The 111519-nt window shown below is 74.5% G+C and carries 107 protein-coding genes and 1 pseudogene (1 of these 108 only partly in view); 56 read left to right on the forward strand and 52 right to left on the reverse strand.

Annotated features, from left to right (window positions below; all coding sequences use genetic code 11):
• Positions 1 to 67 precede the first annotated feature (67 nt).
• The 3 genes from PHY01_RS05390 to PHY01_RS05400 all read left to right on the forward strand — a co-directional run bounded on the left by PHY01_RS05390 (position 68) and on the right by PHY01_RS05400 (position 3078).
• Positions 68 to 1024: a patatin-like phospholipase family protein gene (locus PHY01_RS05390; protein ID WP_141277414.1), complete on the forward strand. Its 957-nt coding sequence runs from the start codon at positions 68 to 70 to the stop codon at positions 1022 to 1024.
• A complete protein-coding gene (locus PHY01_RS05395) occupies positions 1021 to 2280 on the forward strand; it encodes a competence/damage-inducible protein A (RefSeq protein WP_141277415.1) in 1260 nt (419 codons plus the stop codon). The genes PHY01_RS05390 and PHY01_RS05395 overlap by 4 nt, the downstream gene beginning before the upstream one ends.
• A 144-nt stretch (positions 2281 to 2424) precedes the next feature.
• Positions 2425 to 3078 carry a class I SAM-dependent methyltransferase gene (locus tag PHY01_RS05400; RefSeq protein WP_170183650.1) on the forward strand — a complete coding sequence of 218 codons (654 nt, stop codon included), beginning with the start codon at positions 2425 to 2427 and terminating at the stop codon, positions 3076 to 3078.
• Between the two features lie 119 nt (positions 3079 to 3197).
• Here PHY01_RS05400 and sodN read toward each other — a convergent pair whose 3' ends face one another.
• Positions 3198 to 3608 (reverse strand): superoxide dismutase, Ni, encoded by a 411-nt coding sequence (sodN, locus tag PHY01_RS05405; RefSeq protein ID WP_141277417.1) that lies wholly within the window; start codon positions 3606 to 3608, stop codon positions 3198 to 3200.
• An 82-nt stretch (positions 3609 to 3690) separates the two neighbouring features.
• Between sodN and PHY01_RS05410 the strand changes: the two genes are divergently transcribed.
• Together PHY01_RS05410 and PHY01_RS05415 are read left to right on the forward strand one after the other, a co-directional pair.
• Positions 3691 to 3993, forward strand: a complete 303-nt coding sequence (locus PHY01_RS05410; RefSeq protein WP_344252774.1) for a S26 family signal peptidase — start codon at positions 3691 to 3693, stop codon at positions 3991 to 3993.
• A gap of 143 nt (positions 3994 to 4136) precedes the next feature.
• Positions 4137 to 5297, forward strand: coding sequence for an FIST signal transduction protein (locus PHY01_RS05415; RefSeq protein ID WP_141277419.1), 1161 nt, complete (start codon positions 4137 to 4139; stop codon positions 5295 to 5297).
• A gap of 17 nt (positions 5298 to 5314) precedes the next feature.
• Here PHY01_RS05415 and PHY01_RS05420 read toward each other — a convergent pair whose 3' ends face one another.
• Genes PHY01_RS05420 through PHY01_RS05435 form a run of 4 tightly spaced genes read right to left on the reverse strand, consistent with a single transcriptional unit; the run spans position 5315 to position 8983 of the window.
• Positions 5315 to 6448 (reverse strand): epoxide hydrolase family protein, encoded by a 1134-nt coding sequence (locus PHY01_RS05420; RefSeq protein ID WP_141277420.1) that lies wholly within the window; start codon positions 6446 to 6448, stop codon positions 5315 to 5317.
• Complete coding sequence (locus PHY01_RS05425; protein WP_141277421.1) at positions 6449 to 7192, reverse strand: SDR family NAD(P)-dependent oxidoreductase; 744 nt, start codon at positions 7190 to 7192, stop codon at positions 6449 to 6451.
• Complete coding sequence (locus PHY01_RS05430) at positions 7192 to 8178, reverse strand: acetamidase/formamidase family protein (protein ID WP_141277521.1); 987 nt, start codon at positions 8176 to 8178, stop codon at positions 7192 to 7194. The genes PHY01_RS05425 and PHY01_RS05430 overlap by 1 nt, the downstream gene beginning before the upstream one ends.
• Positions 8179 to 8197: 19 nt before the next feature.
• Positions 8198 to 8983, reverse strand: a complete 786-nt coding sequence (locus PHY01_RS05435; protein ID WP_141277422.1) for an IclR family transcriptional regulator — start codon at positions 8981 to 8983, stop codon at positions 8198 to 8200.
• 142 nt (positions 8984 to 9125) lie between these two features.
• Here PHY01_RS05435 and PHY01_RS05440 point away from each other — a divergent pair, with 142 nt between their 5' ends.
• The 6 genes from PHY01_RS05440 (at position 9126) to PHY01_RS05465 (ending at position 13685) form a co-directional block, all read left to right on the forward strand.
• Entirely contained in the window at positions 9126 to 10283 is a 1158-nt protein-coding gene (locus PHY01_RS05440; RefSeq protein ID WP_141277423.1) for a 4-hydroxybenzoate 3-monooxygenase, read from the forward strand.
• The gene (gene pcaH / locus PHY01_RS05445) at positions 10283 to 10981 is read left to right on the forward strand and encodes a protocatechuate 3,4-dioxygenase subunit beta (protein WP_141277424.1); all 699 of its coding nucleotides are present in this window, start codon (positions 10283 to 10285) and stop codon (positions 10979 to 10981) included. Before PHY01_RS05440 ends, pcaH begins: the two co-directional genes overlap by 1 nt.
• Positions 10974 to 11483, forward strand: a complete 510-nt coding sequence (gene pcaG / locus PHY01_RS05450) for a protocatechuate 3,4-dioxygenase subunit alpha (protein ID WP_141277425.1) — start codon at positions 10974 to 10976, stop codon at positions 11481 to 11483. The genes pcaH and pcaG overlap by 8 nt, the downstream gene beginning before the upstream one ends.
• 158 nt (positions 11484 to 11641) lie before the next feature.
• Complete coding sequence (locus PHY01_RS05455; protein ID WP_170183651.1) at positions 11642 to 12340, forward strand: GtrA family protein; 699 nt, start codon at positions 11642 to 11644, stop codon at positions 12338 to 12340.
• A 47-nt stretch (positions 12341 to 12387) separates the two neighbouring features.
• Entirely contained in the window at positions 12388 to 12660 is a 273-nt protein-coding gene (locus tag PHY01_RS05460) for a DUF4242 domain-containing protein (protein WP_141277427.1), read from the forward strand.
• A 38-nt stretch (positions 12661 to 12698) separates the two neighbouring features.
• On the forward strand, positions 12699 to 13685 hold the full coding sequence (locus tag PHY01_RS05465) for a glutathione S-transferase family protein (protein ID WP_141277428.1): 987 nt from the start codon (positions 12699 to 12701) through the stop codon (positions 13683 to 13685).
• Position 13686: 1 nt separating this feature from the next.
• Here PHY01_RS05465 and PHY01_RS05470 read toward each other — a convergent pair whose 3' ends face one another.
• On the reverse strand, positions 13687 to 14427 hold the full coding sequence (locus PHY01_RS05470; RefSeq protein WP_141277429.1) for a beta-ketoacyl-ACP reductase: 741 nt from the start codon (positions 14425 to 14427) through the stop codon (positions 13687 to 13689).
• A gap of 10 nt (positions 14428 to 14437) precedes the next feature.
• Positions 14438 to 16387: a 3-oxoacyl-[acyl-carrier-protein] synthase III C-terminal domain-containing protein gene (locus PHY01_RS05475; protein ID WP_141277430.1), complete on the reverse strand. Its 1950-nt coding sequence runs from the start codon at positions 16385 to 16387 to the stop codon at positions 14438 to 14440.
• A 169-nt stretch (positions 16388 to 16556) separates the two neighbouring features.
• On the opposite strand from PHY01_RS05475, the gene PHY01_RS05480 reads away from it, so the two are divergent.
• Positions 16557 to 17744 (forward strand): glycoside hydrolase family 3 N-terminal domain-containing protein, encoded by a 1188-nt coding sequence (locus PHY01_RS05480; protein WP_246085713.1) that lies wholly within the window; start codon positions 16557 to 16559, stop codon positions 17742 to 17744.
• Positions 17745 to 17813: 69 nt separating this feature from the next.
• On the opposite strand, the gene PHY01_RS05485 is transcribed toward PHY01_RS05480, so the two are convergent.
• Positions 17814 to 23393, reverse strand: a complete 5580-nt coding sequence (locus tag PHY01_RS05485; RefSeq protein ID WP_141277432.1) for an ATP-binding protein — start codon at positions 23391 to 23393, stop codon at positions 17814 to 17816.
• A gap of 120 nt (positions 23394 to 23513) precedes the next feature.
• Here PHY01_RS05485 and PHY01_RS05490 point away from each other — a divergent pair, with 120 nt between their 5' ends.
• Complete coding sequence (locus tag PHY01_RS05490) at positions 23514 to 24356, forward strand: alpha/beta fold hydrolase (RefSeq protein ID WP_141277433.1); 843 nt, start codon at positions 23514 to 23516, stop codon at positions 24354 to 24356.
• A gap of 21 nt (positions 24357 to 24377) precedes the next feature.
• Here the strand turns inward: PHY01_RS05490 and PHY01_RS05495 are convergent, their stop codons facing one another.
• Together PHY01_RS05495 and PHY01_RS05500 are read right to left on the reverse strand one after the other, a co-directional pair.
• Complete coding sequence (locus PHY01_RS05495) at positions 24378 to 24782, reverse strand: SRPBCC family protein (RefSeq protein WP_141277434.1); 405 nt, start codon at positions 24780 to 24782, stop codon at positions 24378 to 24380.
• Positions 24783 to 24811: 29 nt separating this feature from the next.
• Complete coding sequence (locus PHY01_RS05500; protein ID WP_141277435.1) at positions 24812 to 25279, reverse strand: winged helix-turn-helix transcriptional regulator; 468 nt, start codon at positions 25277 to 25279, stop codon at positions 24812 to 24814.
• Positions 25280 to 25373: 94 nt separating this feature from the next.
• Here PHY01_RS05500 and PHY01_RS05505 point away from each other — a divergent pair, with 94 nt between their 5' ends.
• Entirely contained in the window at positions 25374 to 25877 is a 504-nt protein-coding gene (locus tag PHY01_RS05505) for a PaaI family thioesterase (RefSeq protein ID WP_141277436.1), read from the forward strand.
• 3 nt (positions 25878 to 25880) lie between these two features.
• On the opposite strand, the gene PHY01_RS05510 is transcribed toward PHY01_RS05505, so the two are convergent.
• Positions 25881 to 27302, reverse strand: a complete 1422-nt coding sequence (locus PHY01_RS05510; RefSeq protein WP_246085714.1) for an MFS transporter — start codon at positions 27300 to 27302, stop codon at positions 25881 to 25883.
• 52 nt (positions 27303 to 27354) lie between these two features.
• Between PHY01_RS05510 and PHY01_RS05515 the strand changes: the two genes are divergently transcribed.
• The 5 genes from PHY01_RS05515 to PHY01_RS05535 all read left to right on the forward strand — a co-directional run bounded on the left by PHY01_RS05515 (position 27355) and on the right by PHY01_RS05535 (position 32690).
• Positions 27355 to 27741: a pyridoxamine 5'-phosphate oxidase family protein gene (locus tag PHY01_RS05515; protein WP_141277437.1), complete on the forward strand. Its 387-nt coding sequence runs from the start codon at positions 27355 to 27357 to the stop codon at positions 27739 to 27741.
• 64 nt (positions 27742 to 27805) lie between these two features.
• Positions 27806 to 29164, forward strand: a complete 1359-nt coding sequence (locus PHY01_RS05520) for an ATP-dependent 6-phosphofructokinase (protein WP_246085715.1) — start codon at positions 27806 to 27808, stop codon at positions 29162 to 29164.
• Positions 29165 to 29224: 60 nt separating this feature from the next.
• Positions 29225 to 30010 (forward strand): MBL fold metallo-hydrolase, encoded by a 786-nt coding sequence (locus PHY01_RS05525; RefSeq protein WP_170183652.1) that lies wholly within the window; start codon positions 29225 to 29227, stop codon positions 30008 to 30010.
• Positions 30011 to 30021: 11 nt separating this feature from the next.
• Positions 30022 to 30594: a DedA family protein gene (locus tag PHY01_RS05530; RefSeq protein ID WP_141277525.1), complete on the forward strand. Its 573-nt coding sequence runs from the start codon at positions 30022 to 30024 to the stop codon at positions 30592 to 30594.
• Entirely contained in the window at positions 30591 to 32690 is a 2100-nt protein-coding gene (locus PHY01_RS05535) for a phage holin family protein (protein ID WP_141277438.1), read from the forward strand. The genes PHY01_RS05530 and PHY01_RS05535 overlap by 4 nt, the downstream gene beginning before the upstream one ends.
• Before the next feature lie 139 nt (positions 32691 to 32829).
• Here PHY01_RS05535 and PHY01_RS05540 read toward each other — a convergent pair whose 3' ends face one another.
• Both PHY01_RS05540 and PHY01_RS05545 read right to left on the reverse strand, forming a co-directional pair.
• Positions 32830 to 34335, reverse strand: a complete 1506-nt coding sequence (locus PHY01_RS05540; RefSeq protein WP_141277439.1) for a long-chain-fatty-acid--CoA ligase — start codon at positions 34333 to 34335, stop codon at positions 32830 to 32832.
• 29 nt (positions 34336 to 34364) lie between these two features.
• Positions 34365 to 34985, reverse strand: a complete 621-nt coding sequence (locus PHY01_RS05545; protein ID WP_141277440.1) for a TetR/AcrR family transcriptional regulator — start codon at positions 34983 to 34985, stop codon at positions 34365 to 34367.
• 98 nt (positions 34986 to 35083) lie between these two features.
• On the opposite strand from PHY01_RS05545, the gene PHY01_RS05550 reads away from it, so the two are divergent.
• A complete protein-coding gene (locus PHY01_RS05550) occupies positions 35084 to 36256 on the forward strand; it encodes a TerC family protein (protein ID WP_141277441.1) in 1173 nt (390 codons plus the stop codon).
• A gap of 50 nt (positions 36257 to 36306) precedes the next feature.
• Here PHY01_RS05550 and PHY01_RS05555 read toward each other — a convergent pair whose 3' ends face one another.
• Positions 36307 to 38439 (reverse strand): acyl-CoA dehydrogenase family protein, encoded by a 2133-nt coding sequence (locus PHY01_RS05555; RefSeq protein ID WP_141277442.1) that lies wholly within the window; start codon positions 38437 to 38439, stop codon positions 36307 to 36309.
• Positions 38440 to 38534: 95 nt separating this feature from the next.
• Between PHY01_RS05555 and PHY01_RS05560 the strand changes: the two genes are divergently transcribed.
• Both PHY01_RS05560 and PHY01_RS05565 read left to right on the forward strand, forming a co-directional pair.
• Positions 38535 to 40877, forward strand: a complete 2343-nt coding sequence (locus tag PHY01_RS05560) for an ATP-binding cassette domain-containing protein (protein WP_141277443.1) — start codon at positions 38535 to 38537, stop codon at positions 40875 to 40877.
• A gap of 24 nt (positions 40878 to 40901) precedes the next feature.
• Positions 40902 to 42044 carry a CaiB/BaiF CoA transferase family protein gene (locus tag PHY01_RS05565; RefSeq protein WP_141277444.1) on the forward strand — a complete coding sequence of 381 codons (1143 nt, stop codon included), beginning with the start codon at positions 40902 to 40904 and terminating at the stop codon, positions 42042 to 42044.
• 234 nt (positions 42045 to 42278) lie between these two features.
• Here PHY01_RS05565 and PHY01_RS05570 read toward each other — a convergent pair whose 3' ends face one another.
• Together PHY01_RS05570 and PHY01_RS05575 are read right to left on the reverse strand one after the other, a co-directional pair.
• Entirely contained in the window at positions 42279 to 43625 is a 1347-nt protein-coding gene (locus tag PHY01_RS05570; RefSeq protein WP_141277445.1) for a S1C family serine protease, read from the reverse strand.
• Between the two features lie 166 nt (positions 43626 to 43791).
• A complete protein-coding gene (locus PHY01_RS05575; RefSeq protein WP_141277446.1) occupies positions 43792 to 44961 on the reverse strand; it encodes a thiolase family protein in 1170 nt (389 codons plus the stop codon).
• A gap of 257 nt (positions 44962 to 45218) precedes the next feature.
• Here PHY01_RS05575 and PHY01_RS05580 point away from each other — a divergent pair, with 257 nt between their 5' ends.
• On the forward strand, positions 45219 to 46463 hold the full coding sequence (locus PHY01_RS05580) for a TMEM165/GDT1 family protein (RefSeq protein WP_141277447.1): 1245 nt from the start codon (positions 45219 to 45221) through the stop codon (positions 46461 to 46463).
• 9 nt (positions 46464 to 46472) lie between these two features.
• On the opposite strand, the gene sfnG is transcribed toward PHY01_RS05580, so the two are convergent.
• Positions 46473 to 47606, reverse strand: a complete 1134-nt coding sequence (gene sfnG, locus PHY01_RS05585) for a dimethylsulfone monooxygenase SfnG (protein WP_141277448.1) — start codon at positions 47604 to 47606, stop codon at positions 46473 to 46475.
• 272 nt (positions 47607 to 47878) lie between these two features.
• On the opposite strand from sfnG, the gene PHY01_RS05590 reads away from it, so the two are divergent.
• Complete coding sequence (locus PHY01_RS05590) at positions 47879 to 48688, forward strand: DUF1684 domain-containing protein (RefSeq protein ID WP_141277449.1); 810 nt, start codon at positions 47879 to 47881, stop codon at positions 48686 to 48688.
• Positions 48689 to 48692: 4 nt separating this feature from the next.
• Here the strand turns inward: PHY01_RS05590 and PHY01_RS05595 are convergent, their stop codons facing one another.
• Together PHY01_RS05595 and PHY01_RS05600 are read right to left on the reverse strand one after the other, a co-directional pair.
• A complete protein-coding gene (locus PHY01_RS05595) occupies positions 48693 to 49070 on the reverse strand; it encodes a hypothetical protein (protein WP_141277450.1) in 378 nt (125 codons plus the stop codon).
• The gene (locus PHY01_RS05600; RefSeq protein ID WP_170183653.1) at positions 49067 to 49966 is read right to left on the reverse strand and encodes a ParA family protein; all 900 of its coding nucleotides are present in this window, start codon (positions 49964 to 49966) and stop codon (positions 49067 to 49069) included. Before PHY01_RS05600 ends, PHY01_RS05595 begins: the two co-directional genes overlap by 4 nt.
• Positions 49967 to 50318: 352 nt before the next feature.
• Between PHY01_RS05600 and PHY01_RS05605 the strand changes: the two genes are divergently transcribed.
• The gene (locus PHY01_RS05605; protein ID WP_141277452.1) at positions 50319 to 51110 is read left to right on the forward strand and encodes a TIGR03084 family metal-binding protein; all 792 of its coding nucleotides are present in this window, start codon (positions 50319 to 50321) and stop codon (positions 51108 to 51110) included.
• Between the two features lie 88 nt (positions 51111 to 51198).
• On the opposite strand, the gene PHY01_RS05610 is transcribed toward PHY01_RS05605, so the two are convergent.
• From PHY01_RS05610 to PHY01_RS05620, 3 genes are read right to left on the reverse strand one after another with little or no spacing between them, the layout of a single operon-like run.
• Entirely contained in the window at positions 51199 to 52710 is a 1512-nt protein-coding gene (locus PHY01_RS05610) for a tripartite tricarboxylate transporter permease (RefSeq protein ID WP_218030015.1), read from the reverse strand.
• 37 nt (positions 52711 to 52747) lie between these two features.
• Positions 52748 to 53245: a tripartite tricarboxylate transporter TctB family protein gene (locus PHY01_RS05615; protein WP_141277453.1), complete on the reverse strand. Its 498-nt coding sequence runs from the start codon at positions 53243 to 53245 to the stop codon at positions 52748 to 52750.
• On the reverse strand, positions 53242 to 54246 hold the full coding sequence (locus PHY01_RS05620; protein ID WP_141277454.1) for a Bug family tripartite tricarboxylate transporter substrate binding protein: 1005 nt from the start codon (positions 54244 to 54246) through the stop codon (positions 53242 to 53244). The genes PHY01_RS05615 and PHY01_RS05620 overlap by 4 nt, the downstream gene beginning before the upstream one ends.
• 122 nt (positions 54247 to 54368) lie before the next feature.
• Between PHY01_RS05620 and PHY01_RS05625 the strand changes: the two genes are divergently transcribed.
• The gene (locus PHY01_RS05625) at positions 54369 to 55919 is read left to right on the forward strand and encodes a sensor histidine kinase (RefSeq protein WP_141277455.1); all 1551 of its coding nucleotides are present in this window, start codon (positions 54369 to 54371) and stop codon (positions 55917 to 55919) included.
• Complete coding sequence (locus tag PHY01_RS05630) at positions 55916 to 56587, forward strand: response regulator (protein ID WP_174824085.1); 672 nt, start codon at positions 55916 to 55918, stop codon at positions 56585 to 56587. The genes PHY01_RS05625 and PHY01_RS05630 overlap by 4 nt, the downstream gene beginning before the upstream one ends.
• Here PHY01_RS05630 and PHY01_RS05635 read toward each other — a convergent pair.
• The 3 genes from PHY01_RS05635 to PHY01_RS05645 all read right to left on the reverse strand — a co-directional run bounded on the left by PHY01_RS05635 (position 56569) and on the right by PHY01_RS05645 (position 59332).
• Positions 56569 to 57462, reverse strand: a complete 894-nt coding sequence (locus PHY01_RS05635; protein ID WP_141277457.1) for an alpha/beta fold hydrolase — start codon at positions 57460 to 57462, stop codon at positions 56569 to 56571. The two genes, PHY01_RS05630 and PHY01_RS05635, sit on opposite strands and share 19 nt — an antisense overlap.
• Positions 57463 to 57534: 72 nt before the next feature.
• Positions 57535 to 57846 carry an integration host factor, actinobacterial type gene (mihF, locus tag PHY01_RS05640; protein WP_141277458.1) on the reverse strand — a complete coding sequence of 104 codons (312 nt, stop codon included), beginning with the start codon at positions 57844 to 57846 and terminating at the stop codon, positions 57535 to 57537.
• A gap of 130 nt (positions 57847 to 57976) precedes the next feature.
• Positions 57977 to 59332: a cation:dicarboxylate symporter family transporter gene (locus PHY01_RS05645; protein WP_246085716.1), complete on the reverse strand. Its 1356-nt coding sequence runs from the start codon at positions 59330 to 59332 to the stop codon at positions 57977 to 57979.
• A 135-nt stretch (positions 59333 to 59467) separates the two neighbouring features.
• Here PHY01_RS05645 and PHY01_RS05650 point away from each other — a divergent pair, with 135 nt between their 5' ends.
• The gene (locus tag PHY01_RS05650) at positions 59468 to 61075 is read left to right on the forward strand and encodes a sensor histidine kinase (protein WP_307723942.1); all 1608 of its coding nucleotides are present in this window, start codon (positions 59468 to 59470) and stop codon (positions 61073 to 61075) included.
• Complete coding sequence (locus PHY01_RS05655) at positions 61072 to 61752, forward strand: response regulator (RefSeq protein ID WP_141277460.1); 681 nt, start codon at positions 61072 to 61074, stop codon at positions 61750 to 61752. The genes PHY01_RS05650 and PHY01_RS05655 overlap by 4 nt, the downstream gene beginning before the upstream one ends.
• 7 nt (positions 61753 to 61759) lie before the next feature.
• On the opposite strand, the gene PHY01_RS05660 is transcribed toward PHY01_RS05655, so the two are convergent.
• Entirely contained in the window at positions 61760 to 63991 is a 2232-nt protein-coding gene (locus tag PHY01_RS05660) for an LCP family protein (protein WP_141277461.1), read from the reverse strand.
• Between the two features lie 296 nt (positions 63992 to 64287).
• Here PHY01_RS05660 and PHY01_RS05665 point away from each other — a divergent pair, with 296 nt between their 5' ends.
• The 6 genes from PHY01_RS05665 (at position 64288) to PHY01_RS05685 (ending at position 67833) form a co-directional block, all read left to right on the forward strand.
• Positions 64288 to 64968: an IspD/TarI family cytidylyltransferase gene (locus PHY01_RS05665; RefSeq protein WP_141277528.1), complete on the forward strand. Its 681-nt coding sequence runs from the start codon at positions 64288 to 64290 to the stop codon at positions 64966 to 64968.
• Positions 64969 to 65111: 143 nt separating this feature from the next.
• A complete protein-coding gene (locus tag PHY01_RS05670; RefSeq protein WP_246085717.1) occupies positions 65112 to 66071 on the forward strand; it encodes a ferritin-like domain-containing protein in 960 nt (319 codons plus the stop codon).
• Between the two features lie 104 nt (positions 66072 to 66175).
• Positions 66176 to 66439, forward strand: coding sequence for a Sec-independent protein translocase subunit TatA (gene tatA / locus PHY01_RS05675; protein ID WP_141277462.1), 264 nt, complete (start codon positions 66176 to 66178; stop codon positions 66437 to 66439).
• Between the two features lie 199 nt (positions 66440 to 66638).
• The gene (locus PHY01_RS26995; RefSeq protein WP_218030016.1) at positions 66639 to 66878 is read left to right on the forward strand and encodes a hypothetical protein; all 240 of its coding nucleotides are present in this window, start codon (positions 66639 to 66641) and stop codon (positions 66876 to 66878) included.
• A 38-nt stretch (positions 66879 to 66916) separates the two neighbouring features.
• Entirely contained in the window at positions 66917 to 67081 is a 165-nt protein-coding gene (locus PHY01_RS27000; RefSeq protein ID WP_218030017.1) for a hypothetical protein, read from the forward strand.
• Positions 67081 to 67833: an amino acid kinase family protein gene (locus PHY01_RS05685; protein ID WP_141277463.1), complete on the forward strand. Its 753-nt coding sequence runs from the start codon at positions 67081 to 67083 to the stop codon at positions 67831 to 67833. Before PHY01_RS27000 ends, PHY01_RS05685 begins: the two co-directional genes overlap by 1 nt.
• On the opposite strand, the gene PHY01_RS05690 is transcribed toward PHY01_RS05685, so the two are convergent.
• From PHY01_RS05690 to PHY01_RS05705, 4 genes are all read right to left on the reverse strand, one after another.
• Positions 67834 to 68829 carry a TIGR03842 family LLM class F420-dependent oxidoreductase gene (locus tag PHY01_RS05690; protein WP_141277464.1) on the reverse strand — a complete coding sequence of 332 codons (996 nt, stop codon included), beginning with the start codon at positions 68827 to 68829 and terminating at the stop codon, positions 67834 to 67836.
• Positions 68830 to 68929: 100 nt separating this feature from the next.
• Positions 68930 to 70315 (reverse strand): dihydropyrimidinase, encoded by a 1386-nt coding sequence (hydA, locus tag PHY01_RS05695; RefSeq protein ID WP_141277465.1) that lies wholly within the window; start codon positions 70313 to 70315, stop codon positions 68930 to 68932.
• Entirely contained in the window at positions 70312 to 71604 is a 1293-nt protein-coding gene (locus PHY01_RS05700; RefSeq protein ID WP_141277466.1) for an aspartate aminotransferase family protein, read from the reverse strand. The genes hydA and PHY01_RS05700 overlap by 4 nt, the downstream gene beginning before the upstream one ends.
• A complete protein-coding gene (locus PHY01_RS05705) occupies positions 71601 to 72446 on the reverse strand; it encodes a nitrilase-related carbon-nitrogen hydrolase (RefSeq protein WP_141277467.1) in 846 nt (281 codons plus the stop codon). The genes PHY01_RS05700 and PHY01_RS05705 overlap by 4 nt, the downstream gene beginning before the upstream one ends.
• A gap of 180 nt (positions 72447 to 72626) precedes the next feature.
• Here PHY01_RS05705 and PHY01_RS05710 point away from each other — a divergent pair, with 180 nt between their 5' ends.
• Both PHY01_RS05710 and PHY01_RS05715 read left to right on the forward strand, forming a co-directional pair.
• Complete coding sequence (locus tag PHY01_RS05710) at positions 72627 to 73469, forward strand: LLM class flavin-dependent oxidoreductase (RefSeq protein WP_141277468.1); 843 nt, start codon at positions 72627 to 72629, stop codon at positions 73467 to 73469.
• Positions 73470 to 73546: 77 nt separating this feature from the next.
• Complete coding sequence (locus PHY01_RS05715) at positions 73547 to 73750, forward strand: hypothetical protein (RefSeq protein WP_141277469.1); 204 nt, start codon at positions 73547 to 73549, stop codon at positions 73748 to 73750.
• Here the strand turns inward: PHY01_RS05715 and PHY01_RS05720 are convergent.
• Positions 73747 to 74244 carry a hypothetical protein gene (locus PHY01_RS05720; RefSeq protein ID WP_218030018.1) on the reverse strand — a complete coding sequence of 166 codons (498 nt, stop codon included), beginning with the start codon at positions 74242 to 74244 and terminating at the stop codon, positions 73747 to 73749. The two genes, PHY01_RS05715 and PHY01_RS05720, sit on opposite strands and share 4 nt — an antisense overlap.
• 148 nt (positions 74245 to 74392) lie before the next feature.
• On the opposite strand from PHY01_RS05720, the gene PHY01_RS05725 reads away from it, so the two are divergent.
• Positions 74393 to 74749 carry a helix-turn-helix transcriptional regulator gene (locus tag PHY01_RS05725; protein ID WP_141277471.1) on the forward strand — a complete coding sequence of 119 codons (357 nt, stop codon included), beginning with the start codon at positions 74393 to 74395 and terminating at the stop codon, positions 74747 to 74749.
• On the opposite strand, the gene PHY01_RS05730 is transcribed toward PHY01_RS05725, so the two are convergent.
• The 10 genes from PHY01_RS05730 to PHY01_RS05775 all read right to left on the reverse strand — a co-directional run bounded on the left by PHY01_RS05730 (position 74750) and on the right by PHY01_RS05775 (position 82925).
• Complete coding sequence (locus PHY01_RS05730; protein WP_141277472.1) at positions 74750 to 75007, reverse strand: HypC/HybG/HupF family hydrogenase formation chaperone; 258 nt, start codon at positions 75005 to 75007, stop codon at positions 74750 to 74752. It lies immediately after the preceding gene.
• 117 nt (positions 75008 to 75124) lie between these two features.
• Positions 75125 to 75661 (reverse strand): hydrogenase maturation protease, encoded by a 537-nt coding sequence (locus PHY01_RS05735; RefSeq protein WP_246085718.1) that lies wholly within the window; start codon positions 75659 to 75661, stop codon positions 75125 to 75127.
• Complete coding sequence (locus tag PHY01_RS05740) at positions 75658 to 77016, reverse strand: hypothetical protein (RefSeq protein WP_246085719.1); 1359 nt, start codon at positions 77014 to 77016, stop codon at positions 75658 to 75660. Before PHY01_RS05740 ends, PHY01_RS05735 begins: the two co-directional genes overlap by 4 nt.
• Positions 77009 to 77638, reverse strand: coding sequence for a DUF6084 family protein (locus tag PHY01_RS05745; protein ID WP_141277473.1), 630 nt, complete (start codon positions 77636 to 77638; stop codon positions 77009 to 77011). Before PHY01_RS05745 ends, PHY01_RS05740 begins: the two co-directional genes overlap by 8 nt.
• The gene (locus PHY01_RS05750; protein ID WP_141277474.1) at positions 77638 to 78255 is read right to left on the reverse strand and encodes a DUF5947 family protein; all 618 of its coding nucleotides are present in this window, start codon (positions 78253 to 78255) and stop codon (positions 77638 to 77640) included. Before PHY01_RS05750 ends, PHY01_RS05745 begins: the two co-directional genes overlap by 1 nt.
• On the reverse strand, positions 78252 to 78785 hold the full coding sequence (locus PHY01_RS05755; RefSeq protein WP_141277475.1) for a NifU-related iron-sulfur-binding protein: 534 nt from the start codon (positions 78783 to 78785) through the stop codon (positions 78252 to 78254). Before PHY01_RS05755 ends, PHY01_RS05750 begins: the two co-directional genes overlap by 4 nt.
• Position 78786: 1 nt before the next feature.
• Positions 78787 to 80595 (reverse strand): nickel-dependent hydrogenase large subunit, encoded by a 1809-nt coding sequence (locus PHY01_RS05760; RefSeq protein WP_141277476.1) that lies wholly within the window; start codon positions 80593 to 80595, stop codon positions 78787 to 78789.
• 7 nt (positions 80596 to 80602) lie between these two features.
• The gene (locus tag PHY01_RS05765) at positions 80603 to 81649 is read right to left on the reverse strand and encodes an NADH-quinone oxidoreductase subunit B family protein (protein WP_141277477.1); all 1047 of its coding nucleotides are present in this window, start codon (positions 81647 to 81649) and stop codon (positions 80603 to 80605) included.
• Between the two features lie 185 nt (positions 81650 to 81834).
• Positions 81835 to 82581 carry a hydrogenase nickel incorporation protein HypB gene (hypB, locus tag PHY01_RS05770; protein ID WP_141277478.1) on the reverse strand — a complete coding sequence of 249 codons (747 nt, stop codon included), beginning with the start codon at positions 82579 to 82581 and terminating at the stop codon, positions 81835 to 81837.
• A gap of 5 nt (positions 82582 to 82586) precedes the next feature.
• Entirely contained in the window at positions 82587 to 82925 is a 339-nt protein-coding gene (locus tag PHY01_RS05775) for a hydrogenase maturation nickel metallochaperone HypA (protein ID WP_141277479.1), read from the reverse strand.
• A gap of 134 nt (positions 82926 to 83059) precedes the next feature.
• On the opposite strand from PHY01_RS05775, the gene hypF reads away from it, so the two are divergent.
• From hypF to PHY01_RS05815, 8 genes are all read left to right on the forward strand, one after another.
• Positions 83060 to 85363 (forward strand): carbamoyltransferase HypF, encoded by a 2304-nt coding sequence (gene hypF / locus PHY01_RS05780; RefSeq protein ID WP_307723943.1) that lies wholly within the window; start codon positions 83060 to 83062, stop codon positions 85361 to 85363.
• On the forward strand, positions 85360 to 86040 hold the full coding sequence (locus PHY01_RS05785) for a HypC/HybG/HupF family hydrogenase formation chaperone (RefSeq protein WP_246085720.1): 681 nt from the start codon (positions 85360 to 85362) through the stop codon (positions 86038 to 86040). Before hypF ends, PHY01_RS05785 begins: the two co-directional genes overlap by 4 nt.
• The gene (locus tag PHY01_RS05790) at positions 86037 to 86744 is read left to right on the forward strand and encodes a D-sedoheptulose-7-phosphate isomerase (RefSeq protein WP_141277480.1); all 708 of its coding nucleotides are present in this window, start codon (positions 86037 to 86039) and stop codon (positions 86742 to 86744) included. The genes PHY01_RS05785 and PHY01_RS05790 overlap by 4 nt, the downstream gene beginning before the upstream one ends.
• Positions 86741 to 87838, forward strand: a complete 1098-nt coding sequence (gene hypE / locus PHY01_RS05795) for a hydrogenase expression/formation protein HypE (protein WP_141277481.1) — start codon at positions 86741 to 86743, stop codon at positions 87836 to 87838. Before PHY01_RS05790 ends, hypE begins: the two co-directional genes overlap by 4 nt.
• Before the next feature lie 25 nt (positions 87839 to 87863).
• Positions 87864 to 88133 carry a HypC/HybG/HupF family hydrogenase formation chaperone gene (locus PHY01_RS05800; protein ID WP_141277482.1) on the forward strand — a complete coding sequence of 90 codons (270 nt, stop codon included), beginning with the start codon at positions 87864 to 87866 and terminating at the stop codon, positions 88131 to 88133.
• Complete coding sequence (gene hypD / locus PHY01_RS05805) at positions 88130 to 89257, forward strand: hydrogenase formation protein HypD (RefSeq protein WP_141277483.1); 1128 nt, start codon at positions 88130 to 88132, stop codon at positions 89255 to 89257. The genes PHY01_RS05800 and hypD overlap by 4 nt, the downstream gene beginning before the upstream one ends.
• The gene (locus PHY01_RS05810) at positions 89229 to 89966 is read left to right on the forward strand and encodes a DUF6390 family protein (RefSeq protein WP_141277484.1); all 738 of its coding nucleotides are present in this window, start codon (positions 89229 to 89231) and stop codon (positions 89964 to 89966) included. Before hypD ends, PHY01_RS05810 begins: the two co-directional genes overlap by 29 nt.
• A 121-nt stretch (positions 89967 to 90087) precedes the next feature.
• Entirely contained in the window at positions 90088 to 90732 is a 645-nt protein-coding gene (locus PHY01_RS05815) for a DedA family protein (protein WP_170183654.1), read from the forward strand.
• On the opposite strand, the gene PHY01_RS05820 is transcribed toward PHY01_RS05815, so the two are convergent.
• Positions 90719 to 92275, reverse strand: a complete 1557-nt coding sequence (locus tag PHY01_RS05820; protein ID WP_246085721.1) for a molybdopterin-dependent oxidoreductase — start codon at positions 92273 to 92275, stop codon at positions 90719 to 90721. The two genes, PHY01_RS05815 and PHY01_RS05820, sit on opposite strands and share 14 nt — an antisense overlap.
• A gap of 97 nt (positions 92276 to 92372) precedes the next feature.
• Between PHY01_RS05820 and PHY01_RS05825 the strand changes: the two genes are divergently transcribed.
• Positions 92373 to 93194 carry an SAM-dependent methyltransferase gene (locus tag PHY01_RS05825; protein WP_141277486.1) on the forward strand — a complete coding sequence of 274 codons (822 nt, stop codon included), beginning with the start codon at positions 92373 to 92375 and terminating at the stop codon, positions 93192 to 93194.
• Between the two features lie 10 nt (positions 93195 to 93204).
• Here the strand turns inward: PHY01_RS05825 and PHY01_RS05830 are convergent, their stop codons facing one another.
• The 5 genes from PHY01_RS05830 to PHY01_RS05850 are packed head-to-tail and all read right to left on the reverse strand — an operon-like array spanning position 93205 to position 98287.
• The gene (locus PHY01_RS05830; RefSeq protein ID WP_246085722.1) at positions 93205 to 94089 is read right to left on the reverse strand and encodes a Sco1979 family transcriptional regulator; all 885 of its coding nucleotides are present in this window, start codon (positions 94087 to 94089) and stop codon (positions 93205 to 93207) included.
• Positions 94090 to 94102: 13 nt separating this feature from the next.
• Positions 94103 to 94765: a class II aldolase/adducin family protein gene (locus tag PHY01_RS05835; protein ID WP_141277488.1), complete on the reverse strand. Its 663-nt coding sequence runs from the start codon at positions 94763 to 94765 to the stop codon at positions 94103 to 94105.
• The gene (locus PHY01_RS05840) at positions 94762 to 96162 is read right to left on the reverse strand and encodes a YibE/F family protein (protein WP_141277489.1); all 1401 of its coding nucleotides are present in this window, start codon (positions 96160 to 96162) and stop codon (positions 94762 to 94764) included. Before PHY01_RS05840 ends, PHY01_RS05835 begins: the two co-directional genes overlap by 4 nt.
• A gap of 59 nt (positions 96163 to 96221) precedes the next feature.
• Entirely contained in the window at positions 96222 to 96938 is a 717-nt protein-coding gene (locus PHY01_RS05845) for an SIMPL domain-containing protein (protein WP_141277490.1), read from the reverse strand.
• Positions 96939 to 96982: 44 nt separating this feature from the next.
• Positions 96983 to 98287 carry an MFS transporter gene (locus tag PHY01_RS05850; RefSeq protein ID WP_141277491.1) on the reverse strand — a complete coding sequence of 435 codons (1305 nt, stop codon included), beginning with the start codon at positions 98285 to 98287 and terminating at the stop codon, positions 96983 to 96985.
• 104 nt (positions 98288 to 98391) lie between these two features.
• On the opposite strand from PHY01_RS05850, the gene PHY01_RS05855 reads away from it, so the two are divergent.
• Positions 98392 to 99204: a PaaX family transcriptional regulator gene (locus tag PHY01_RS05855; protein WP_141277492.1), complete on the forward strand. Its 813-nt coding sequence runs from the start codon at positions 98392 to 98394 to the stop codon at positions 99202 to 99204.
• 12 nt (positions 99205 to 99216) lie between these two features.
• Here the strand turns inward: PHY01_RS05855 and PHY01_RS05860 are convergent, their stop codons facing one another.
• On the reverse strand, positions 99217 to 99630 hold the full coding sequence (locus PHY01_RS05860; RefSeq protein ID WP_141277493.1) for a MarR family winged helix-turn-helix transcriptional regulator: 414 nt from the start codon (positions 99628 to 99630) through the stop codon (positions 99217 to 99219).
• A 38-nt stretch (positions 99631 to 99668) separates the two neighbouring features.
• Between PHY01_RS05860 and PHY01_RS05865 the strand changes: the two genes are divergently transcribed.
• From PHY01_RS05865 to PHY01_RS05895, 7 genes and pseudogenes are all read left to right on the forward strand, one after another.
• Positions 99669 to 101156, forward strand: coding sequence for an acyl-CoA synthetase (locus PHY01_RS05865; protein WP_141277494.1), 1488 nt, complete (start codon positions 99669 to 99671; stop codon positions 101154 to 101156).
• Positions 101153 to 101917 carry a crotonase/enoyl-CoA hydratase family protein gene (locus PHY01_RS05870; protein WP_141277495.1) on the forward strand — a complete coding sequence of 255 codons (765 nt, stop codon included), beginning with the start codon at positions 101153 to 101155 and terminating at the stop codon, positions 101915 to 101917. Before PHY01_RS05865 ends, PHY01_RS05870 begins: the two co-directional genes overlap by 4 nt.
• A complete protein-coding gene (locus PHY01_RS05875) occupies positions 101914 to 103749 on the forward strand; it encodes an acetoacetate--CoA ligase (RefSeq protein ID WP_141277496.1) in 1836 nt (611 codons plus the stop codon). Before PHY01_RS05870 ends, PHY01_RS05875 begins: the two co-directional genes overlap by 4 nt.
• A gap of 26 nt (positions 103750 to 103775) precedes the next feature.
• On the forward strand, positions 103776 to 104669 hold the full coding sequence (locus PHY01_RS05880; RefSeq protein WP_246085723.1) for a 3-hydroxyacyl-CoA dehydrogenase NAD-binding domain-containing protein: 894 nt from the start codon (positions 103776 to 103778) through the stop codon (positions 104667 to 104669).
• The gene (gene couO, locus PHY01_RS05885) at positions 104666 to 105547 is read left to right on the forward strand and encodes a 4-hydroxyphenyl-beta-ketoacyl-CoA hydrolase (protein ID WP_170183655.1); all 882 of its coding nucleotides are present in this window, start codon (positions 104666 to 104668) and stop codon (positions 105545 to 105547) included. Before PHY01_RS05880 ends, couO begins: the two co-directional genes overlap by 4 nt.
• Before the next feature lie 284 nt (positions 105548 to 105831).
• A pseudogene (locus PHY01_RS05890) lies at positions 105832 to 106161 on the forward strand (transglycosylase family protein); the annotation flags it as partial.
• A 122-nt stretch (positions 106162 to 106283) separates the two neighbouring features.
• The gene (locus PHY01_RS05895; protein ID WP_141277536.1) at positions 106284 to 107558 is read left to right on the forward strand and encodes an ABC1 kinase family protein; all 1275 of its coding nucleotides are present in this window, start codon (positions 106284 to 106286) and stop codon (positions 107556 to 107558) included.
• Positions 107559 to 107563: 5 nt separating this feature from the next.
• Here the strand turns inward: PHY01_RS05895 and PHY01_RS05900 are convergent, their stop codons facing one another.
• Positions 107564 to 107887, reverse strand: a complete 324-nt coding sequence (locus PHY01_RS05900; protein WP_141277499.1) for a hypothetical protein — start codon at positions 107885 to 107887, stop codon at positions 107564 to 107566.
• A gap of 105 nt (positions 107888 to 107992) precedes the next feature.
• Between PHY01_RS05900 and PHY01_RS05905 the strand changes: the two genes are divergently transcribed.
• Entirely contained in the window at positions 107993 to 109111 is a 1119-nt protein-coding gene (locus PHY01_RS05905; protein ID WP_246085724.1) for a cysteine--tRNA ligase, read from the forward strand.
• Between the two features lie 22 nt (positions 109112 to 109133).
• On the opposite strand, the gene PHY01_RS05910 is transcribed toward PHY01_RS05905, so the two are convergent.
• The 3 genes in view from PHY01_RS05910 to PHY01_RS05920 are tightly spaced (each overlapping or abutting the next) and all read right to left on the reverse strand, a layout consistent with a single transcriptional unit that may run on beyond the window.
• Positions 109134 to 109790 carry a glycosyltransferase family 2 protein gene (locus PHY01_RS05910; RefSeq protein WP_141277501.1) on the reverse strand — a complete coding sequence of 219 codons (657 nt, stop codon included), beginning with the start codon at positions 109788 to 109790 and terminating at the stop codon, positions 109134 to 109136.
• Positions 109790 to 111061 (reverse strand): bifunctional PIG-L family deacetylase/class I SAM-dependent methyltransferase, encoded by a 1272-nt coding sequence (locus PHY01_RS05915; RefSeq protein ID WP_141277502.1) that lies wholly within the window; start codon positions 111059 to 111061, stop codon positions 109790 to 109792. The genes PHY01_RS05910 and PHY01_RS05915 overlap by 1 nt, the downstream gene beginning before the upstream one ends.
• Positions 111058 to 111519 carry the 3' portion of an acyl-CoA dehydrogenase family protein gene (locus tag PHY01_RS05920; protein ID WP_246085725.1) on the reverse strand. The gene runs 393 nt beyond the window's last position, so only the last 462 of its 855 coding nucleotides appear in the window; its start codon lies off the right edge, out of view — the gene reads right to left on this strand; the stop codon is at positions 111058 to 111060. Before PHY01_RS05920 ends, PHY01_RS05915 begins: the two co-directional genes overlap by 4 nt.

Genomic DNA, 111519 nt, shown 5'->3' on the forward strand with positions numbered 1-111519 from the left:
CCCTCCCGCCGCAGGCCCGGACCGCATCGGTCCGGGCCTGCGGTGTGTCGTGTCCTACTCTCCGCGCGTGACCCCGCCCGGACCGGCACAGCCCGGACCCGCACTCCGCGGGGACCACGACGTCCTCCGCGTGCTGCTCGCCCGCCGCGGCACCCGGCCCGGCGCGCGGGCCGACCCGCACCGCGTCGCGCTCGTCGTCGGCGGGGGCGGGATGCGCGGGGCCTACGTCGCCGGGATGCTGCACGCGCTCGACCGCGCCGGCCTGCGCGACGCCTTCGACGAGGTGTACGGGGCGTCCTCGGGTGCGGTGTCGGCGGCCTCGTTCCTCACCGGCCGTGCCGACGCCGGTGCCGCGGCCTTCCCCGAGGACCTGGCCTCGCGGGCGTTCATCGACCTGCGCCGGCTCGGCACCGGCCGCCCCGCCGTGAGCATCGACCACCTGGTCGACGGCGTGCTCTCGGGCACCAAGCCGCTGCCGTGGGAGGCGCTGCAAGACTGCGCGGTGCCGCTGCACGTCGTCGCCACCGACACCGCCGACCTGAGCCCGCACGTCCTGCGCGGCCTGCACACCGTCGAGGACTGGCGCCGCGGCCTGCGCGCCACCGCCGCCATCCCGCTGCTCGCCGGGCCGCCGGTGGAGCACGGCGGGCGCCGCTGGGTCGACGGGTCGGTGGGCGAGCCGCTGGCCATGGCCCGGGCGCTGCGCGGGGGCGCGACGCACGTGCTCGTGCTCGTGTGCCGCCCGGAGTCGGAGATCGAACCGCCGTCGGGCCTGTCGGTCTGGGCCCGCGCGCTCGACCGCCTCGTCCCCGGGCTCGGGACCCTCGCCCAGGGCACGCGCCGCTACGACCTGCGCCTGGTCACCGACGCGGCGCACCCCGACCGCGGGCCCGGGCACCTGCTCGCGCTGGGCCCGTCGCGCTCGGCCGGCATCGGCGCGCTGTCGACCGACCCGGTCCGCGTCGCCGAGGCCGTGGCGGTGGGCGACGGGTCGGCGCAGGCGGCGGTAGCGTCGGCGGCATGAGTGGATCACCTGCCCGGCCGCGGGCCGCGGTCGTCGTCACCGGGAGCGAGCTGCTCACCGGCGCGATCTCGGACAAGAACGGCCCGTGGGTCGCCGAGCACCTGGGCGCGCTGGGGTTCGAGGTGTCGCACGTGCTCGTCGTCGGCGACCGCCCGGCCGACCTCGCCGACGCGCTGGAGTTCGTCCGGGGCGCCGCGCTCGTGGTCACCAGCGGGGGGCTGGGACCCACGGCCGACGACCTGACCGCCGAGGTCGTCGCCTCCTTCGCCGGGGTACCGCTTGAGCTCGACGAGCCGATGCGCGCGCACATCGCCGGCATCCTCGCGGCCTGGGCGCGGCGCACCGGGTTCGACGGCCCGGCGCTGGAGGAGGCCAACCGCAAGCAGGCGATGGTGCCGCGCGGGGCGGTGGCGCTCCCGCCCGTCGGCACCGCGCCCGGGCTGGTCGTCACCGTGCCCGACGGGCCGGTCGTCATCGTCCTGCCCGGGCCGCCGCGCGAGCTGCAGGGGATGTGGCAGGCCGCGCTCGCCTCGGACCCCGTCGCCGCGCTGCTGGCCGGGGTGCCGCCCGCGCGGTCGCGGTCGCTGCGCTTCTTCGGGCTGCCCGAGTCCGAGATCGCCGCCACCCTGCGCACGCTGGACGCCGGCGACGTCGAGGTGACGACGTGCCTGCGCCGCTCCGAGCTGGAGGTCGACCTGCGCCCGGCGCCGGGGGCGTCGGCGGACGCGCTGGCCGACGCGCTGGTCGCCGCGCACGAGCGGTTCCTGGTCAGCGCGGACGGGACGAGCACCGACGCGCTCGTCGCCGCCGGGCTGCTCGACCGCGGGTGGACGGTGGCGACGGGGGAGTCGTGCACCGGCGGCATGCTGGCGTCACGGCTGATCGACCGGGCGGGCTCCTCGGCGTACGTGGCGGGCGGGGTGGTCGCGTACTCCAACGCGGCGAAGACCGCCCTGCTCGACGTCCCGGCCGCGCTGATCGAGGCCCACGGCGCGGTGTCCCCGGAGGTCGCCCGCGCCCTGGCCGACGGCGCCCGCGCCCGCTTCGGCGCCGACGTCGGCATCGGGATCACCGGCGTCGCGGGGCCGGACGGCGGGACCGAGGCCAAGCCCGTCGGGTACGTCTGCTTCTGCGTGACCACCGCCGACGGCGCGGTCCTCGCCCGCGACCCCCGCCTGCCCGGCGGACGGTCGGACGTGCGCGAACGCTCCACCGACGTCGCCATGCACCTGCTGCTGCGGGCCGTCCGCGGGTGAGATCGACGTGATGGGGGTTTCGTGGCCGTCGAACCCCCACCACGTCGATCTCACCCGGGGTCGGGGGACCGGCGGCGCGCGATGAGGAAGCTCCTGGGTGGACGTATCGATCGCTTGTCCGACCTGTTCCCTAGGGTCCGGCGGGTGAGCGAGAACGACGCGTTGGATCGGACCCGCCGTGACTACGACGAGGTCGCCGAGTTGTACGACGCAATGGTGCGACAGGGCGACCACGTCGTCGATGCGCTGTCAGCAGCGATGATCAACGCCTTCGCCGACGTCGTCCGCGCCGGTGGGTCGGCGGGTGCTGTGGTCGATGCGGGTTGCGGTCCCGGGCAGTGGACCGATCACCTGGATCGAGCCGGTATCCGGGCGTACGGGATCGATCTGTCACCGGCCATGGTCGCGATCGCCCGCCGGTACCGTCCCGACCTGCGCTACGAGGTCGGTTCGCTGCTTCATCTCGACGCAGGGGACGAGTCGATCGCGGGCATCCTGGCGCACTTCTCGTTGATCCACACACCGCCGGACCTGCTCCCGCGCGTCCTGACCGAGTTCGCCCGGGTGGTGGAGCCGGGTGGACCCCTGCTGATCGGTGTGCAGATCACCGACACCGCAGACGCCGACGGTTGGGTCCCGTACGACCACAGAGCCTCACCGGCGTATCTGTGGACCCTCGACGCGCTCGCCGACCGACTGCGCGAGCACGACTTCGCCGAGCTCGGACGCCTGCGAATCGTCGCCCCGGCGCCGGGCAAGCCCCCCGCCGGATATCTGCTGGCGCGCCATGACGCTTGAACTCTGCAGACTCCGGCTGCGAGGCGCCGGCTGGGCCGCGAAACGCTGCTCGACCACGAGAAACGACGCCGACCAACGGGTAACGTTCCCGCTGGTCAGCGCCGCTCCTGTGGCCTTGATCAGGCCGCCTGCTTGGTCTCCCAGAAGATCTTGTCGATCTGGGCGATCAGGTCGAGCAGCTCCTGGCCGGTGGCCGGGTCGTTCGACGCCTTGGTGCCCGAGGCACCCGCGGCCTTGGTGGCCTTGTTGAACAGCTCGTGCAGCTCCGGGTACTTCTCGAAGTGCGGCGGCTTGAAGTAGTCGGTCCACAGCACCCAGAGGTGGTGCTTGACCAGGTCGGAGCGCTGCTCCTTGATGTCGATGGCCCGCGCGCGGAAGGCGGGGTCGTCGTTGCCCTGGTACTTCTCCTGGATGGCCTTGACGGACTCGGCCTCGATGCGCGCCTGGGCGGGGTCGTAGACGCCGCAGGGGAGGTCGCAGTGCGCGGTGGCCTCCAGCCGCGGGCGGAGAATACGGGACAGCATCCGCATGGGGTCCTTCCTTGTTCCGATGATCGAACTCGTTCCTGTCACCCTACTCCCGGGGCGTTCCCGCAACGGCGAGGAGATATGTGTGATCCGGTGGAGAAGGGTGGCGGTGCGCGGTCCGTCGATGTCCCCGACGGTCCGTGACGGCGACGTCCTGCTGGTGCGGTTCGGGGCGGCGCCGGCACCGGGTGACGTGGTGCTCGTGCGCTGGTCACAGCGCCCGGAGCAGCTCTCGGTGAAGCGGGCGGTGCGGGCCGACGGGGCGGGCTGGTGGGTGCTCGGGGACAACCCCGACGGGTCGACGGATTCCCGGACATTGGGTCCCGCGAACGTGGTCGGGGTCGCCTCCGGGCGAATGTGGCCGCGGCCCGGCCGGCTGCGTTCCTGACGTTTCAGCCATCTATTCTTTTCTGCAAAACACTAGCGTTAAGCGGGGCACCGGCGGAGTGCCGTTCCTCCCCCCGGCCCGGGCGGGTCGGCGGGAACGCCCGTGGGGCGGTGCCGCGACCGCACTTCTGTGACGATGGGCCCATGACGCATCCAGGTCGGCGGTTCGGGGACGGTCTCGCGGTCGGCCCGGACCTGGGGGGTGCGGCCGAGGTCGCCGTCGCCCAGGCGCTCGCCCCGCTCGAGGGCGCCGTGCCCGACCTGGTGTGGGTCTTCGTCGCGCCGGGCCGCCTCGGCGGCGACGCGGCCGAGGCCGCGGGGCGTCGCGCGATGGAGCTGGCCGGGGCGCGCACGAGCGTCGGGGGCACCTCCGGCGGCGTGATCGGCGACGGCCGCGGGGTCGAGCACGGGCCGGCCGTCGCGGTCTGGGCGGCCACGCTGCCGGGCGCGACGGTCCGCCCGGTGCGGCTCACCGCCGAGCGCTCCGAGGGCGGCGTGCGCGTCGCGGGGCTCCCCGAGGCCCGCTCCGACGACCGGGTGGCCGCGCTCGTCGTCGACCCCTACTCGTTCCCGGTCGGCGCCTTCCTGGAGCACGGCAACGCGGCGCTGCCCGGGTTCCCGGTGGTCGGCGGCCTGACCGGGGCCCCGGGCGGGCCGGGCGCCAACCGCCTGTTCCTCGACGGCGAGGTCCACGACCGCGGCGGGGTCGGGGTCGTGCTGGGCGGCGACGTGGGCGTGCGCACGGTCGTCAGCCAGGGGTGCCGGCCGATCGGCCCGGCGATGGTCGTGACGCGCGCCGAACGCAACGTGCTGCTGGAGCTGGCCGGGTCGCCCGCCTACCGGCGCCTGGCCGAGATCGTGACGGCGCTGCCGCCCGCCGAGCAGGAGCTGGCCGGGCGCGGGCTGCACGTCGGCATCGCGATCAACGAGTACGCCGACGACCACGGCCGCGGCGACTTCCTGATCCGTGGCGTCACCGGCGTCGACGAGGCGACGGGGGCGGTCGCGATCGGCGAGCTCGTCGAGGTGGGGCAGACGGTGCGGTTCCAGGTGCGCGACGCCGGGGGCGCGGGGGAGGACCTCGTCGAGCTGCTCGGCACCGAACCGGCCGGCGGAGCGCTGCTGTTCTCCTGCAACGGGCGCGGCACGACGATGTTCGACTCCGCCGACCACGACCCCGCCCTGCTGCGCCGCGTGCTGGGCGATGCGGGTGTGGCGGGGTTCTTCGCGGCGGGCGAGATCGGCCCGGTGGGCGGGCGCAACCACCTGCACGGCTTCACCGCGTCGGTGCTGACCTTCCGCTGAGGCCCCGCACCCCGGCGTCAGCGCAGGGTCCCGAAGAACGCCCGCAGCTCGTCGACGAAGATCTCCGGCTGCTCCATCGACGGGAAGTGGCCGCCGACGTCGGGCTGGTGGAAGTGCCGGATGTCGGTGTACCGGCGCTCCAGCCACGAGCGCGGCAGCCGCCACAGCTCCTTGGGGAACAGCGTGATGCCGGTGGGTACCTCGACCGGGTCGAGCCTGCGGCGCTTGTAGCTCTCCCAGTACAGCCGGGCCGAGGACGCCGCGGTGCCGGTCAGCCAGTAGAGCATCACGTCGTCGAGCATCCGGTCGCGCGGGATGACGTTCTCCGGCGGGCCCGCGGAGTCGGTCCAGTCCCAGAACTTCTCCATGATCCACATGCACTGGGCCACCGGCGAGTCGAGCAGGCCGTAGCCCAGCGTCTGCGGGCGGGTGGCCTGGATCGCGGAGTAGCCGGCGCGGTGGGTCTCGAAGTAGCGCCGGTCGGTGAGCGCGGCCTCCTCGGCCTTCGTCAGCCGCGGCACCGCCCCCTCGGGCGGGCGCTGGGCCAGCGGCAGCGTGATGTGGATGCCGATGACGGCCTCGGGCATCCCCGTGCCCAGCGCCGAGGTGATCATCGAGCCCCAGTCGCCGCCCTGCGCGGCGTAGCGGTCGTAGCCGAGGCGGTCCATGAGCTGGGCCCAGGCGGTGGCGATGCGCTCGACGCCCCACCCCGACGTCGACGGCTTGTCGCTGAACCCGTACCCGGGCAGCGAGGGGATGACGAGGTGGAACGCGTCGCGGGGGTCGGGCGGGTCGACGAGGTCGTCGACCACGTCCAGGAACTCGATCACCGAGCCCGGCCACCCGTGGGTGAGCAGCAGCGGCATGGCGTTCCCGTGCCGGGAGCGCACGTGCAGGAAGTGGACCTGCACGGCGTCGTCACCCCCGCCGTCGAGCGGGGTGCGGAACTGCGGCAGCGCGTTGAGCTCGGCCTCGCAGCGGCGCCAGTCGTAGACGCCGCTCCAGTGCTCGACGAGCTCGCGGGCGTAGTCGAGCGGCACGCCCTGGGTCCAGCCCTCGACCGTCGAGGGCTCGGGCCAGCGGGTGCGGGCGAGGCGGTCGCGCAGGTCGTCGAGATCGGCCTGGGGGATGTCGATCCGGAACTCGCGCACCTACAGCTGCACCCCCCGGGTCAGGGCACCGTCGACGACGAGGTTGGTGCCCGTGATGAACGACGCGCGCGGGCTCGCGAGCATCATGACGGCGTAGGCGATCTCCTCGGCGGTGGCCATCCGGCCCGTCGGGTTCAGGCCCATGGCGGTGGCGAACAGGTCGGGGTCGCCACCCTCGATGCCCGCCCACACGCCGCCCGGGAAGTAGGTGTTGCCGGGGGAGACGCAGTTGGCGCGGACGCCCGCCGCGGCGTGCTCGAAGGCCAGCCCGGAGACGTAGTGGACGACGGCGGCCTTCATGGTGCCGTAGGCGTCCTTGGCGAAGTCGATCTCACGGCCGGACACCGACGAGATCGCGACGATCGACCCGCGCGTCGCCGTGAGGTGCGGCAGCGCGGCCTCGCACAGCCGCACCGTGTGCATGAGGTCGACCTCGAAGGAGGCCTTCCAGTTGTCCTCGCCCGCCCCGATCGCCAGCGCGCTGACGTTGGCGACGGCGACGTCGATCCCCCCGAACCGTTCCGCGGTGTCGGCGACCCACGCGGCGAGGGCGGCCCCGTCGGCCACGTCGAGGGCGGTGCCGGTGGCGCCCAGCTCGGCCGCGGCGGCCTCGACCTCGGCGGCGTTGCGCGCGCAGAACGCGACCTTCGCGCCCTCGGCCAGCAGCGCCTCGACCACGGCGCGACCGATGCCCTTCGTCCCGCCGGTGACCAGCGCGGCCTTCCCGGCCAGCTGCAGATCCATCAGATCAGTCCTTTCGCGAGGGAGCGCAGGTGGGCGTGCATGCCGCCGTGCGCGTCGGCGGCGGGGAGCAGGTGCTTGGAGATCTTGGTGAGCGCGCTGTAGTTGGTGTCGCAGACGTTGGCCAGCGGGGACAGCGCGACCTGGGTGAGCAGCTGGTAGGCGTCGAGGCGGTCGAGGCCGTAGAGGTCGCCGAGCCAGGCCACCATGCCGACCTGCGACGCCCGCCAGGCGTCCTCCAGCGGGCGGGCCGACCCGACCACGGCGTAGTGGTCGTCGTGCTCCAGCCGCGGCCACGCGGGCGCCCCGCCCTTGATCAGCTCGACGATCAGCGTGACGTCCATGGCGCCTTCCACCGCGGTGCCGCAGCTCTCGCCCTCGCCCTGCCGGTAGTGCCCGTCGCCGACGGAGAACAGCGCGCCCTCGACGTTGACGCCCAGGTAGCAGGTGGTGCCGGGCTTCATCTCCGGGGTGTCCATGTTGCCGCCGAAGGTGTCGGGCACCAGGCTCGACCGCACCTCGCGGCCCGGCGGCGCGACCCCGACGGTGCCGAGCATCGGCTCCAGCGGCAGGTCCAGGGTGAGGGCGGCCGACTCGAACCGCACCGTCCCGGCGGCCCGGTCGAGCTGGTAGATCCAGGTGCGCTCGGGCAGCGGCTCGTGCAGCGTGTACGGGTGGGTGAGCGCCCCGAAGAACGGGATCGTGGTGCTCGCCGCCCAGTCGCGCGCGGGCGTCAGGTCGACGATGTGGATGGCCAGGGTGTCGCCCGGTTGCGCCCCCTCGACGTGGAACGGCCCGGTCTGCGGGTTGACCTGGGTCATGTCCAGCACCTGCGAGGGCATGTCGGTGGTGCGCTGCAGCCGCCCGGAGAACGCGTCCTCCGTCCACAGTCTCAGCACGGTGCCGGGGCGGATGCGGTGGCTCGGCGCGACGCCGCCGAAGGTCCACGCGTACTGGTCGGGGGTGGGGCGGAACTCCACGACGTCCATCACCGGGATCGTTGCCGCATCACGCACCGACCGCAACACCTCGCGGGGGACCGAGGACCCGGGAGACGCCCCGGGCCGCCGCCCGCACCACCGGGACGTACGCGCGGGGGTCCGAGCCCGCGGCGGGCACCACGACCGACAGCGCCGCGACGACCTCCCCACCGGGGGCGCGCACGGGCGCCGCCACCGACAGCGCCACCAGCTCGATCTGCCGGTCGCTCACCGCGACCCCGGAGCGCCGCACGTCGGCGAGCACCCGGCGCAGCTGCGCCGGGGTGGTGATCGTGTGCTCGGTGTAGCGCCGCAGCGGGGCGGCGAGCACCCTTTCCTGCAGCTCGGGCGGGGCGTGGGCCAGCAGTACCAGGCCGACGCCGGTGGCGTGCAGCGGCAGCCGCCCGCCGACCCGCGTGATGACGTTGACGGCCCGGCGCCCGGAGAGCCGCTCGACGTAGACGACCTCGGTGCCGTCGAGCACGGCGAGCTGGACGTTCTCGCCGGTGACCTCCTGCAGGTCGGTGAGGAACGGCAGGGCCGCCTCCCGCAGCCCCACCGACCGCGGGGCGAGCGCCCCGATCTCCCACAGCCGCAGCCCGATCCGGTACCGGCCGTCGTCGCCGCGCTCCAGCGCGCCCCACCCGGTCAGCTCGCCCACCAGCCGGTGCGCGGTGCTCAGCGGCAGCCCGGCGCGGCGGGCGAGCTCGGTGAGCGCCAGCCGCGGGTGGTCGGCGTCGAATGCGGCCAGCAGCCCCAGCACCCGCTGCGTCACCGTCGCCGGGGCGGGCCCGTCGCGTCCGGTCGATCCCACGCGCACCTCCCGGCCCCCCGCGCACCGCCGGACGTGCGCGCGGCGGACCGACGGTGCGCGCGGCCCCGGGGCAGCGGGACCAGACTTCCACTCAGCGGAAGTCCTGTCGAGCCCCGCGGTGCCCGTCGGTCACGGTGGGCCGATGCGGACACAGGTGGGGATCGTGGGTGCCGGTCCGGCGGGCTTGCTGCTCTCGCACCTGCTGGCCCGCCGGGGGATCGACTCGGTGGTGCTGGAGGCGCGCAGCCGCGAGTACATCGAGCGGCGGGTGCGGGCCGGGGTGCTGGAGCACCCGACCGTCGAGCTGCTGCGGGAGGTCGGGCTCGGCGAGCGGATGGACCGTGAGGGGATGCCGCACGAGGGCGTCTCCCTGCGGTTCGACAGCGAGGAGCACCGCATCGACTTCGCCGACCTCACCGGCCGCGGCATCGTCGTCTACGGGCAGCAGGAGGTCGTCAAGGACCTCGTCGCCGCCCGGCTGGCCGACGGCGGCGACGTCCGGTTCGAGGTCTCGGGCGTCCGGCTCGACGGCCTCACGTCCGACCCGGTGATCCACTTCGACGGTGCCGACGGGACACGGGGCGAGCTGCGTTGCGACGCCGTCGTCGGCGCCGACGGGTTCCACGGCGTCAGCCGTGCCGCCGTGCCGCACACCACCTACGACCGGCAGTACCCCTTCGCCTGGCTGGGGATCCTCGCGCAGGCCGCGCCCGTCCGCGAGGAGCTCGTCTACGCCAACCACCCCGACGGCTTCGCGCTCTACTCGATGCGCAGCCCCGAGGTGACCCGCCTCTACCTGCAGGTGCCGCCGGACACCGACGCCGACGACTGGTCCGACGCCCGGATCTGGGACGAGCTGCACCGGCGCCTGGGCACCGAGATCAACGAGGGCCCGCTGCTGGAGAAGGGGGTCACCGGGATGCGCAGCTTCGTCGCCGAGCCGATGCGCCACGGCAGGCTGTTCCTCGCCGGCGACGCCGCGCACATCGTGCCGCCGACCGGCGCCAAGGGCATGAACCTCGCCATCGCCGACGTCCGGGTGCTGGCCGACGCGCTGTACCGCCTGGTCACCGCGGGCGATGGGTCGGGCGTCGACGCCTACTCCGACACCTGCCTGCGCCGCGTGTGGCGCGCGGAGCACTTCTCCTGGTGGATGACCTCCATGCTGCACACCGACCCGGCCGCCGACGCCTTCGACCGCCGCCTGCAGCTCGCCCAGCTGCGCCAGACCGTGCGCTCGCGGGCCGCGGCCACCACCCTCGCCGAGAACTACGTCGGCCTGCCCCACGGGAGCGTGTGATGACCTACCGACCCCCCGCCGCGGGGACCCACCCGCCGCTGAGCGCGCCCGGCTACCGCAGCACCGCGCTGCGGGCGCCGTCGCACGCGCCGGTGGTGCTGCCCCAGGGCCTCACCGAGCTCACCGGTCCCGCGCTGCGCGGGCCGGTCGGCCCGTCCGACGACGACCTCACCCGCCAGCACGCGGGCGAGCCGATCGGGCAGCGCATCGTCGTGTTCGGCCGGGTCCTCGACGGAGACGGCCGGGCGGTGCCCGACAGCCTCGTCGAGATCTGGCAGGCCAACGCCGCGGGCCGCTACGCCCACGCCCGCGACACCTGGCCCGCCCCGTTGGACCCGAACTTCACCGGAGGCGGCCGGGTCGTCACCGGCGCCGACGGCGGCTACTCGTTCACCACGATCCGGCCCGGCGCCTACCCCTGGGGCAACCACCACAACGCCTGGCGCCCCGCCCACATCCACTTCTCGCTGTTCGGGCGGGCCTTCCCCCAGCGGCTGGTCACCCAGATGTACTTCCCCGACGACCCGCTGCTCGCCCACGACCCGATCGTCAACTCCGTGCCCGACGAGCGGGCGCGGATGCGCATGGTGTCGGCGTTCGACCTCGACGCCACCCGCCCCGAATGGGCCCTGGCCTACCGGTTCGACATCGTGCTGCGCGGTGGCGCGGCCACGCCGTTCGAGGAGCCCCATGGATGAGACCCCGTCCCAGACCGTCGGCCCGTTCCTGTCGATCGGCCTGACCTGGCCCGACGGGCACCTGGTCGTCCCCGAGGGGACGCCGGGGGCCGTCCGGATCAGCGGCACGCTCACCGACGGCGCGGGCGAGCCCGTCGCCGACGGTCTCGTCGAGACCTGGCAGGTCGGCGCCGACGGCCGCCCCGACCCGACGGCAGGTTTCGGGCGGTGCGCCACCGGGCCGGACGGCACCTGGGAGGTCCGCACCGTCAAGCCGGGCGCGCTCGGCGACGGTCAGGCCCCCCACGTCGACGTGTCGGTGTTCGCCCGCGGCCTGCTCGACCGCGTCGTCACCCGCATCTACTTCCCCGACGAGGCCGCGGCCAACGCCGCCGACCCGCTGCTCGCCGCGCTCCCGCCCGACCGTGCGGCCACGCTCGTCGCCGTCGACGCGGGCCCGGGCGAGCTGCGGTTCGACGTCCGCCTGCAGGGCGCACACGAGACGGTGTTCCTCGCCCTGTAGTGCGAACCGGTGAGAGGCCTCACGCGTAGATCACGTCGCAGCAGGGAAACCCCGGAACGATCTCGGCGTTGCTCACAACGTCTCAGTGTTCGCACAGCTGGGTGACGGCGCCGACCGGGGTGCCTGTGATGTGCTGTGGATCTAGGGAGGGGGGACCGATGACCGCCGTGCTCGACCGTGCGCCGCTCGACGGTGCGCCGCGGTCCCGCCCGTCGTTGCGCGAGCGGCACCCCCTGGCCGTGCAGCTGTCGCGCTACGTCGTGGCCGGCGGCGTCGGCACGCTGGTCAACGCGCTGGTCTTCCTGTCCCTGCGCACCTGGTGGGAGCTGCTCGCGGCCAACCTCGCCGCCCTCGTGGTGAGCACGCTGGTGAGCACCGAGGTCAACCGCCGGTTCACCTTCAGCGGCGAGCAGGGCCACCGCTGGCGCGCCCACGTGCAGACCGCCGGGATGGTCGCCTTCTACGCCGTCTACAGCTCCGCGGTGCTGCTGGCGCTGCACGCCGTCGTCGACGAGCCGACGCCGCTGCTCGAGACGGTCACCGTGGCGGCCGCCAGTGTCCTGGGCGGGGCGGTCCGGTTCCTGCTGCTGCGCTTCTGGGTCTTCGATCCGGCGCCGTCCGTGGCGGGCCCATCCGTGGCAGGCTCTGCTCCCATGCGACAGACCATCATGAAGCGCACGTCGGTGAAGCGGGCCGTCGTGGCGGGCCTGGCCGGAGCGGCCCTGGTGCTCTCCTCGGCGGGCGCGTGCGGCCCGGTCCAGGGCGACGACGACAACCCCGGCGTGTCCGACCAGCAGGACGGCGGCGACGGTGAGGACGACGGCGGGGACGGGGACGACGACGGGGACGACGACTGACCGTTCGGAGGGGTCGGGTCCCGCGGCGGGTGACTAGCGTCGAGGACATGCCCAAGTACGTCATCGAACGCGAACTGCCCGGCGCGGGCAGCCTGACCGACGCCCAGATCAACGACATCAGCCGCACCAGCAACCAGGTCCTGGACACCATGCCCGACGTCCAGTGGGACCACAGCTACGTCACCGACGACAAGATCTACTGCGTGTACGTGGCCCCGGACGCGGACAAGATCCGTGCCCACGCCGACGCGGGCGGGTTCCCGGCGAACTCCGTCAGCGAGGTCCGGCGCACCATCGACCCGACCACCGGCGGTCGCTGAACCTGCCGGTTCCGGCCCCGCGGCCTACCCTGGTGATCATGACGCCACAGGGGGTCTTCGAGCGCGAGCCCGTCGGCATGGCCGAACGGATCCTGGCCGACGGCTCGTCGCGCTGGCCGGTGGAGGCGGGGCGCTACCGGCTCGTCGTCGCGCGGGCCTGCCCGTGGGCGCACCGGTCGGTGATCGTCCGGCGGCTGCTCGGCCTGGAGGGCGCGATCTCGATGGGGATCGCGGGCCCGCTGCACGACGAGCGCAGCTGGCGCTTCCACCTCGACCCGGGCGACCGCGACCCGGTGCTCGGCATCGAGTACCTCGGCGAGGCCTACCGCGCCGCCGATCCCGACTTCGACGCCGGGATCACCGTCCCCGCGCTGGTCGACGTCGCGAGCGGCCAGGTGGCCACCAACGGGTTCGCGGACCTCACCAAGGACTTCTCCACCCAGTGGACCGCGCACCACCGCCCCGGCGCGCCCGACCTCTACCCGGAGCGGCACCGGGCCGAGATCGACGAGATGATCGACTCGTTCTACGACTCGGTGAACAACGGCGTCTACCGGTGCGGGTTCGCGAGCACCCAGGAGGCCTACGAGCAGGCCTACGGGGAGCTGTTCGACCGGCTCGACGCCCTGTCCGACCACCTCGCGGGCCGTCGCTACCTCGTGGGCGACACGATCACCGAGGCCGACGTCCGGCTGTGGGTCACCCTCGTCCGCTTCGACTCCGCCTACCACGGCCACTTCAAGTGCAACCGGCACAAGCTCACGGAGATGCCGGTGCTGTGGGCCTACGCGCGCGACCTGTTCGCCACCCCGGGCTTCGGCGACACCACCGACTTCGTGCAGGTCAAGCAGCACTACTACGGCGTACACGACTCGATCAACCCGAGCGGCGTCGTGCCGCTGGGTCCCGACCTGCGCGGCTGGCTCACCCCGCACGGCCGCGACGAGCTCGGCGGCCGTCCCTTCGGCGACGGCACCCCGCCCGGCCCGGTCGCGGAAGCCGAGCGGGTGCCGTCGATCGGCTGACCTACATGTCCATCCCGCCGTTGACGGAGATGACGCTGCCGGTGATGTAGCCCGCGTCGTCGTCGACGAGGAACTGCACCGCGCGCGCGATCTCCGACGCCTGGCCCAGCCGGCCCACCGGCACCCGGGCGACGATCTTGTCGTAGGCCTCCTGCGGGATCGCCGCCACCATCTCGGTCTCGATGTAGCCGGGGGCCACGCTGTTGACCGTGATGCCCTTGTTGGCCGTCTCGCGCGCGAGGCTCTGCGTCAGCCCGAACAGCCCGGCCTTGGACGCGGCGTAGTTGACCTGCCCGATGTTGCCCATCTGCCCGATCACCGACGAGATGTTGACGATCCGGCCGAACCTGCGCTCCAGCATGTGGTCGAGCACCGGCTTGGTCATGTAGAACGCGCCGGAGAGGTTGACGCGCAGCACGGCGTGCCAGTCCTCCACCGACATCTTGCGCATCGTCTTGTCGACGGTGACGCCGGCGTTGTTGATGAGGTAGTCGATGCGCCCGTGGGCCTCGAGCACCTCGCCCACGACCCGGTTGCAGTCCTCCACGACGCCGACGTTGCCCTGGTGCACCGACACCGACCCACCGTCGGCACCGAGCTTCTCGGCCAGTTCCTCCGCCGCCTTGCTGTTCGAGGAGTACCCGGCCGCGACGTGCACCCCGGACTTCGCCAGCGCGGTCGTGATCGCCGCCCCGATGCCCCGTGCCCCGCCGGTCACGATGGCCACTCGCCTGTCGGTCATATGGTTCCCCTCATTCGCCGAACGCCTCACGGACGTCGTCTGTGGTGGTGGGCCGGTCGGTGGTGCGCCGGTCGTCGGCCGCCGCGGTCGCGGGGGGCGTGGCGGCACGCTCCGGGGCGACGATGGACGGGTCGACGCGCAGCACCGCGTAGCCGCCGACGGCACCCGCCCCGAACCCGGGCGCGAACACGCGGACGGGTGCGGTGATGGCGCCGTCGCGGACGGCGTCGGCGATGGCGATGGGGATCGACGCCGCGGAGACGTTGCCCATCGTCTCGATGTTGAAGTAGAGCTGGTCGTGGCGCAGCCCGGCCTTGTCGGCGAGCCCGAGGATCATCGTCTTGTTGGCCTGGTGCGGCACGATGAGGTCGATCGAGTCGATCATCGGGCGGTCCGGCCGGTCGGGGTCGGGCTCGTCGGCCAGCTCGCCCAGCATCTGGTCGAGGTAGCGCTGCACCAGCGACTTGACCTCCGGGCCGTAGACGGTGATGTCGTTGTCGAACTCCGGGTTCGGCCAGATGATCGAGTTGACCTCGCTGACCGGGCCGCTGGCGTAGGTCTGCAGCAGCTCGACGTCGGACCGCTCGCCGGGCGCCACCACGATCGCCGACGCGCCGTCGCCGAAGATCATGCGTGAGGTCCGGACCGCGCCGATCTTGTCGGAGAACTTCTCGACGCAGACCAGCAGCACCGGCCGGCGCACCTCCTGCAGCAGCCGCACGGCCTCGGAGAGCCCGTAGGGCAGGCCCGCGCAGGCGGCCACGATGTCGGCCGAGGCGTGGGTCTGCAGGATCCCGAGCTGGCCCGAGAGCCAGCAGGCCGCGGACGGGATGAGCCGGTCGCTCGTGCAGGTGGCCACCAGCACCGCCCCGATCTCGGCGGGGGTGCGCCCGGAGTGCTCCAGCGCGGCCAGCGCCGCGTCGAGGGCGAGCTGCTCCAGTGGCCGCTCGGAGTAGCGGCGCTCGTCGATCCCGGTCTTCGTGCTGATCTCCGCCGCGCTCATCGGCGACCAGGAGAAGCTCGCGTTGCGGATGACGTCGTCGTTGCTGCACACCAGCTCGCCGCGCACCACCGACAGCGCCTCCAGCACAGGTGCGACCGCGAAGGCCTCGCGCACCCGCGTCGGCGGGTAGGGCGCGACGGGCTCGACGGGGGGCAGCGCCGCGGGCGCCGCGGCCGGGACCGTCCCGGAGCGCACCCGGTCGATGAACGCGGTGACGTCGCGGTTGCGCGGGTGCAGGGCGATGACGACGTCGTCGTCGCCGATCTCCCCGACCGCCCGCAGCGTGGTGTCGGCGCGTTCCCACGGGTACTGGTTGTGCAGCACCATCGCCCAGCGCGACAGCGCCTCCAGCTCCGGCACGGCCTCGTCGGCGTCGAGGATCTCGGTGAGGGAGAAGGTCGGGTAGTCGGGGTCGTGCGCGGGCAGCACCCAGGTCAGCGCATCGGGCTGCGCGAGCAGCTCCGCGACCGTCGGCTTCATTGCCGGCAGCTCCGTGGCGTGGTGGCGCTTGTGCCGGAACACGTCGAACAGCAGGGCGAACGCGCGGTCCTCCGCGGCCTCGTCGAAGGTGGCGGGCAGCGACCGGTAGGCGTTCTCGACGGCGCTGACCTTGCGGTCGCCGTCCTCCCACGGCGTCAGCACGGGCAGGAAGACGTCGCTGCGGCCCCGGGGGAGGTCGCGGAAGCGGGTGGGTCTCTTGTCGAACATCGTCATCGTGAAACGGTTGACCCAGAACAGGTTCTGGGCCAGGTCGCGCAGCAGCGGGAAGCGGCTGTCGTAGGAGCCGGACTCGATGCGTTCCAGCAGGTCCGTGCCGGTGGGGGCCTTGGCCTCGAAGTCACGGCCGATGACGGCGGTGAACTGGTCGAGGGAGTCGAGGACGGAGAAGTCGAGCTCTCCGAGGACGGTCGCGGGGAACACCAGCTTGCCGTGGCTGTTGATCACGAACGGCTTCACACCCCCACCCAACGCGATGTGACCCGCGTCGCACAAGTGCAGGGGGGACCGATCTTGTCCCTGACACCCGGACGCGCCACCGATGGTCGAGTCGATCACCCGGACGCGAGGAGGATGATGGGCCGCGATGACCCGACCGCACGTACCCGCACATCACACGTCCGTCCGCTTGCGCGCCCGCGCCCACCCCGCGCGGCGGCGCCCGGCCGGGCCCTGGCTCGTGGGGATCGCCGCGGGTGTGGTGGCCGCCGCGGCGGCGTTCCTCGTCCCGGCCGTGCCCACGCCCGTGCAGCCGCTCTCCGCGCCCGCCCCGCTGGCCCCCGCGCCCGTCGACGACCGGCTCCCGGAGTGCGTCGACGTCGTCGCGGCGCTGGGGCCCCGCGCGCAGCTCGCGCAGCGCCTGATGGTCGGGGTCGACGCCGCCGACCCGGCGGCCGCCGCGGAGACCGTGCACGCCTCCCAGGTGGGCGGGGTGTTCCTGCCGGGCAACGCCACCGCGCTGTTGCAGGACCAGTCCCTGCGCGCCCTGCAGGCCGGGGCCCGGATCCCGGTCACCGTCGCCGTCGACGACGAGGGCGGGCGCGTCCAGCGCATCGACGAGCTCGACGGCGACCTGCCCAGCGCCCGGGAGATGAGCGGGCTCACCCCCGACGAGGTGCGCGCGCTGGCGGCCGAACGGGGCCGTCAGCTCGCGGCCCGGGGCGTCACCATGGACATCGCGCCGGTCGTCGACCTCGGGGGGCAGGGCGCGAACGAGGTGATCGGCGACCGCTCCTTCGGCACCGACCCCGACGACGTCACCCGCTACGCCCTGGCCTTCGCGCAGGGCCTGCAGGACGCGGGGGTCGAACCCGTCGTGAAGCACTTCCCCGGGCACGGCCGCGCCGACGGCGACTCGCACGCCGGCCGCGTCACCACCCCGCCCCTGGACGAGCTGCGCGCCGCCGACCTGCGCCCCTACGCCGACCTGGTGGGCCCCGGCGCCCCGCTGACCGAGGGCCCGCGACCCGCGGCGGTGATGGTCGGGCACCTCGACGTCCCCGGCCTCACCGACGACCTGCCCAGCTCCCTCACCCCCGCGGTGTACGCGCTGCTGCGTGACGAGTACGGCTTCGACGGCGTCGTCTACACCGACGACCTCGGCGCGATGAAGGCGGTGACGGGGGAGTACGAGCTGCCCGAGGCGGTGCTCACCGCCCTGGCCGCGGGCTCCGACGTGGCCCTGTGGTCCAGCGGCGGCGACCCGGCCCCGATCCTCGACGCCCTGGAGCCGGCACTGGCCGACGGCACCCTCGACGCGACGGAGCACACCGCGGCCGTCACCCGCGTCCTGCGCGCGAAGTCGGCCTGCGGCTGACGCCCGTCGCCCGGGCCCGGGGGATCGGGCCCGGGCCGGGGGCGGGAAGCCCCGGGTCGCGGCGCGCGGTCACCCCCCGGCCCGCTCCATCCCGCGGCGGACGGCCCCGATCAGGTACGGCCGCAGCTCGGGGCCGGGGACGATCCGGTCCACCGACCCGACGCGCTGGGCCCGCTGCACGCTGTGGGCGGTGTCGAACTCGTCGGCCACCTGCCCCAGCTTCTCCGAGCGCACCGCGGGCCGTAGCCCGACCAGCTCGGCCGACAGCCGCGCGGCCTCCGCGTCGTCGCCCGCCTGCTGGGCGTCGGTGACGCGGGCCTGCAGATCGGCCACCCGGGGGTCGGCCGCGGTGCGCTTGTTGACCTCGCCCGCGAACACCACCGCCGCCGCGGGCGCCCCGCCGATCACCGACGCGTAGGAGCCCTCGACGGCCGCGACCTCCATGTTGTCGTGCAGCGTCTTGGAGAACACCACGAACGCCCCGCCGTGGTAGCGCGACACCACGCAGAACACGATCGGCCCGTCGAAGTTGACGACGGCGCGCCCGATCTCGGCACCGAACTCCAGCTGGACCTCGCGCAGCGACTCCGGGGAGCCGTCGAAGCCGGACAGGTTGGCCAGCACCACCAGCGGGCGGTTGCCGCTGGCCGCGTTGATCGCCCGCGCCGTCTTCTTCGACGACTTGGGGAACAGCGTGCCCGCGGTGAACGACGACGGTCCGTCGACGGGGATCCGCCCGCGCCGCGGCAGCGGCCGCGACTCGATGCCCAGCAGCGCCACCGGCTGCCCGCCCAGGTGCGCGTCGAGCACGACAACACCCTCGGCGTCGATCATGTCCGCCCAGCGCTCCAGCGTGGGGTGGTCGGCGTCGGCGACGGCGGCCATCACCGAGCGGATGTCGAAGGGCTTCTTGCGCTCGGGGTTGGTCACCGACGAGAACACCTCGCCGACGGTCGCGAAGTCGCAGCCCGGCCCGTTGTGCGGGGAGGAGGAGACGTCGCGCTCGACCGGGTCGGAGCTCTGCGCGGGCCGCGGGAAGCGCTCGCCCGGCGCCCGGTAGGTGTGCGCGTAGTGGGCGAGCAGGACGTCGACGGCGCCGGAGAGGTCGGGCGCCCAGTACTGCGCCTGCCCGTTCGGGCCCATGATCCGGTCGTAGCCGCCGATGCCGAAGTTGTCCTCGGCGGACACCCCGCCGGAGTAGTCGAGGCTCTGCTTGCCGGTGAGCACCATCGCGCTGTCCGGCGTCATCACCAGGATGCCCTTGGTGTGCATGAGCATCGTGGCCTCGGCGTTCCAGTACGGCTGGGCGCCGACGTTGATGCCGGTGACCACGACGTTGAGCTCTCCGCCGTCCTGGGTGAACTCGATGATCCCGCGCAGCACGCGGGAGATCCAGTCCATGTTCTCGGTGCCGGAGTCCATCGCGATCTTGGCGCCCGCCGACACGGCGAACCACTCGATCGGTGCGTCCAGTCGCCGGGCCAGCTCGATCGCGGCCAGCACGCGGCGGCACTCCGGCTCGGCGAGCGCACCCAGCGCCTTCGTCGGGTCGCCGATCAGCACGACACGGGTCATGCCCTCGGGGTAGCGGACCGTCGGGGTGGTGACCGTGCCGAGCACGAGGTTCGCGGTGTTGCCGCCGGGGGCCCGCTCGACGACGACCGGGTGGCCCGCGTCGTCGAGGTCGTACTCGGTGAAGACGCCCTGCGCGCCCCCCGGATCGGGGTTGCGCAGCAGCATCGGCACGAGCTCGTAGGGGTACACCGCGCCGCGGCGCCGCGCCCGGATCACCTTCTGCGCGTAGGCGTCCAGCTCGCGCATCGGCCAGGTCGGGGGCTCCGTCACGCGCACCGTGAGCCCGGCGCCGGGCGGTCGCGACATCCGCAGCAGGTGTTCCGAGGGCTCCCCAGCTCCGGCCTCGCCCACCCGCCCCGAGGCGAGCCGGAACTGCACCAGCACCTGCTCCAGCCCGAGCGCGTCGGTGCGCGGGGCGAGCAGCCGCACGACGTCGCCCAGCTCGGCCAGCGGCACGTCGACGACGGGCCAGATGTAGAGCAGGACGCGGTTCCACTCCAGCTTCGCGTCGCCGCGGTCGGCCGCACGGGCGGACCGCAGCGCGTCGAGGCAGGAGTCGAGCACGTGCTCCAGCTGGGGCAGCGCGCGGATGCTGCCGTCCTCGCCGCGCAGCAGCGTGAGGTCGCGGACGTCGGACAGCACGACCAGGCGCGCGTCGTCGGGGACCTTGCGGCCGACCGCCCGGAACAGGTGGACGTCCACCGGCGACGGCAGCCGGGTGAGCTCGAAGTCCTCCAGGCGCCACAGGCCCAGGCGCTCGGCGACCATCGGGTGCAGCCCGCGCAGCGTCCGGTCCTCGACGGGACGGCGGTCCGGCCCCGGCCGGAAGGTGAACCAGGCCGAGCGCTCGTCGCCGCGCGGGCGGCGGACGGCGACGGCGACCTGCGCCAGCGGCTCGGGCAGCCGCCCGAGCAGCGCGAGGATCTTCTCCGCGGACCGCTCGGGGTCGGCGTCGGGGGCCTCCCCGGCGATCACGTACAGGTCCAGCGCCACCTTGGTGCCGGCCGGGACGCCCAGCAGCAGCCGCCGCAGGTCGCCCTGGACGGCCATCGGGTCGGTGCCGGCGGGGGCGTCGGGGGAGGTGTAGACGGTCGTGGCGAGCACCGTGACGTCCTGGTCCCGGTGGGTGTAGGTGGCGGTGAGCAGCGGCCGGCCGCCCCGGTCGGACAGCGTGACGTCGCGCAGCGGGCGGACCCGGTAGTAGCGCCGCGTCATCACCTCCAGCATCGCCGCGTGGTGCTGCTCGCCGAACACGTCGAGGATCGGCTCGGCCGCGGCCACGATCCGCTCGATGCCCTCCGCGCGCGCCGGGTCGCCGGGGGCGGGCAGCGCGTCGAGCCGCTCGCGCACCAGCTGCTGCCCGTGCGCCCGTTCGGCCGCGATCAGCGGAGCGTCGAAGCAGGTGTAGCGGACCCGCCGGGCCAGGCTGCCGACGACCGGGTGCCGCAGCTGGGTGGCCGTGACGAGCTGGTCGAGGGTGCGCAGGTAGTCCTCGCGGGCCGACTCCGGCAGGGCGTCGGGGTGGGTGAGCCGCCACTGCAGCAGCGCCAGCACGACCGGCACGTGCGCCGACGCGCGGCGGTGCGCGAGGAACATCCGGTACAGGGCGGCGGACAGAGCGTCGGAGCGCTCCAGGTCGGGCACGCCGTAGTGCGCCAGCGCCTGGCGCAGCCGGGCCTGGAAGGACTCCGGGAGCCCTTCGGCGTCGGCGTCGCGGGAGCGCAGGTAGGCGTGCAGGTACTCCTGCGGGTTGCGCTCCTGCTCGCCGGTCGGCTCCCCGTCGGCCGAGCCGCGGCGGTTGCGCGACAGGGCGCAGAGGTCGGAGAAGATCCGCAGTACCGCGGTCTCCCCGGCCAGCACGCTCGCGTCGTCGGGCGGCAGGGCGTCGCGGGCGGCGGTGAGGCGGTCCAGTAGCGGGCGGGCGTCGCGCTCGTCGATGTCGAACCCGAGCACCAGGAAGCGCAGCGAGGTCAGGGCGTCGGCGGCCTCGGCGGCGGCGTCGGTGGACCCCGCGTCGGCGCCGGTGAGGCCGGACAGGTCGGCGCGGGCCCCGCCCGTGGCGGCGTCGGCGTCGGCGTCGGGCTGCAGGCGGACCAGCTTCGTGCCGCCCTCGACCTGCGTGTTCGCGTCGACGAGGATCTCCGCGACGCGCCCGGCCACCGGCGCGCGCAGCGCCGTCTCCAGCTTCATCGACTCGACGACCGCGACGACGTCGCCCGCCTCCACCTCGTCGCCCGCGGCGACCGGGATCGACACGACCATCGCGGGCGCGGGCGCGCGGACGAGCCCGACCTCGCCGCCGGAGATCCGGTGGACCGCGCCGTCGACCTCGACCAGGACGTCGGGGTCCTGCGGGGCCGTGAGCACGGCGAAGGTCCGCCCGCCGACGGTGAGCTTGCGCTCGAAGCGGCCGGTGCGCTCGGTGTCGACGTCGAGCGGGGTGCCGTCGAGCAGCACCCGGTAGCGGGTGCCGCGGGACTGCGCGACGTGCAGCCGGTAGGACTCGCCGCCCGCGCGGACGTCGACCTGGTACCAGGTGTCGTGCCCGACCTCGGGGCGCCCGCGCTCCGCGGAGGCGAACAGCCGCTCCCGCTGGCGGGCGACGTGCGCCTCCTGCGCCTCGACCGCGGTGGCGAGCAGGGCCACGTCGAGGCGCTGGGGCGGGGTGTAGCCCGCGGCCATCAGCCCGTCGAGCCAGGTGGTGTCGGTGTCGCCGGAGACGATCTCGGGGCGGCCGAGCAGGTCGATCAGGAACGCCTTGTTGGTCGTGCCGCCGTCGATCACCGCGGCGGTCTGGTGCAGCGCGCGGCCCAGCCGGGCGAGCGCCTCGTCGCGGTCGCGGCCCCAGGCGATCACCTTCGCGATCATCGAGTCGTACTGGGGCGGGATGACGTCGCCCGCGGCCACGCCGGTGTCGACGCGCACGCCCGGCCCGCTGGGCAGCGCGAGATGCTCGATGCGGCCGGGGGCGGGGGCGAAGCCGTTCTCCGGGTCCTCGGCGGTGAGCCGGGCCTCGATGGCGTGCCCGCGCGCGGGCGGCGCCCCGTCGGCGATGTCGGCCAGCCGCCCGCCCATCGCGACGTGCAGCTGCAGCTTGACGATGTCGACGCCGGTGGTCGCCTCGGTGACCGGGTGCTCCACCTGCAGCCGGGTGTTGACCTCCAGGAACGACAGCAGCCGCTCCTTGGGCTCGTAGAGGAACTCCACGGTGCCCGCGTTGACGTAGCCCGCGGCCTTCGCCAGCGCCGCCGCGGAGTCGCGCAGCAGCTGCTCCTGCTCGGCGTCCAGGGCGGTGGAGGCGGACTCCTCGATGACCTTCTGGTTGCGGCGCTGCACCGAGCAGTCGCGGACGCCGAGCGTCCACACGTCACCGGTGGCGTCGGCGACGACCTGCACCTCGACGTGGCGCCCTCCGGAGATCGCGCGCTCCAGGAACACCGTGGCGTCCCCGGCGGTCTTCGCGGCTTCCGACCCGGCGCGTTCGAACGCCTCCGCCAGGTCCTCCGGGCGGGTGACCCGGCGGATGCCGCGCCCGCCGCCGCCCGCGGTGGCCTTGACCATCAGCGGGTAGCCGATCTTCTCGGCGTGCTCGCGGGCGGCGTCGACGTCGGCGACCGGCCCGCCGCTCCACGCCGCCAGCGGGACGCCGACCTCCTCGGCCAGGCGCTTGGCCGCGATCTTGTCGCCGAGGCGTTCCATCACCTGCGCGGACGGGCCGATGAACACGATCCCCAGGTCGGCGCACAGCTGCGCGAACTCGGCGCGCTCGGAGACGAACCCCCAGCCCGGCCACACGGCCTCGGCGCGGGTCTCCCGCAGCGCCCGCTCCAGCACGGCGAGGTCGAGGTAGGGGTTGGTGCCGGTGAACGCCTGGTCGGGATCGGGAGAGCCGATCAGCACGGCCTCGTCGGCCTCCCGCACGAACATGGCCGCCCGGTCGACCGCGGTGTAGAAGGCGATCGTGCGCAGCGGTCGGCGATCGGGCTCGGCGTTCCACTCCCGCACGGCATGGATCAACCGCATGGCGGGCTCGCCCCGGTTGACGATCGCGATGCGCTGGAACGCCTGGTTCATCTCGCTCCCCTCGTTCGGTGCAGCCGGGATCCACCGGCCGCCGCCCCACCCAAGCCGACCCGCCCCGGGCGGCACAACCTGCGGGAGGGGGAACGGGGGTGAATCGGCGATGATGGCGCCGTGACGACCATCGCCGCGGGTGAGCTCACCGTCCACGTCTCCGGCCCGGCCGACGGCCCACCGGTGCTGCTGCTGCACGGGTTCCCGCAGGGTGCCGACTCCTGGGACGCCGTGTTGCCCGCGCTGCACGACGCCGGATACCGCACCGTGGCGCCCGACCAGCGTGGGTACTCCGCGGGCGCCCGCCCCGCCGGCCGGGCCGCCTACCGCCGCGCCGCGCTCACCTCCGACGCGCTCGCCGTGATCGCCGAGCACGCCGGGGGCCGCGCGCACGTCGTCGGGCACGACTGGGGTGCGGCCGTCGCCTGGCGGCTCGCGGCGCGCTTCCCCGACGCCGTCCGCTCGCTGACGGCGGTCTCGGTGCCGCCCGTCGCGGCCTACGCGCGTTCGCTCCTGACCACCCGGCAGGTGCTCGCGTCGTGGTACTTCGCGGCGTTCCAGCTGCCGTGGCTGCCCGAGCGCCTGCTGCGCGCGGACGGCCGCGGGTACTCCCCGCGCCTGTCCGCGGCCCTGCGCCACTCCGGCCAGACCCGCGAGCGGGCCCGCCGCGACGCCGCCCGCCTCGCCGACCCGGCCGCGCTCACCGCCGCCCTGAACTGGTACCGCGCCGTGTCCGTCTCCGACCCGCGCGACGCCGACCCGCCGGTCACCGTGCCCACGCTGTTCGTCTGGAGCGACCGCGACGTCGCGCTGACCCGGCAGAGCGTCGAGCTCGCGCACACCCACGTCACCGGGCCGTACTCCTACGCCGAACTGCGCGGGGTGAGCCACTGGATCCCCGAGGAGGCGCCGGAGCAGCTCGCCGAGCTGCTGCTGGCCCACCTGGCAGCCCACCCGGGCTGACGGCGGGGACCACGACGCGGACTACGGCGCCGCCGGGTCCGCGCCCTGCTCGACGTTGCGCTTGATCGCCGCCAGCGTCTCGTCCAGCCCGCGGTCGATCGCGGGACCGTCGACGTGCTCGGTGTGCAGCCGCACCGTCACCTGCGATCCGGCGCCCGACCCCTCGACGGCGAGCTCGCCGCTGTAGTCGTGCGGCCCCGGCGCGCCCCAGCGGATCGTGCGCGAGTCGCGCTCGGCGACGAACCAGGCGTCGCCCTCGCGGGTCGTGCCGTCGACGTCGGCGACCGTGTGCACCTGGTCGCCGCCCGCGGGCTCGGCGGAGCGCATCGCGGCGAAGTAGTGCGGCAGGTTCTCGACGTCGGAGAGGTAGTCGAACAGGACGCCGGGCTCGGCGTCGACGGTCGTGCTGCGCTCGTGGTCACCCATGCGCCGGGCGTACCCGGGCCGGTACCGGCCTAACCCGCGTGCAGCGCGGGGGCCAGCGGCACCGTCCGCAGGCGGGTCGCCGGGTCGACGAGGTGCCCCGCCGCGCAGCGCACCTCGACGTACACCGGTTCGCCGCACCCGTCGTGCTCGACGCGCATCGGGGGTCCGTCCGCCCCGGCGAGGTGCCGGTCTCCGTACTCGAGCATCGCGAGGACGACCGGGCGCAGGTCGCGGCCGGCGGGGGTGAGCCGGTACTCGTGGCGCTCGCGCCGCCCGGGCTCGCGGTAGGGGACGCGGTCGACCAGCCCGGCCTCGGTGAGCGCGGTCAGCCGCCGGGTGAGGACGTTGCGGGCGATGTGCAGGTGCGCCGCGAGATCGTCGAAGCGGCGGATGCCGTTGAACAGGTCGCGCAGCACGAGGACGGTCCACGCGTCGCCCACCAGCGCGGCGGTGCGGGCGACGGAGCAACGCGTGCTGTCGAGCTCGCGGAAGTCCATACGGGCCAGCGTAGCCCGGGGATGGGTTGCGTGCGAGGACGCAGGGTGCCTAGGCTGCATTCCGCCTGACAACTCAGCCCGCCGGAGGACCCGCATGACCGTGCCCGACGTCCGCGAGCGCTCCCACACCTGGCAGGACCCGCTGCTCACCGCGGCCGCCGCCCGGGGCCTCGACGGGGAGACGTTCCTGCGCGCGCTGGCCGCGGGGGAGGTGCCACCCGCCCCGATCGCCACGACACTGGGGTTCACGCTGCTGGAGGTCGGGTCGGGGCGGGTGGTGTTCGGGCTGGAGCCGCAGGAGTACCACTTCAACCCGATCGGGTCGGTGCACGGCGGGGTGTTCGCCACGCTGCTCGACTCCGCCGCGGGCTGCGCCGTCCACTCGGCCCTCCCGGCCGGGGTGGGCTACACCAGCCTGGACCTGAGCGTGAAGTTCCTGCGCGGCCTCGACGCCGACTCGGGGCCCGTCCGCTGCGAGGGGCTGGTGGTGCACCTGGGCGGGCGTACCGCGCTCGCCGAGGCCCGCCTGCACGACGGCGCGGGCCGGCTGTGCGCCCACGCCACGAGCAGCTGCCTGATCTTCCGCCCGGCGGGGTGAGGGTCAGGCGGCGGCCGGCACCGGCGTCGGCGGGGCCGCGACGGGCGTCGCGTGCGGGGTCAGTGCCGCGATCACCGCGGCCAGCACCCCGGCGCCCGCCGCGGCCAGGAACACCACGGTGTACGCCGCGGCGGCCGGCAGCACGGCCCCGCCGACGGTGATGGTCAGCCCGGTCGCCACCGCCGCCACCACCGCGCTGCACGACGACGTGCCGAGCATCCGCATCAGGGTGTTGAGGCTGTTGGCCGCGGCGGTCTCCGTCGGCGGCACCGCGGCCATGATCAGCAGCGGCAGCGCGGAGTAGGCGAGCGCGGCCCCGATCGCGGTGACGGTGGCGGCCGCCATCACCAGCGCGATCGAGTCCGGGAGCACGGCCATCGCGAGGTTGCCGACGGCGAGCACCACCGTGCCCGCCACCAGCGTGGTGCGGGCGCCGAAGCGCGCCGAGAGCCGCGCCGACACCGGCGAGAACAGCGCCATCGCCCCGCCGATCGGCAGCAGCACGAGCCCGGCGGCGACGAGCGGGAGCCCGAACCCGTACCCGGACTCCACCGGCGCCTGCAGCAGCTGCGTCGTCACCAGGAAGCCGGCGAACATCGAGAACCCGATGAGGATCGAGCCCAGGTTGGTCCACAGGACGGCCGGTCGGGCGGTGGTCCGCAGGTCGACCAGCGGCGAGGGGGTCCGCAGCTCCAGGCGCCCCCACGCGGCGAACACCACGACGGCCGTCGCCAGCAGTCCGATCACGGCCGGGCTCGTCCAGCCCCAGTCGCTGCCCTTGGAGATCGCCAGCAGCAGGCACACCAGCGCGACGGACAGGCCGACCGCGCCCGGGACGTCGAAGCGCCCGCCCGAACGCGACGGCGACTCGGCGACCGTGCGACGGACCAGCAGGAACTGCAGCGCCCCCAGCACCGCGGCCCCGGCGAACAGCCACCGCCAGCTCGCCTGCTGCGCGACGGCCCCGGTGAGCGGCAGCCCGACCGCACCGCCGATGCCCAGCGACGAGCTCATCAGCGCGATCCCGCCGCCGACGCGCCCGGGCGGCAGGACGTCGCGCATGACGCTGATCCCCAGCGCCACCACCCCCAGCGACGCGCCCTGCAGCACCCGCGCCACGAGCAGCAGCTCGATCCCCGGCGCGACCGCGCCGAGCGCTGAGCCGGCCGTCACCAGCCCGAGGGCGACGAGCAGCATCCGGCGCTTGCCGTACATGTCGCCCAGGCGCCCGAGCACCGGCGCGCAGACCGCGCCCGCGACCAGCGTGGCCGTCACCAGCCAGGTGACCGTCGACGTCGAGGAGCCCAGCAGCCGCGGGAACTGCGGCAGCAGCGGCACGACCAGGGTCTGCATCAGCGACACGGCGAAGCCGCACGACGCGAGCACGCCGATCACGACGGCGGGACGGGAGACCGGGGGCGTCACCACTCCAGGTGAACAGAGAAGGTTGTCATTGGCAAGTTGATAGCGTCGACGGGTGCGCACCCTCACCGACGGCTCGGCCGAGTTCCGCGAGTTCTGGACCGAACGCCACCTCTGCACCCTGGTCACGCTGCGGGCCGACGGGAGCCCGCACGTCGTACCGGTCGGCGTCACCGTCGACGTCGAGGCGGGGCTCGCGCGCGTGATCTGCCGGGGCGGGTCGACCAAGGCCCGCAACGCCGCCGAGCGCGGGACCGCGGTGGTCTCGCAGGTCGACGGCGGGCGCTGGTCGACGCTGGAGGGCACGGCCGTGGTGCGCACCGACCGCGACTCCGTCGCCGAGGCCGAGCGCCGCTACGCGCAGCGCTACCGGGTGCCCCGGGAGAACCCGGAGCGGGTCGTCATCGAGATCGCCGTGCGACGGGTCATGGGCTTGAGCTGACGGGTCCGGCACGGCACACTGAACCGGTCAAGTCAGGTTCGTTCGTCCACCGACGAGGAGCGCCGTGAACGAGCCCGCCAGGGTGGTGCCGCTGCCCCGCACCCCCGCCGCCCCGCCGGACCTGACGATCTCCACACTCGGCCCCGCGCGCATCGCCTCGCCGCTGGCCGAGCTGCTGGACAACAGCCGCACCAGCGAGCACTACGTCGACGAGGACGACAAGGTCCTCCTCGACGACACCCTCGCCGGCATCACCGCCCGCGGCGTCCCGGCCGGCGAGCTGCCCGGCATGGAGCCGTGCGGGCCGCGCCGGAAGATCTTCTTCGACCCGGCCAAGACGCGCGCCGCGATCGTCACCTGCGGGGGGCTGTGCCCGGGGCTCAACGACGTGATCGCCGGGCTGGTCCGCACGCTGACCTACCACTACCGGGTCCGGCGCGTCATCGGCATCCGCAACGGCTACCAGGGCTTCGTGCCCTCCTACGGCCACGACGTCGTCGACCTGACGCCCGAGTCGGTGCGCGACATCGCCACCGACGGCGGCACGATCCTCGGCACCTCCCGCGGCCACCAGGACGCCGGGGAGATCGTCGACTGCCTGGAGCGCCTGCACGTCAACGTGCTGTTCGTCGTCGGCGGTGACGGGTCGATGCGCGGCGCGATGCGGATCGCGGCCACCGTCGCCGAGCGCGGGCTGATGATCGCGGTCGTCGGCATCCCGAAGACCATCGACAACGACATCCCCTACATCGACCAGAGCTTCGGCTTCCAGACCGCGTTCTCCCACGCCAGCGACGCCATCCGGGCCGCCCGCGTGGAGGCGACGTCGACCGCCAACGGCATCGGGCTGGTCAAGCTCATGGGCCGGCACTCCGGCTTCATCGCCTGCTACGCCGCGCTCGCCCGCAGCGGCGCCGACGTCGTCCTGATCCCCGAGGTGCCCTTCGGCCTCGACGGCGAGGGCGGGCTGCTCGCGCACCTGCGGCGGCGGGTCTCCGAGCGCGGGCACGCCGTGGTCGTGGTGGCCGAGGGGGCGGGCCAGGAGCTGCTCGGCCACGACGCCGACGCCGACGCCTCGGGCAACGCGAAGCTCGGCGACGTCGGCCCCTACCTGCGACGGCGCATCGGCGACCACTTCTCCGACGCCGGCATCGAGACCTCCATCCGCTACATCGATCCCAGCTACGCCATCCGCAGCGTCCCCGCCAACCCCTACGACTCGGTGTACTGCGTGCGCCTGTCGCAGGCGGCGGTGCACGCGGCGATGAGCGGGCGCACCGAGATGGTCGTCGGGCGCTACCGGCGCCGGTTCGTGCACGTGCCGATGGCGGCGGCGGTGAGCAGGCGCAACCAGGTCGACCCGCACGGCGACCTGTGGATGGCGGTGCTGGAGTCGACGGGGCAGCCGGTCCGCTTCGACTGACCCGGCGGTGGTCACGGGCGCCGTCCCGCCGGGGCGGGGCCGGTGTGAATACTGGATCTCGTGCAGGGGCTGGCGATGCGGTTCCTCGGCCACTCCACCGTGCGGCTGGAGCTGGCCGGGCGGGTCGTGCTGACCGATCCCGTGCTCACCACCCGCGTCGGCCCGCTGCGGCGCACGGTGGCCCCCGTCGCCGCCGACGACCACACCGGAGTCGACCTCGTCCTGCTGTCCCACCTGCACGCCGACCACCTGCACCTGCCGTCGCTGCGCCGCCTGCGCGGGGCCCGGGTCGTCGTGCCCCGCGGGGCCGGGGAGTGGTTGCGGGGCAAGGGGATCGGGTGGGTCGACGAGCTGGGGCCGGGGGAGGAGCTCGTCGACGGCGGGCTGCGCGTCACCGGGGTGGAGGCCGCGCACAGCGGGCACCGCTGGGGGCCGCGGTCCACCCGGGGGCCCCAGGCGCGGGCCATGGGGCACCTGCTGGAGGCCCCGGGCCTGCGCGTCTACGCCGCGGGCGACACCGACCTGTTCGACGGGATGGCGCGGCTGCCCCGCCCGGACGTGGCCCTGCTCCCGGTCTGGGGGTGGGGCCCCGACCTCGGCCCGGGGCACCTCGACCCCGAGCGGGCCGCCGAGGCCGTCGCCCGGCTGCGGCCGCGGGTGACGGTGCCCGTGCACTGGGGCACGCTCGCGCCCGCCGGGCTGGCGGTCGCTCCCGGCCGCCGGGGGGCGCGGATGCGCGACCGGCTGGTGGCGCCGCCGCGGGAGTTCGCCGCGGCCGTGGCGGCCGCCGGCGTCGGCACCCACGTCGCACTCACCGAGCCGGGCCACCCGGTCGTGCTGCCGTGAACGCCGTCGGCATCGACCTGTCCGATCCGACGGCGATCGGCTACCCCGTCGTGTTCCTCGGCGTGCTGGTCGGCTCGCTCGTGCCGGTCGTCCCGACGGGGGCCGTGGTCGGCGCCGCCGCCGCGATCGCCGTCAGCACCGGGCGGCTGTCGCTGCTCCTGGTGTTGCTGGTGTCGGTCGCCGGGGCGCTGATCGGCGACCTCGTGACGTTCGGCGTCGCCAGGGCGGGCAGCGCGGCGGCGCAGCGCTGGGTGGCGCGCGGGCAGTCGCCGGAACGCCTCGAGGAGGTGCGCGGGCGGTTCGCGACGCGCGGCGGGCTGCTCGTCGTCATCGGCAGGCTGGTCCCGGCGGGGCGCATCCCGGTGCTGCTGGCGGCGGGCGCGCTCGACTACCCGTGGCGCCGCCTCGTCCCGGCCGCGCTGCTGGCGTGCGTGCTGTGGGCCCTCGCGTACGCACTGCTCGGCGTGGTCAGCGGCGGGCTGTCGGACTCGCCGGTCGTGGCCACGCTCGTCGCCACCGCGCTGGTGCTCGCCGTCGCGGCGATCGGCGCACTCGTGTCCCGGAGCAGGAAGGCCCGCACATGACGCCGCCCGAGGGTGCCGGCCGGACGGTCCGCGGCGGCCGGGTGCTGCTGCGCGCGCTGGCCGTGTGGCTGCTGACGGCCGGTGCGCTCGTCCTGCTCGACGCGCTGCTCGTCGGCTTCGCGATGTCCGGCTGGTGGCAGCCGACGGTGCTCGCGCTCGCCCTCGGCGTCCTCAGCGCCGTGGTGTGGCCGCTGATCCTGCGGGTCGCGCTGCCGGTCGCGCTGTTCACCCTCGGCGTCGCGTCCTACCTGGTGATCGGCGCCGCGCTGCTGGTGGTGTCGTTCGCGATCCCGGGCGTCATGATCGTCAACCTGTCGACGGCGGTGGGAGTCGCGGTCGTCATGTCGGTGGTCGGGGCGCTGGTGTCCTGGCTGCTCGGCCTCGACCCCGACGAGCTGTTCTTCCGCCGCGCCGCCCGCCGCCCCGGCGCCACCTCCGAATCCGACGACCGGCCGCCGGGCATCGTGTTCCTGCAGGTCGACGGCCTGGGCCACGACACGCTGTGCCGCGCCCTGCGCAGCGGCGAGATGCCGGTGTTCTCCCGCTGGCTCGCCGCGGGCAGCCACCTGCTGACGCACTGGAACACCGACTGGAGCTCCCAGACGGGCGCGAGCGTCTGCGGGATCCTGCACGGCGACAGCTCCGACATCCTCGGTTTCCGCTGGTACGAGAAGGACCGCGACCACGTCATGGCGTGCTCCAACCCCGAGGACGCCGCGGAGATCGAGCGCCGCGCGTCCGACGGGCGCGGCCTGCTCGCCGTCGACGGGGCGGCGCACGGGAACCTGTTCACCGGCGACGCGCCCTACGTCTCGCTGACGATGAGCGCGGTGCCGGTGCTCAGCGGGCGGGGCAGGCGGGGGCGCCGGGTCACCGCGTCCGGGTACGGCTACTTCGCCTACTTCGCGAGCCCGGTCAACGCGCTGCGCACGTTCGCCGGTGCGGTGGCGGAGATCTTCCGCGAGCTGCGGGCGTCGATCACACAGCGGCAGCGCAACGTGTTCCCGCGCGTGCACCGCGGGCTGTGGTTCCCGTTCGTGCGGGCGGGCACGAACGTCATCGCCCGCGACGTCGTGGTCTCGGCGGTCATCGAGGACATGTTCGACGGCCGGGCGTGCGTCTACGTCGACTTCCTCGGCTACGACGAGGTGTCGCACTACTCCGGCGTCGAGCGCTGGGACTCCCTCGCCGTGCTGCGCGACATCGACCAGCACATCGGGCGCATCCACCGCGCCACCCAGCTCGCGCCGCGGCGCTACCACGTCGTGTGCCTGTCCGACCACGGCCAGACGCAGGGCTGGGCGTTCGCCGACCGGTTCGCCGAGTCGGTGGAGGAGCTGGTCGGGCGGCTGTGCGGGGCGCCGGACACCACCCGCGCGGCCGCCGGCCGGTCGGAGAAGGGCTGGCAGGCCGGAGCCGTGCTGGCCGAGGCGTCCGGGCGGGGGTTCGTCGCCAACCGGCTCCGCGAGCGGGTGGAGCGGGTGCGCGCGCAGGAGCACGCGCCGCACATCGCCGAGGACGCCGGGCGGGTGCCGCGGGTCGCGCCGGGTGTGGTCGCGGTGGCGTCGGGGCACATGGCGATGGTGTCGTTCACCGAGCACGCCGGGCGGGTGGAGCTGGAGACGATCGAGCGCGAGTTCCCCGACCTGCTGCCCGGGCTCGTCGACCATCCCGGGATCGGGTTCGTCCTCGTCCGCAGCGCCGAGTTCGGGCCGGTGGTGCTCGGCCGCGACGGGGTGCACCGCCTGGCCACGGGCGTCGTGCTGGGCGACGACCCGCTCGCGGCCTACGGCCCGCACGCCGCGGAGCTGGTCCGGCGCGTCGACGGGTTCGGCAACTGCGCCGATCTGATGATCAACAGCCGGTACGACCCGGCGACCGGGGACGCCCCGCCGTTCGAGCCGCACGTCGGCAGCCACGGCGGGCTCGGCGGGGCCCAGTCCCGCGGCTTCCTGCTGCACCCGGTCGAGCTCCCCTCGCCGGAGCGGGAGATCGTCGGGGCGGAGGACCTGCACGGGGTGCTGCGGGGCTGGCTGACCCACCTCGGCCACCCGGCCCCCGATGCCCCCCACCCCGCGGCGGCCCCCCACCCCTGACCCGCGAGTCCCCCGTTTCCCGCGGGCGAGTCCCCCGATTCCCGTCGGCGAGTCCCCCGATTCACGCCTGCGAGTCCCCTGTGGGTCGTGCGGAGAACGGGGGACTCGCGGACGGAGAACGGGGGACTCGCGGGGTGGGTCAGCTGCCGGTGCCCTCGGGCGCCTCGACCTCGCGGCGCAGGATCTTGCCGGTCGGGCCCTTGGGCAGCTCGTCGACCACCCACACGTGCCGCGGGTACTTGTACGCCGCCACCCGCTCCTTCACGAACGCCTTGAGGTCCTCCGGGGTGGCCTCCTCGCCGGACTTGAACGCCACCGCGGCGCCCACCTCCTCGCCGAGGTCGGAGTGCTTGATGCCGATGACGGCGGCCTCGGCGACCGCGGGGTGCTCGTAGAGCGCCTCCTCGATCTCCCGGGGGTAGACGTTGTAGCCGCCGCGGATGATGAGGTCCTTCTTGCGGTCGACGATCGTGTAGTAGCCGTCGGCGTCCTTGGTGGCGATGTCGCCGGTGCGGAACCAGCCGTCCGGGATCGACTCGGCGGTGGCCTCCGGGCGGCCCCAGTACCCCTTCATGACGTTCTCGCCGCGGATCGCGATCTCGCCGGGCTCACCCTCGGCGACCTCGTTGCCGTCGTCGTCGACGACCTTCATCTCGCAGCCGGGGACCTCGAAGCCGATGGTGCCGGGCCTGCGCTCCTTGCCCGGCTGGTTGAACGAGGCCACCGGCGAGGTCTCGGACAGGCCGTAGCCCTCCAGGATGGTGCAGCCGAACTGGTCCTCGAACGCCTTCATGATCTCCACGGGCATCGCCGAGCCGCCGGAGATGCAGGTGCGCAGCGAGGAGACGTCGGCGGAGCCCGCGTCGTCGTGGTGCAGCATCCCCGCGTACATCGTCGGGACGCCCTCGAACACGGTCACCTTGTCGCGCCCGACCACCGACAGCGCCTTGCCCGCGTCGAACCGGGGGATCAGCGTCAGGCACGAGCCGGTGGCGACCGAGGCGTTGAGGCCGCAGGTCAGGCCGAACACGTGGAACAGCGGCAGGCAGCCCATGATCACGTCGTCCGGGGTGATCTGGATCAGCGCGGAGACGGTGGTGCGGCAGTTGCTGTCGAGGTTGTGGTGCGTCAGCTCCGCGCCCTTGGGCTGGCCGGTGGTGCCGGAGGTGTAGAGGATGACGGCGGTGTCGTCGTCGGCGCGCTCGACGGCGTCGGGCGCGGGCTCGGCGTCACCGATCTGCTCGGCCGAGGGACCCATCGCCCCGACGATCACCGAGTCGATGCCGACGGACTTCGCGGCCTCGGCGACCGCGTCGCCGCCGCCGTCCCAGCCGAACACCAGCGACATGCCGGAGTCGTTCAGGTAGTACTCGACCTCGCGCGCCTTGAGCAGCGGGTTCATCGGGACGACGGTGGCCCCGGCCAGGAGCGCCCCGTAGAACGTGATCGGGTAGGCGGGGACGTTCGGGAAGACCAGTCCCACCCGGTCGCCCGGCTCGATGCCCCGTGCCTTCAGCATCCCCGCGACGCCGGCGGCGGCCGAGAGCAGGTCGGAGTAGGTCAGGACGGCGTCGTCCAGACGGACTGCCGGTCGGTCGCCGTGGTCGGCCGCGGTCTGCACCAGATTGGCTGCGAGGTTCGTCATGCGCGGACCCTAACCGGGACCGCTCGCCGTCACACGTTCGGAGCAACATCCGCCCGGATGACGGGGAGCAGCACGCGGTCGACCAGCGTCTCGACGAACTCCGCGTCGGCGGGCTCGTCGGTGAGCAGCAGGTGCTGCAGGCTCATGCCGCGGGCGACGTCGGCGACGAGCATCGGGTCGAGACCGGCGCCGGTCTCCCCGCGCTCGCTGGCCCGCGCGAGGACCACCTTCATCGACCGGGCCTCCTGCGAGCGCAGCAGCTCCAGCGCCAGCGCGCCGAGCTCGCCGCTGCCGGCGGCGACGGCGAGCAGGCCGTGGGCGAGGTTGCGGGTGGGCGCGGAGCCCGGGCGGTGCAGGGTGGCGATCAGGTCGCCGCGCAGCGTGCCGGTGTCGGGCACCTCGTCGGGGGTCGACCGGGTGACGGCGTGCTGCAGCGCCGCCGTCATCAGCTCCTCCTTGCCCGACCAGCGCCGGTACACGGTCTTCGCGCTGGCGTGGGCGCGGCGGTGCACCGCGGAGACGGTGAGCCGGTCGTAGCCGACCTCGGCCAGCACCTCGAGCGCGGCGTCGAGGATCGCCGCCTCGCGTTCCGGGTCCGGCGGACGGCCGGGGGTGCGGTGGGGCCCGGGACGGTGTGTGGGCAGGGCCATGCATCACATTCTGCGCGCCGGGGAACACCGGGGTGCGCGCGTGCGTCACACTGACAGAAACGACACACTGCCCTTTCCCAATCCTGGACGGACACCCCATGGACGTACCTGCCCTCGTGTGGGGGTTGACGATCGTCGGCATCGTCGGCCTGCTGCTGTTCGACTTCGTCTTCCACGTGCGCAAGGCGCACATCCCGACCCTGCGTGAGGCGGCGGTCTGGTCCGCGATCTACGTGGGCGCGGCGGTCGTGTTCGGCCTCGGCGTCTGGTGGTTCGGCGGCGCCACGCTGGGCACCGAGTACTTCGCGGGCTACGTCACCGAGAAGGCGCTGTCGGTCGACAACCTGTTCGTCTTCCTCGTGATCATGGCGAGCTTCAAGGTGCCGCGCGCCGACCAGCAGAAGGTGCTGCTGTTCGGCATCGTGTTCGCCCTGATCGCCCGCAGCGCGTTCATCTTCGCGGGCGTCGCCCTGATCAACCTGTTCAGCTGGGTGTTCTACCTGTTCGGCGCGATCCTGCTGTGGACGGCGTTCAGCCTGGTCCGCGGCGGTGACGAGGACGACGAGGCGGACAACTTCGTCATCCGGTTCGCCCGCAAGCACCTGCGCACCTCCGAGCACTACGACGGCGACAAGCTGTTCACGATGGAGAACGGCAAGCGCGTCCTCACCCCGATGCTGCTGGTGATGATCGCGATCGGCGGCACCGACCTGCTGTTCGCGCTCGACTCCATCCCGGCGATCTTCGGTCTCACCTCGAACGCCTACATCGTGTTCACGGCCACCGCGTTCTCGCTGATGGGCCTGCGGCAGCTGTTCTTCCTCATCGACGGCCTGCTCGACCGGCTCGTCTACCTGTCCTACGGCCTGGCGATCATCCTCGGCTTCATCGGCGTCAAGCTGGTGCTGCACGCCCTATACCAGAACAGCCTGCCGTTCGTCAACGGCGGGCAGCCGGTCCCGGTCTACGAGATCAGCACCGGGCTCTCGCTGCTCGTCATCATCGGGGTGCTCGTCGTCACCGTCCTGGCGTCGCTCTACAGCGCACCGGGCCGGGCCAAGAGCGTGTCCTCGGCGGCGCGCAAGCACGCCACCGAGGCCCTCGACGAGGAGCTCGACGCCGACACCCGCGCGGCCAACTACACGATGCTGGCCGCCGACGAGCAGCGCATCAAGGAGCTGCCCGACAACAGGTACGGCACGGAGGTCCGCGAGGACGCCGAGCTGCGTGAGCTCATCGAGCGGGCCCACCGCGAGCACGCCCTGAGGTGAACCGCCCGTGCGCGGAAACCGTGGTCGGGGCCACGGTTTCCGTGCACGGGTCAGCTCACCAGGGGGTCGCGGGGCAGCCCGAGCAGCCGCTCCGCCACCTGGTTGCGCGCGATCTCCGAGGTGCCGCCCGCGATCGTGATGCAGCGGGCCCACAGGTAGCAGCGCATCACCAGCTCGTTGCCGCCGGCCACCGCCGCGGTGCCGGCCAGGCGCACCCCCAGGCTCGTGACGCGCTGGGAGTGCTCGGAGGAGAACAGCTTGTTGAGGTTGCCCTCCGGCCCCGGCTCCGTCCCGCCGACGGCCCGCGCGGCCTGGCGCAGCAGCAGCAGCCGCTTCGCGAGGTCCTCGGTGATCAGCGCCCCGACCTCCTTCTCCGCGACGTGCGAGTCGGGCGACGCGGCGGCCAGCGGCAGCAGGTCCTTCGCCCGGAACGGCAGCGTCCCGGCCCCGCCCCCGCCGATCGAGACGCGCTCGTTGCCCAGCGTCGCCCGGGCCACCCGCCAGCCCTGACCGACCTCGCCGACCACGTCGGCGTCGGGCACGAACACGTCGTCGAGGAAGACCTCGTTGAACAGGGCGTCGCCGGTGAGCTCGCGCAGCGGCCGGACGTCGACGCCCTCGGCGCGCAGGTCGATCGCCATCATCGTGATGCCCGCGTGCTTCGCGCCCGAGGAGTCGGTCCGGACGGTCGCGAAACCCCAGTCGGACTCGTGCGCGCGGGTCGTCCACACCTTCTGGCCGGTGACCCGCCAGCCCCCGTCGACGCGCACGCCGCGCGTGGAGATCGCCGCGGCGTCGGATCCGGCGCCGGGCTCGGAGAACAGCTGGCACCACTCGGTGACGCCGAGCAGCGCGTCGCGGATCCAGCGTTCGTGCTGCTCGGGCGTGCCGTGCTGCATGATCGTCTGGATGTTCCAGGCGGTGATCCCGAGCCCCGGCACGTCGACGCCGCGGAACTCCTGCTCGATCACCAGCTGCTCGGTGGCCGAGGCGTCGCGGCCCCACGGCGGCGGCCAGTGCGGCACCAGGTAACCCGACTCCACCATCGCCGCGCGCCGCCCCGCCGCGTCCTTCCCCTCCAGCGAGGCGACGAACTCCCGCGCGGCCGCGCGGTGGGCCTCCGCCTCGGGCGGCAGGTCCAGGTCCGGGGCCCGGGTGACGCCCTCGCGGACCAGGCGGGCCGCGTCGCGCTCGGCGTCCCCGGTCTGCGCGACGACGGCGGCGAGGGTGATCGCGCGGCGCAGGTAGAGGTGGGCGTCGTGCTCCCAGGTGAAGCCGATGCCGCCGTGCAGCTGGATCATCGTCTCCGCGGCCCGGACGGCGGCGGGCACCGACCGCGCGGCGGCGACGGCGGCGGCCAGCTCCGCGTCGGGCGTGCCGGCCGGGGCGCGCGAGGCGTCCCAGGCGGCGGCGACGGCGAGCTCGGCGTCGACGAGCAGGTCGGCCGCCCGGTGCTTCACGGCCTGGAACGTGCCGACGGTGCGCCCGAACTGCCGGCGCTCCTTGACGTAGGCGACGGAGGTCTCCAGGCAGGCGGTGGCGATCCCGGCGGCCTCGGCGGCGGCCAGGACCCGGGTGAGCCGGCGCGCCACGGCGGCCCCGCCGGGCAGGACGCCGAGCACGGGGGCGGCGTCGAGGGTGACCAGTGCGCCGCGGCGGGTCCGGTCGAGCAGGGAGTCCGGGACCGAGCGGGTGACGGCGTCGACGACCACCACGTCGTCGCCCGCGACCAGCAGGAACACCTCCGCGAGTCCGCCGCCCAGCACCAGCCCGGCGTCACCGGAGGCCGTGGTGCCGTCGTGGGTGAGGCCGGGCCCCAGCCCGACGGCGCCGACCCGCGACCCGTCGGCCAGCCCCGGCAGCAGGGCCGCGCGCAGTTCGGGGGTGCCGGCCTCGGCGAGCACCGCGGACGCGAGCACCGTCGGCAGGAACGGCCCGGGCGCGACGACCCGGCCCAGCTCCTCGAGCACGACGGCGAGTTCCGGCAGCCCCGCGCCCTCGCCGCCGTGTTCCTCGGGGACCGCGAGCCCCAGCCAGCCCAGCGCGGCCAGCTCCTTCCAGATCGCGGGCAGCGCCTCGTCGGGGGAGTCGAGCAGGGCGCGGGCCGCCGCCCGCTGCCCGGACAGTGCGGAGCGGGCCACCTCGGCCAGCGTCCGGTGGTCGTCGGTGATCGCCAGAGCCATGTACTCGACGGTAGCCCCCGGACCGGGCCCGCGGGAGGCGTGTCCGTGGCCGATCCGACGCGTTAATCTGCGCGCGACGACAGGCAGGGGGACCGATGCAGTCGCTGGAGCTGGTGACCGACGGGCGTCGGGTGCAGGTCCCCATCGGGCGGCCGTTCGTCATCGGGCGGGGCCCGACCGCCGATCTCGACCTGCCCGGCGAGCACGTCTCGCGCACGCACCTGGTCGTCGAGCACACCGGCGGGCGCTGGACCCTCACCGACCACTCCCGCTTCGGCACCTACGCCGACGGGCGGCGGGTCACGACGATGGCGCTGACCGGCCCCACGGTGGTGCACCTCGGGTCGCCGCCGACGGTCACGGCCCTGGAGTTCCGGCCGGCCGGGGCGCCCGCGCGGCCGATGCCGCCGCGACCGCCCCTGCCGCAGGCGCCGCCGGGCGGGGTCCTGGCGCGCCAGGGCGGCGGGGCCACGATGAGCTACAGCGTGGCGAGCGCCGCCCCCGCCGCGCGGATCACCGTGGGGCGCCTGCCCGACAACGACGTCGTGCTCGACGACCTGCTGGTCTCCCGCCACCACGCCGAGCTGTACCGCACCGGTCCCGGCTGGCAGATCACCGACCTCGGCACCGGCAACGGCACCTTCGTCAATGGGATACGGGTGCATCGGGCCGCCGTCGGGCCGCGCGACGTCATCGGCATCGGGCACGCGCTGCTGCAGCTCCAGGGCGACCAGCTCGTCGCCGCCGTCGACACCGGCGACGTCGCGTTCGAGGTGCGCGACATCTCCGTCGTCACCGACTCGGGCAAGACGCTGCTGAGCAACGTCGGGTTCGGGCTGGCCGGCAAGTCGCTGCTGGCCGTCGTGGGGCCCAGCGGCGCCGGCAAGTCGACGCTGCTGCGCGCGCTCACCGGCAGCCGTCCCGCCGACACGGGGGAGGTGCGCTACGCAGGCCGCGACCTCTACGCCGAGTTCGACGAGCTGCGCCACCGCATCGGCCTCGTCCCGCAGGACGACGTGCTGCACCCGCAGCTGACGGTGCTGCGGGCGCTGCGCTACGCCGCGCGGCTGCGCTTCCCCGCCGACGTGCCCCGCGCCGACCGGGAGCGACGCATCACCGAGGTGCTCCACGAGCTGGACCTGACGAAACAGGCCAAGCAGCGCATCGACACGCTCTCGGGCGGCCAGCGCAAGCGCACGTCGGTGGCGCTGGAGCTGCTCACCAAGCCCACCCTGCTGTTCCTCGACGAGCCGACCTCCGGCCTGGACCCCGGCCTGGACAAGTCGGTGATGCAGACGCTGCGCGGGCTCGCCGACGACGGGCGCACGGTCGTCGTCGTCACCCATAGCGTCGCCAACCTCGACCAGTGCGACCGGCTGCTCGTGCTCGCCCCCGGCGGCCACGTCGCCTACTTCGGGCCGCCCCGCGAGGCGCTGGAGTACTTCGGCCAGCCCGACTTCGCCGAGATGTTCCTGCTGCTCGGACGGGTGCCGGGCGAGCAGCTCGGGATGCGCTTCCGGCAGTCGGTGCAGCACCGCCGCTACGTCGCGGGCGCCACCGGGCACACGCCGCGGGTCGAGACGCGCGCCGCGCCCGCGGTGGCGCCGCCCCAGCAGCGCTTCGGCACCCAGCTCGCGGTGCTGTGCCGCCGGTACCTCTCGGTGATCGCCTCCGACAAGCAGTACGCGATCTCGCTGGCCGTGCTGCCGCTGTTCCTGGCCCTGATCGCCCGGCTGGTCCCCGGGGAGTCCGGGCTGTCGGCGAGCGCCGCGATCGCCGCGCGCGACGTGCAGCCGCTGCAGCTGATGCTTGTGCTGGTCGTCGGCGGGGCGCTGGTGGGGCTGGCCGCGGCGATCCGCGAGCTGGTGAAGGAGAGACCGGTCTACATCCGGGAGCGGGCCATCGGGCTCTCGCTCGGGGCCTACCTCACGTCGAAGGTGCTGGTGCTCGGCGTCATCACCGGGCTGCAGGCCGTCGCGTTCACGCTGCTGGCGCTGCTCGGGCGCAACCTGCCCGACGAGCCCGTGCTGTTCGGGTCGCCGCTGACGGAGGTGTTGCTCGCCGTCGTCGGGGTCACCGTCGCCACGATGGTGCTCGGGCTGGCGATCTCGGCGTGGATCGACAACGCCGACCGCGGCATGCCGCTGCTCGTCCTGGTCCTCATGCTGGAGCTGGTCGTCAGCGGCGGGATCTTCCCGGTGCACGGCCGCCCGGTGCTGGAGCAGCTGTCCTGGCTCGTGCCGTCACGGTGGTCGTTCTCGATGGGGGCGTCCACCGTCGACATGAACACGCTGATCGGCGACCCGGACCCGCTGTGGGAGCACACCGCCGGGCAGTGGCTGCTGTCCGCGGGGGCGCTCCTGCTGATCAGCGCGGTGCTGGTGACGCTCACGGCGGTGCTGCTGCGCCGCCTCGACCCGGTGCGCGCGAGGCGCTGACCCGGCGGCTGGTCCAATGGCCCGGTGATCGACGACGACCGACCGACCGGACCGCTGTCGGGGGTGCTCGTCGCCGACTTCTCCCGCATCCTGGCCGGGCCCTACGCCACGATGCTTCTCGCCGACCTCGGCGCCACGGTGATCAAGGTGGAGGGTCCGCCGACGGGCGACGACACCCGCACCTGGACCCCGCCCGTCGCCGACGACGGCACGGCCACCTACTACCTGTCGATCAACCGGGGCAAGCGCTCGATCGTCCTGGACCTGCGCGACGCCGCGGACCTCGCGCTCGCGCAGCGGCTCGCCGCCCGCGCCGACGTCCTGATCGAGAACTTCAAGCCGGGCGGCCTCGTCCGGTTCGGGCTCGACCACGCCGCGGTCTCCGCCGCCAACCCGGGCGTCGTCTACTGCTCGATCAGCGGGTTCGGCCCCGGGTCCGCGCTGCCCGGCTACGACCTGCTGGTGCAGGCGACGTCGGGGCTGATGAGCGTCACCGGCGAGGCCGACGGGCCGCCGCTGCGGGCAGGCGTCGCCGTGTTCGACGTCATCACCGGGCTGCACGCCACCGTCGCGATCCTCGCCGCGCTGCGCCACCGCTCCGCCACCGGCGAGGGGCAGCACGTGGAGACGAACCTGCTCTCGGCGGCGCTGTCCGGGCTGGTCAACCAGACCTCGGCGGTGCTCGCGGGAGGGGTCACGCCGGGGCGCCTGGGCAACGCGCACCTGAGCCTGTTCCCCTACGAGCCGCTGCCCACCGGCGACGGCGAGCTGATCGTGATCGCGGCCAACGACGGGCAGTTCCGCAGGCTGGCCGAGGCGATCGGCGCGCCGGAGCTGCTCGACGACCCGCGCTTCGGCTCCATGGGCGACCGCAACGCGCACCGCGCCGAGCTCCGCCCGCTGCTGCTGGAACGCCTCGCCACCCGCTCCGCGCAGGAGTGGTTCGACGTCCTCGGCGAGGCCGGGGTGCCGTGCGGCCCGATCCAGACCGTCGACGAGGGGCTCGCCCTCGCCGCCCGCCTCGGCCTCGACCCGGTGGTGGCGCCGGGTGGTGTGCCGAGCGTCCGCAATCCCGTCACCTACTCGGCCACACCCCCCTCCTACCACCGTCCGCCACCGGCTCTCGGCGCCGACGACGCCGAGATCCGCGCCTGGCTCAGCGCCTGACCCCACCGCGGCCGGGACTCGCGGCCCCGGAAAGAGGGACTCGCGCGCGGGGAACGGGGGACTCGCGCGCGGGGAACGGGGGACTCGCGCGCCGGGAACGGGGGACTCGCGGGGGATCCCCGCGAGTCCCCCGTTCTGCGCCCGCGAGTCCCCGGTTTCGCGCCCGCGAGTCCCCGAGACGCACCGAAGCCGCGACACCTCGTTCGTGTCGCGGCTCCGGGTCCGGCCGGGTGGTCAGTTTCCGCCGAAGGGGCTCTGGCCGAACGGGGTGTTCGGCGAGCGGCCGCCGCCCGTGGTGGAGGCGGCCTGGTCCGGGGCGCTGCCGAGGGTCACCTCGACGGTGCGCTCGGCGCCGCCGGCGGTCACCGTCAGCGTCACCTGCTCGCCGGGGGTGCGGGCACCGATGCGGGCGACGAGGTCGGCGAAGTCCTCGACGCGGGCGTCGTCGACCTTGGTCACGACGTCGCCGGCCGCCAGCCCCGCCTGCGCCGCCGCCGAGCCGGGCTCCACGGCGCCGATCTGCGCGCCGCCGCCGTCGCCCGCCGCCGGGTTGCCCTGGACGCCGAGCACCGGCTTGGTGGCCGCGCCGGTGTCGAGGATCTCCTGCGCCACCCGCTGGGCCTGGTCGACCGGGATCGCGAAGCCCAGGCCGATGCTGCCGGTGCTCTCGCTGCTGCCCGTCGCGATCGCGGAGTTGACGCCGACGACCCGGCCCTGCAGGTCGACCAGCGGGCCCCCGGAGTTGCCCTGGTTGATCGGGGCGTCGGTCTGCAGCCCGTTGTAGACCACGGCCGAGCCGTCCTCGCCCTGGACGGCGACGGTGCGGTCGAACGCGCTGACGATGCCGGTCGTGACCGTGCCGGTGAGCCCCTGCGGCGACCCGATGGCGACGACCTGCTGCCCGACCTGCAGGTCGGCGCTGCTGCCCAGCGTGGCGGGGGTGAGCCCGGAGGCACCCTGCAGCCGCAGCACGGCGAGGTCGTAGCTCGGGGAGCTGCCGACGACGGTGGCCTCGTAGGCGGTGCCGTCGGCGAGGGTCACGCTGATCGGGCCGGTGGCGCCCGCGACGACGTGGTTGTTGGTGAGCACGGCGCCGTCGGCGGTGAGGACGATGCCGCTGCCCTCGGCGGTGCCCTGCGCCAGCGGGACCCGGATGTCGACGGTGCTCGGCGTCGCGACCGCCGCGGCGCCCGCCACCGTCCCGGGGTCGGCGTTCGCGGCCGGGGCCGCGGCCGACGACGTCAGCGTCGTCGAGGGGCGGGAGCCGTCGCCCAGCAGGGCGTAGGCGCCGCCGAAGCCGGCGCCGCCCCCGACCAGGCCGGCGATCAGCGCGGCGGCGACGATGCCGGTCATCGGCCGCGGGCGGCGCGGCCGCGGCTCGACGAGGGTCGGCGGGCCGCCGGGGCCGGTCGGCCCGGCGCCGTACGGGGCGGGCGACGGCGGTGGTCCCCAGTGCGCGCGGGCGCCGGCCTGCGGCGCGCCGGGCGCGGCGGCGCCGGCGTAGGCGGGGACGGGGTGCTGGTCGGCGCGGGGGCCCTGGGGCGCACTCGCGTCCGGGCCCTGCTCCCTGTTCTCGGTCATGACCCCACCGTGCCCGCGGAGTCTGGGAGGGGCCTGAGACGTCGCTGGGAATCTCCCACCGGTCCGCCGCTGTCCGGGCCACCGACGCCGCGAGCGTGCCCGGCGGCCGCGGACCGGCCCGGGTGCGGGGCCGGTGCGCGCGATCGTGAGGACCGGACGGCTCGGGTCAGCGCACCAGCTCGACGATCGTCGCGTTGGCCGTGCCGCCGCCCTCGCACATCGTCTGCAGGCCGTAGCGGATGTCGCGGTCGCGCATGTGGTGCACCAGCCGCGTCATCAGCACCGTCCCGGACGCCCCGAGCGGGTGCCCGACGGCGATCGCGCCCCCGAGCGGGTTGAGCAGGTCCTCCTCGACGCCGAACTCGGCCTGCCACGCCAGCGGCACGGGGGCGAACGCCTCGTTGACCTCGAACGCGCCGATGTCGGAGACCGACAGCCCGGTGCGGCTGAGCACCTTCGCGGTGGCCGGGATGGGGCCGGTGAGCATCTTCAGCGGGTCGGCGCCGCTGACCGCGCCGCCGTGGTAGCGCGCGATCGGGGTGAGGCCCAGCTCGGCGGCCCGCGTGGCGGACATGACCAGCACCGCGGACGCGCCGTCGGAGATCTGCGAGCTGTTGCCCGCGTGGATCACCCCGTCGGCGCGGAACACCGGTTTCAGCGCGGCCAGGGTGTCGGCGGTGGTGCCGCGGCGCAGGCCCTCGTCGGCGGTGAGGCCGGGGGCGTCGGGGACCGGCGCGAGCTGGGCGTCGAACGCGCCCGCGTCGATCGCGGCGGCGGCGAGGTCGTGGGAGCGCGCCGCGTACTCGTCGAGCCTGCGGCGCGGGAAGCCCCAGGCGGCGGCGATCCGCTCGGCGCCGATGCCCTGGTTGAAGTCCCCGCCGGGGAACTCGCCGCCGGTCAGGTCGGCGGCGTAGCGCTCGCGGACCAGCGGGCCGTAGGGGCGGCCCAGGTCACGGCCCGCCCCGAGCGGCACCCGCGTCATCGACTCGACGCCGCCCGCCACGACCACGTCGTACTGCCCGGCGAGCACCATCCCCGCCGCGAAGTCGAACGACGACTGGCTCGACCCGCACGCCCGGTTGACCGTCACCCCGGGGACGCTCTCCGGCCAGCCCGCGGCGAGCACGGCGTAGCGACCGACCTGCGCGGCCTGGTCGCCGACCTGGTTGACGCAGCCCCACACCACGTCGTCGACGACGCCGGGGTCGAAGCCGGTGCGTGCGGCGAGCGCGCGGAGCACCACCGCGGACAGGTCGACGGGATGGACGTCGGCGAGCGAGCCCTTCCGCCTGCCGATCGGGGTGCGGACCGCGTCGACGATGACGGCCTCGGGCATGTGATCTCCTCCACTGGGGCATCCGCTGGGACGTCCGGTGCCCCGAGGGTAAGGTGGAGGGCGCGAAGGGGAGTAGCTCCCAACGTCGCGGTCGACATACTGGCGCTCCGCCTCCAGCGGGCTCCCGGCCGCACGGCCTGCATCCATCGGGACGTCCAGTCCTGGCTAGGCGAGCGAGACCTTCGATCCGGTGACTGCATCCGGGTCGAAGTGGTCCGCCCACCTCGATCCGGTCCGAGATCGAGGGACGTGTCCGCATGGACGGCTTTCTGGTGGCGTGCGCGGTGAGCGCCGTCGTCGTGTTCGTCGCCGAGCTGGGCGACAAGTCGCAGCTCATGGCCCTGGCCTTCGCCACCCGCTACCGCGCGTGGACGGTGGTACTGGGCATCACCGTCGCGACCTCGGTGGTGCACCTGCTGTCGGTCGCGGTCGGGCACGGGCTGGGGGCGGCCCTGCCCACCGGCTGGATCTCGCTGGTGGCCGCGTTCATGTTCGTCGGGTTCGGCGTGTGGACGCTGCGCGGTGACTCGCTGAGCGACGCCGAGCGGTCCCGGGCCGCGCGCGCCGGCGGGTCGGCCCTGCTCGCCGTCACCGTGGCGTTCTTCCTGGCCGAGCTGGGCGACAAGACGATGCTCGCCACGATCACGCTGGCCACCCAGTACGGCTGGGCCGGGGTGTGGGTGGGCTCCACGGTGGGCATGGTCGCGGCCGACGCGCTGGCGATCGTGGTCGGCCGGCAGCTGGGCAGGCGGCTGCCGGAGCGCACGATCGCGGTCGGGGCGGCGCTGTTGTTCCTGCTGTTCGGTGCCGGCCTCGGGGCCGAGGCGGTCGCGCAGCTCACCGGCGAGCCGGTGTGGACCGCCCTCGCCCAGGTCCTCGACCACCACGCCGCCGGGTGGATCGCGCTCGGGATCGGCCTGGCCGCGGTGCTGCTCACGGCCTGGGGTCGCCACGTCGCCCGGGTGCCGGGGCCGCAGGTCGCGCTCGGGGCGGCGGCCGGCTGGGCCCGCGCCCTGTTCGCCGTGGCGACGGTGCTCGGCCTGGCCGCGCCGCTGCTGGTCGGCACCGACGTCCTCGACCCGATCGCGCTGTTCGACGACCCCGGCGTCGTCGTGATCGGGGCCGGCCTGGCCCTGCTCGGTGTGACGCTGTTGCTGGCGGCCCAGGCCCAGGTGGTGCGGTCGCAGATCGCCGCGGGCGGCGGGCGGGTGCTCGCCACGAGCGGCCTGCGCCGCTGGGTGCGCCATCCCGGCCTCACCGGGACCGTGCTCGCGATGGGCGGCACGCTGGTCATGGTGCCGACGGTGCTCGGCGTGCTCGCCGCGGTGCTGCTGGTCGTCGCGGTGCAGGTGCAGGTCCGGGCGGTGCGGGAGCCGATGCTGGCCCGCCTGCACGGCGAGACCTACACCGACTACGCCGCCCGCACCGGCCGGTTCCTGCCACGGGTCATGCCCGTCGAGCACCCGGGGCTGCCGCACCGGGAGCACACCCGCGTCGGTTAGTTCGGGGCGTCAGCCGCCGACCAGGGCGGGCGTGCCGCGCTCGGCGAGCTCGGCCTCCTTCTCCCGGATGATCGGCAGGACGTGGGTGCCGAAGTGCTCGACCTCCTCCTGGAAGTGCAGGTAGCCCAGCAGCAGCAGGTTCGCGCCGCGGCGCTTGTACTCGATCGCGCGGTCGGCGATCTGCTCCGGCGTGCCGATCAGCTGGGTGCGGAAGCCGTCGTTGTACTGGACCAGGTCCTCGAACGAGGAGTCCGCCCACATGCCCTGCTTGTTCCCGGTGGACGCCCCGGCCTGCTGCACGGCGTCGCGGAAGCCCTCGACGGCCGGCTTGTTCGCCTTCGCGATGATCTCGCGCAGCGTCTCGCGGGCCTCCTTCTCGGTGTCGCGGGCGATCATGAAGCCGTTGAGGGCGAACTTCGGCGGCGTCGCCCGGCCCGCGTCGCGCGCGTGCCCGAGCACCTCGGTGACCTGCTCGGTGAAGCCCTCGTAGTCCTTGCCGTTGGAGAAGTACCAGTCCGACACGAGGCCGCCGTTGCGCCGGGCGGCCGAGGAGTTACCGCCCTGGAAGATCTCCGGGTGCGGACGGCCCGGGACGTCGAGCGGCTTGGGCTTGAGGTCGAAGTCGTGGATCCGGTAGAAGTCGCCGCGGAACTCGGCGGAGTCGCTGGTCCAGATCTCGCGCAGGACCCGGATGAACTCCTCGCTGCGGCGGTAGCGCTCGTCGTGCTCGAGCCAGGGCTCACCGAGCGCGGTGAACTCGGCCTTGAGCCAGCCGCTCACCACGTTGACGGCGATGCGTCCCTTCGAGAGGTGGTCGGCGGTGGCGACCCACTTCGCCAGCACGCCGGGCTGCCACAGGCCGGGGTGCACCGCGGCGATGACCTTGAGCCGCTCGGTGGCCAGCAGCAGCGCCAGCGAGAAGCTGGTCGACTCGTGCTGGTGGTCGGCGCCGTAGCTGGCCATGTAGCGCACCTGGCTCAGGGCGTACTCGAAGCCGCTGTTCTCCGCGATCTGCGCGAGCTTGCGGTTGTAGTCGTAGCCCCAGTCAGTGCGCTGCTCGATCGTGCTGGTGACCAGACCGCCGCTGACGTTGGGCACCCAGTAGGCGAATTTCAGGGGGGTGTGGAGCGATTCCTCGGACATGCGACAGCCTTTTCTGGGATCGGTGCAGGAAATGATCGGAGAAACGCCGTGGGAAGCGGCAGCAGTGCGCTGAGCTGCGCGGATACCGCCTCAGTGACAGGCGGCGGAGGCGACGCGGAGCAGGTCGACATGGCGTCGACAACAGAGCACGCGCGCGAACATGATTCAGACCTTTCCCGGTCGGTCGCGCCCGTGTCAACCGTGAGCGGCCACGGCCACATCGATTTCCCCGATCCGGTATGAACCCGGGGGGCGGCGGCGTTGTACCGGTCATGACGCGCACGCTCACCGACCTGCACCGCGACTGGGACGCCTGGCACGCCGAGCGCGAGGACCAGCTGCGCGAGCCGCACGGCTGGCTGAGCCTCACCGCCCTGCACTGGCTCACCCCCGAGCCCCGCGCGATCGACGGGCTGCCCGGCCGCTGGAGCGCCACCCCGGACGGCGTCGTGATCACCGCGGCCGCCGCCGACGGCCTCGCGGTGCGGGGCGTCCGCGGGCCGCGGCCGGTCGAGGGCACCGTGACCCTGCACCCGGTGAACGGCCTGCCCGGATCGCTCGTCGAGGTCGGGGACCGGGTCGTCGAGATCGCCCGGCGCACCGACGAGCACGCGCTGCGCGTGCGTGACCCGCAGGCGCCCACGCGTGTCGGGTTCACCGGGGTGCCGACGTTCGACGTCGACGAGCGCTGGGTCCTCGACGGCGTGTTCGAGCCCTACGCCGAGCCGGCGCCGGTCACCGTCGACGCGGTGGTCGACGGGCTGCGACACCACCTCACCGCGGTCGGCGTCGTCCGCTTCGACCTCGACGGCGAGGAGCGCTCCCTCGTGGCGATGCCGGGCAAGCAGGGCGGGCTGTCCCTGCACTTCCGCGACGCCACCAACGGCGTCACGACCTACCCGGGCGGGCGCTCGGTGCAGGTGGCCGACCCCGTCGACGGGCGGGTGGTCGTCGACCTGAACCGGCTGGTCAACCTGCCGTGCGCGTTCACCGACTTCGCCACCTGCCCGCTGCCGCCCGCCGGCAACGTGCTGCCGGTGGCGGTGCAGGCGGGGGAGAAGCTGCCCCGCCGGGTGTCCTGACGGCCTAGGCCCAGGCCCCGCCCGACAGCGCGGCGGAGCGGGCGCGGAAGCCGACCGTGCCCTCGACGATGCCGTGCACGAGCTCGGCGCGGTTGCGCCCGGTGGCCGGCACCGTGGGCCCGAGGGCCCGGGCCAGCTGGCGCAGCACCGGCACGGTGAACCGCCGGTCGGCCAGGTGCGCGACGATCCCGTCGCGCGTGTCCATGGCCCGGATCGCCTCGACGTCGGCCGACAGGTCGACGGCGGGTGCGGACCGGCGCGGGCGGGTGGGCGCCGCGCACGGGGTGAACACCAGCCGGCCGCGGCCCTCGGCCAGGGCGCGCAGCTGCTCGGGGGACAGGTCGTTCAGCAGGCGCTCGAGCGCGTCGGACGGCAGGCTCACGCGGCCATCCCCTCGGTCCCGTCGATGTGCGCGGAGACCTCGGAGACCAGCTCGCGCAGCTCCCGGGTGAGCGCCCGGCCGGTTCCGCCCAGGATCACCGGGACGCCGTACTCCGGCGCCGGGCCGTAGACGGCCTTGCTGTCGCGGATGGTCGTGGTCAGCGGGGCGACGCCGCCGGCCTCGATCCGGCTCATCACCGCACGCTGCGCCTCGATCGGCCGGTCGTCGTGCAGCTGCACCATGGTGAACACCACCGACGCCGGCGGGCGGCTGATCGGGTCCAACGCGCGCGCGTTGTACTCGTCGACGAACTCGCGGATCTTGAGGCCCAGCGAGTCGATGCCGTTGGTGGACAGGTAGTCGGGCTTGGTCGGGATCAGCAGCAGGTCGCTGGCGGCCACGGCGTTGCGGGCGATGAGGCCGAAGTTGGGCGCGCAGTCGATCAGCGCCACGTCGTACTCGGCGAACGCCGGGTGCTCCAGCCCGGCGCGCAGCCGGCTGTGCAGGTCCAGGAAGCGCTCCGGGGCCGACATCAGCTGGGCGGCCAGCGTCGTGTCGACGTCGGAGAGGTCGCGGTGGGCGGCGATGAGGTCGAGCCGGCCCGGGGAGCGCGACAGCTTCTCCCGCACGCGGCGCGGCGTCGAGACCAGGCCCTCGGGGCTGTGCAGGGCGGTGCCGTCGTCCAGGCCGTCGAACCAGTGCTTGATCGTGCGAGAGGGCAGCAGCTGTTCGGCCCACTCGGGTGGCGTGAAGAACGAGACCGTCAGGCTGGCCTGCGAGTCGAGGTCCAGTAGGAGGACCTTTCTCCCTCGCGCGGCGAGTCCGGCACCGAGGTTGGCGGTGAGCGTCGTCTTGCCCACGCCGCCCTTGTGATTGATGATCGAGACGACCTGCACGGCTCTCCTCCCACAGTGACGCGGCGCAACGATGCCATACGCCCTGTGCACGCCCTGATCAGGGTTCGCGGGTCCCACACCACCCTTTCGGAGGGCCTCGGAGACCCCCGCGGTGCGCAGCGTCCCGGCCGGATCCCCGTGGTGGGACGGGGTGTCCCGAGTGGGTGGTGCGTCACACCCCGGTCGCTCACGCAGCGGCGGCACGGCGTCTCCCACCGTCACGACCGGGTCCGGCGCGCGGTGGCCGGTACGACTGGTGCGACGAACGACGTGGCGGCCGTCCGGAGAGCGGGACGGCGGACGCGCCGACCGGTCGCGACGGTCGCCCGCGGGGCACTCCTAGAGTCCGGGCATGCCACCCGACATGCACAGCCTCGCCGACGACCTCACGGCCGAGACCGCCGTCCTGCGGGCGCTGCTCGCCGATCTCGACGACGCCGGCTGGGAGGCGCCCACCCCCGCCGCGGGCTGGGCGGTGCGCGACCAGGTGAGCCATCTGGCCCACTTCGACGACGCCGCGGTGCAGTCGGCCACCGACCCGGACGCGTTCCGGGCCGGGCTGGCCGCACTCGTGGAGTCCGGGATCGACCCGGACCGGATCGCCGAGGGGTACCGCGACCTCGCCCCCGCGGCCCTGCTCGACTGGTTCGAGACCTCCCGTGCGCGGCTGGTCGCGGTGTTCGGCGACCTCGACCCCGGCGTCCGGGTGCCCTGGTACGGGCCGCCGATGAGCGCGGCCTCCTCCCTCACCGCCCGGATCATGGAGACCTGGGCGCACGGGCAGGACGTCGCCGACACCGTCGGGATCACGCGCGAGCCGACCGGGCGACTGCGCCACGTCGCCCACATCGGGGTGCGGGCCCTGCCGTTCAGCTACCTGCTGCGCGACCGCGCCGTCCCCGACGTGCCGGTGCGGGTGGAGCTCGCGGCCCCGGACGGCGGGACGTGGACCTGGGGCCCCGACGACGCCGCCGACCGCGTCACCGGGCCGGCCCTGGACTTCTGCCTGCTGGTCACCCAGCGCCGCCACCGCGACGACCTGGCCCTGGAGGCCTCGGGCCCGGTGGCGACGGAGTGGCTGTCGATCGCGCAGGCCTTCGCCGGCGCCCCCGGCCCGGGCCGGCCCCCGGGGTCGCCGGCCTGAGCGCCCGCCCGGCCCCGAATCGCAGGAAGGCCACCTTCACGCAACCAGGTTGCGTGAAGGTGGCCTTCCTGCCACGGCGACGGGCGGGTCAGCGCGCGGCGGGCTCCCGCTCGTCGGTGTCCCGGCGCAGCGCCCGGCGGATGACGGGCAGCAGGAGCAGGACCGCGATCACCAGGTAGACGACGATCGACAGCGGCGTCGAGACCAGTGTCGACCAGTCGCCGTCGGCGATCTGCAGGGCGCGGCGCAGCTGCAGCTCCGCGTCCGGGCCGAGGATGACGCCGATGATCGCGGGCAGCACCGGCAGGCCGTAGCGGCGCATGAGGAACCCGATGCCGCCGATCACCAGCAGCACGATCAGGTCGACGGGCTGGCCGCTCACCGCGTACGCCCCGACGCAGGCGAAGAACAGGATGCCCGCGTAGAGGTAGGGCCGCGGGATCTGCAGCAGCTTCGCCCAGACCGGGGCGAGCGGCAGGTTGAGCACCAGCAGCAGCACCAGGCCGATGAACAGGCTCGCGATCAGCGTCCAGACCAGGTCGGCCTCGTTGACGAACAGCAGCGGCCCCGGCTGGATGCCGAACTGCTGGAAGGCCGCGAGCATGACCGCCGCGATCGCGGTGGTCGGCAGGCCCAGGGTCAGCATCGTGGACAGCGTGCCCGCCGAGGAGGCCGAGGCCGCCGCCTCCGGGCCGGCCACGCCCTCGATCGCGCCCTTCCCGAACAGCTCGGGCCGCTTCGAGAGCTTCCGCTCGGTCACGTACGACATGAACGTCGACATCTCCGCGCCGCCGGCCGGGATGGAGCCGAAGGTGAACCCGATGAACGGCCCGCGCAGCCACGGCTTCCAGGTGTGCGCCAGGTCCTCGCGCGAGAGCCAGGGCCGCCCGACCGGGATGACCTCGTCCTGCGTGCGGCGCAGGTGCGCGGCCACCCACAGCGCCTCGCCGACGGCGAACAGCCCGACCGCGACGATGATGACGTCGATGCCGTCGGCGAGCTGCGGCACGCCGAAGGTCAGCCGCGCCTGCCCGGAGATCGGGTCGAGCCCGACCAGCCCGATCGTCAGGCCGATGGCCAGCGCGGCGAACCCGCGGACCCGCGAGGTGCCCAGCACCGCGGTGACGGCGACGAAGGCCAGCACCATGATCGCGAAGTAGTCGGGCGCGCCGATGTCGACGGCCACCGAGGCGACGAGCGGGGCCAGCAGCACGATGCCGACCGCCCCGACGATCCCGCCGATGAAGTGCCCGATCGCGGCCGCGGCGAGCGCCTGCGCCCCGCGGCCCTGTCTCGCCATCGGGTTGCCCTCGATCGCCGCGATCACCGACGCGGACTCGCCGGGGGTGTTGAGCAGGATCGAGGTCGTGGAGCCGCCGAACATGGCCCCGAAGTAGATGCCGGCGAACAGGATGAACGCGCCGGTCGGGTCGAAGGCGTAGGTGACGGGCAGCAGCAGTGCCACCGCCATGGCCGGGCCGATGCCCGGGAGCACGCCGATCGCGGTGCCCAGGAGCACGCCGATCGCGGCGAAGAGCAGGTTGCCCGGCGTCAGCGCGGCGGCGAAGCCGCCCATCAGCGAGTTCAGCGAGTCGATCATGATTCCGCCTCCGCGGGAAGAAGCACGTCGTCGGGCACTATCCGAACACCCCCATCAGCGGGCCACCGGGCAGGTCGACGCCGAGCAGGGTGTCGAACAGGATCCAGGTGGTGAGCGAGACCCCGGCCGCGATCAGCGGATCGCGGGGGACCGAGCGCGAGCCGAGCGCGTAGGTCGCGCCCCAGAACAGGCCCGTACCGGCCAGCGGCCAACCCAGGACCGGGATGGCGGCGGCGGTCGCGACGAGCACGCCCGCCAGCAGCAGCACCGTGCGCTTGTCGGCGGGCACCGTCAGGTCGACGTCCTCGCCGCCCTCGGCCTCACCGTGGCCGCCGGAGAGGACGTCGCGGGCCAGCAGCACCGCCAGCAGCACCAGCAGCGCGCCGACCAGCAGCGGCACCGCGTGCGGGCCGAGCGGGTCGGAGCTCGTGGCGGCGACCGAGCCGAGCAGGCTGTCGACGACGACCACCAGCCCGACGAGCAGCAGCAGCGCGGAGACGCCCAGCTCGGAGCGCTCCCTCAACCAGACCGTCACGACACCAGCCCCAGTTCCCGCAGCACACCGGCCACGCGGTCGTTCTCGGCGGCGAGGAACGCGCCGAAGTCGTCGCCGACCAGGAACGCGTCGTCCCAGCCGTTGGTCGCCAGCGCCTGCTCCCACTCCGGCGTGCCGTGCAGGGCGGTGAACGCCTCGACCAGCTCGGTGCGGGCGGTGTCGTCGAGCCCGGGAGGGGCGACGATCCCGCGCCAGTTGGTGAACTCGACGTCGATCCCGGACTCGGTCAGCGTCGGCGCGTCCAGGCCCGGCGCGCGCTCCGCCGAGGTGACCGCGAGGACCCGCAGCTCACCGGCGGCCACCTGCTCGGCGAACTCGCCGAGCCCCGACACCCCGAAGGCGACCTTGTCGCCCAGCACCGCGGCGAGCAGCTCGCCGCCGCCGTCGTAGGACACGTAGTTGACCGCGGCCGGCTCCAGCCCGACGGCCTGCGCCATGAGCATCGGCGCCAGGTGGTCGGGGCCGCCGGGGGAGGACCCGCCGCCGACGGGCACCGCGCCCGGGTCCGCCGTCCACGCCGCGACGAGCTGGTCGATGGAGGTGTAGGGCGAGTCCTTGCCGACGACGACGATCTCGCTCTCCTGCGTCAGCCGCGCGATCGGCGTGACGTCGGCCAGGGTGGCGGGTGAGGAGTTGGTGAACACCGCGCCGACGACGCCCAGGCCCATGGACATGACCAGCCGGTCGTTGCCGCTCTCGTTGACGGTGCGGCCCAGCCCGACGGTGCCGCCCGCGCCGGGCAGGTTGAACACCTCCACCGCGCCCGAGGTGCCCGAGTCCTCCATCGCGCGGGCCGCGGTCCGGGCGGTGATGTCGTAGCCGCCGCCGGGCGCGTTCGGGACGAGCACCCGCAGGCCGCGCAGCTGGGTGCCGTCACCGCCGCCCGCGGCCGCGCCGATCAGGGGTGGCACCAGCAGCACCGCGGCGATCGCCGCGACTACTCCCCATATCCATCGTGGCAGCAGGGTCCGGGGACGCATGGGCCGTCCTCTCCGTCGAGGTGTGGTGCGGGTCATCGTGCGGGCCGACGGGCGGGGTGTCTCGCTTGGCGACGCAACGGTCGTTGTGGTCGTTGTGGACACGGGCGTGCGAAGCTCCGGGCATGACGGCCCCCAGGACGCTGGCGCGCCAGTTCCTCGGCTGGCAGCTGGGGATCGTCGCGCTGCTGCTCGCCGCCGTCGCCGCGCTGGCCGTGACGCAGAGCGACGCCGCGTTCCGCGAGACCCAGGGCCGGCGGATGCTCTCGGTCGCCGAGGACGTCGCGGCCACCGCGGCGCTGCGGCAGAGCCTGGAGGCGGGCGAGTACGGGCCCCTGCCCGGCATCGCGACCACGGCGCGCAACCTCTCGGGGGCCGACGGGATCGCGGTGGCGGACGCCGACCTCGTCGTGCGCACCGCGGCCGACCCGTCCGCCGTCGGCGGCCCGTTCGCCCTCGGTGACAGCACCGCGGCGGCGGGCCGGTCCTGGGTCGGCTACCCCGACGGGCGCACCGTCGTCGCACACGTGCCGGTGCTCGACGACGACGCGGTGGTCGTCGGGATCGTCGAGGCCCGGGTGGCGGCCCCGCCGCTGCTCACCGGCCTCGTGGCGGCCCCGGGGCAGACGGCCGCCCTGCTCGGCGTCGCGCTGGTCGTCGGGGTGGTGGGGTCGCTGCTGCTGGCCCGGCGCGTCCGGCGCCAGACGCTCGGGCTGGAGCCCGCGGAGATCGTCGAGCTGGTGCAGCGGCGGGAGGCGATGCTGCTCGGCGTCAAGGAGGGCGTGGTCGGCATGGACGCCGCGCACCGCGTGACGCTGCTCAACGGCGCCGCCCGCGAGCTGCTCGACCTGCCCGCCGACGTGGACCTCGACGCCCTCGACGGCCGGCTGCGCGACGTCCTCACCGGCGCCAGCGCGGGGGAGGACCAGGTGGTGCTGCGCGGGGCGCGGGTGCTGGTGCTCAACCGGATGCCGGTCGTCGTCGACGGGACCGAGGTGGGCGCGGTGGTGACGCTGCGCGACCGCACCGAGCTGGCCACGCTGCAGGACCGCCTCGACGCCTCCCGGCACGTCACCGACACCCTGCGCGCACAGACCCACGAGTTCGCCAACCGGCTGCACACCATCGCCGGGCTCACCGAGCTGGGCGAGCACGACGAGGTGCGCCGGTTCGTCGCCGGGGTGGTGGCCGAGTCCGACCAGTGGCGCCGCGAGGTCACCGAGCGGGTCGGCGACCCGGCCGCGGCGGCGCTGCTGGTGGCGAAGGCGAGCCTGGCGACCGAGCGGGGCGTCGCGCTGCGGCTCGCCGGCGGCACCCGGCTCACCGCCGCCCGCCGCGACGCGGCGTTCTCCGCCGACGTCGTGACGGTGCTGGGCAACCTCGTCGACAACGCCATCGACGCCGCCGGTGCGGGCGGGTGGGTCGAGGCCGGGCTCGACGGCGACGGGGACGGCGGCGTGCGCGTCACCGTCCGCGACTCCGGCCCCGGGGTCGCGACGGAGCTCGCCGACGAGGTGTTCCGGCACGGCTTCACGACGAAGGCGGCCGAGGAGCCCGGCGGCCGCGGGCTGGGCCTCGCGCTCGCCCGGCAGGTGTGCCTGCGCCGGGGTGGCACGATCGCGGTGCACAACGAGGACGGTGCGGTCTTCACCGCGACGCTGCCGGGGGTGGACTGATGCGCGTGCTCGTCGTCGACGACGACTTCATGGTCGCCCGCGTGCACAGCGCCTACGTCGCCCGCATCCCCGGCTGCGCGGTGGTCGGCGTCGCGCACACCGGGGCCGACGCGCTGCGGCTGGCGGCCGAGCTGCGCCCGGACCTCGTGCTGCTCGACGTCTACCTCCCCGACGTCTCCGGCCTGGAGGTGCTGCGCCTGCTGCGCACCGGCTCCGCCGACGACCCGTTCGTCCTGATGATCACCGCGGCCGACGACTCCGTGACCGTCACCGGGGCGCTGCACGGCGGGGCGGCGCACTACCTGGTGAAGCCGTTCGACGCGGCGGTCCTCGCCCAGCACGTCGAGCGGATCGGGCGGGTGCGCGGGCGGCTGGCCGGGCTGGACCGGGCGGGGCAGGACGACATCGACACCGTGTTCGGTGCGCGTCCCGGCGTCGCGACGCGGCTGCCCAAGGGGCTCACGTCGACGACCGCCCGGCTTGTCGAGAAGGTGCTCCGCGACGCCGACGGCGACCTGTCCGCGAGCGAGTGCGCCGAGCGCACCGAGCTGTCGCGGGTCAGCGCGCGGCGCTACCTGGAGCACTTCGTCGAGACCGGGGCGGCGGTGGTGCGCCTGCGCTACGGCGGCACCGGACGCCCGGAGCGCCGCTACCGCTGGGGGTCCTGAGCGGCGACCGCCCCGGCCGTCGGCGTCAGCGTCGTCTGGGTGAGGATCGCCGCGGCCAGCGGCGCCACCACGGTGCGCGTGATCGCGTGCCCCATCCCCGGGATCCGCACGAGCCGGCCGCGGCCCAGCGCGCGGGCCAGGTGCCCGGAGTGCGGCGGCGGGTTGATCGGGTCCTCCGGTGCCTCGACGACCAGCGTCGGCACCTCGACGGCGGCGAGCTCGGCGCCGCGGTCGAGCCCGGTCTGCGCGGCGCGGGCGTGCGCGGCGGGGTTGTCGTGGCGCCCGGCGTGGGCGATCACCCGCCGCTCCAGCGCGCGGAACTCCTCGGCGTCGAACGGGGTGCCGGTGCCGCTGAGCGCCCGCCAGTGTGCGACGCGCCAGTCGAGCTCGGCCGGGGCGTCGCGGGGGTCGGCCAGGTGCTCCCACAGCGCGAGCAGCTCCGCCGGCGGCGCGGGCAGGTCGGGCGAGCCGTACCCGCCGAGCGCCGCGGTGCAGAACACCGTGGCCGTGGCGACGCGCCCGGGCGCGTCGAGCAGCACCAGCTGGACCAGCGTGCCGCCCATCGACATCCCGACGAGGTGCGCGCGCGGCACGTCGAAGGCGTCCAGGACGGCGACGACGTCGGCGGCCAGGTCGGTGACCGCGTAGGGGTGCTCGTCGAACGCCCACGTCGAGCGGCCGGTGTCGCGGTGGTCGTAGCGGATCACGCGGTGCCGCTCGGCGAGCCGGTCGACCAGCGCGTCGGGCCAGACCAGGCCGGAGGCGTTGGCGCCCATCACGAGCAGGACGGGCTCGGGCTCGGGGTCCGGGCCGGTGGCGGGCAGGTCCTCGGCCCACAGGCGCACACCGGGGGCGACGTCGACGAGGCGTTCCACGGGACCAGCCTGTCACAGCACGCTGCCCGGCCCCGCGGGTGTGCGGGACCGGGCAGCGGGGGGTGGAGCGTCCTACTTCAGGGCGTCGAGCAGCGCCTGGCGCTGGCGGTCGCCGAGGCCGGCGGCGCGGCGGGACACGTCGATGCCGGTCTGCTCGAGCAGGGCCGTGACCTTGGCGGGGCCGTAGCCGGGCAGGCTCTTGAGCAGGTCGGCGACCTTGGTCTTGCCGACGATGGTGTCGGACTTGGCGCGGTCGAGCACCGCGGGGATCGTCTCGTCGCCGCGGGCGATCGCGTCGCGCAGCTCCTTGCGGGCGGTGCGGGCGGCGGCGGCCTTCTTGAGCGCGTCTGCACGCTGCTCGGGGGTGAGCGTGGGCAGTGCCATCTCGGGTGTCTCCTCTCCGTGCGTGCACCCCGGACGGGTGTCGACGCAGGTCATCTTCGCCGACCAGCCTGACAGAACCGCACGGGGCACGCGGGACGGGCCCCCTGGTCGGGGGCCCGTCCGGTGGGAATCAGGTCGCCGAGGGCGCGGGCTCCTTCGACAGCGAGGGCGGCGCGGAGTCGGCCGGGCCGTGGTCGTCGTCGACCATGGTGGCTTCGTCGAAGGGGTCCTGACCGGCGAAGACGCGGTCGGCCCTTGCCCGGTCGAACTCGCCGACCCAGTGACCGATCAGCACGGTGGCCACGGCGTTGCCGGCGAAGTTCGTCACGGCGCGGGCCTCGGACATGAACCGGTCGATGCCGACGATGAGACCGACGCCGTCGACCAGGTCGGGGCGGTGGCTCTGCAGGCCCGCGGCCAGCGTCGCCAGGCCGGCCCCGGTGACGCCCGCGGCCCCCTTCGAGGCGACGATCATGAAGACGAGCAGCGAGATCTGCTCGCCCAGCGCCAGCGGCGAGCCCTGCGCGGTGGCGATGAACAGCGACGCCATCGTCAGGTAGATCGCGGTGCCGTCGAGGTTGAACGAGTAGCCGGTGGGCACCGTGATGCCGACCACGGGACGGGAGACGCCCAGGTGCTCCATCTTCGCGATCAGCCGCGGCAGCGCCGACTCCGACGACGAGGTGGACACGATCAGCAGGAACTCGCGGCCCAGGTAGCCCAGCAGCGTGAAGATGTTGATGCCGGCGAAGACCCGCAGCACCAGGCCCAGGATGCCGAAGACGAAGATCGCGCAGGTGACGTAGAAGCCGGCCATGATCTGGAACAGCGCGCCGACCGCGGCCCAGCCGGTCTCGCCGACCACGGCCGCGATCGCGCCGAACGCGCCGATCGGGGCCAGCCACAGGATCATCGTCAGGACCTTGAAGACCAGCCTCTGGAAGTACCCGATGCCGCGCAGGATCGGCTCGCCCTTCGTGCCGAGCGCCTGCACCGCGAAGCCGACGAGCAGCGCGACGAACAGCGTCTGCAGCACGCTGGTGCCGACCAGCGGGCTCACCAGGGTGTCCGGGATGATGTCGAGCCCCTCGGACTCGGGGGCCTCGTAGGCCTCGTCGGGCACCACCAGGCCGGCCCCGGGCTGCACGATGTTGCCGACGAGCAGCCCGATGGCCAGCGCGGCGGTCGACATCGTCAGGAAGTAGCCCAGCGCGATGGCGCCGACCCGGCCGACCTTGGCCGCCTGCTTGACCGCGCCGATGCCGAGCACGATGGTGCAGAAGATGATCGGCGAGATCATCATCTTGATGAGGTCGACGAAGGCGGTGCCGACGGGCTTGAGCGCCTTGCCCACGTCGGGTGCGACGATGCCGACGGCGACGCCCAGGATCACGGCGACGATCACGGCGATGTAGAGGAAGTGGGTGCGGTCCCGCTTCGCGACGGGCTGCGCGCCCGGACTGGTTGACTCGGTGCTGGTGGACACGGGTTCCCCTTCGAATCCGATCGGCCGGTGCGTTGCGTGCCCGGGACTGCGGGCGGCACCCTTCCGGCACAGGATGGGGGGGCTTGTGGTGCGCCTCACCCTTTCGTTCATTTCGGTCGACGGAGCGTATGCAGCGTGATCCCCCTGGGCCCGATGCGCCGCTGGAGCCTCGCGGCCCAGCTGTTCGCGCTGCAGGCGGTGCTGGTCGTGCTGGTCCTCGGCGGGGTCGGCGCGGCCACCTACCTGCAGTTCGCCGCCGACAACGAGCGCGAGACGGCCGAGGAGATGCTCGGGGTCGCCCACACCCTGGCCGCGGTGCCCGAGGTGATCGACGCGCTCGACGACCCGGACCCCTCGGCGGTGCTCCAGCCGCTGGCCGAGCGGGTGCGGGCCGACACCGCCACCGACTTCGTGGTGGTCATGACCACCGGCGGCGTCCGGTTCTCCCACCCCGACACCGCCGAGATCGGGCGGGTCTTCCGCGGCACCATCGCCCCCGCCGCGGCGGGCGCGACCACCTTCACCGAGACCTACACCGGCACGCTGGGCCCCTCGGTCCGGTCGGTCGTCCCCGTCGTCGACGACGGCCGGGTGGTGGCGCTGGTGTCGGTCGGGCGCACGGTCACCGCGGTCTCGCGCGAGCTGGGCGAGCGGCTGCCGGTGCTGGCGCTGATCGCCACCGCCGCGTTCGGGCTCGCCGCCGCCGGGTCGTGGCTGCTGAGCCGGTGGCTGCGGCGCAGCACCCACGACATGGGCCCGGCCGAGCTGTCCCGGATGTACGAGTACTACGACACCGTGCTGCACTCCGTCCGCGAGGGCCTGCTGCTGCTCGACCGGGGCGGGCGGGTGCAGCTGGCCAACGACGAGGCCCGCCGGCTGCTGGCCCTGCCCGCGGAGGTCGCGGGGCGTCGCGTCGACGGGCTGGGCCTGCCCGACGCGCTCGGGTCGGCGCTGGCCGCGGGGGAGCGCCGCTCCGACGAGATCCACCTGACGGCCGACCGGATCGTCGTGGTCAACCAGGCCCCCGCCCGCTGGGCCGGCCGCGACCTGGGCACCGTGGTGACCCTGCGCGACCACACCGAGCTGCGGGCGCTGAGCACCGAGCTGGAGACGATCCGCGGGTTCGCCCAGTCGCTCAACGCCCAGGCCCACGAGGCCGCCAACCAGCTGCACACCGTCGTCTCGCTGATCGAGCTGGGCCGCGCCGAGGAGGCCCTGACCTACGCCACCGCGGAGCTGGAGCTGGCCCGGCACCTCACCGACGCCGTCCTGGCGGGCATCGCGGTGCCCGAGCTGGCCGCGCTCGTCGTCGGCAAGGCGGCGGAGGCGGGGGAGCGCGGCGTCGAGCTCGGGCTGGGCGAGGGCGCGCGGGTGCCCGACGGTCTCGCCGACCCCCGCGACCTCGTCACGATCGTCGGGAACCTGCTCGACAACGCCGTCGACGCCGCGCTGGACGGTCCCGAGCCCCGCTGGGTGCGCCTGGACGCGGGGATCGACGACGAGGGGTTCGTCCTGCGGGTCAGCGACAGCGGTCCGGGACTCGAGGACCCCGAACAGGCGTTCACCAGCGGCTGGAGCACCAAGCCCGCCGACGGCATGGGCCGCGGGCTGGGCCTCGCGCTCGTCCGCCGCGCGGTGCACCGCCACGGCGGCACGGTCTCGGCCGGCGACGCCCCGGGCGGCGGGGCCGAGCTGCGGGTGCGGCTGCCGGTCGCCGCCGCGGTGCGGGAGCCGCAGCCGTGATCCGCACCCTCGTCGTCGACGACGACCCGGTCGCGCTCGCCGCGCACGCCGCCTACGTGGAGCGGGTGCGCGGCTTCGCGGTCGTCGGCCGGGCCCCGGCGGGGGCGGAGGCGCTGCGCCTGCTCGCGACCACGGCCGTCGACCTGGTCCTGCTCGACGTCCACCTGCCCGACATGAGCGGCCTGGACGTGCTGCGCCGCATGCGCGCGGCGGGCCACACCTGCGACGTGATCATGGTGACCCGCGCCCGCGACCTGGAGGTCGTGCGCGCCGCCGTCGCCTTCGGGGCCACCCAGTACCTGATGAAGCCGTTCCCGGCCGGGGTGGTGCGGGCCAAGCTGGAGGGCTACCTGGCCTACCGGCAGAACGACCCCGGGCCGTTGGTCGCCCAGTCCGACGTCGACGGGATGCTCGACGCCCTGCGCGCCCCGACCGTCGACAGCGGCCTGCCCAAGGGCATCAGCCGGGAGTCCCTCGACCAGGTCTGCGGGGTCCTCGCCCCCGACGCCGGACGCACCGCGGTGGAGGTGGCCGACCTCGTCGGCGTCTCCCGCGTCACCGCCCGCCGCTATCTCGAACACCTCGCCGACACCGGCCTCACCGAGCGGGCACTGCGCTACGGCACCACCGGGCGTCCGCAGGTGGAGTACCGGTGGCGCCCCCGCGGCAGCACCTGACCCCGGGTCAGCAGCTCTGGGCGACCGAGACCGGGACGGAGGTGAGCGGGGCGTCGTCGTCGGTGTCGTCGTCGGTGGGGCCGGTGGCGGTGTCGTCGTCGGCCTGGTTGGTCTCCGGGATGTCCGACGGGTCGGCGGCCGCGACCGGCGGGGCCGTCGCCGGGTCGCGGTCGAGCGCCTCGCGGACGACCTGGCGCATCAGGTCGAAGTCGGGGTCGCCGGTGTTGAAGCGGCCGTCGGACTGCTCGGGGTCGGGCAGGTTCGGGTCGAACGCCACGCTCTCCAGCGCGATCGGGCCGTCGGCGACCGAGAGCAGCGCGGGCAGCGCCTGCTGCGGGATGTCGGTGGAGACGCTGTCGGTGGTGGCCCGCGCGATCGACTGGAAGTTCGTGAGCAGCTCGGCGGGCTGGTTCTGGTCGAGGATGTTCTGGATCAGGCAGCGCTGCCGCCCCATCCGCACGTAGTCGGTGGAGTTGGTGCGGGACCGGGCGAAGGCGAGTGCGTTCTCGCCGTCGAGCTGCTGGATGCCGGGCTCGATGTAGCCGGTGGGCCGCACCTCGCGGCCGTTGGGGCTGATCCCGCCGATCGGGATGCGGTCGGGTCCGACGTCGACCCGGACGCCGCCCAGGGAGTCGATGATCGCCGCGAACCCGGCCATGTCGAGCTCGACGTAGTAGTCGAGATCGAGATCGAGCATGTAGGAGACCGTCTGGTGCAGCAGGTTGAGGCCGGGGTCGGCGGTCGGCCCGGCCGGGGCCAGGTCCGGGTACTCGTGGCCGTAGGCGTAGACGGCGTTGAGGTAGTAGTTGCCGTCCGGGCCCGCGCTGTCGTGGAAGCCGTCGGGGAACTCCTCCGCCATCGGCGACCCCGGCGGGAACTGGGCGTAGGCGATGTTGCGCGGCAGGCTGAACAGCGTCGTGCGGCCGGTGGCCGTCTCGATGCTGGCCACCATCATCGTGTCGGTGCGGGTGCCGGTGCGGTCCGGCCCGGCGTCGCTGCCGACCAGCAGCACGTTGACGCGCGGGCCGAGGTCGGCGGCGCCGGCGTCGTCGGCGAACAGCTCCCCGAGCACCGAGCGCGAGGAGTTCGCCAGGTTGGCGGCGAAGCCGAGCGGGGTGGCCACGAGCAGGCACAGCGCCGTGACGACGGCGACCCCGACCGCCCTGCGCCCGGGATCGAGCCGTCGCGGCTGGGCGAGCACCCAGGTGCGGACGATCACGGCGATCCAGGCGACCGCCACCGCCACCAGGACGACGGTGGCGACGGCGAGGCCCCCGGAGGACAGCAGCGGGGTGAGCAGGTCGGAGCGGCGCAGCGTGGCCAGCGCCCCGACGACGGTGACGATGCCCAGCAGGAACGGCCCGAGGATCAGCCAGCCGGTGCGGCGGCGGTGCAGCATCAGGTGGCCGCTGCCGGGGGCCGCGGTGGCGGCCGCGGTGGCCAGCAGTGCGAGGCCCAGCGTGCGGGGGCGGCGCCGGCCGGTACGGCGGACCGGTGGGGGGGTCGGGCGGGCGGTGCGCTCCGCGTCCCCGGCGGCCCTCGGGACGCCGGCCGTCGATGCGGTGGCCTTCTGCCCAGCGGTCTTCTGCCCGGCGGCCTTCTGCCCGGTCGCCTTCTGCCCGGTGGCGTTCTGCCCGGTCGCCTTCTGTCCGGTGCCCTTCGGGGTGGCGGTCGTCGCCGCAGCGGTCGTCGAAGCAGTGGTCGTCGATGCGGCGGCCTTCGGCCCGGCCCCCTGGAGGCCCGCGACGGCCGCGGCGCCGGTGACCCGCCCGCCCGCCGGACGTGCGGAGGGCGGGTCCCCCCGGCCCGTCCGGCGGCCCGTCACCGGGTCGGGACGGCCGCGCAGGGGGCCGTCACCGGCGGGGGTGTGGGGGACCGGGCGGGTCCGCACCTCGTCGGGCCGGACGCCGGGCAGGGGCGGGGTGATCCGGGTGACCTGGTCGGCCGGGTCGCGCCGGGGTGCGCCGGTGCGACGAGGGGGACCCGCGGGACGGGCCGACTGCCCTCCGGGCGGCTGCTCGGCCGGGGGGCGGCGCGGCTGCTGCGGGGGGACCGCGCCGGCCGCGCGCACCCGCAGGCGCTCCCGCTCCACGGCGGCCCGCTCCCGCTCGAGGCGCTCGCGCTCGAACCGGCGCGGCCACGGGGCGTCGACGCGGGGGGTCTCGGTGCGGGGGCTGTCGGTGCGGGGGGTCTCGGCGCGGGGAGCGCGGTCACGCGGGGGGAAGGGCCGGTCGTCCACTGCGCGTCACCCCCGCCCTGTCCGCTCCGGACCCTGCCGGTGCTCGTCCTTCCCGTGGACCGTTCCGGTGGTCCCGGGGCCGTCCCACCGGTGCCCGGGGGGTTCGTGCCGTCACGCCCGGCTCGACGGTGAGACCGCCCCCGAGAGTACTGGGCGTGATCGCCGCCGGCCGTCGCGCCTCGTCGGGCCGAGGTGGCCGGGTCGCCCGGCAGGAACGACGCGATCTGTCACCGGTCCATGAGCCGACGGTAACCACCGACCCGGATACTGGTCCCGTGTGGGTGGGTGCGGCGGCCATGGTGCTGGCCGGGGGCAGCGGCAGCCGGGTCGGTGCCGACCGGAACAAGGTGTACCTGCCCGTGGCGGGCCGGTCCGTGCTGGCCTGGTCGGTCGACGCGCTGGCCGGTGCCGCGGGCGTCGGCCCCGTCGTGCTGGTCGTCCGCCCGCAGGACCGCGACCTCGCCCGGAAGGTCCTCGACGAGGAGTCCGCGCACGGGGCCGCGGTGGAGGTCGTCGACGGCGGGGCGACCCGGCAGGACTCCGAGCTGGCCGGGCTCCGCGCGCTGGCCGGGCGCATCGGCACCGGCGAGGTCGACGTCGTGCTGGTGCACGACGGGGCGCGCCCGCTGGTGGGCGCCGCGCTCGTCGCCGAGGTGCTGCGGGTGGCGCGGGCGGCGGGGGGAGCGGTGCCGGGGCTGGTGCGGACCGACCTGGCCACCGTCGACGGGGCGGGCGGTCTGGTCGCCCCGGCCCGGCACACCGCGGTGCAGACCCCGCAGGGGTTCCGGGCCGCCCCGCTGCTGGCCGCCTACGAGCGGGCCGCGCTCGAGGGGTTCTCCGGCACCGACACGGCGTCGTGCGTGGAGCGGTTCGCCCCCGACGTCACGGTGCGGTGCGTCGCCGGCGACCCGCGCAACGTCAAGGTCACCTATCTGCACGACCTCGACGTCGTCGCCGGTGCCCTCACCGGGCCCTGACCGGCTCGCCAGGAACTTCCTTTACGCCGTTCGGCGTACCCGGCCCGTCGAGCACGTCGTTGATCCGATCGGCGGCACGACTGTGCCGCGGACCCGTTCCCCAGCACGGGTCCGTTGAGAGAACCACGCATCGAGGAGACCCAGTGTTCGAGGGATTCAGCAAGGCGTTCGTCCGTGAGGCGATCAACCGCAGCGCGGAGAACGCCGTCGACCGTCGCCGCTTCCTGCGCGCCGCGGGCATGACCGGCCTGGGCGTGGCGACCGTCGCCGGGAGCGGCCTGGCGCTGTCCGGTGCGGCGTTCGCGGGCGACGACTCCGACGCCGACGCCGCGGCCACCGACGCCGCGGTCCTCAACTTCGCGCTCAACCTCGAGTACCTCGAGGCCGAGTTCTACCTGCGCGGCGCGTTCGGCGAGGGCCTCAACGACGACCAGATCGACGGCTCCGGCAAGCTCGGCGCGGTCACCGGCGGCTACGCCGTGAAGTTCGAGTCCAAGCTGGCCAAGCAGTACGCCATCGAGATCGCGCAGGACGAGCGCGACCACGTCGACTTCCTCCGTGCCGCCCTGGGCGACGCCAAGGTCGCGCGCCCCGCCATCGACCTGCAGGACGCGTTCTCCGCCGCGGCGCAGGCCGCCGGCCTGGTCGGCCCGGGCGAGAGCTTCGACGTCTTCGCCAACGAGAACAACTTCCTCCTGGGCGCCTACGTCTTCGAGGACGTGGGCGTCACGGCCTACAAGGGCGCCTCGCCGCTCATCACCAACAAGACCTTCCTCGAGGCGGCCGCCGGCATCCTCGCGGTCGAGGCCTACCACGCGGGCCTGGTCCGCACGGTGCTGCTGGCCAAGGGCTTCGAGGACGCCGCGGGCGCCATCTCCGACGCGCGCGACAGCCTCGACGGCCCGGACGACCTCGACCAGGGCATCGTCGACGCCGACGGCAACGCGAACATCGTGCCGACCGACGAGAACGCCATCGCGTTCTCGCGTTCCGCCGGCCAGGTCCTCAACGTCGTGTACCTGAACCCGGCCTCGGTCACCTCGGGTGGCTTCTTCCCGAACGGCGTCAACGGCGGCATCAACACCTCCGACGACAACGCCTGATCGGGTCGACCTCCACACTTCGGGCGGGCGGGACCGGAACCCCGGGCCCGCTCGCCCGTTGTGCCTAGTAGTACCTGCTCTGCATTCCGACGGAAGGAAATCCCGTGCCGAACCTCGGTGGTTGGGAACTCATTGTCCTGCTCGGCGTCCTCCTGCTCATCTTCGGTGCGAAGAAGCTCCCCGACATGGCGCGCTCCATCGGCCAGTCCGCCCGCGTGTTCAAGGGCGAGATGAAGGGCCTGCGCGCCGACGACGCGCCCGCCCCGGCGCCGGAGGCCCCCGCGCCCGCCCCCGTGGTGCCCCCGGCCGTCGCCGCGCCCACCCCCACGGCGAAGCTCCCGGTCGTCGAGGCCGAGCGCGTCCACTGATCCACATGTGACAGAGGTCACGGAGGGCGGCCGTCGTGCCGCCCTCGCGGCGAGGGGGCCCGGCGGAAGCCGAACGGGCGTCCCGCCGATGATCGACGGGCCGCAGGTCGGGTGTGGTCACCCGATCACGGTTCCCGCCGGCGGTCGCTAGCCTCGCTCCGGATCCCGGCCGCACCGGCCGGGGGCGGAGGGGGACCACGTGACGACCACCGGCCCGGAGGTCGTGTCGACGAACCGGTCGCTGAGCGACCCGGAGCTGATGTCGATCACCGACACGCTCCCCGACGTGCGGATCCTGCCGGACGTCAGCGTCCTGAAGGTCGCTGGCCAGAGCCTGGTCGACCGCGGCCGCGCCGCGGTGTACCCGGTGGTCGAGGAACCAACCCCAAGACCGACCCGTCGGCCACGCTCATCGAGCGGATCACCGTCGACGAGCTGATCGCACGCGACCTGCCCGACCTCGTCGTCGAGCGGCCGGTGCTGGAGCTGATGGCCCGGGCGCGGTTCGTCCGGGAGATCCAGGTCGTCAACGGGCTCGAGCCCGGGCTGATCACGCGCGCCCTGCGCGGGGAGCACGTCGGGACGATCATCACCGCGGAGGCGTCGTCATCAGCCCGGCCAAGGACGTGCCGTCCGCCCTGATGCGCCAGACCCTGCTCGACCGCGACCTCGTGCGGCCCGTCGGGCGCCCGGTGATCCGGCTGCTGCCCTGGCTCGAGGTCGTCTCCATCGGGGGCACCGCGATCATGGACCGCGGCGCCGACGCCGTGCTGTCCGTCGTCGACGAGCTGCGCGCGGCCCTGCCCGAGCACCGGATGCTGATCACCACCGGGGCCGGTGTCCGGGCCCGGCACGTGCTGGGCGTCGGCCTGGACCTGGGTCTGCCCACGGCGGCGCTGGCCGGGCTCGCGGCCACCGAGGCGGAGCAGCACGGCCACATGATCGCCGCACTGCTCGCCGCCGACGGGGTCTCCTACGTGCCCCACGAGACCGCCGCGGGGCAGCTCGCCACGCACCTGCAGGCCAGCCGCGCCGTCGTCGCCAACGGCTACCCGCCCTACGGGCGCCACGAGTTCCCGCCCGCGGTCGGCAAGATCCCGGTGCACCGCGCCGACGCGGGCACCTTCCTGCTCGCCGACGCGTACGGGGCCGAGCGGACGATCTACGTCAAGGACGTCGACGGGATCGACACCGGGTCCGGGACGGTCGCGCGGATCGGGGCCGCCGAGCTGCTCGACGCCGCGCCCGCCGCGTTGCCGATCGACCCGCTCGTGCTGCTCCTGATGGCCACCGCCAAGCACGTCCGGGAGATCCGGATCGTCGACGGCCTCACCCCCGGCGCCCTGACCCGCGCCCTGGCCGGCGAGGACGTGGGGACCGTCGTCCACGCGTAGCTACAGCGCCGGGATCACCGACTGCCCGTACGCCTCGATCGTCGCCTCCCGGGCGTCGTGCATGGCGTAGATCGCGAACTGGTCGACGCCGAGGCTGCGCAGCTCGGCCAGCCGCTCGAGCTGCGCGGCGGGCGGGCCGAGCAGGCAGAAGCGGTCGACGACCTCGTCGGGCACGAAGTCGGTGGACCGGTTGCCGGCGCGGCCGTGGTGGGAGTAGTCGTAGCCGTCGCGGCCCTCGATGTACCCGGTGAGGGCGGCGGGCACCATCTCCGAGTGCGCGCCGTAGCGGGTCACCAGGTCGGCGACGTGGTTGCCGACCATCCCCCCGAACCAGCGGCACTGGTCGCGGGCGTGCCGCAGGTCGGAGGAGACGTAGGCGGGCGCGGCCACGCAGATCGTCGGCTCCGGGCGCCCGGCCGCGGACGCCGCCGCCTTGACCGTCTTCACCGTCCACTCCACGAGGTAGGGGTCGGCGAGCTGCAGGACGAACCCGTCGGCGCGGCGGCCCACCAGGCCGAGTGCCTTCGGGCCGTAGCCCGCCATCCAGACCGGCAGCTCCGGCACGCCCTCGGCGATCCACGGGATGCGCACCCGCGTGCCGCCCAGGTCGACCTCGCGGCCCGCGGCGAGCTCCCGGATGACGTGCATCGACTCCTCGAGCCGGGCCAGCGTCGTCGGCGGGCGGCCCTGCACCCGCATCGCCGAGTCGCCGCGGCCGATCCCGCAGATCGTGCGGTGGCCGAACTGCTCGTCGAGGGTGGCGTGCATCGAGGCGATCACGGTCCAGTCGCGGGTGCCCGGGTTGGTCACCATCGGGCCGACGACCAGCCGCGAGGTGCGCTCCAGGATCCGCGGGTAGATCGTGTACGGCTCCTGCCAGAGCACGTGCGAGTCGAACGTCCAGCCGTGGCTGAACCCCAGCGACTCCGCCCGCACCATGAGGTCGACGACGGTCCGGGCAGGAGGATCGGTCTGCAGAACGAGCCCGACATCCACGGGAACTCCTCCACGGGGGTGTGGCCGGGTTGCAGTGGGGTGGCTCTACTGCAACGGGGTCGGAGTGGAGCCACCCCACTGCAACGGGGGTGGCGGGGGGTCAGCGGAGGTAGCCGCAGGTGTCGCGGCGCTGGAAGCGGCCGTCGCCCTTCGCCCCGCGGTACTCGCCGCCGTCGACGATCACGCGGCCGCGCGACAGCACCGCCTCCACGCGACCGGTGATCTGCTTGCCCTCGTAGCAGGAGTAGTCGACGGCCATGTGGTGCGTCTGCGTCGAGAGCACCTGCGTCGCGGTCGGGTCGTAGATCACGATGTCGGCGTCGGAGCCGGGCGCGATCGTGCCCTTGCGCGGGTAGAGCCCGAACATCCGGGCGGGGGTGGCGCAGGCGATCTCGACCCAGCGCCGACGCGAGATGTGCCCCTCGACGACGCCCTGGTGCAGCAGGTCCATCCGGTGCTCGACGCCGGGCAGCCCGTTGGGGATCTTGGAGAAGTCGCCGATCCCCATCTCCTTCTGCCCCTTGAAGCAGAACGGGCAGTGGTCGGTGGACACCACCGACAGGTCGTCGGTGCGCAGCCCCCGCCACAGCGCGGCCTGGTGCTCGACGGGGCGCAGCGGCGTCGAGCAGACGTACTTCGACCCCTCGAACCCGGGCCGGCCCAGGTCGTCGACGGAGAGGAACAGGTACTGCGGGCAGGTCTCGGCGAAGGCGTTGAGCCCCTCGTCGCGGGCCTTCGCCACCTCGGCCAGCGCCGAGGCCGCCGACAGGTGGACGATGTAGACCGGCGCGCCCGCCACCTGGGCCAGCTTGATCGCGCGGTGCGTGGCCTCGGCCTCCAGCAGCTCGTGGCGGACGATCCCGTGGTAGCGCGGGTCGGTCTCGCCGCGCGCCAGCGCCTGCTCGATGAGCACGTCGATGGCGATGCCGTTCTCGGCGTGCATGAGGATCAGCCCGCCGGTCTGCGCGCCGCGCTGCATCGCCCGCAGCACCTGCCCGTCGTCGGAGTAGAGGACACCGGGGTAGGCCATGAACAGCTTGAAGCTGGTGACCCCCTCCCCGACGAGGACCTCCATCTCCTTGAGCGAGGACGGGTTGACGTCGGACATGATCATGTGGAAGCCGTAGTCGATCGCGCAGTTGCCCTCCGCCTTGGCCAGCCAGGCGTCGAGGCCCTCGCGCAGCGCCCCGCCGCGCGGCTGGATCGCGAAGTCGACGATCGTGGTCGTCCCGCCCCACGCCGCGGCCCGGGTGCCGGTCTCGAACGTGTCGGCCGCGACGGTGCCGCCGAAGGGCATCTCCATGTGCGTGTGCCCGTCGACGCCGCCGGGGAGCACGTAGCGCCCCGTCGCGTCGAGGACGGTGTCGGCGGTCCAGTTCTGCCCGACGCCCAGCGCCACGACCCGCTCGTCCTCGACGAGCACGTCGACGGCCATCTCGTCGGCCGCGGTGACCACGGTGCCGCCGGTGATCAGGGTGCGACTCATGGGGTGGCCTCCTCGATCGCGGCGAGCAGGGCCGCCAGGCCCTCCGCCGCCTCGTCCGACGTGAGGGTCAGGGGTGGGGCGATGCGCAGGACGTTGCCGTGCAGCCCGCCCTTGCCCACCAGCAGGCCCCGGCGCCTGCAGCCCTCCAGGACGGCGGTGGCGATCTCCGGTGCCGGGTCGCCCGGGTCGCCGGTGCCGGGCCGCACCAGCTCCACGCCGATCATCAGGCCCTTCCCGCGGACGTCGCCGACGGCGGGCGAGCCGAGCGCGCGCAGGCCGTCGAACAGCGCGGGGCCCTGGGCGGCGGCGTTGGCCTGGAGCTTGTGGTCGAGCAGGTAGCGCAGGTTCGCGAGTGCACCCGCGGACGTCAGCGGGGAGCCGCCGAACGTCGAGATGTGGTTGGCGCCCAACGAGTCCATGACGGAGGTCGGGGCGATCACGCCGCCCATGGACAGCCCGTTGCCGATGCCCTTGGCGAAGGTCACGATGTCGGGCACCGCGCCGGAGGCCTGCCAGCCCCAGAAGTGCTCGCCGGTGCGGCCCCAGCCGGTCTGCACCTCGTCGGAGATCCACAGGATCCCCTTCTCGCGCAGCACCTCGGCGAACGCGCCGAGCAGGCCGTCCGGCCCGGAGGTGAAGCCGCCGACGCCCTGGATGGGCTCCGCGATGAACGCCGCGACGTCGCCGCCGACCTGGTCGAGCACCTCGCGCAGGTCCGCGACGCACGCCGCGATGTACTCGCCGTCGGACAGCCCGGCGAACGGCGAGCGGTACTGCTGCCCGCCGTGCACGTAGTAGGTCTGGAACGGCGAGAGCGACGTCGGCGACCAGGACCGGTTGCCGGTGATCGCGATCGTGGAGAACGACCGGCCGTGGTAGCTGTTGCGCAGCGCGAGGATCTGGTTGCTGCGCCGCAGCGACGACGCCAGCAGCAGCGCCGCGTCGTTGGCCTCGGTGCCGCTGGGGGTCAGGAACACCTTGGCCGGATCGTCGGCCCCACCCACACCCGAGACCGTGGCGATCTGCTCGGCCAGCTCCACCATCGGCCGGTTGAGGTACAGCGTGGAGCTGTGGATGATCTTCCCGGCCTGGTCGGCGACGGCCTTCGTCACCTCGGGCAGCGCGTGCGCCGTCATCGTGGTGAGGATGCCGCCGAAGAAGTCGAGGTAGCGGTTGCCGTCGGCGTCCCAGACGTGGCGGCCGTCGCCGCGGTCGAGCTCGATGGGCTCCTCGTAGTAGAGGGCCAGCCAGGACGGCAGGACGGCGCGGGTGCGTTCGTGGAGGCTCATGACTGCACCAGCGGGCCGTAGGCGTCGGGGCGGCGGTCGCGGTAGAACGCCCACTGCTGCCGCACCTCGTCGATCATCCCCAGGTCGAGGTCGCGGACGACGAGCTCCTCGTCGTGGGCCGACGCGGGCTCGCCGACGAACTGGCCGCGCGGGTCGACGAAGTAGCTGGTGCCGTAGAAGTCGTTGTCGCCGTACTCCTCGACGCCCACGCGGTTGATCGCGGCCACGAAGTACTCGTTCGCGACGGCCGCGGCCGGCTGCTCCAGCTTCCACAGGTACGAGCTCAGCCCGCGGCTGGTGGCGCTGGGGTTGAACACGATCTGCGCGCCGGCCAGGCCGAGCGCGCGCCAGCCCTCGGGGAAGTGGCGGTCGTAGCAGATGTAGACGCCGACGCGGCCGACCGCGGTGTCGAACACCGGCCAGCCCAGGTTGCCCGGCCGGAAGTAGAACTTCTCCCAGAAGCCCTTGACCTGCGGGATGTGGTGCTTGCGGTACTTGCCGAGCACGGTGCCGTCGGCGTCGATGACCGCGGCGGTGTTGTAGTAGTGCCCGGAGTCCTCCACCTCGAACACCGGCACCACCAGCACCATCCCGGTCTCCCGGGCCAGCGCCTGCATTCGCTGCACGGTCGGCCCGTCGGGCACCCGCTCGGCCCACCGGTAGTGCTCGGCCTCCTGCACCTGGCAGAAGTAGGGCGCGTTGAAGACCTCCTGGAAGCCCATCACCGTGGCGCCCTGCTCGGCGGCGGCCCGCGCGTACGACTCGTGCACCTCGATCATGGACGCGGTGTCGCCGGTCCACTTCGCCTGCAGGATGGCCGCCCGGACGATCCTGTCCGTCATGCGCCTCACGTCCCTCCGTGTCGACAGCGGCCCACTGTCGGACCGGGAGACCGGTCCGCGCAAGGGGATCGTCACTCTCACCCGCCGCGGGCGCGCCCGGCAAGATCGCGGGCCCGACCGTCACGTGCCGTTCACACGGCCGGTCGGCACGCTCCGCACGGCCACCGCTAGCGTTCCGTCATGCGGCTCGGCTACCTCACGCACGTGGCCGGAGCGGCCCCGGCGCAGGCCTACCGCGACACCGTGACGCTCGCCGTCGCGGCCGAGGAGCTCGGCTTCGCCTCGTTCTGGGTGGCCCAGCACCACGACGGCCACCTCGACGGCACGCTGCCCTCGCCGCTCGTGCTGCTCGGCGCCGTCGCGCAGGCGACCTCGACGATCCGGCTCGGCACCGCCGTCGTGGCCGCCGCGCTGGAGGACCCGCGCCGTCTCGCCGAGGACGCCGCGGTGCTCGACGTCCTCAGCGGCGGCCGCCTGGAGCTGGGCGTCGGGGCCGGGGCCGACGCGGGGGCCTCGGCGCGGTTCGGCCGCGACCACGACCGCCGCCACGCCGACTGCGCCGACGCCGTCGACGCGCTGCGCGCCCACCTCGACGAGATCGTGCCCGCCGCCCCCGGCCTGGGTGCCCGGCTGTGGCAGGCCACCGGCGGTTCCCGCGGCGTCGACGCGGCCGGGGCGCGCGGCATGGGGATCCTGTCCGGGCGCCCCGACGCCGCACCCGACCTCCCCCGCTACTGGGCCCGGGCCGCGGGGGAGCCGCGCGTCGCGGCGGTCCGGGTCGTCGGGCCGGGGGAGGCACCGGACGCCGCGCTGCGGCGCTGGCGGGCCGACCCCGTCCGGGCGTGGGCCACCGAGCTGGTCGTGCAGACCCAGCCCGCGCACGCCCCCGTCGGCACGCACCTGGCGACGCTGCGCGCGCTCGCGCCCACCCGGCGGGACGCGGACCGGCCGGCCCCGCTCGGTCCGCTGGTCGCCGCGCTGCGCACCGGACCGCGCCGGGTGGCGGCGGCCACGGACGCCTGACGGCGGTTCCGGCAGGCCGCCGGGCCGCATACGCTCGGTGCCGACGTGATCGTCCGACCACCGGGAGTGACCTCGACATGCGCCACATCGCCACGTTCTGCGGCCAGTGCAACTGCGGCTGCCCGGAGCTGTTCGTCGACGACGCCGCGGCGCCGGAGAAGCGCATCGTGATCACCGACGACTTCGGCCAGCGCATCCAGATGAGCGTCGGCCAGCTCTCCGACCTCGTCGACGACATCCGCAAGGGCGTCCTCGACGAGGTGCTGGTCACGGCCGGTTAGGAGGCGGGTGCCTCGGCCCGCCCGCCGGTCGGGGTGACGGCGAACCACTTCCCGCCGACGCCGTGGCCGTCGGTCGCGCCGGGCGCGGGATCGGCCGCGTAGCGGTAGACCGGCCAGCCGCCGATGGTGAGCTGCACGCCGCCGTCCTGACGGGTGATCGTCCCGATCGCGGCCTGGTCGACGCCCTCCACCGTGAGCGGGCTGCCGGGCTCGGCGAGCACCGGCGGCCAGGTCGTGGCGCAGTCGCCCGCGCAGTTCGAGGCGGGCGGCTGCGCGGTGTCGTCGTCGAAGCGGTAGAGCGTCCAGCCCAGGCCGTCGATGACGACGGTGCCCAGCTGGGCGGTGCTGTTGGCGGAGAGCACCGTGCCCTCGGGCGCGGCGAGCGTCTCGGGGGCGGTGGGAGGACCGTCCGGGGCGGTGCCGCCGCCGCAGGCGGTGAGGACGATCGCGGCGACGGCCGCGAGTGCGGCCGCGGCGAGGGTGCGGGCGGACATGGGGGACCTCCGGGTGGGGAACGTCGGCATCTGTCCACACGGACGGCCCAGCGCTGCGGTTCAACCGCACGGTGTCGCTTGTCATCGGTGTCACCTACTGGGAACCTCGACCGGAAGGCGTCCGCCACCGCCGACCGACAGGCCCGTCATGGCCACACTCGAACCACGCAACTTCCTGCAGCCCTGCCTGCTCCTGCTGCTGCGCGAGCGCCCGGACCACGGCTACGACCTGGCCGTCCGGCTGCGCCCCATGCACGACGGCGAGGGCGACGCGGGCGGGGTCTACCGCGCGCTGCGGGCGCTCGAGCGCCAGGGGCTGGTGCACTCGGAGTGGGAGACCTCCGACGTCGGCCCGGCCCGGCGGACCTACCACATCACGCCCGCCGGGCAGGCCTGCCTGGAGACCCAGGTCCTCGTGCTCGAACACGTGCACGAGGCGCTGCACGTGTTCCTGGAGCGCTACGCCGCGCTGGACACCGCCACCCACGGCCGCGCCCGCCGCTGATCAGCGGCCGGGCCCCGGATCGTCGGCGAAGGACCCGTCGCGGCCGGTGACGAAGTCCAGCGACGCCCTGGCCTGCGCCGGGTCGATCCGCTCCAGCGCGAACCCCATGTGGATGAGCACCCACTCGCCCGCCGTGAGCGCCGGGCCGTCGAGTATCCCGGTGTTGACGAGCCGGTCGACGCCCTCGACGCGGACCACCGCCAGGTCGCCGTGCGCCGTCCGCGGCTCGATCACCTCGCCGGGGATCCCCAGGCACACGGCGACCTCACATCCGGTTCATGGCGCGGTAGCGCGCGATCTCGTCGCGCGACTGCACCGCCAGCACCGCGGCGACCGCCGCGACCGCGACCAGTACCAGTGCCCCGATCCTGCGGATCATCGGCGAACCCCTTCCCTCGTGCCGACCAGCGTCCCGACCAGCTCGGTGACGAGGTCCGCGGCCGGCTCCACCGCCGCGGCCACCGCCGCGCCGAGCCCGATGCCCTCCTCCAGCGACGCCGGCTCGCAGCCGACGACCAGCACCCGGCCCACCGGCCGGTCGATGCCCATCGAGCCCGCCAGGTCGTCGAGCAGGCCGAGCACGGCGGCCGGGTCCATCCCGTGCGCGTCCAGCGCCGCGCCGTCGGGCCGGGGCGCGTCGACGTCGTGCTCCAGGGTGTGCAGGGTCCCCGGCTCGCTGCCGCGCCGTACGGCGTCGACGAGCACGACGGCGTCGTAGCCGTCGAGGAGCTGGTAGGCCAGGTGCATCCCGCGGATGCCGGTGTCGAGCAGCTCCACGCCCGCGGGCAGCCCGCCGCGGGCCCGCAGCGCGCGGACCACCTCGACGCCGAACCCGTCGTCGGAGAGGAACACGTTGCCGATCCCGGCCACCAGCACGGCCGGGTCGGACGACGGGCCCGCACGCCCGCTCACGGCACCGGCTCCAGCTCGTCGGGGCGGAAGTAGCGGAAGCGGCCGTGGGCGAGCTGCAGCTCGGCGGCCGGGTCGCCGTCCACCGACACCGCCACGTGCACCCCGCCGTCGACGTCGTGGACGACGGCCTGCACCGTGGCCGCCACCCCGTCGAGGAAGCGGTCCTGCGCGTCGGCGCCGCGGCCGGGCCGCAGCAGCACGTGGCTGCCCCGCGACACCGGGACGCCGCGGACGGCCACCGCGTCGGTGTCGGGGTCGACCGAGGCGTCCCGGCCGGGGTCCCACCACGGGACGCTCTCCGCGGGGGCGACCGCGGGGCCGTCGGCGCCCGCGGGGCGCATCGACCGGATCGCCCCGTGCAGCCGCTCCAGGATCTCCGGCGGCATCGCGTCGACCGCGTCGATGATGCCCGCGGCGCGCGGGTCGGTGGCCCGGGCCTCGGCCTTCTCCTCGTCGGTCAGCACCAGCGTGCGCAGGGTCAGGATCTCGTCGTTCTCCAGCCCGTCGAACAGGTCGACCGTGCTCTCCGGGGCGAGCTGCGGGTGGTCGGCGAGGATGATCGGCGAGGACAGGACGAGGTCGCTGCGCTCCGGCGGCCCGGCCAGCACCGGCCAGGTGTGCTCGTTGACGCAGCCGCGGGCGGCGGGCTCGGCCCAGCGCGGCCCGTCGGTGAGCGAGAGGAACGCCCCGCCCGGTGCGGCGAGCACGGTGTGCGCGGCGATCAGCGACGTGCGCAGCACCTCCTCGCGCGGTGCCCCGGGCCCGGCGATCCCGTCGTTGACGACGTCCACCCGCAACCGGTGCACCAGGTACGGGCCCGGCAGGTCGGTGAGCGAGACGACGACGCGGCCCTCCACGGGCCAGCACCGGCGCTCGATCGACCCGGCCGCGCCGAGCGTCTCGGTCGTGGTACCGCCCGGGAACCGGACGTCGACGGTGCACGGGCCGCGCAGCAGGTCGTCGACGGCGAACTCCGCGTCCACCTGCCGCGGCACCCCCTCCTCGAACCGCAGGTGCCGCCGCCCGTCGACGACCAGCTCCCCGACCGCCGCCTCGTCGGGGGTGCGGGGGGTGCGGGACTCCAGCTGCAGGCAGCGCAGCCGGATCCGCACGTGCGTCGCGGTGCCCGGTTCGAGCAGGCACTCGGTGCGGCTCGCGGTCGGCTCGGTGCCCTCGCCCGCGGGGGTGAGCACGCCGAACTGCCAGCGCAGCCGGTTCTTCTGTGCCGACGCGCGGTAGGGGTAGAGCAGGTAGCCCTCGAAGAGCACGGCGTCGGCGACGGCGGCCACGTCGTCGAGAGGGTCGGGGTCGAGGGGGTCGGGGTCGAGAGGGTCGGGGTCGAGCAGGTCACCCACCGCCGGCCTCCTTCAGCAGCCGGGCGAACGTGTCGTCCCAGCTCGGGGAGGCCTGCGCCGACCGGTAGGCCGACAGCGCGTCGAGGGTCTCGGTGTCGACCCGGACGTAGGCCGAGTTCGGGTAGTGGTCGTCCATGGCCGCCCGCCAGGTCGCGACCGGCAGCCGGAAGGCCGCCTCCTCGTGCCAGGGCACCAGCCCGACCTGCACCCCGTCGGGGCCGGCGTGGAACACCGTGCCGGTGAACAACAGCAGCAGCGGCACCTCGCCCCCGGCCAGGCCGTGGAGGTACTTCGTGGCGGCGATGTCCAGGTCGTAGGTCAGCGGCACGACGATCTCGGTCGTCGTCTCGCCGGTGAAGCCGAGCACGGTCGAGCCGACGGTCGCGAGCTGCAGCGGGTTGAGCGTCTCGCCCCAGCGCGCGGGCTCGCCGAACAGGTCGGTCAGCCGGGCCGCCTCCGCGTCGGAGTAGTCGCGGCCGCGGGGCTCGACCCGGATCTGGGTGCGCAGCGCGACCGAATGCACGCGCCGCGCGTCGTCGGTGGAGATCCGCAGGTCGAGCACCAGCGACGGGCCGGCCGCGAAGGGCTCGGGCCGGGCGCCGGTGCAGGCGAAGCGCAGCATCACACCGGTCGCGCCGCGGCGCGCAGGTCGTCGAAGAACCGGTCGATCTCGCGCCAGGCGTCGGCGCCGCCGTCGAAGCCGCGCCAGTGCAGCCGCACCAGCCCGACCAGCCGGTAGCAGGCGTCGATCGGCACGAGCAGGCAGTCGGTGCGGGCGTCCTTCCCCCGGCGCACCAGCAGCGCCTCGACGTCCGGGGCCAGCTCGGTGGCCAGCCGGCCCCCGCCGACGCCCGACGTCCACGCCTGGAGCGACAGCTCGCTCTCGGTGGCCCCGGCCGGGCTCGGATAGCAGGCGATCACCCGGTCCTGCACGGAGTTGCGCAGGAAGAACGCCATCCCGACGGGCACCTGCAGCGCGTCCCACTGGGCGTCGGTGAGGCGGAACCCGGGGTCGGACAGGTACCGGTCCGGCACGCGGCGGTGGCCGCCGCCGCCCGCGCCGGGGTTGTCGAACAGGAAGGCGCACGGGCCGCAGGCGCAGACCATCCGCCGTTGCGCCACCTGCACCAGGTGCGGGTGCTGTGCCGGGACCGGTGTCGCGCACAGCTCGCAGGTCTCCTGCGCCGGTTCCCGGTCCCGAGGATCGGCCAGGAACCGGCGCAGGCCCGCGACGGTCACGACGTGACCCTCTCCGCGGGGCGCACCCCGATCTGGAGCAGGGTGGGGCCGGCGGGGACGGCGTCGAACACGACGCCCGCGACCTCCGGGGCCGACTCCTCGATCGCGGCGGAGACGAGGTCCTTCACGGTGTCCGCTCCGCAGCCACCACCCGGCACCTGCACGTGCACCCGGCCCTCGCCGTCGATCTCCCCGAGGGTGATCCCCGACCCGTGCGCGCCGAGCCTGCGCCGCGCGGTGTCCATCGCGTGCCCGAGCCGCTGCTCGAGCGGCACCGGGTGCAGGTCGTGCACGGCCAGCAGCCCGGCGACGAGCGGGTCGGCGGCCATCCGCTGCACGAGCGTGTCGCCCGCCCCCGCCCGGACGATGGCCACCATCTGCTCCAGGCCGCACCCGTAGAACCGCATGAGGACGCGCACCAGCTCCTCCGCGGCGTGCCCGGCGGCCGGTCCGGCCTCGGCGGTGATCCCGTCGAGCAGCTCCTCGATCCGGGTGGCCAGCCCCGCCGGGTCCAGGTCCGTCGAGGCCATCTCAGATCGTGTTGAGCATCGTCGGCGAGGTCTCGCGGTACAGCGGCTTCTCGCTGCCGGTGTACATGTGCACGCCGCACGGCAGGCACGGGTCGAAGCTGCGCACCGCGCGCATGATGTCGATGCCCTTGAAGTCGTCGCCCCGGCTCTCCTCGAAGATCGGCGTGTTCTGCACGGCGTCCTCGTAGGGGCCGGGCGTGCCGAAGGAGTCGCGGACGCTGCCGTTCCACGGCGTCGGCGGGTACGGGTGGTAGTTCGCGATCTTCCCGCCGCGGATCACCATGTGGTGGCTCAGCACCCCGCGCACGGCCTCGGTGAACCCGACGCTGATCGACTCGTCGGGCACGACGAACTTCTCCCAGGTCTTCGTGTGACCGCCGCGCACCTCCGCCAGCGCCTTCTCGATGAAGTGCAGCGCGCAGCCGGCCGCGTAGGCCTGGAAGTAGGTGCGGGCCCGGTTGCGCTCGATGGCGTTGGACAGCGGCCTGCCCGCCTTGTCGGTGGGGCAGTGCCACTCGTAGCTCGCCTCGGGGCGCAGGACCGTCCGCGGCAGGTTGATCTTGACGCTGTGCCCGGTGGCCTGGATCTCGTCGATGTTCACCAGTCCGGCCAGCGCGGTGGCCCACAGTCGGGCCAGCGGGCCGCCGCCGGTGTCGAGGGCGAGGTGGTCGGTGCCGTCGAACCAGCGCGGCGACATCGTCCAGCTGTACTTGTCGTCGAAGTCGCGCTTCTGCGGGGCCGGGATCGTGTGCTGGTTCCACGGGTGTCGGCGGTCGACCGGGTTCCCGAGCGGGTCGTGCGTCGCGAAGATCTCCTGGTCGTCCCAGTCGCGGTAGAACGAGTGCCCGAGCAGGATCCGGATGCCGAGGTTGATCTCCACCAGGTCGGTGGTGACGAGCTTGCCGTCGACGACGACGCCGGGGGTCACGAACATCCTGCGGCCCCAGCCGGTCATCGTCCGGTAGGCGAAGTCGCAGTGCTCCGGGTCGTTGAACGCGCCCCAGCAGCCCAGCAGCACGCGCCTGCGGCCGACCTCCTCGTAGCCGGGCATCGCCTCGTAGATGAAGTCGAACAGGTCGTCGTGCATCGGCAGGCAGCGCTTCATGAACTCCACGTAGCGCATGAGCCGGGTGTAGTAGTCGGTGAACAGCTGGATCGTCGCGTGCGTGCCGACGCCGCCCGGGTAGAGCGTGGAGGGGTGGACGTGGCGGCCCTCCATCAGGCAGAACATCTCGCGGGTGTACCGGCTGACCTGCAGCGCCTCGCGGTAGAACTCCCCGGTGAACGGGTTGAGCGCGCGCATGATGTCGCCGATGGTCTTGTAGCCGTGGTCGGCGCCGTGCGGGGCCTCGGTCCGGTTGGCCTGCTCCAGCACGCCCGGGTTGGTCTCCGCGATCATCTTCTCGCAGTAGTCCACCCCGACCAGGTTCTCCTGGAAGATGTTGTGGTCGAACATGTACTCGGCGGCCTCGCCGAGGTTGATGATCCACTCACCGAGGTGCGGCGGGCGCACCCCGTAGGCCATGTTCTGGTTGTAGACCGAGCAGGTGGCGTGGTTGTCGCCGCAGATGCCGCAGATCCGGCTGGTGATGAAGTGCGCGTCGCGGGGGTCCTTGCCCTTCATGAAGATCGAGTATCCGCGGAAGATCGACGAGGTGGAGTGGCACTCCACGACCTTCTTCCGCGAGAAGTCGATCTTCGTGTAGATCCCGAGGCTGCCGACGATCCGGGTGATCGGGTCCCACGACATGTCGACGAGGCCGGTGCCGTCGGTGTCGGTGCTCGCGGGCTTGGACTGCGTGGTGGTCATCGGGGTATCACCAGACCTTCTGGTAGCCGGTGGTCAGCTCGCGGCCGTTGGTGCGCCAGGCCGGTTCCTTGTCGAGCTTGCGCTCGGTGATCTTGCGCAGCCGGCGCATCACGCCGCCGACCGCTCTGGACGTCGTGCCGGAGACGAGGCTGCCGGGCGGGGCGTCCATGAACGGCATGAACTTGTCGGGGAAGCCGGGCATCGTGCAGCCGATGCAGATGCCGCCGACGTTCGGGCAGCCGCCGACGCCGTTGATCCAGCCGCGCTTGGGCACGTTGCACTTGACGACCGGTCCCCAGCACCCGAGCTTGACCAGGCACGTCGGCGACCCGTACTCCGTCGCGAACTCGCCCTGCTCGTAGTAGCCGCCGCGGTCGCAGCCCTCGTGCACGGTCCGGCCGAACAGCCAGGTGGGCCGCAGCGCGTCGTCGAGCGGGATCATCGGCGCGCTGCCCGCGGCCTGGTAGAGCAGGTAGAGGATCGTCTCGGACAGGTTGTCCGGGTGGGTCGGGCAGCCGGGGACGCAGACGATCGGGATGCCGGCCTTCGTCCGGAAGTCCCAGCCCAGGTAGTCGGGCACGCCCATCGCGCCGGTCGGGTTGCCCGCCATCGCGTGGATGCCGCCGTAGGTGGCGCAGGTGCCGACGGCGAGGATCGCCAGCGCCTTCGGGGCGAGCCGGTCGAGCCACTCGCTCGTCGTCATCGGCTGCCCGGTCTCGGGGTTGTTGCCGAACCCCGACCAGTACCCCTGCGGCTTGATCTTCTCGTTCGGGATCGAGCCCTCGACGACCAGCACGAACGGTTCCAGCTCGCCCCGCTCGGCCTTGAAGAACCACTCGATGAAGTCGTTGTTGCCGCCGACCGGGCCGTTGTCGAAGTCGATCAGCGGCCAGTGCACGGCGACCTTGGGCAGACCCGGCAGGGCTCCGAGCGCGATCTCCTCGATGCTCGGCTGGGTGGCGGCGGTGAGCGCGACGGAGTCGCCGTCGCAGCTCAGCCCCGCGTTGATCCAGAGGATGTGGACGACCGGGTCGTCCTGACCGGCTGCTGACATGGGCGTCGCCCTCCCCGGCTGCGGTGTGGACCACTGTTGTAGAGGTCTGCCGCCGGGCGGAGTAAGTGCGTTCCGGTGGTACCGGCGGGCCGCACCTAGGTGTGGTCCGCACCGACCGCGCGCACGTACCGGCCCCACGCGCACCCTCGGAGGTGCGCGCGGGGGTGACGGGGTGCGCGCCGGGGTCAGCGGCCGGCGGTCAGCCAGGCGCACCACTCGTCGATGCCCTGGCCGGTGCGGGCGCTGGTCTCGATGACGCGCACGCCCGGGTTCACCGCCTGCAGGTTGCGGTGGAACAGCGCGAGGTCGACGTCCAGGTGCGGCAGCAGGTCGATCTTGTTGACGAGCACCAGGTCGGCCGAACGGAACATCACCGGGTACTTCAGCGGCTTCTCCTCGCCCTCGGTGACGGCGTGGATCATGGCGCGGTGGTGCTCGCCGACCGCGAACTCCGCCGGGCACACCAGGTTGCCCACGTTCTCGACGAGCACCAGGTCGAGCGCGTCCAGCGGGAGCCGGGCCAGCGCCGAGCGCACCATCGGCGCGTCGAGGTGGCACTCCCCGCCGAACCCGTTGGAGGTGTTGAGCAGGCTGATCGAGGCCCCGAACCCGGCGAGGCGGTCGGCGTCGATGCTGGTCTCGATGTCGCCCTCGACGATGCCGACGCGCACCCGGTCCTGCAGCTGGCGCAGCGTCTCGCGCAGCACCGCGGTCTTGCCCGCGCCGGGGGAGGACATCAGGTTGACGCAGGTGACGCCCGCGGCGTCGAGGTCGGCGCGGTTGGCCGCGGCCGTCCGGTCGTTCTCGTCGAAGATCCGTTCCAGTACCTCGACGCGCTCGCCGCCGGTGGTGTAGCCGGTGTGGTCGCCGTGCCCGTGCCCGTACCCGTCGTCGTTACCGTGGCCGTCGTCGTGCCGGTGGAAGCGCCCCATCGCGATCAGGCCTCCGCGAGTTCCAGGGTGGTGATCAGGAACTCCTCGCCCGCGACGATGCTCAGGTCGCTGCCGCCGCAGACGTCGCAGACCAGGTTCATCTCGGTGAGGGTCTGCCTACGGTTGCACGGGAGGCACCGGACGACGGCGGCGACGTGGTCGACCACCAGCTGCGACCCGGCCAGCGGGGTGGCCTCGGTCACCAGCTCCCAGCAGAAGGTGAGCGTGTCGGGGACGATCTGGCGCAGCGCGCCGACCGTCAGGTGCACGGCCCGCACCGGTCGGCCCGCGGCGTGCCGCTCGACGGCGTCGACGATGGACTGGCAGATCGAGAGTTCGTGCATCGGACCTCCCGGGTGTGACGGTACACACACCCGGAACCCGTGCGGATCCACGGACGAGGCCTCTGGGCAACCGCCGCGTCGATCCCTAACCTGTGTGGTCCAGCTCACTCCTCCGCCCGGTGCAGGAGGCCGACGTGGCCGTGGACGTGCCCGTGACCCCGGCGATGACGCAGGTCCGCTGGCGGGTCACCGTCACCGGCGTCGTGCAGGGCGTCGGGTTCCGGCCGTTCGTGCACCGCGCCGCCACCGAGCTGGGGCTGTCGGGTTTCGTGGGCAACGACGCCGCCGCGGTGTTCGTCGAGGCGCAGGGGCCGCGGGCGTCGGTCGAGGAGCTCGTGCGGCGGCTGGCCGCCGACGCGCCCCCGCTGGCGCACGTCGCCGCGGTGCGGGCCACCGGCGTCGAGCTCCGCCCCGGCGGCGGGTTCGAGATCGTCGCCAGCGCGCAGGCGGGCGGCGCCCGCACCGCGATCCCGCCCGACGTCGCCGTCTGCGACGACTGCGTGGCCGAGCTGTTCGACCCCGCCGACCGCCGGTACCGGCACCCGTTCGTCACCTGCACGAACTGCGGGCCGCGGTTCACGATCGTCCGCGGGCTGCCCTACGACCGCCCGGCGACGACGATGGCGGGCTTCCCGATGTGCGCGGCGTGCGCGCGGGAGTACCACGACCCCGCCGACCGGCGCTTCCACGCCCAGCCGATCGCCTGCCCCGACTGCGGGCCCACCCTCACCTTCCGGTGGCACGGGGACGACATCCCGGTCGCACGGATGTCCCGACTCGCGGGGGTGGGGGCGGCGCGGGCGGCGCTCGCGGACGGGCACGTCGTCGCCGTCAAGGGGATCGGGGGGTACCACCTGGCCTGCGACGCCCGCTCCGAGGACGCGGTCGCGGCGCTGCGGGCGCGCAAGGCGCGCGGCGGCAAGCCGTTCGCGGTGATGGTGCGCGACCTCGACGCGGCCCGGGCGCTCGCCGAGGTCGACGCCGACGAGGCCGCCGTGCTCACCTCCCCGGCCCGGCCGGTGGTGCTGCTGCGCCGCCGCCCGGGTGCCGCGGTGGCCGACGGCGTGGCCCCCGGCAGCCCGTGGCTGGGCGTCCTGCTGCCGTACACGCCCGTGCACCACCTGCTGCTCGAGCACGGCGGCGCGCTCGTCATGACCAGCGCCAACCGCTCCGACGAGCCCATCTGCTTCACCGACGACGACGAGCGCGAGCGCCTGCCCGCGCTCGCCGACGCCGTGCTCACCCACGACCGCCCGATCCACGTGCCCTGTGACGACTCGGTGGTGCGGGTCGTCGACGGGCACGAGCTCCCGGTCCGGCGGTCCCGCGGCTACGCCCCGCTGCCGGTCGACCTGGGCCGCGAGGTGCCCGCGGTGCTGGCGGTGGGGGCCGAGCTGAAGAACACCTTCTGCGTCACCGACGGGCGGCTCGCGTTCTGCTCGGCGCACGTCGGCGACATGGGGACGCTGGAGACGCTGCGGGCCTTCGAGCGCGCGGTCGGGCAGCTCACCGGGCTGCGCGGGCGGCCGGCCCGACTGGCCGCGGACCTGCACCCGGCCTACCGCACCCGGGCGTGGGCGGAGGACCGCGCGGGGGAGCGCCCGCTCGATCTCGTGCAGCACCACCACGCGCACGTCGTCGCGCTGCTGGCCGAGCACGGTCGCCTGGGCGAGCCGATCGTCGGCGTCGCGTTCGACGGCACCGGGTACGGCACCGACCACACCGTCTGGGGCGGGGAGATCCTGCGCCTGGGCCCCGACAGCCACCGCTTCACCCGGGTCGCGCACCTGGCCCCCGTCCCGCTCCCCGGTGGCGACGCCGCGGTGCGGCACCCGCGCCGGATGGCGCTCGCGCACCTGCACGCCGCCGGGATCGCCTGGGCCGCCGACCTCCCGCCCGTCGCCGCCTGCACCGACGCCGAGCGCAGGGTGCTCGCCGCCCAGCTCGCCTCGGGCACCGGCTGCGTCCCGACCACCAGCGTGGGCCGGCTGTTCGACGCGGTGGCGAGCCTGCTCGGCGTCCGCCACACCGTCACCCACGAGGGCCAGGCGGCGATGGAGCTGGAGGCCCTCGCGGCGGGCGACGGGCCCGCGCTCCGCCTCGGCGCGGACCTCGACCCGGCCCCGGTGCTCGCCGGGCTCGTCGAGGGGCTGCGGGCCGGGGTGCCCGTCGCGGCGCTGGCGTCGGCGTTCCACGAGGCCCTCGCGGCCGCCGTCGCCGAGGTGGTGGCGCGGGTCTGCGGCGGCGTGGGGCTGGTGGGGCTCACCGGCGGGGCGTTCCAGAACGTGCTGCTGCTGCGGCTGACCCGCAGGCGGTTGCAGGACGCGGGCTTCACGGTGCTCGTCCACCGCGTCGTCCCGCCCAACGACGGCGGGCTCGCGCTGGGCCAGGCGGCCGTGTCGGCACTGACCGCGCTCGACGAGGAGGGCCGATCGTGACCGTGGGAACCCTCGACCAGGAGCTGGCCGCCGACCTCGCCGCCGCCTCGCTCGTGCTGGCCCGCCGGTTCGCGGCCGGCGCCACCCTGTGGTGCCTCGCGCCGTCCTGGGAGCCGCACGCGCAGCACGTGGCCGTGGAGTTCGTGCACCCGGTGATCGTCGGCAAGAAGGCGCTGCCCGCGGTGGCGCTCACCGGCCCCGACCTCGTGGCCGCGGGCCGGGTCTCGGTGCGGGCGGGTGACGTCGTGCTCGCCGTCGCGGGCGCGGACGACCCGCAGGTCCGCGACGTGCTGCGCCGCGCCCCGGCCTGGGGCGCCACCACGCTGTGGATCGGCAGCGGCGGCCGCCCGCCGCCCGGCGCGGCCGACCACGTCCTCTGGCTCGACGACCCCGACCCCGCCCTGCCGGCCACCGGCGGGTTCGTGCTGCTCTACCACCTGCTGTGGGAGCTGACGCACGTCTGCTTCGAGCACCCCGGGCTGCTCACGGAGCAGGCCCCCGGGTCGGTCTGCATCACCTGCTCCGACGAGGGCAGGCTCGGCGAGGTCGTCGCGCCGGGGCGGGTGCGCACCGCCGGGGGCGTCGAGGACGTGTCGACCCTGCTCGTCGACCCGGTGGCCCCCGGCGACCTGGTCCTCGTCCACGCGGGCACGGCGATCACGCGGGTGGACCCGTGACCGACTTCCTCTACCCCTTCCTCGACGCGCAGGAGCGCGACCAGGACGCCCTGCTGCGCGACCTCGCCGCGTCCGCCCGGGCCAAGGCCGCGGAGAGCGGGGCCCTGCGGGCGTCCACCCTGGCCGCCTGCGCCGACGCGCTGGCGCGCGCGGCGGCGGAGATGGCGCGCCGGTTCGCCGCGGGCGGGCGGCTGTTCTGCTTCGGCAACGGCGGCAGCTCCACCGACGCGACGACCCTGGCCGACCTGTTCGCGCGCCCGCCCGGGCATGTACCGCTGCCGGCCTGGTCGCTCACCGCCGACCAGGCGATCCTCACCGCGCTCGGCAACGACGTCGGCTTCGAGCTGGTGTTCGCCCGCCAGCTCATCGCCCGCGCCGCAGCCGGGGACATCGCGGTGGCCATGTCCACCAGCGGGAGCTCGGCGGACCTGACGGCCGCGTTCCGGGAGGCGCACGCGCGCGGCCTGTTCACCGTCGGCTTCGCGGGCTACGACGGCGGGCGGTTCGCCACCAGCCCGGACGTCGACGTCTGCTTCACGGTGGCGTCGCAGAGCGTGCACCGCATCCAGGAGGCGCAGGCGTTGCTGGGTCACCGGCTGTGGCAGGCCGTCCACGAGGAGCCGGCGATGAGGGAGCTTGCGACCGGATCATCGGCACAGCATCCGATCGCATCGCCGACCGAGCGCAGCGAGGGAGAGCGATGAGATCGGACTACCTGAGCTCGGGTCCCGGCTTCGCCGAGGGCGAGGTCATCGAGCGGATCGAGGCGTTCCGCAGGCGCCGCCCCCGCCTGCGTGACGAGCTGGTGACCCTCGCGCACGGCGCGGGCGGCAAGTCGTCGGCGGCGCTGGTGGACGCGGTGTTCGTCGAGGCCTTCCGCAACGAGGCGCTGGAGGAGCTCGGCGACGGTGCGGTGCTCGCGCTGCCCTCGGGGGAGCGGCTGGCGCTGTCCACCGACTCGTTCGTCGTGCAGCCGCTGCGCTTCCCCGGCGGCTCGATCGGGCACCTCGCCGTGCACGGCACCGTCAACGACCTGGCCTGCTCCGGCGCGGTGCCGCGGTGGCTGTCGGCGGCGTTCGTGCTGGAGGAGGGCTTCCCGGTCGCGGAGCTGAAGGAGATCGTCGCCGACATGGCGGCGGCCGCCGCGGCCGCGGGCGTGCAGATCGTCACCGGCGACACGAAGGTCGTCCCCCGCGGCGCCGCCGACGGGCTGTTCGTCACCACCGCCGGGGTCGGGGTGATCCCGGCCGGGCGCACCTTCCCCGCGGTGCGCACCGGCGACCGGCTGATCCTCTCCGGCACGATGGGCGACCACGGGACGGCCGTCATGCTCGCCCGCGGCGACCTGGCGATCGAGGCGGACGTCGACTCGGACACCGCCGCGGTGTCCGACCTCGTGGAGACCCTGCTCGCCGCGGCCCCCGGCACCCGCTGGCTGCGCGACCCCACCCGTGGCGGCGTCGGCACCACCTGCAACGAGCTGGCGCAGGCCACCGGGCTCGGCGTCGTGCTCGACGAGGCCGCGCTGCCGGTGCGCCCGGTCGTCAACGGCGCCTGCGAGATGCTCGGCATCGACCCGCTCCACGTCGCCAACGAGGGCAAGGTCGTGGCCGTCGTCGGGCCGGACGAGGTCGACGACGGGCTCGCCGCGATGCGCGCCCACCCCCTCGGCCGCGACGCGGTCGTCGTCGGGGAGATCACCGAGCAGCCCGGCTCCACCGTCGTGCTGCGCACCGCCTTCGGGGGCACCCGGATCGTCGACATGCTCGTCGGGGACCCCCTTCCGAGAATCTGCTGAGCCCCGGATCTGTTAGGGAGACACCATGTGCCTGGGGATTCCCGGCCGGATCGTGGAGATCACCGATGCGGCGGGCTGTCTGGCGAAGGTCGACGTCAGCGGCGTGCAGCGCACCATCAGCGTCCGCCTGCTCGCCGACGACATGCCCGGGCCCGACGAGTGGGTGCTCGTCCACGTCGGGTTCGCGATGGCCAAGATCGACGAGACCGAGGCGATGCTGACGCTCGCCGCGGTGCAGCAGCTCGGCGAGGCCTACACCGACGAGCTGGAGGCGTTCCGGGGGAGCACGGCATGAGGTTCGTCGACGAGTTCCGGGACCCGGCCGCCGCGCGCACCCTGCTGGGCGCCATCGAACGGCTGGCCGCGCCCGACCGCCACCACAAGTTCATGGAGGTGTGCGGCGGGCACACCCACACCATCTACCGGCACGGCATCGAGCACCTGCTCCCGGCGAACGTCGAGCTGGTGCACGGGCCGGGCTGCCCGGTCTGCGTGATCCCGATGGGTCGCGTCGACGACGCCATGTGGCTCGCCGAGCAGCCGGACGTGATCTTCACCTGCTTCGGCGACATGATGCGGGTGCCCGGGAGCAACGGCAGCCTGCTGGAGGCGAAGGCGCGCGGCGCGGACGTCCGGTTCGTCTACTCCCCGCTCGACGCGCTCGCGCTCGCGACGCGGAACCCGGACCGGCAGGTGGTGTTCTTCGCACTCGGCTTCGAGACCACCGCCCCGTCCACGGCGGTGACGCTGGTGCGGGCCCGGGAGCTGGGCGTCGCCAACTTCTCGGTGTTCTGCAACCACGTCACGATCGTGCCGCCGCTCAAGGCCATCCTGGACTCGCCCGACCTGCGCCTGGACGGTTTCCTCGGCCCGGGGCACGTGTCGACGGTGGTCGGGAACCGGCCCTACCGGTTCGTGCCGGAGGTCTACGGCAAGCCGATCGTCGTCGCCGGGTTCGAGCCGCTGGACATCCTCGCCTCGGTGGCGATGCTGCTCACCCAGCTGCGCGAGGGGCGCTGCGAGGTGGAGAACCAGTACTCGCGGATCGTGCGCGACGAGGGCAACCCGGCGGCGCTGGCCCTGATGGGGCAGGTGTTCGCGCTGCGCCCGCACTTCGAGTGGCGCGGCCTGGGGTTCATCTCGCAGAGCGCGCTGCGGCTGCACGACGACTTCGCGGAGTTCGACGCCGAGCAGCGGTTCGCGATGCCCGGGGTGCGCGTGGCCGACCCGAAGGCGTGCCAGTGCGGCGAGGTGCTCAAGGGCGTGCTCAAACCCTGGGAGTGCAAGGTGTTCGGCACCGCGTGCACGCCGGAGACCCCGATCGGGACGTGCATGGTGTCGCCGGAGGGCGCCTGCGCCGCGTACTACAACTTCGGGCGGATGCACCGCGATGCGGCCCACCTCGTCGCCCGGGGTTAGGTCGCCCGGGGTCGGGCCACCCGGGGTCGGGCTGTTCGCCCGCTACGCCCACGCCCCCAACGCGCTCGGGTTCTGCGGGCCGCCGACGGGGCTGGGCCGCTCCGAGGACGAGGTGCGCGCGGCGGCCCGGCGGTTCTCCGGGGCCTGGCCCTACCTGCAGGTGCTGGCCCGGCTGACCGGCACCGCCGACCCGCTGGACGCGCGGCTCGTCGAGGCCTACTGGCTCGGGCGCGACCTCGGCGTCGACGGGGCGGAGTTCGGCGCCGCGCTGCTGGAGGTGATCGGGCCGCGGGCGGGGCGGTACTGGAGCCACCTGACGCCCGAGCTGGTCGGTGAGGCGGCGGGCGACCACGGCTTCCACGTGTTCGGGGTCTACCCGTGGTCGCGGCTGCTGGGCCGCGGGGCGGACGAGCACCCCGTCCACGTGCTGGACGGCTGCCGCATCCGCTGGGGCACCGTCCTGGCCGTCGACGGCGGGGTGCGGGTGGCCTCGCGCCGCCTGACGTGGGACGGGGTGGCGCTGGGACTGGGCGACCCGGCCGTCGAGCACGTCGCGGCCACCCACGTGCAGGTGCCCGTCGACGTCGGGGACGCGGTGGCGCTGCACTGGGAGTACCTGTGCGACCGCCTGACGGCGGACCGGGTGCACGACCTGGAGGCGTCGACGGTGCGGCGGCTGGCGGTCACGAACGCGCGGGTCGGGCCGTGACGCCCGTCCGGGACCACCCCGCCCGGGCCGGCGGACCCCGAGACCGGGGTAGGGATGTCCCCGAGCCGTCTCAGACCTTCTACCGATGTATCTCCGCCCGGATCACGGCATCGTCCCGTCCATGGAGCTCGTGCGGCTGGTGACCGAGGCGGCGCTGGCGTCGCCGTGGCTGCTGGCGGTGATCGTCGCGATGGCCGTGGTCGACGCGCTGCTGCCCGTGGTGCCCAGCGAGGCGCTGATCATCGCGGCCGGGGTGGCGGCGGTGACCGGGGAGCAGAACCTGGTGGCGGTGATCGGCGCCGCGGCGCTCGGCTCGTTCGTCGGCGAGTGCGCCGGGTACCTGATCGGGCGCGGGATCGGCCCGGCGGTGCGCACCCGCTTCGCCGCGGACGGCAGGCGTGCGGAGCACTACGACCGGGCCGCCCGCCTGCTCGACCGCCGCGGGGGCACGGTGCTGCTCACCGCCCGGTTCGTGCCGGCCGGGCGCACCGTCGCGACACTGGCGTCGGGCGCCACCGCCTACCCCTGGCCCCGGTTCCTCGGGTTCACCGCCGCGGGGTCGGTGCTGTCGGCGTCGTGGTCGGCGGTGCTGGGCTTCGTCGGCGGCGCCGCGTTCGCGCACGACACCGTCACCGCGCTGGTGGTGGGCTTCCTGTTCGCCTCCGCCGTCGGGCTGGTGCTGGAGGGGGTGCGCCGGTGGCGTGCCGCATCGCGCACGCCGGACCCCGTGGCCACCGCGCCCCGGCCGGTGCTCACAGCGCGGTGAACACCACCGAGTGGTGGCCGGTGGCGCCGTCGGGGAGCACCGGGGCCCGCTCCTCGGTCTGGGTCACCCCGTTCGCGTCGGTGGCCCGGACCGTGACGACGTGCGACCCCGGCGCGGCGTCGACGACGGCCCGCCACATCCGCCAGGTGTCGCCGCCGACCTCCGTGGCGAGCTCGGCGTCGGCCCACGGCCCGTCGTCGAGGCGCACCTCGACGCGGCTGATCCCGACCGGCTGCGACCAGGCGATCCCGGCGACGGTGACGGCCCCGGCCGGCGCGCTGCCCGCGCTGCGGGGGACGTCGATGCGCGACTGGGTCTTGACCGGCCCCAGGCGGCCCCAGCCGCGTTGCAGCCAGTAGGCCTGCTTCCGGTCGAACGTCGTGACCTCCAGGTCGGTGACCCACTTGGTCGCCGACACGTACCCGTAGAGGCCGGGCACGACCATCCGCACCGGGAACCCGTGCTCGGGCGGCAGCGCCTCCCCGTTCATGCCGACGGCGAGCAGCGCGCCGCGGTCGGGTTCGAGCAGTACCTCCAGCGGTGTGCCCGCCGTCCACAGGCCGTCGCTGCTGGTGGAGAGCACCTGGTCGGCCCCGGGCGCGACGCCGGCCTCGAGCAGGACCTCCCGCAGGTCGACCCCCACGAAGTCCGCCGTGGAGATGTAGTCGTCGCCCACCTCGTTGGACACGCAGATCATCGTGACCGTGCGCTCCCGCAGCGGGCGGGCGAGCAGGTCGTCGAAGGTGAGGGTCAGCTCGCGGTCGACCATGCCGTGGACGCGCAGCGACCAGTCGGCGGCGGTCTGCGTGGGGATCCGCAGGGCGGTGTCGATGCGGTAGAAGTCGGCGTTGGGGGTGAGGAACGTCGGCGTCCCCAGCTCCGGGAACGCCGCACCGGCCGGGATCGCCGGGGCCCGCTCGGCGAGCGCGACCCGGGCCAGCCGGGCCGTCACCTCCTCGCGGGAGCCCGCGAGCCTGCTGCCCAGCAGCTGGCCCAGCCCGCCCGCGGCGAGCGCGCCGAACCCGACCAGCGCGGAGGTGCCGACGAGCATCGTGCGGCGGTCGACGCCGGACCCGGCGCGGGGGGTGCCCGGCAGCGCGAGCGCGTGCAGCCGGCGCAGGGCCAGCACGCCCGCCCCGGCGGCGGCCGCGGGGGCGAGCAGGTCGACCGGGGTGAACGCGGGGGACAGGGCGACGGCGGCGAAGCCGAGCAGCCCGAGCCCGACCAGCGCCCGCACCCCCGGCTGCGGCCGCCCGCGGGAGAGCAGCCCGACCCCGACCGCGGCACCGACCAGCACCAGGGCCATCCCGGCGAGCAGCACCGGCTTGTCGGCCGTGCCGAACGCCGACTTCGCGACGTCGACGAGCCACTGCGGCGCCAGCGCGATCGCGGAGTTGCCGACGGCCAGGAACGGCGACGACACGGGGGACACCAGCCCGGCCACGAGGTGCCCGGCGCCCAGCGCGGCGGCCACGGACAGCACCCCGAGCGCCGCGGCGGTGCGACGGGGGACCAGGGGCGGGTGGACCGTCGTCGCGCTCACGTCCCCATCCTGCCGCGCCCCCGGCCGGGCGCGCCTTACGGATCGGTGGCGCTACGCTGCGCTCGACACGCAGCGTGACGAGACGGGGAACGCACCGATGGGCGACAGCAGGGGCCTCGACGACGCACCGGCCATCCCCGACGTCGACCTCACCCGGCCGTCGATCGCGCGCGTCTACGACTACGTGCTCGGCGGCAAGGACCACTACGAGATCGACCGCCGGGTGTCCGCGGCGTTGTTCGCGGCGGTGCCCGAGACCAGCGACCTCGCCCACGACAACCGCAACCACCTGCGCCGCGCCGTCACCTGGCTGGTGCGCGAGGCCGGGATCCGCCAGATACTGGACCTGGGCTCCGGGCTGCCGACCGCGGGCAACGTGCACGAGATCGCCCACGAGGTCGACCCGTCGGTGCGGGTGGTCTACGTCGACATCGACCCGATCGTGCTCGCCCACGGCCGTGCCCTGCTCGACGACGACGACACCACCACGGTGGTCACCGGCGACGTCCGCGACGTCGACGCGATCTTCGCGGACCCCGAGGTGACCGCCCTGATCGACACCACGGCGCCGTTCGCGGTGCTCGCGGCGAGCATCCTGCACCACCTCTCCGACGAGGAGGACCCCTACGCGGTGGCCGCGGCGATCACCGCGCGGCTGAGCCCGGGCAGCTACCTGCTGGTGAGCAACTTCCTCGACGACGACGAGCCGCGTGCGAAGGCCCTGGAGCGGGCGTTCCTCGACGGCGGCCTGGGCACCGGCCGGTTCCGCACCTGGGCCGAGCAGCAGCGGTTCTTCGCCGGGCTGGAGATGGTGGAGCCGGGCCTGACCTACGCCAACGACTGGCGCCCTGACGACCGCACACCCACCGACAGCCCGACGCACACGCTCTACGCCGCGGGCATCGGCCGCAAGGCGTGAGCCAACCGGTCTACGGGAGCCGCCCGATCAGCTCGGTCAGCGCCGCGCGGGTGTCGCGCGGGGTGAGCGCCTGCACGACCAGCCGCTCCCAGACACCGGCGTAGTCCTCGACGTCGGAGCGCTTGTCGAGGTAGACGGCGCTGTTGAGCTGTTCGAGGTACACGACGTCGGGCAGGTCGGGCTCGGCGAAGCGCAGGATCGAGAACGGGCCGCCCGCGGCGGCGTGGCTGCCGGCGCGGAACGGCAGCAGCTGGATCGTCACGTTCGGCCGGTGCCCGGCCTCCAGCAGGTGCTCCAGCTGGGCGCGCATCACCGCGGGGGTGCCGTAGGGCCGGCTCACCGCCGCCTCGTCGAGGACGGCCCACACCTGCGGTGCGCCCGGCTCGCCGAGCATCTTCTGCCGCGACATCCGCAGCTGCACCCGCTGGTCGACGTCGTCGGGCGGCGAGCCGCGGTGCCCGAGCAGGATCACGCTGCGCGCGTACTCCTCGGTCTGCAGCAGCCCCGGCACGAACTGCAGCTCGAAGGTGCGGATCACCTTGGCGGCCTGCTCGAGCCGCAGGTACATCTCGAACCAGCTGGGCAGGACGTCGTTGTGCTGCTGCCACCAGCCCCGGGCGTTGGCACGGGTGGCGAGGTCGCGGTAGCCCTCGCGCTCGGCCGGGTCGGTGACGCCGTAGAGGGTGAGCAGGTCGAGCACGTCGCGTTCCTTGCAGCCGACGCGGCCCAGCTCCAGGCGGCTGATCTTCGCGCTCGACGCCCGGATCGCCTCGCCCGCCGCCTCGCGGGTGACGCCGTTGGCCTCGCGCAGCCGGCGCAGCTGCGTGCCGAGCAGGATCCGCAGGACGGTGAGGCCGCCCTGGTCGGGCACGGCGGCCGGTGGCTGGGTACTCACGGTGCTCCCCCCATCACCGGGCAGCATAACCGCCACGGGGCCCCTGACCGTGGCCGTCCAGGACGCCGGCGACCCGGTCGATCTCGGCGGCGTCGAGGGTGCGCGGCGCGCGGCCGGTGCCCAGTGCGCGCAGCGCGACGTCACAGACGTACTCCAGGTAGGCCGCCCGGTCCAGGGCCCCGGCCACCGCGGGCGCGACGAGCACCGCCCCGTGGTTGGCCATCAGGGCGGCGCTGCGGCCGCGCATCGCGGCGAGCACGTGCGCGGCCAGCTCCGGGGTGCCGAACGTGGCGTAGGGCGCCACCCGGACCGCGCCGCCGAAGAACGCCGAGTAGTAGTGCGTCAGCGGCACCTCGTCGACGACCGTGGACAGCGCCGTCGACGCCGGGGCGTGGGTGTGCAGCACGACCTCGCCGTCGTGCGCGCCGTCGCGGGTGTGCAGCAGGACGTGCAGCGCGAGCTCGGAGGTCGGGCGCAGCGGGGCGTCGAGCGGGGTGCCGTCGAGGGCGTGCACGCCGACCGTGTCCGGCGTCAGCTCCGCGTAGTCGACGGCCGACGGGGACACCGCGATCCGGTCGCCGTCGCGCACCGAGACGTTGCCCGCGGTCCCGACCACCAGACCGCGCGCGACCAGGCCCCGGCACAGCGCGACGACGGCCTCCCGGGCGGCCCTCACCGGCCGATCCGCCCGCGCGTGCTGACCGCGACGGCGAGCGCGGTCGTCAGCGGCACCGCGGCCACCAGCCCGATGCTGCCCACCAGCGTCCGGACGATCTCGGTGGCGATCACCTGGCTGGTCAGGGTGTCGGCCAGGCCGCGCTCGGCCACGCTGAACAGCAGCAGCAGGGGCAGGGCCGCGCCCGCGTAGGCCAGCACCAGGGTGTTGACGGCGGAGGCGACGTGGTCGCGCCCGATCCGCATCGCCGAGGAGAACAGGGCGCCGGGACGCAGCGTGGGGTCGGCGGCGCGCAGCTCCCAGACGGCGCTGCTCTGGGTGACGGTGACGTCGTCGAGCGCGCCGAGCGCGCCGATCATGAGCCCGGCGAGCACGAGGCCGCGCCCGTCGACGGCGGTGCCCAGGGCGTTGGCCAGGCTCGCGGTGTCCTCGTCGGCGCCGGTCAGCCGGGCCGCCGCGGCGAACCCGACGCCCAGCACGCCGATCAGGACGAGGCTGCCGAACGTCCCGAGCACCGCCGTCGAGGTGCGGGAGCTGAACCCGTGGGTGAGGTACAGCGCGCAGAACATGATCGCCGTGCAGCCGACCACGGCGACCAGCAGCGGGTCGCGCCCGGCCAGGATCGCGGGCAGCACGAACCCGACCAGCACCACGCCCGTCAGCACCAGGGACCCCAGTGCCGCGAGCCCGCGGAAGCGGCCGAGCGCCACCACCGCGGCGCCGAACAGCAGGGCGAGCACCAGCAGCGGGACCTCGCGCTGGAAGTCGGCGATCTGGTAGCTCTCCGGGTCGGCCGGGTCGCCGTCGACGGTGAGCAGCACCTCGTCGCCGGTGGTGAAGGGGGCGACGCCGCGCACCACCGACACCAGCGTGACGATGCTGGTGCCCGCCGCGTCGCCGCCGGTCAGGCGCACGGTCAGCGCCGCGCAGCCGCGGTCGCCCTCACCGGGGGAGCAGTCGCTCTCCGCCGTGGCCGACACGGTGCCCGGGACCCGGGGCAGGGCCGCCGCGCCGTCGAGGGGCTGTGCGCGCTCGTAGGGGAACAGCAGCACGAGCCCGACCAGCGTCGCCAGCGCGGCGGGGATCAGCAGCAGCGCGATCGCGACGTGCACCCGCCGGTCGGCGCGGGGGGCCGGCCCGTGGCCGTGCCCGTGGCCGGTGAGCGCGGGGGTCTCGGTGGGGTGGTCGTGCGGGACGGCGTCACGGTGGTCGTCGTCGGCGTGCCGGGCGCCTGCCGCGCCGTCGCCCGGAGCGGGATCGGGGCCGGGGTCGCGGTGCCGGCCGGCGGGCCGGGGCGTGATCCCGATCGGGCCGGTGTCGTCCTCGGGGTCGCCGGTCGCGGCGGGCGGGCCGGTGCCGCTGCCGCGGTGGCGGGGCCCGTGCCGGGGGGAGCTCATCCGCCGGATTCTCCCGTGTCGCCGCGGGCACCCGGCGTCCGGTCCACCCCGCCCGCCGCTCAGCCGACCGCGCGCACGACCTCCACGACGACGCTGACGTCCTGGCTGCCCGGCAGCAGCGGCACCGCCGCCGACTCCTGCGCCGCGAACGCGTCGGCGGCGAAGGGCTGCGGGCCGGGCTCGGCCGGGATCTCGGTGATCGAGAGCAGCGCGCCCACCGACACCCCCGCCGCCTCGGCCATCTGCTCGATCTGCGCCTCGGCCCGGCGCACGGCGTCCGCGCGGGCGGCCGCGCGCTGGTCCGAGTCGTCGTCGAGGGAGAAGGAGATCTGCTGTACCCGCACCGCGTCACCCGCCGCCTGCGCCGCCGCGTCGATGAGGGCGCCGGCACCGTCGAGGTCGCGCAGCGTCGCCGTGACCTGGTTGGTCACCTCGTACCCGGTGACCGTGCCGTCGGGGGAGTAGCTCGGGGAGATCGACAGCCCGCTGGTGCGCAGGTCCTCCTCCGCCACCGCGCTGCCGCGCAGCACCTCGATCAGCGCGGCCGCGCGGGTGCTGTTGTCCTCCAGCGCCGCGGCCGCCGCCGGGGCGTTCGTGGCGACGCCGAGCACGACGGTGAGCGTGTCCGGCGGCGCGCCGACGGTGCCGACGCCGCGCGCCGAGATGCCGGGTGCCGGGGTGCCGGGCGCCGGGGCCGCCGACCCCAGCTGGCCGGGCGCGGCGCAGCCGGCGAGGGCGAGGACGAGACCGACGGCGGGGAGGAGTGCGCGCTTCATGCCCCCAGGACGGAACGGGGGCCCGTCCGGTTGCACGGGCCCGGCTACGCGACGGGGACGCGCGCCTCCGGCCCGCTCAGGCTCCGCCGGTGCGTCTCCGGGGCCAGCGCCAGGCAGACCACGGTGAGCAGGCACAGCGCGGCGATGATCACCGAGATGGCGAGCGTTCCGCCGGTCGCCCCGTAGATCGCCGCGAACGCCAGCGGGGCGAACCCGGCGCCGGTCCCGGCGAGCTGGTAGCCCAGCGACGCTCCGGTGTACCGCGACCGCGTGGCGAACAGCTCGGTGTAGAGGGCGGCCAGCGGCCCGTAGAGCGCGGGGTGCAGCAGGCCCTGCCCGACGACGACCGCCACCACGAGCAGGGCCGTCGACCCGCTGCGGATCAGCGGGAACAGGGCGAACGCCCACGCCCCGCAGGCCACCGCCCCGGCGATCATCACCGGCCGCCGCCCGAGCCGGTCCGACAGCGCCGACCACCCGATGATCCCGGCGACCGCGGCCACCGACGACGCGGTGAGCGCGTTGAGCACGGTCGAGCGCGCGATGCCGGCCTCGACCGCGTAGGACAGCGAGAACGTGGTGATCGTGGCCTGCACGACGAACGCGGCGAAGCCGATGCCGACCGACAGGGCCAAGACCCGGGGGTGGTGGCGCAGGACGTCGAGCAGCGGGAAGGCGGGCGGGGCCTCCGCGATCCCGGCCCGGAACACCGGGGTCTCCTCGACGCGCGAGCGGACGAACAGCCCCAGCGCCAGCAGCACGGCGCTGAGCAGGAACGGGATGCGCCAGCCCCAGGACAGGAACGCCTCCTCGCTCATCGTCGCGGCGGTGACCGCCAGGACCACGGTCGACAGGACGCCGCCGCTGGGGGCGCCCGCGTTGGTGAAGCTGGCCCACAGCCCGCGCCGGGAGGTGGCGTGCTCGGCCGAGAGCAGCACGGCCCCGCCCCACTCGCCGCCGACGGCGATCCCCTGGGCGACGCGCAGCACCACCAGCAGCACCGGGGCGAGCGCGCCGATCTGCGCCGGGGTGGGCAGCAGGCCGATCAGCACGCTCGCGACGCCCATCAGCGTCATCGTCGTGATCAGCATCTTCTTGCGGCCGACCCGGTCGCCGAAGTGGCCGAACAGGATCCCGCCGAGCGGGCGGGCGAGGTAGCCGGTGGCGAGCGTGCCGAGGCTCGCGATCGTGCCGACGACCGGGTCGAGCCCGGAGAAGAACACCGGCCCGAACACGAGCGCCGCGGCCGTGGCGTAGAGCAGGAAGTCGTAGTACTCGATCACGCTGCCGAGGTAGCTCGACAGCGCGGCGCGCCGGAGCTGGGTGGTGGCCGGGCCGGGTGCGGTCATCGCACTGCCTCTCGTCGGGTGGTCCGCATCACGTCCGAGAGTAGGCATGTCAATCGACGACCGTCAAACATCTGCCCAGTGTTGATCGTGGCTAGGCTTCCCCCGTGGACGAGGAACGGGACGGCGCCCGTCCGCAGACCGTGCTGCTGGCCTTCCTCGGCGCGTACGTCCTGGGCCGGGACGTGCAGGTCGCGACGGCCGGGGTGCTGGAGCTGCTGCGCCGCGCGGAGGTCTCCGAGCAGGCCGCCCGGTCCACGTTGAGCCGCGCGGCCCGCCGTGGCCTGCTCGAACGCACCCGGCACGGCCGGGAGGTCTACCTCGGGCTCACCCCGTCGGCCCGTCGCGTGCTCGACGACGGCAGCGACCGGATGTGGCGCACCGGCCCCGTCAACGACGACTGGGACGGCAGCTGGACGCTGCTGTCGTACTCGCTGCCCGACTCGTGGGCGAAGCAGCGGCACGCGCTGCGGGCGCGGCTGGTCTGGGCGGGGTTCGGGTCGCTGCGCGGCGGGCTGTGGCTGGCCGCGGGGCCGGTGGACGTCACCGCGCTCGTCGACGGGCTGGAGGCGGCCGCGCACCTGTCGGCGTTCACCGCGACCGCGCTGCCGCCCACCGACGTCGACACGCTGGTCCGCGACGCGTGGGACCTCGACGCACTCGCCGGGGACTACGCCCGGTTCGAGCGGCGCTGGTCGGACCCGGCGCGGGACCCGGCCGACCCGCTGGCCGCCCAGGTCGCACTGGAGGCCGACTGGCTGCGCACGATCCGCAACGACCCCCGCCTGCCCGTGCGGCACCTGCCGGCGTCGTGGCCCGCGGTCGGCGCCCACGACCTGTTCCTGCGCCGCCACCGCGAGCTCGCGCCGCGGGCTGCGGAGGTGGCGGCGCAGATCCTGCGGGTGCGCGAGGCCCGCTGAGTCGGGTCGCCGTCAGCTCAGGGCCTCCCGGCACGCGTCGAGGTGGGCGCGCAGGGCGGTGCGCTGGGCCGGGTCCAGGGCGGCCAGCATCCGCTCCTCCAGGGCCCCCACCTCGTCGGCGAGGGCGGCGAGCAGGGCCCGGCCCTCGGCGGTGAGGCTGGTGCGCAGCCGCCTGCCGTGGGCCGGGTCCGGCGTGCGGACGATGTGCCCGCGGGCCTCCAGGGCCGTGACGATGTCGGCCATGGCCTGCGGCGTGACGAACGAGGTGCGGGCGAGATCGGCGGTGGTCAGGCCGTCGCGGCGCTCCAGGACGGTGAGCGCGGTGTAGGTCGCGGTCGTGAGGCCGTGCGGGCGCAGCAGCTCGTCGAGGTGCGACCGCACGGCCAGCTCGACCTGCTTGACGACGTACAGCAGGGACGGCGGCACCCCTCGACAATAACAGGGTTCCTGTTAATCTCGGAGCCGTGCACCCACCCGACGGACTCGGCAGCTGGCCCGCGCGCCGCGCCCGGATCGACCCCGCCCGCACCGCGCTGGTCGGCCCGGGCGGCGGGCGCACCTACGGCGAGCTGGCCGAGCGCGTCGACCGGCTCGCCGGCGTCCTGGCCGCGGCCGGGGTCGGGAAGGGCGACCGGGTCGCGCAGCTCGGCGTCAACGCCGTCGAGGTGCTGGAGACGTTCTTCGCGGTCTGGCGCCTGGGGGCGATCGCGGTGCCGCTCAACCACCGCCTCGCCGGGCCCGAGATCCGGTACATGCTCGGCGACGTGGGCGCCTCGTTCCTGGTGGCCTCCCCGGACGCCGCCGCGCTCGCCGCCGGGTTCGCCGGGCCGCGGCTGGAGATCGGGCCGGCCTACGAGGAGGCGCTGGCCGGGGCCGGGGGCGCGGCGCACCCCGTCGGCCTCGACGACCCCGCGCTCGTCCTCTACACCTCCGGCACCACCGGCCGCCCCAAGGGCGCGGTGCTCACCCACGGCAACCTGACCTGGAACACCGTCAACCAGCTCGCCCACGTCGACGTCGCGGGCACCGACCGCGTGCTGTGCATCGCGCCGCTGTTCCACTGCGTCGGGATCGGGCAGATCACGCTGCCGACGCTGTTCAAGGGCGGGTCGGTGGAGCCGGTCGCGAAGGTCGACCCCGCCGCGATCCTCGCCCGGATCGGCGAGGCCGGGATCACCGGCTTCTCCGCCGTCCCGACGATGCTGCAGATGCTCTGCGACCATCCCGGCTTCGCCGCCGCCGACCTGTCGTCGCTGCGCGTCGTCCAGTACGGCGGGTCGCCGGTGCCCGCCCGCGTCGCGGCCGCCTGGCTGGACCGCGGGGTGACGCTGCAGCAGGGCTACGGCATGACCGAGGCGAGCCCGGGGGTCCTCATGGCCACCCGCGAGGGCTCGACCGCGCACCCGGTGTCGGTGGGCGTCCCGCACTTCTTCACCGACGTGGCGATGGTCCGCGACGGCGCCGTCGTGCCCCCGGACGCGGGGCCGGGGGAGTTGCTGGTGCGCGGCCCGAACGTGTTCGCCGGCTACTGGGGCCGGCCGGACGCCACCGCCGACGCCACCCTGGACGGCTGGTTCCGCACCGGCGACGTCCTCACCGTCGACGACGACGGCTGGGCCACCGTCGTCGACCGCCTCACGGACATGTTCATCTCCGGCGGCGAGAACGTGTACCCGGCGGAGGTCGAGGCGGTGCTGCTGGCCGTCGACGGGGTGGTGGGCGCGGCCGTCGTCGGGGTGCCGGACCAGCGGTGGGGCGAGACCGGCGTCGGGTTCGTGCAGCCGGCCGAGGGCGTCGACCTCGACCCCGACGCGCTGCGCGGGCACCTGACCGCGCACCTGGCCCGGTACAAGGTGCCGCGCCGCATCGTGATCGTCGGGGAGCTGCCCCGCAACGCGACGGGCAAGCTCCGCCGCGCCGAGCTGCGGGCGACCGCGGAAGGACTCCGATGACGCTGCAGGTGGAGGACCACGGTGCGGTCGCCGTCGTCCGGTTGGACCGCGCGGCCAAGCGCAACGCCCTCGACGACGCCACCGTGCTCGCCCTGGAGGCGTACTTCTCCGCGGTGCCCGAGGGGGTCCGCGCGGTGGTCCTCGACGCCGAGGGCGAGCACTTCTCCGCCGGCCTCGACCTCGGTGAGCTGGCCGAGCGCGACGCCTACGAGGGCCTGCTGCACTCCCGGATGTGGCACCGCGCGTTCGCCCGGATCGAGCACGGCGGCGTGCCGGTCGTCGCCGTGCTCAAGGGGGCGGTCGTCGGCGGCGGGCTGGAGCTGGCCTGCGCCGCGCACATCCGGGTCGCCGAGCCGAGCGCGTTCTACGCCCTGCCCGAGGGCAGCCGCGGGCTGTTCGTCGGCGGCGGGGCGTCGGTGCGGGTGCCGAAGCTGATCGGGGTGCACCGGATGGCCGACATGATGCTGACGGGCCGCGTGCTGGACGCCGACGAGGGCCACGCGCTCGGGCTGTCCCAGTACCGCGTCGAGGACGGCCACGGCCTCGATCACGCACTCGGGCTGGCGAAGAAGATCGCCGGCAACTCGCCCGTCACGAACTTCGCGGTGCTCCAGGCCCTGCCCCGCATCGCCGCGGCCGACCCGGAGCAGGGCTACCTGATGGAGTCGCTGATGGCCGCGGTGGCGTCGAGCAGCGAGGAGGCGCAGACCCGGATGCGGGAGTTCCTGGCCGGGCGTGGGCCGAAGGTGGCGAAGAAGTGAGCCGGATCGAGGCCTTCGCCGCGGCGGTCGGTGTCGACGACCACGCCGCCCTGCACCGCTGGTCGGTCACCGACCTCGACGGGTTCTGGTCGGCTGTCGTCGAGCACCTCGGCGTCGAGTTCACGACCCCGCCGACCGCGGTGCTGGGCCGCCGGGAGATGCCGGGGGCGCGGTGGTTCCCCGGCGCCGAGCTGAACTACGCCGCGCACGCGCTGCGCGGGACCGGTGGCGTCGCCGTCGTCGCGTACTCCCAGACCCGCGACGTGATCGAGCTGACCTGGGACGAGCTGCGCGACCAGGTCGCCAGGGCCCGCGCCGGGCTGGTGCGGCTCGGCGTCGGCCGCGGCGACCGGGTCGTCGCCTACCTGCCCAACATCCCCGAGACGCTCGTCGCGTTCCTGGCCACGGCGAGCCTCGGCGCGGTCTGGGCGAGCTGCGCACCGGAGTTCGGGGCGCGCGCGGTGATCGACCGCTTCGCCCAGATCGAGCCCACCGTCCTGCTCGCCGCGCCCGGCTACACCTACGGCGCGACGCCGGTCGACCGCCGCGCCGAGGTCGCGGCCCTGCGCGCGGGCCTGCCCACGGTGCGCCACGTCGTCGCGGTGCCCGGCGACCTGCCCGACGCCACGACCTGGGCCGACCTGCTGGCCGAGCCCGCCGGGCCCGCGTTCGACCCCGTCCCGTTCGACCACCCGCTCTACGTCCTGTTCTCCTCGGGCACGACGGGGAAGCCGAAGGCGATCGTGCACGGGCACGGCGGGATCACCGTCGAGCACCTGAAGAACCACGCGCTGAGCTGGGACCTCGGGCCCGGCGACCGGATCCTGTGGTTCTCCACCACCGCCTGGATGATGTGGAACGCGCTGGTCTCCGGGCTGCTGTGCGGGGCGTCGGTGGTGCTGGTCGACGGCAACCCGGTCCACCCCGACGTCGGATGGCAGTGGCGGATCGCGCAGGAGACCGGGGCGACGCTGATGGGCGCCTCGCCCGGGTTCCTCATGGCGTGCCGCGCCGAGGGGTACGTGCCGCCCCCGCTGCCCCGGCTGCGCCAGCTCGGCGCCGCCGGGAGCCCGCTGCCGCCGGAGGGGTACCGCTGGGTCGCCGAGCACCTCGACGGCGTGCTGCTCAACGTGGGCAGCGGCGGCACCGACGTCTGCACCGGGATCGTGCAGGGCAGCCCGTGGCAGCCGAGCGTGACCGGCGAGATCGCCGGGCCCGCGCTCGGCGTGGCCGCCGCCGCGTTCGACGAGGACGGGAAGCCGGTCGTCGGGGAGCTGGGGGAGCTGGTGATCACCGAGCCGATGCCGTCGATGCCGGTCGGCTTCTGGGGCGATCCGGACGGGTCGCGCTACCGGTCGTCGTACTTCGACGTCTGGCCCGGCGTGTGGCGCCACGGCGACTGGGTGCGGTTCTCCGGGTCCGGCAGCTGCGTGATCGCCGGCCGCTCGGACGCCACGCTCAACCGCGGCGGCGTCCGGCTGGGCACCGCGGAGTTCTACGCGGTCGTCGAGGAGCTGCCCGGGATCGTCGACAGCCTGGTCGTGCACCTGGAGGACCCGGCGGGCGGCAACGGGGAGCTGCTGCTGTTCGTCCAGCTCGCCGAGGGTGCCGAGCTGGACGAGGCGCGGATCGCCCGCGAGCTGCGCACCGCGCTGAGCCCGCGGCACGTCCCCGACCGGATCACCGCGGTGCCGGTGGTGCCGCGCAACCGCACGGGCAAGAAGCTGGAGCTGCCGGTGAAACGGATCCTGCTCGGCGCCGAGGTCGACGACACCGCCCGCGGCGTGCTCGCCGACCCCACCGCCCTCGACGTCTTCCCGGGCCTGCGATGACGGGGCCTGCGGTGACGGGGCCGGCGGTGACGACCGTCGCAGTGGTCGGGACCGGCGCGATCGGCGTCAGCTGGGCGGCGCACTTCCTGAACCACGGGCTCGACGTGGTGGCGAGCGACCCCGCGCCGGGCGCGGAGGACCGGCTCCGGGACGGCGTCGCGGAGATCGGCGCCGACCCGGCCCGGCTCACCTTCACCGCCGACGCCGGGCAGGCCGCCGCGGCCGCCGACCTGGTGCAGGAGAACGCCCCGGAGCGCGCCGAGGTCAAGCACGCGCTGTTCGCGGTCCTCGACGAGGCCGCCCGGCCGGACGTCGTGCTGGCCAGCAGCTCGTCCGGGATGCTGCCGACCGAGATCGCCCGCGCCGCGACCCGGCACCCCGAACGCGTCCTCGTCGGCCACCCGTTCCACCCGCCGCACCTCGTGCCGCTCGTGGAGGTCGTGCCGGGGGAGCGCAGCTCGGAGGCGGCGACGGACGCGGCGATGGCGTTCTACGCCTCGGTCGGCAAGACGCCGATCCGGCTGCGCCGCGAGCTGCCCGGGCACATCGCCAACCGGCTGCAGGCCGCCCTGTGGCGCGAGGCGTACTCGCTCGTCGACCGCGGGGTGGCCTCGGTCGCCGACATCGACACCGCGATCTCGCAGGGCCCCGGGCTGCGCTGGGCGGTGCTCGGCCCGTTCGCCAACCAGCACCTCTCCGGCGGGCCCGGCGGCATCGCGCACGTCCTGGAGCACCTCGGCCCGCCCACCGAGGCCTGGTGGCGCGACCTCGGCCACCCCGTGATGACCCCCGAGCTGGAACGCAAGATCATCGACGGCGTCGACGAGGAGCTGGCCGGGGTCGACCCGGCCGCGCTCGCGCGCTACCGCGACACCGTGGTCCGCGCGGTGCTCGCGGCCAAGAAGGAGTTCGACACATGAACAGGCCCGTGATCGACCCGACGACCATCGACGCCATCGACGTCCACGTCCACGTCGAGCAGGACGGCCACGGCTGCCTGTCGCTGGACCAGGAGCTGCTCGACGCCTCCGCCGCCTACTTCCGCGCCGACCAGGACCGCACGCCGACCGTCGAGACCATCGCCGCGCACTACCGCGAGCGCCGGATGGCCGCGGTCGTGTTCACCGTCGACGCGACGACGGCGACCGGGCACCCGGCCCTGTCCAGCGAGGAGATCGCCGACGCCGCCGCCGCGCACCCGGACGTGCTCATCCCGTTCGGCTCGGTCGACCCGCACGGCGGGGCGGCCTCGGTGCGCCGGATCCGCTCGCTCGTCGACGCGCACGGTGTCCGCGGGTTCAAGTTCCACCCGAGCCTGCAGGGCTTCACGCCCAACGACCCGGCGTTCTACCCGCTCTACGAGGCGATCACCGAGGCCGGTGTGCCCGCGCTGTTCCACACCGGCCAGACCGGGATCGGGGCCGGGCTGCCGGGCGGGCGCGGGATCAAGCTGCGGCTGTCGGACCCGATGCTGCTCGACGACGTCGCCGCCGACTTCCCGGAGCTGACGGTCGTGCTCGCGCACCCGTCCGTGCCGTGGCAGGACGCGGCGATCTCGATGGCGACGCACAAGGCGAACGTCTACATCGACCTGTCCGGCTGGTCCCCGAAGTACTTCCCGCCCCAGCTCGTGCGCGCGGCCAACTCGATGCTCCGGCGCAAGGTGCTGTTCGGCTCCGACTTCCCCGTCCTCACCGCGGACCGCTGGATCGCCGACTTCGCGACGCTGGAGATCAAGGACGAGGTCCGCCCGCTGATCATGAAGGACAACGCGGTGCGGATGCTGGGCCTGGGCTGAGCGGTGGCTCCGGTCACGCACGGCGGGGTGACGGGCCGCGGATCGGCAGGTGGGGGCGCCGGTGTGATTCGTCACCGGTGTCCGACCTTGACCGGCGCGGGGCGGCGGCGCCTACCGTCGGCGACCGTCCGGCCCACGATGGTGGCCGGGCGTTGCACGGACGAGCCGACACCGCCGCGTCACCTCGCACCCCGTCCCGCGGTCGTCGGTCCCTCGATCACACGAGGCGGGACGGGGGCCGGAGCCACCGGGTGACGCGGGATTCGGAACCTGGATCCACACGCATGTCGCGCATCTCCCTGTCCTTCCCCGCCCGACTGGCCCTCGTCGGCACCGCCGCCGTGGCCGCCCCGCTGCTGATGGCCGGCACGGCGAACGCCGCACCGGCCTCCACCTGGGACGCCCTCGCCGAGTGCGAGAGCAGCGGGAACTGGGACATCAACACCGGTAACGGCTACTCCGGCGGCCTGCAGTTCTCCCCGTCCACCTGGCGCGCCTACGGCGGTGAGGGCGACGCGCACGACGCCAGCCGCACCGAGCAGATCGCCGTCGCCGAGCGCGTGCTCGACGGGCAGGGCTGGGGCGCCTGGCCCGCCTGCTCGCGCGAGCTCGGCCTGCGCTGAGGACCTCGTGCGCGGGGACCGGGGCCACCGCCCCGGTCCCCGGGCCCGGGTAGGTTGACCACGTGTCCGACGGGATCCCCCGCAGCGGCGCCGCACGGTCGGCGCGCCTGGCCATGCTGCCGCTCGGCTTCGCCGGCCGCGCGGTCGCCGGGTGGGGCCGGTCGCTGGCCGGGGCCGACGCCGACGAGGTGGCCGCCGGCACCGCCGCCCGCAACGCCGAGCAGCTCTTCGCCGTGCTCGGGCGGCTCAAGGGCGGGGCGATGAAGCTGGGCCAGGCCCTGAGCGTCTACGACGCGATGGTGCCGCCCGAGTTCGCCGACGCCTACCACGACGCGCTCGCGACGCTGCAGACCGCGGGGCCGCCGATGCCCGCCCGCGAGGCGCACCGGATGCTCGCCGAGCAGCTGGGTTCGTCGTGGCGGGAGCGGTTCCGCGACTTCGACGACGAGCCGGTCGCCTCGGCCAGTCTGGGCCAGGTGCACCGCGGCGTCTGGCACGACGGGCGCGCCGTGGCGGTCAAGGTGCAGTACCCCGGTGCCGACGTCGCACTCGACGCCGACCTGCGCCAGCTCCAGCGCTTCGCGGGGCTGTTCGGCTCGCTGCTGCCCGGCCTCGACGCCCGCGCGCTGATCCGCGAGCTGCGCGCGCGGATGCTGGAGGAGGTCGACTACCGCGCCGAGGCCGACCACCAGCGCGCGTTCGCCGCCGCCCGCACCCCGGCCCTGCACGTGCCCGCCGTGGTCGCCTCCGCGCCGAAGGTGCTCGTCTCGGAATGGCTCGACGGCGTCGCGCTCGGCCGCCTGATCGGCGTCCCGGCCGTCGACGACGCCGAGCAGGCCGCGCGCGACGCCCACGCGCACACGATCGTCGAGACGATGTTCTCCTCGCCCGCCGCGGTCGGGCTGCTGCACGCCGACCCGCACCCCGGCAACTTCCTCGTCCTCGACGACGGCCGCCTGGCGATGATCGACTTCGGCGCGGTGGCGCGGCTGCCCGACGGCATCCCGCACGTGCTCGCCCGCATGCTGCGGCTCACCGCCGACGGGGACCGCGGGCCGCTGTCGGAGCTGCTGGTCGCCGAGGGCTTCCTGGCCCCCGACGCCCCCGACGCCGACGTCCTGCGCTGGGTCGGCGCCCTCGCCGACCCGCTGCGCGGGCCGGAGTTCCACTTCACGCGGGAGTGGATGGCGCGGCAGGGGGCGCGGGTCGCGAACCCGAACAACCGGGCGTTCCAGGGCACCGGCCGCGCGCTGAACCTGCCGCCGGAGCACGCGCTGGTGCTGCGGGTGCTGTCGGGCTGGATGGCGATCCTCGCGCAGCTCGACTGCACGGTGGCCGCCCGCGGGATCGTCGAGCGGCACCTGCCCGGGTTCGCGTCCGCGGGGTAGGCGACCTACGCGGAGTGCTCGCGCTCGACGGCCGTCGCGGAGTCCTCGGCCGTGCGCTGCTGCGGGATCCGCACGACCGGGATGGGCCCGGTGTCGAGGTAGCCCTGCCAGTCGTGGGTGGGGAAGCCCGCGTACCGGACGGCCAGCCAGTCGTAGTCGTTGCCGCGGCCGCCGCAGCGCTCGCACAGCTTCTCCCGGCCGAACCAGGTGCGCAGGCAGCGGCAGCACTGCAGGTGCGCCGGGCGCCAGCGCTCGTCGACGCGGGTCATGGCCAGCGAGCCGAGCACGATGACGGCGATACCGACGGTCAACGTCACCCAGATGAGCATTCCCGGGACCCTACGCATCAGGTGAACGATCCACTACGGAACGTGCGTTCTCGGGACGGCAACCGTCGCCGAACGGTCGATACCGGGCACTGCCAGGATGGGGTCGTGACCGCACCCGACCCGACCCTGACGTTGTGCGGGGCGCCCGTCCCGCTGGCCGTCCCCGCTCGCATCTACGTCTGCGGCATCACCCCGTACGACGTCACCCACCTCGGCCACGCCTCCACCTTCGTGTGGGCCGACACGGTGGCCCGCGTGATGCGCATGACCGGTATCGACACGGTCGTCGCGCGCAACGTCACCGACATCGACGACGAGCTCACCCGGGCCGCCGAGGAGCGGGGCAGGCCCTACGACGAGTTCGGGCTGTCCCAGGAGTTCACCGTCGACCAGGACCTCGCCGCGCTGCACGTCCGCAGGCCCGACCACGTGCCGCACGCCCGCCACCACGTCCGGCACGTCGTCGCGCTGGCCTCCGCGCTGCTGGTCGCGGGCGCGGCCTACGAACGCGACGGCGGCGTGTGGTTCCGCGGCTCCGGGGTGCCCGCCACGGCCGGGCTCGACGCCGACGCCGCCCTCGCGCTGGCCCGCGCCAACGGCGACGACCCCGACGACCCGCGCCGTGAGGACCCGTTCGACGTGCCGGTGTGGTGGCCCGCCGACGACCGCGGCCCGGCGTGGCCGAGCCCGTGGGGCCCGGGCCGCCCGGGCTGGCACGCCGAGTGCGCGGCGATGGCGCTGGCCACCCTGGGCGGCACCGTCGACGTCCTGATCGGCGGCGCCGACCTCGCCTTCCCGCACCACGCCTACCAGGTGGCGATGGCCGTGGCCGCCACCGGCGCCACGCCGTACGCGCGGCGGCGGATGCCGGTCGGCACCGTGCACGTCGACGGCGCGAAGATGGCCAAGTCGACGGGCAACCTCGTGCTGGTCGGCGACCTGCTCGGCCACCACCGCCACCCCGGCGCCGCGCTGCGGCTGCTGCTGCTGGACCGGCCGTGGGCGCAGGACTGGGAGTACCGGCCCGAGGACCTCGACGTCGCGGCCGGGCGGCTCGACCGGCTCTACCGCGCCGCGGCCGCCGGGGGCGGGTCCGACACCGACGTCGCCGCCGTCCGGGCCGCCCTGCTCGACGACCTCGACGTCCCCACCGCGATGGGGATCGCCCTCGACGCGGGCGGGGCCGCGGCCCGCCAGGCGGTACGGACGCTGGCCCTGCAGTAGGTGCCGCCCGGCGCGGTCTCGCTCAGCTCAGCCCGGCCAGCAGGTCGGCGAGCCCGCCGGGGGCACGGCCGGCTGTGCGGCCGCTCGTGCGGACCCGCCCGTCCAGGGCCGTGACGACCCGCAGCCCCCGGGCCCGCAGCCGCTCGACCAGCCCGTGGTCCTCGCCGTGCCGGACGGCCGGGAAGCCGCCCGCCGCCAGGTAGGCGTCGGCCCGGACGCCGAGGTTGGCGCCGTAGACGTGGGAGTGGCCGTCGGCGCGCAGGCCCGCGGCGACGATCCGGGCGTACGCGGGGCCGGTGGGCACGTCGAGGTCGGCCAGCCCGGCCACCGCGTGGGCGCCCGCGGCGGCGTGGCGCAGGTGGGCGGCGACCCAGTCCGGCCCGACCACGGTGTCGGCGTCGGTGCTGAGCAGCCATGTCCGGTCCGGGCGGGCGGCCAGCCGCGACAGCAGGTGCCGGACGCCCCGGTCGCGCAGCTCGCCGACGCACGCCGCGCCGTCGTTGATCAGCACCTCGACGCCGTCGGGGACCCGGTCGGCGGTGCGGTCGGTGCAGCGGTCGAGCACCGCCACCACCGCGGTCGCGACGCCCGCGGGCAGCGCGGCGAGCACGCTGTGCAGGCACGCCGCCACCCGCTCCTCCTCGTCGCGGGCGGGCACGACGACCCCCACGGCGTCCACTACGCCCGCCGCAGCACGTGCAGCAGGAAGCCCTCGTCGACGTGCGAGACGAGCGGGGTGAACCGCGGGTCCTCGAGCAGCACGCGGTGGGTCGCCCCGGCGTCGCGCGGGGCGTCGGCGGGCCAGCCCCGCCAGTGCGCGACCACGACGTCACCACCCGGGTCCACGGCCTCGGCCAGGCGGTCGACGGTGGCGACGAGCGTGGCGTCGTCGAGGTAGTAGAGGACCTCGCTGACGACGGCCAGGTCCAGCCCGCCGGGCAGGGCCGCGGCGTCCGGCAGCGCGGCCCGCACCGCCGCCACCCCGGCGGCCCGGGCGGCGGCCACGGCGGCCTCGGAGAAGTCGGAGACGTCGAGCCGGTCGCAGCGCGCGGCCAGCGCGGGGGTGAGCGCGCCGGTGCCGCAGGCCGGTTCGGCGCCGTGCCGGTAGCGCTCGCGGGGCAGGCAGGCCAGCAGTACCGCCCGCTTGCGCCGCTCGTACCAGCTCGTGCGGGTGTCCCAGGGGTCGCCGTCGCCTCCCGTGTAGAGCTCGTCGAACCGCTCGCGCGGGGCCGAGGCGGCCCGGGGGGCGCGGAACACGGTCTCGGCGCCGGTGTCGAAGTGGGCCAGCACCTCGGGTCCCACGATCGGCGGCTCGCCGCCGGGCCCCGGCCCGGTCTGGGAGGGGAAGCGGGCCAGCGCCCGCCGCTTCGCCGCGCGCGAGTCGTCGTCGAGCCGGTGGGTGCGGGCGTGGCGCCACGGGACCGCCGGGTCGTCGGGGCGCAGCCACGCCCACGTCCAGATCGGGTACGCCCAGCCGGTGGCCGTCACCGGGGCGGCGGCCGCGGCGGCGTGCCCCGCGGCGGCGTGGTCGGGGTGCGGGTCGCCGGTCCACGGGGCCAGTACCGCGTCGGCGCCGCGCAGCAGCGGCTCCAGCGCGGCGGCCAGTTCGTCCGCGTCGAGCGCGGAGTCGGGCATCCCGAGCCGGTGCACGGCGACCTCGCCCAGGCCCAGCTCGTCGAGCGCGTCGTCGAGCTCGCGGCGGCGGGCGGCGGCCAGCGCGGCCCGGCCGGGCCCGTCCAGCCCGGGGAACGCGGCCTCCCCGTCGGTGGCCACGACGAGCTCGAGCCGCCCGCCCGCCCGGTGTGCGGCGTGCATCAGGCCGCCGACGCCGAGCGTCTCGTCGTCGGGGTGGGCGGCGACGACGACCACGCGCCCGGTGAGCGCGGTGAGGTCGAACGGGGGTGGCGGCGGGTCGCGCAGCCAGGCCTGCGGCGGCGTCACGGGCCTCATCCGCGGACCCGGGCGCCGAGCGCGGCGAGGTCGCGCTCGGCGTGGTGCTGGCGGACGTAGACGCCCAGGTCGGCCAGGCGCGCACCGAGCCGGTCGTGCCGGGTGAGCACGGTGGACCCGGCCAGCCGCGGTGCCCGGTCGGCGACGGTGCGGGCGAGCCCGTCGGCGGCGGCGCGGGCGGTCCAGACCGCGGTGGTGTGGTCGGCGGCCGGGTCGGCGTCGATCGCGTCGGCGGTCCGGGCGAGCAGGGCGTCGGTGCCGGCCAGTGCGGTGTGCAGCGTGCCGAGGTGGGCCAGCCGGTGCGGGTCGTCGCCCGCCGCGCCGCGCACGTCGTCGACGATCCCGGCGGCGCCGCCCAGCCACACCGCGGCCACCCCGCCGCCGCCCCACCAGAACCCCTGGCGGGCGGTGTAGAAGCCGGGCGGGCCCACGAGCGAGTCGGCGGGCACCCCGGCGAA

This window comes from Pseudonocardia hydrocarbonoxydans (genome assembly GCF_006539565.1).
Lineage (GTDB): Bacteria > Actinomycetota > Actinomycetes > Mycobacteriales > Pseudonocardiaceae > Pseudonocardia > Pseudonocardia hydrocarbonoxydans.

What these genes read in the sequence shown, in the direction of transcription:
- PHY01_RS05395 (WP_141277415.1), top strand. Translation starts at nt 1,021, where the DNA reads ATGAGTGGATCACCTGCCCGGCCGCGGGCCGCGGTCGTCGTCACCGGG.
- sodN (WP_141277417.1), bottom strand. Translation starts at nt 3,608, where the DNA reads ATGCGGATGCTGTCCCGTATTCTCCGCCCGCGGCTGGAGGCCACCGCG.
- PHY01_RS05415 (WP_141277419.1), top strand. Translation starts at nt 4,137, where the DNA reads ATGACGCATCCAGGTCGGCGGTTCGGGGACGGTCTCGCGGTCGGCCCG.
- PHY01_RS05425 (WP_141277421.1), bottom strand. Translation starts at nt 7,192, where the DNA reads ATGGATCTGCAGCTGGCCGGGAAGGCCGCGCTGGTCACCGGCGGGACG.
- PHY01_RS05430 (WP_141277521.1), bottom strand. Translation starts at nt 8,178, where the DNA reads ATGGACGTCGTGGAGTTCCGCCCCACCCCCGACCAGTACGCGTGGACC.
- PHY01_RS05440 (WP_141277423.1), top strand. Translation starts at nt 9,126, where the DNA reads ATGCGGACACAGGTGGGGATCGTGGGTGCCGGTCCGGCGGGCTTGCTG.
- pcaH (WP_141277424.1), top strand. Translation starts at nt 10,283, where the DNA reads ATGACCTACCGACCCCCCGCCGCGGGGACCCACCCGCCGCTGAGCGCG.
- pcaG (WP_141277425.1), top strand. Translation starts at nt 10,974, where the DNA reads ATGGATGAGACCCCGTCCCAGACCGTCGGCCCGTTCCTGTCGATCGGC.
- PHY01_RS05455 (WP_170183651.1), top strand. Translation starts at nt 11,642, where the DNA reads ATGACCGCCGTGCTCGACCGTGCGCCGCTCGACGGTGCGCCGCGGTCC.
- PHY01_RS05460 (WP_141277427.1), top strand. Translation starts at nt 12,388, where the DNA reads ATGCCCAAGTACGTCATCGAACGCGAACTGCCCGGCGCGGGCAGCCTG.
- PHY01_RS05465 (WP_141277428.1), top strand. Translation starts at nt 12,699, where the DNA reads ATGACGCCACAGGGGGTCTTCGAGCGCGAGCCCGTCGGCATGGCCGAA.
- PHY01_RS05470 (WP_141277429.1), bottom strand. Translation starts at nt 14,427, where the DNA reads ATGACCGACAGGCGAGTGGCCATCGTGACCGGCGGGGCACGGGGCATC.
- PHY01_RS05485 (WP_141277432.1), bottom strand. Translation starts at nt 23,393, where the DNA reads ATGAACCAGGCGTTCCAGCGCATCGCGATCGTCAACCGGGGCGAGCCC.
- PHY01_RS05495 (WP_141277434.1), bottom strand. Translation starts at nt 24,782, where the DNA reads ATGGGTGACCACGAGCGCAGCACGACCGTCGACGCCGAGCCCGGCGTC.
- PHY01_RS05500 (WP_141277435.1), bottom strand. Translation starts at nt 25,279, where the DNA reads ATGGACTTCCGCGAGCTCGACAGCACGCGTTGCTCCGTCGCCCGCACC.
- PHY01_RS05505 (WP_141277436.1), top strand. Translation starts at nt 25,374, where the DNA reads ATGACCGTGCCCGACGTCCGCGAGCGCTCCCACACCTGGCAGGACCCG.
- PHY01_RS05535 (WP_141277438.1), top strand. Translation starts at nt 30,591, where the DNA reads ATGACGCCGCCCGAGGGTGCCGGCCGGACGGTCCGCGGCGGCCGGGTG.
- PHY01_RS05540 (WP_141277439.1), bottom strand. Translation starts at nt 34,335, where the DNA reads ATGACGAACCTCGCAGCCAATCTGGTGCAGACCGCGGCCGACCACGGC.
- PHY01_RS05545 (WP_141277440.1), bottom strand. Translation starts at nt 34,985, where the DNA reads ATGGCCCTGCCCACACACCGTCCCGGGCCCCACCGCACCCCCGGCCGT.
- PHY01_RS05550 (WP_141277441.1), top strand. Translation starts at nt 35,084, where the DNA reads ATGGACGTACCTGCCCTCGTGTGGGGGTTGACGATCGTCGGCATCGTC.
- PHY01_RS05555 (WP_141277442.1), bottom strand. Translation starts at nt 38,439, where the DNA reads ATGGCTCTGGCGATCACCGACGACCACCGGACGCTGGCCGAGGTGGCC.
- PHY01_RS05560 (WP_141277443.1), top strand. Translation starts at nt 38,535, where the DNA reads ATGCAGTCGCTGGAGCTGGTGACCGACGGGCGTCGGGTGCAGGTCCCC.
- PHY01_RS05570 (WP_141277445.1), bottom strand. Translation starts at nt 43,625, where the DNA reads ATGACCGAGAACAGGGAGCAGGGCCCGGACGCGAGTGCGCCCCAGGGC.
- PHY01_RS05575 (WP_141277446.1), bottom strand. Translation starts at nt 44,961, where the DNA reads ATGCCCGAGGCCGTCATCGTCGACGCGGTCCGCACCCCGATCGGCAGG.
- PHY01_RS05580 (WP_141277447.1), top strand. Translation starts at nt 45,219, where the DNA reads ATGGACGGCTTTCTGGTGGCGTGCGCGGTGAGCGCCGTCGTCGTGTTC.
- sfnG (WP_141277448.1), bottom strand. Translation starts at nt 47,606, where the DNA reads ATGTCCGAGGAATCGCTCCACACCCCCCTGAAATTCGCCTACTGGGTG.
- PHY01_RS05590 (WP_141277449.1), top strand. Translation starts at nt 47,879, where the DNA reads ATGACGCGCACGCTCACCGACCTGCACCGCGACTGGGACGCCTGGCAC.
- PHY01_RS05605 (WP_141277452.1), top strand. Translation starts at nt 50,319, where the DNA reads ATGCCACCCGACATGCACAGCCTCGCCGACGACCTCACGGCCGAGACC.
- PHY01_RS05610 (WP_218030015.1), bottom strand. Translation starts at nt 52,710, where the DNA reads ATGATCGACTCGCTGAACTCGCTGATGGGCGGCTTCGCCGCCGCGCTG.
- PHY01_RS05620 (WP_141277454.1), bottom strand. Translation starts at nt 54,246, where the DNA reads ATGCGTCCCCGGACCCTGCTGCCACGATGGATATGGGGAGTAGTCGCG.
- PHY01_RS05625 (WP_141277455.1), top strand. Translation starts at nt 54,369, where the DNA reads ATGACGGCCCCCAGGACGCTGGCGCGCCAGTTCCTCGGCTGGCAGCTG.
- mihF (WP_141277458.1), bottom strand. Translation starts at nt 57,846, where the DNA reads ATGGCACTGCCCACGCTCACCCCCGAGCAGCGTGCAGACGCGCTCAAG.
- PHY01_RS05665 (WP_141277528.1), top strand. Translation starts at nt 64,288, where the DNA reads ATGGTGCTGGCCGGGGGCAGCGGCAGCCGGGTCGGTGCCGACCGGAAC.
- PHY01_RS05685 (WP_141277463.1), top strand. Translation starts at nt 67,081, where the DNA reads ATGCGCCAGACCCTGCTCGACCGCGACCTCGTGCGGCCCGTCGGGCGC.
- hydA (WP_141277465.1), bottom strand. Translation starts at nt 70,315, where the DNA reads ATGAGTCGCACCCTGATCACCGGCGGCACCGTGGTCACCGCGGCCGAC.
- PHY01_RS05700 (WP_141277466.1), bottom strand. Translation starts at nt 71,604, where the DNA reads ATGAGCCTCCACGAACGCACCCGCGCCGTCCTGCCGTCCTGGCTGGCC.
- PHY01_RS05705 (WP_141277467.1), bottom strand. Translation starts at nt 72,446, where the DNA reads ATGACGGACAGGATCGTCCGGGCGGCCATCCTGCAGGCGAAGTGGACC.
- PHY01_RS05710 (WP_141277468.1), top strand. Translation starts at nt 72,627, where the DNA reads ATGCGGCTCGGCTACCTCACGCACGTGGCCGGAGCGGCCCCGGCGCAG.
- PHY01_RS05715 (WP_141277469.1), top strand. Translation starts at nt 73,547, where the DNA reads ATGCGCCACATCGCCACGTTCTGCGGCCAGTGCAACTGCGGCTGCCCG.
- PHY01_RS05720 (WP_218030018.1), bottom strand. Translation starts at nt 74,244, where the DNA reads ATGTCCGCCCGCACCCTCGCCGCGGCCGCACTCGCGGCCGTCGCCGCG.
- PHY01_RS05725 (WP_141277471.1), top strand. Translation starts at nt 74,393, where the DNA reads ATGGCCACACTCGAACCACGCAACTTCCTGCAGCCCTGCCTGCTCCTG.
- PHY01_RS05745 (WP_141277473.1), bottom strand. Translation starts at nt 77,638, where the DNA reads ATGCTGCGCTTCGCCTGCACCGGCGCCCGGCCCGAGCCCTTCGCGGCC.
- PHY01_RS05755 (WP_141277475.1), bottom strand. Translation starts at nt 78,785, where the DNA reads ATGGCCTCGACGGACCTGGACCCGGCGGGGCTGGCCACCCGGATCGAG.
- PHY01_RS05760 (WP_141277476.1), bottom strand. Translation starts at nt 80,595, where the DNA reads ATGACCACCACGCAGTCCAAGCCCGCGAGCACCGACACCGACGGCACC.
- PHY01_RS05765 (WP_141277477.1), bottom strand. Translation starts at nt 81,649, where the DNA reads ATGTCAGCAGCCGGTCAGGACGACCCGGTCGTCCACATCCTCTGGATC.
- hypB (WP_141277478.1), bottom strand. Translation starts at nt 82,581, where the DNA reads ATGGGGCGCTTCCACCGGCACGACGACGGCCACGGTAACGACGACGGG.
- PHY01_RS05775 (WP_141277479.1), bottom strand. Translation starts at nt 82,925, where the DNA reads ATGCACGAACTCTCGATCTGCCAGTCCATCGTCGACGCCGTCGAGCGG.
- hypE (WP_141277481.1), top strand. Translation starts at nt 86,741, where the DNA reads ATGAGATCGGACTACCTGAGCTCGGGTCCCGGCTTCGCCGAGGGCGAG.
- PHY01_RS05800 (WP_141277482.1), top strand. Translation starts at nt 87,864, where the DNA reads ATGTGCCTGGGGATTCCCGGCCGGATCGTGGAGATCACCGATGCGGCG.
- hypD (WP_141277483.1), top strand. Translation starts at nt 88,130, where the DNA reads ATGAGGTTCGTCGACGAGTTCCGGGACCCGGCCGCCGCGCGCACCCTG.
- PHY01_RS05810 (WP_141277484.1), top strand. Translation starts at nt 89,229, where the DNA reads ATGCGGCCCACCTCGTCGCCCGGGGTTAGGTCGCCCGGGGTCGGGCCA.
- PHY01_RS05815 (WP_170183654.1), top strand. Translation starts at nt 90,088, where the DNA reads ATGGAGCTCGTGCGGCTGGTGACCGAGGCGGCGCTGGCGTCGCCGTGG.
- PHY01_RS05825 (WP_141277486.1), top strand. Translation starts at nt 92,373, where the DNA reads ATGGGCGACAGCAGGGGCCTCGACGACGCACCGGCCATCCCCGACGTC.
- PHY01_RS05840 (WP_141277489.1), bottom strand. Translation starts at nt 96,162, where the DNA reads ATGAGCTCCCCCCGGCACGGGCCCCGCCACCGCGGCAGCGGCACCGGC.
- PHY01_RS05845 (WP_141277490.1), bottom strand. Translation starts at nt 96,938, where the DNA reads ATGAAGCGCGCACTCCTCCCCGCCGTCGGTCTCGTCCTCGCCCTCGCC.
- PHY01_RS05850 (WP_141277491.1), bottom strand. Translation starts at nt 98,287, where the DNA reads ATGACCGCACCCGGCCCGGCCACCACCCAGCTCCGGCGCGCCGCGCTG.
- PHY01_RS05870 (WP_141277495.1), top strand. Translation starts at nt 101,153, where the DNA reads ATGACGCTGCAGGTGGAGGACCACGGTGCGGTCGCCGTCGTCCGGTTG.
- couO (WP_170183655.1), top strand. Translation starts at nt 104,666, where the DNA reads ATGAACAGGCCCGTGATCGACCCGACGACCATCGACGCCATCGACGTC.
- PHY01_RS05895 (WP_141277536.1), top strand. Translation starts at nt 106,284, where the DNA reads ATGCTGCCGCTCGGCTTCGCCGGCCGCGCGGTCGCCGGGTGGGGCCGG.
- PHY01_RS05900 (WP_141277499.1), bottom strand. Translation starts at nt 107,887, where the DNA reads ATGCTCATCTGGGTGACGTTGACCGTCGGTATCGCCGTCATCGTGCTC.
- PHY01_RS05915 (WP_141277502.1), bottom strand. Translation starts at nt 111,061, where the DNA reads ATGAGGCCCGTGACGCCGCCGCAGGCCTGGCTGCGCGACCCGCCGCCA.